The organism is Butyricimonas sp. BSD2780061689_150309_C8 (assembly GCF_015560935.1).
GTDB lineage: Bacteria > Bacteroidota > Bacteroidia > Bacteroidales > Marinifilaceae > Butyricimonas > Butyricimonas paravirosa.
On the sequence record NZ_JADMSV010000001.1, the window covers coordinates 1 to 115,343 of the forward strand.

Here is a 115,343-nt window from a genome sequence, read left to right on the forward strand (position 1 = left end):
CTCCCCCTTACACAGGGGGAGAGCTGATTACCAAGCGGTTTCTCCCCCTGTGTAAGGGGGAGTTAGTGGGGGTAGTTATTTAAAATTGACTTTTGGGACAACCCCTTCATCTCATTCCTCAGTTTGTTATTTCCTTTTTAATTTCCTATTTTTAACGCGAAGAGAATTAAACGTTACATCACCATGCACACGAACGAGCAATTCATTAAAGCGCTAAACCGAAAAAAAGAGGAAGCTTTTCAAATGCTCTTCAAAGATTACTATGCATCTTTGGTCATGTACGCCATGCACTATGTCAGACAGGAAGTTGCCGAAGACATTGTACAGGATTTAATGACTCTATTGTGGGAAAAAGACACGTATTTTGATTCTATCTCAGCATTTCATTCGTTTATCTATTTATTCATCCGGAATCGTTCGATCAACCACCTGAAACATCAAAAAGCAGAATTAAATTACATCAATTATCGGCAAGGAGAATCAATATCAGACGAATCGGAAGTTTTCCAAGTCATGGAAGAAGAGATCTACCGTATTTTCTTCAACGTCATCGACCAATTGCCGGAACGCTGTAAGGAAATATTCAAATTACACTTGGCCGGGAAAAAAGAAAATGAAATTGCCTCACAACTCGGCATTTCCCTCTCAACGGTTAAAAGCCAAAAACAGAAGGCATTTCAACGTTTAAAAGAAAGACTGAACCCGCTATTTTTCTTTTTACTATTCATGTAAAAACACCTATACCGGGGATTCCTTGTCATTTCGCTAGTATATCTCCGCACCCTCTCTAGTATAAAAAGAGTCATTTAATTTGAAATAAATAGTTCTAATACTATAATAACAGTAGATGAACAGTAGATGAGCAGTAGAAGACCAGTAGAAGAGCAGTAAAGGAAGTAGTGAGAATATAGAGAGAGAATAAAGAAAGAGTAAAGAAGAATAGGGGAAAAGTACTTTTTTCATTTTTGGCATCGTACTTTTTACTACCCATGCTGTTTGTTATACAAAATGAATACTCATGAATAACAAGCACCGCAAAATTATACAGCTCATCGTGTTGCACATGGAAAACAAACTTTCCGAGACACAACAAAACGAGTTAACCGCTTGGCTGGAAGAAGACGAAAAGAATCGCTCCTTCTTTCAACAGGTCATTTCCCCCGCAAAGAGGCTTCAAAAGTTTGAAACCCGAAAACACATCGATTCCGAAAGAGCATTTTCAAAATTCAAAAAGAATACTCAACCTCATAAAGTAAAGTCTATTTACCGTTTAAGCCGATACGCGGCTATTTTTCTCGTCCCCGTACTCGTGGGACTTGTTTATTTACTCATGAATCAAGAGCCGGCAACCCGTGAAATTTCGCAATCACCTATCACCCATGGAAACAACAAAGCAATTTTGATTCTGTCACAAGGGGAAACGATTGACTTATCGCCAGATCACGCACTACCCGCACTACCGGAAGGGATCGATTTAGTTTTACAAGGCGACAAACTTATCTATGTATCAGACTCCACGGCTGAAAAGGAAAAACAATATCATGAACTGATAACACCCCGTGGCGGGGAATTCAAAATCACCTTACCGGACGGAACATTCGTGCATCTGAATTCGAATTCCAAATTAAGATTCCCGAAAAATTTTGCTCCCGACAAACGAGAAATATTCCTTTCGGGAGAGGCTTATTTCGAAGTAAGCAAAGACACGAACAAACCTTTTCTCGTTATCGCTGAAGACGTCCAAGTAAAAGTGTACGGGACCACGTTCAATATAAACACATTACTTGGAAATCAAATACAAACCACGCTAGTTAAAGGCTCTGTCGGAATCCGGGTGCAAAATTCATCGCAAGAGTATATCTTGAAACCCAACCAGCAAGCCATCGTGCAAAAAACTGACGGGAATATCATCGTCCGGGAGGTCGATACCACTCCGTACACGGCTTGGACAGAAGGCATATTCCTATTTGACAACGAACGTTTGGAAACCATTCTGGACAAACTTGCCCTGTGGTATGACGTGGAACTATTTTATCAAAATGAATCCGTAAAGGAGGTCCGTTTCACGGGTTACCTGAAACGATATGACAACATCGATGTGATCTTAAATGCCATTGAATCCACCGTTAGCGCTACATTTCATATAAAAGAAAGAACAATTATTATAAACAAAAACGAGTACACGAACAGGTAAAACAAAGGACGGAGATGTTCCACCATCATCCGCCCTTACAGAACAACGAATAAATCAGACTGGACATCTCATTTATTCTAATACTAAATAAATTAAACCACAAATTTATGAAAACTTTTGAATTTCGACCTCATGTACATGGGCGTCCTAAAAGTAAAATTATTCTAATTATGAAGATTTGCACATTCATTCTTCTGGTTTTTAACCTCGGATTGTCAGCCTCCGGCTACTCGCAGCAGAAAAAAGTCACGCTGGACTTCAAGAACGCTACAAGCAAGGAATTTTTCGCCGAGATTCAAAAACAAACAGGTTATTGTTTCATTTTCAACACCAATCAAGGTGAACAAATCGGGGAAATCACCATTTCCGTCAGAAATAAAAGTGTTCAGGAAGTCATGGAAGAAATACTGCGTCCCACGGGATTCTCGTACACTTTCCAGAATGACATCATCGTGATTACCCCCAAAATGGCAGAACCCGAGAAAAATATCTTAACCGGACTGGTTTTCGACGAGAACAAACACCCCCTGCCGGGAGTAACCGTCCTCGTGAAGGGGTCAAGCAATGGAGTAACCACGAACACGAAAGGAGAATTCTCGATTAAATTACAAGAAAAGGACACCCTCGTTTTCTCTTTTATCGGGATGGAATCCGTCACGTTACCCTATACCGGACAAAAAACGGTCACGATCACGCTCAAATCAAGTAAAAAAGAGCTGGAAGAAGTGGTTGTTACAGGTTACCAAGTGATCGAGAAACGCAAACTGACATCTGCCGTGGTGAGCGTGAAAGGTTCAGACGTGCTGGACCCGATCAACACGTCCATCGACCAGATGTTGCAGGGGAAGATTCCGGGATTGCAGGCCATTAATCAGTCGGGGACACCGGGAGTAGCGCCAAAAATCAGAATTCGAGGCTCATCTTCTATCTCGGGAAGCCGGGAACCCGTGTGGGTGGTTGACGGCGTGATCCTTTCCGACCCGATACCGCTTACTCCGGAAGAGATCAACAGCATGGACAACGTGAACCTGATCGGGAATGCGATTTCCTTCCTGAACCCGGAAGACATTGACCGGATTGACATTTTAAAAGATGCCTCCGCCACGGCTCTTTACGGGGTACGTGCCGCCAACGGGGTGATCGTGATCACCACCAAAAGAGGCCAATCCGGCCCGCCAAGGGTAAACTTCTCGACAAACCTTTCCGTCGTTGCCCGCCCAAACTATTCCATCATGAAACAAATGAATTCGAAAGACCGCATCGAGGTCTCGGAAGAAATGCAGGAAAAAGCATTACATTTCAACAAATATGACCCGTCTGAAATCGGTTACGAAGGAGCGTTGAGGGACCTGTGGGAGCGTCGCATCACCTACCAGGAATTCAATCAACAAGTGAAAAAACTAAAGGAAATGAACACGGATTGGTACGATCTACTGTTCCACACCTCGTTCACGCAAAGTTATAACCTATCCGTTTCCGGGGGAAGTGATCGGGTGAATTATTACATATCAGCCGGGTACAACGATCAAAAAGGCGTGGCAAAGCCGGAAAAATACACTCGCTACAACGCCTTGGCAAAAGTGGATGTCAATTTATACCCCAATCTAAAAATAGGGGCAGACATTTCTTCTGCCCGAGTAAAAAGCAAACGCACGCATAGTTCTGTCGATTTATACCAGTACGCGTACGAAACCTCCCGGGCCATCCCCGCCTACAACGAGGACGGAAGTGACTATTTTTACACCACGAAAGAAGGGTTGAAAAACACGGCAAAAGATTATTACTCGCCGGATATTAAGTTCAACATATTTCACGAACTAGATCATTCCGGTTACGAGAGTACGACCAGCAACACGTCCATGAATTTCCACCTAGACTGGAAACTGTTCTCCATGTTCAACTGGCACACCCAGTTCAACCTGACCACTACTCACACAAATGAACAGGAATGGGTGGACGAACAATCCACATACGCACAATCCAAACGGTTGCTCGCATACGGTGTCAAAGAACCCGATGCGAAATTAGCTTCCAATTATTACACGGATACGGAACTTCCCATGGGTGGGATCTTGAATGAAAAGGATTACCGGGGACAGTCCTACCAGTTAACAAGTTCCCTCAGCTATTTCCAAACGTTCCAAAAACATGAAGTTAACGCCATTGCCGGAATAGAAATCAACTCTAGGAAGATGGACGGTAAAACGGAAACAAATTACGGGTATCTCCGGGAACGGGGACATAAATTCGCCAAGATCGTTCTGGAAAATTACAGCAAGTACAGGAACACCGTGGCCGAAAACTATCCGGCTATCACGGACACCAAAGACAACAAAGTCTCCTTTTACGGGGCCTTCACCTACACGTTTGACAACAGGTATAGTTTCAATTTCAACATCCGAGCTGACGGTTCAAATCAATTCGGGAAAGACATTTCCACCCGATTCCTACCGATATGGTCCATCTCCGGAAGATGGAACGCCCACGAGGAACTATTCCTTCAAAACGTGAAATGGCTGGACGTTCTGGCCGTGCGAGGCTCTTTCGGTATACAGGGGAATGTCAACGAGGAGCAAGTTCCCGACATGATCCTGACCATGGGAGGCATGGATAATATCTCGGAAGAGTATTCATCCACGCTATACAAGGTTCCCAATGACCATTTAAAATGGGAAAAGACACAATCCTACAACTTGGGAATCAATCTGGTTGTTTTGAAAGGCTTACTTGACGTTACCCTAGAAGGATATAAAAAGACGGGAAAGAACATGATCGTGACCAAGGAAATCACCTCCACGAACGGGGCATCCCGGGTAGCCATCAACCGAGGTTCTCTCCGGAATAAAGGTTGGGAATTATCCGTCGGGCTTAAACCTTTAAATCGCAAAGACTACGGGATAAGTCTATCCTTTAATACATCCAAGGTGTACAACAAGGTTACCAACGCCGATAAGGAACAACATACCACCTATACAAATTACGTCAATGGAAGCGTGATCACCAACGGCAAACCGGTAAACACGTTCTACTCCTACCAATTTGACAAATTGGATGCTAATGGTTATCCGACATTCAAGAACTATAACGAACAATACCTGGAAGATGGGGAGGGTCACCAAAAAGGGGATTTCATCATCAGTTCCTACGACGAGGCATACGCCCGGGCTTTCGTTGCCATGGGAAGCCGGGAACCGGATTTAAGCGGTGGTCTCTCTGCCGACTTCCGGTATAAACGTTTCTCTCTAAGTTCCACGTTCGCCTTTAACCTGGGGCATAAGGTACGACTAAACAATCTCTACGTGGCGAATCAAACGCTGCCCTATCCCCAGCAAAACATGAGTACCGAATACGTGAACAGGTGGCGAAAGCCCGGGGATGAAGACCGGACGAATATACCCCGGTTAAGTGACGATGCTTTAAGAATATCGGAATGGAATGATGCCTACATGAAGGTGTACCCGCAGGATCTGAAATACCCTGTTGCGGCATCTTTGTGGGAAATGTACAATTATTCGGATTTACGGACCGTATCCAGTAGTTTCTTACGCTGCACGAACCTGTCCTTGAATTACAGGTTCCCAGAAGAATGGTGCAAAAGGCTCTTCCTGAATTCGTTGAATCTCGGATTCTCCGTGTCCAACCTTTTTGTTATCAAGGACAAAGCCCTCAAGGGACGGGACCCGGAACAAATCAGCCTCGGGGCACGCTCCATTCCCCCGCAACAAACTTATTCCATGCGGCTATCACTTAACTTTTAATCCCTGAAGTCATGAAAAACATATATTTTATACTCGCAATTCTGGTTCTGTTGACACAAGGATGTAATGATTTCCTTGAACCTAAATCACAGGACAAAGTCGTTCCTAAAACAGTCTCCCAACTGCGGGAGCTTTTACTCGGAGAGATTATCCAGAACAAAAAAGACTACACCGAATATTTATCCGTCATGACAGATGATTTCGCGGATCAGGACGGGAACCAGTATGAATACCGCAACCAGCTGTGGGGCTACTACACGTGGCAACGGGAACCCGAAGAGGGACGAGATCTGGCAACGAGGAATGACGAGGCATGGAGCGAATTATATCACGCCATTTTCACCTGCAATATTATCATCGATAAAACACCTTCCATGCACGGCACGGATGAAGAAAAGAATCAACTTCTGGCAGAGACTTATTTCATGCGGGCCCAAGCTTATTTCGAGTTAATAAACTTGTACGGAGAACCCTACGAAAGCGCAGAGCAAGCCGAGAAAGCCCTCGGAGTCCCGATCAACGAGGAAATCACGATCATGGATAACATCTATTCCAGAGAGACTCTAGCGAAAGTGTACGCGAAAATAGAATCCGATTTGCACGAGTCGATCGCACGTTTTAAAAACACGGAATGGACCAAGAATGTGGTTCACCCGAGCCTAGACGTGGCTTACCTGTTTGCCTCCCGGCTGCATCTTTACAAAAAAGAGTACCAGTTAGCCAAGAATTATGCCGACAGCGTTATTAATAACGAGAGATACCAGCTCTACGACCTACATACGGCCGGCCTGACTTCCTACTCCTATTTTATCAACAGAAATAACCCTGAGATCATGTTCTGTTACGGCATGGCCAGTTTTGATTTTATCTATAATTACTCTTCCACGTATGCAACATACCTTGTCTCCGATAAGATCATTTCACTTTTTAGTAATGATGACTTGCGCAAAACCACATTTTGGGACAAGAACAAGAAACCTCACAAATTCAGTAGCACGAATTCCCAATCCTACGGGAACACCTATCGTCTGTCAGAAGCCTATCTGAACCGGGCCGAGGCTTTAGTTTTCTTGGACAAGTGGGAATCGGCCATCACGGATATTAACACGATCAGGGAAAAGCGAATCGAGAACGATTATGAAATCACGGCCACCAACCGGGAGGATGCCCTGAACAAAGTCTGGGAAGAACGCAGGAGAGAACTTTGTTTCGAGAAACATCGCTGGTTCGACCTGAGAAGACAAGGAATGCCGGAACTACGACACATTTTCACGAACGGGGGAAGTCGGAAAGAGTACATTCTACCCGCAGGAAGTAAATCCTATACACTACCCATCCCCAAAAAGATCAGAGAACAAAACAAGATTATCGTGAACATTGAACGCCCCGAACAGCAATAAACCTATAAAAACCGAAACTATGAAAAGTATATATATCATACCCCTATTTTTTATCCTTCTAGGATGTCATGATGAAAATAATCCAAAGGTGGAATTACAAGCCGGAAAGTACACGTTAACCGATGATCCCAACGATTACGTACAGCATTACATTTATGACTTTTACCAGAAATACGGTGTGGTCATCCTAACCAACCCGGATTCCAGTGACTACGTTTATAACTTTAACAATCAAAACCCGATCTCGCTAAAAGCCCCGGAACAGGAAAAAGAAGTTCTTAAAACCGGACTGCAATTTATCGAGGAGCAGTTCTTGAATATATATGACGACAATTTCAAAAAGAAATATTTCCCGTTCACGATTCAATTGGCCAATCGTATTGAGTTGTGGATACTGGGTGATTATGATTTAGTCAACGCCTATTCAAGCTCCGGCTTTATCGCTATCGCAAACATCAATGACGATCTGGCAACGCTCGATGAAACCACCCGCAACAATTACCGGGGAGATATTAATCAAAGTCTTTGGACCGAATATTTACTAAAGCGTGAGGCATGGTTCGTACCGGGAGCTTTCTACGAGGTAAGCAAGGAGTATTACGGGGACTACAGCCTGTTTGAATCGTACACGGTAGAAGAGGGAATTATCGAGGCTAGAGAATGTGGATTCATCACGTTCGATCCTTATATGTCCGAAATCGAAGACCCGGAAGATTGTCTTCTATTTATCCCAAGTCAAGAGATGGACGTGCAGCAATATTTTCAATTCTTGTTCTCTTCCACTAAAGAGGAACTAGACGAACTCATGGAAGAATACCCCTTGGTAGAACAAAAATATTTACTGTTACAAGAGGCTATCCAAAAACAACTGGATATTGACATCTTTTCTTTTTGCCTGCCTTCATAAAACAACTACTTATCCAGCTACCCCCTCCAACTCCCCCTGTGCAAGGGGGAGTTAGTGAGGGTAGTTGTTTAAAAATGACTTTTGCCACGCTCTTTTATTCTCCACATTCCAACGGAAATACGTACCTTTGCACAAGGGACGACGTAATTTAACAAATACTTCCAATGGAATTAACCTTCAGCACGAAACTAAAAGGGACAATTGCCCTCACGGATTCTTTTCAACTCACGAAAACGCTCCGTGAAGATGACAGCCTGTATAAATTTATCTGGGCAAGGAAAGGAACCGTCACGATAGACGTTGACCATCAACTCATCACGCTACAAGAAAACGATATTATTTCCCTGACCAACCTTCACCACTTGGAAATCAAAGAATCTGAAGGAGACTACATGATACTTCTTTTTAACAGTAATTTTTATTGCATCTACGGGAACGACCACGAAGTTTCATGTAGCGGATTCCTTTTCAACGGCACCTCCCGCATCATGCACTTCCGCCTTTCGGAAGAAGAAAAAGCAACTTGCGAGGCCATCATCACCAGCCTGCAAAGTGAATTTCAAGTAAACGACAACTTGAAAGAAGAAATGTTACGCATCCTGTTGAAACATTTTATCATTCACGCAACACGGGTTGCCCGTAAAAACTTGCATATCACGCCGGACATGGAAGAAAGTTTTAATTCGGTTCGTCGTTTCTACGTGCTTGTAGACCAGCACTTCAAAGAAAAGAAACAAGTACAGGATTACGCCGATATGTTATGCAAATCCCCTAAAACCCTTTCGCACCTTTTATCGTTATACAATTTACCTTCCCCGTTGAAAGTGATACACCAGAGGGTGGAAGCAGAAGCAAAGCGGCTTTTACTATATAGTGAAATGACAGCCAAAGAGATCGCCCATCTCTTAGGCTTCGAAGATCAGGCAAGTTTCAGCCGTTTCTTCAAGAAAGTTTCCGGGGAAAGTATTACACAGTACAAGCGTCAGTTGAAAGAATCGGGAAAAATTGACAACTAAAACAGAAAAATTGCCATTTTTAACCCCACACGGATAGCCGATCTTTGTACCTGAAGTTAAACAATCTAATTCAGGAATAAAATGAACGAGCAAGTAACAAAATTCATCCGTCGTTTTTTAACGATAGCAGCATCAAGCAAAGGTTTAGGCATAAAACTTATCCGTGTGGCCATTCTCACCATTTTCGTGTGGATCGGAGGTCTGAAATACTATCACTACGAGGCTGACGGGATTGTACCGTTCGTTGCCAACAGTCCATTCATGAGTTTTTTCTACAACAAACAAGCCCCGGAATACAAGGAATACAAAAACGCGGAAGGAGCCTACGTGATCAAGAACCGGGAATGGCATCAAGCAAACGGAACATACACTTTCGCCCACGGCCTGGGAGCCTTGATCTGTACCATCGGAATACTGGTCTTCTTGGGATTATTCTTCCCCCGTATCGGTATCATCGGAGATATTCTGGCCATTATCATGACCATCGGTACCTTGTCATTTCTTGTCACGACACCCGAAGTATGGGTCCCCAACCTGGGAAGCGGGGAATTTGGTTTTCCCCTGTTATCGGGAGCCGGACGCCTCGTGATTAAAGACACGGCAATATTAGCAGGAGCCATAGTGCTACTATCCGATTCTGCACAACGCATATTAAATCAATTAAAACATCAAGAATCATGAAAGAATTTGACGCTATCATCATCGGTTTCGGTAAAGGCGGTAAAACCCTTGCCACGGAACTAGCTCAACATGACTGGAAAGTTGCCATGATTGAACGATCAGATAAAATGTACGGGGGGACCTGCATCAACATCGGGAGCATCCCGACCAAAGCACTCATCCACCAGGCAGAACTTGCCACGCTGAAAAAGGGACTCTCTTTCGAAGAACGGAAAGCGGACTACCGGAAGGCTATCGAGTTCAAAAATAATGTAACAGACAAGTTACGCCAGAAAAACTACGAAAACCTCGCCGGGAACCCCAACATTACGGTTTACACGGGCGAAGGACAATTCGTTTCACCCGAGATCGTTCGGGTGACAACAAAAGAAGAGACTTTCGAACTAACGGCAAAACACATTTTTATCAACACGGGAGCGGAAACCGTGATACCCCCGATCAGCGGAATTCAAGATAATCCCAAAGTATTCACAAGTACAACGATCATGGAGCTGGAAGAACTTCCCCGACAGTTAATCATTGTCGGTGGTGGTTACATCGGATTGGAATTTGCCTCCATGTACGCCTCCTTCGGAGCGGAAGTCACCGTGCTGGAAGGATTCTCGGCATTGATTCCCCGGGAAGATCGGGATATTGCAGCCAACGTGCAGGAAGTGCTGGAGAAAAAAGGGATTCGTTTCATCCTGAATGCCAACGTGCAATCCGTGACTAATGGCGAAAAGGAAACTACCCTCACCTATAAGGATACAGCAAGCGGCGAATTAAACACGCTACAAGCGGATGCTATTCTCCTAGCCACGGGTAGAAAACCTAACACGGAAAGCTTGAATCTAAAAGCGGCCGGGGTCGAAGTCAACGAAAGAGGAGCCATCATCGTGGACGAATACTTGAAGACAACAACACCCCATATCCGTGCCATAGGAGACGTAAAAGGCGGTTTACAATTCACCTATGTTTCTCTGGACGATTATCGAATCATCCGGGAAGATTTATTCGGCAATAAGGATCGGGCAACAATCGACCGGGAACCAATCAGTTATTCCGTGTTTATCGAGCCCCCGCTTTCCCGTATTGGGATGAATGAAGAAGACGCCAGGAAAAAGAACTTGAATTTCAAGGTAAACAAATTCACGGTCTCTTCCATTCCACGAGTACACACGATCGGCAAAACCGAGGGAATGCTAAAAGCGATTATTGACGCTGACACGAAAAAGATACTGGGTTGTACACTATTTTGTCCGGAATCAAGCGAGATCATCAATATTGTGGCTATCGCCATGAAAACGGGACAGGATTACACATTCCTGCGGGATTTCATCTTCACGCACCCCTCCATGAGCGAATCATTCAACGACCTGTTCAGATTTAAACTATGAATTAATCCGCTTGTTGCCATGAAGATTTAGGCAAGGTAAACCAGAAGGTTGATCCTTGCCCCACTTCTGACATTACCCCAATCTGTCCCCCTAACCGGGTCACGATACTTTCACAGATGGAAAGTCCCAATCCTGTACCTTGTTGGAAAGAGTTCAATTTCACAAATCGCCCGAACACCTCTTTCAGCTTGTCCGCGGGAATACCACATCCCGTGTCCGAGACATAAAAATACAACGACTCATCCTCCCGCAACCTGTATCCGACACGAATACTCCCCTTGGTTGTAAATTTTATGGCATTCGTGATCAGATTATTCATTACTTGCATCAAACGGTTTACATCGGAACAGATCACACATTCAGGTAAACACTCCACGAACTCCACAACAACCGAATCATTTTTTAATCGCAAGCGAGCAGCCCGAATAACCTCCATCAACAATACATTTAGGTTTACCTTGGAATAAACGAACTCAAAAACACCAGCCTCGATTTTTGACAAATCCAAAATATCACCGATCAATTGCAACAACAACGTGTTATTATTCTCTATAATCTTGATATACTCCTGTCGCTCGTTCTCATCCTCCGTGTAAGCCAACACGTTAGAAAAACCGACAATCGCGTTCAACGGGGTCCGAATCTCGTGACTCATATTAGCAAGGAAAGCCGACTTCAAATGATTCGAAATTTCAGCCGCCTCTTTCGCTTTCAACAATTCCTCCTCCATCTTCTTGCGTTCATCAATCAATAAAGAGCCCCCGACCAGCAACGTGGGATGCCCTTCTCCATCTCTATCACCCACAGTCACGAAACTCTCGAACCAGACATACTCGTTCGATCCTCCCAAAAACATAGATCGGTGTTCTTTTCGAACAATAGTAGCCCGGTCATAATATAAATCATAATACGCCTCACGCATCCCGGCCCGATCATCCGGATGAACAAGCATATCCCCATCCCTTTCCGTCATCATCCTAGAATTCTTCGTCTTGCAAAGCTTGTGAGTCACGTATGTAATGTCGTAATTAATCGTCTTGTTCAACAGATCCCATGTCCACGGGATGAGTCGTGTCGCACCCAGCACCAGCTCATACCTTCGATTCAACGCCTCCAACGAAACTTGATGTTCCTTCATTTTCAACGAAACCAGATACTCTTCTGTCCGATCGATAAAAAATACATCCATAAAATTCTTCTCGGAACTCGGGAAAGATAATTTATCGTAATAACGAATTTTATTATTTTCTTCTGGAAAAACAAAAGAGGTGATACGCCCGGATTCTTTATCCATCATATAGTCCAAGAGTTGGTTATCCACATCAGCCTCACTCAAGCGTTTCCCCACAACCCGATCCCGGGTACAATGGAAAACTTCCTCGAAAAGATTGTTAACATCACGAAATATGAAATCAACAACATTCCCCTCTTCATCAAAGATCAATTGCTTACGAATATAAATCACAGGCATATTATCAACCAGTTTTCTATATTGTGAAAGTAACTGAAATTCTCGTTGACGTTGCTGCCGTCTCTGGCACATGACATGAAAACGCATCAAACCGATCGCACCCAGCAAAATAATAAACGCCAAGCCGATAATAATATACTCCTTATAGAGTTGATAAAAATTAGGCGGGACCTGATAAAACACTACATCTCCCGTGATGCTGTTAGGATCTACACCATGATGTTGTAAATGATGATAATTCAAATAAACCTTCGGCTCTCCCCCGATCCTTCCTTCTACATTCCGGGCTGGCACTCCGTCTAAAATTTGTCGTATCGTTTGAACCGCAACCTTTCCGAAAGTTGATGCAGAAATAAAATATCCACCAGCAAAAGCTCCGGTCTCCATATCCATCTCCGTTAACGTGAACACGGGAGCATCGACAAAACCATATATAATTTTTTGAAGATTATCAGACAGATAGTGGCTCTCGGATTGCTTTTTCCCCACGAACCAAGAGTTGTAAATAATTCCTACTTCCCTACTATATCCCATCAAAGTATCCAACAACTTCTCCGTAGATATGTCAATTGACGTCAACAAATCTAACTTCAATTCGGGAAAATCCTTCTCTAACACACCACACACTTCCTCCCGAACCATGGCACTAATATAACGATCATCTGAAATAAGAGCTATTTTCTTGACTTCCGGTTGCAACCTCCGGATCAAATCTATTGTATTTTTGACATAAAATGGCTGTTTTATCACGGTCAAGTTATATCCCGCAGTAACCACTTCTGTTAACACGAATTTCCCTTCTCCCAGAAAATCCTTGTTGACAAAATTTTCTAAACTTCTCGGCATAGAATCCCGTGAATAACAAATTACAGTAGGTATATCCTTCCATTCCTTGTCAAATAACGGCTGACACACGAGCCACGCCGGGTCCCCAATAAAAACAACCACTTTAGGTGGCTTTAAATATCGAGACAACAAATATTCCCTCTTTTCTTCCACCTCTTCGATCCTCGTCATCATTGGAATAGACAACTCTTCTGCCTCAACATGAAACCCCGGCGACGAGAATTCATCCAGAATATTTTGGTATAAATTATTCGCCCAAGCCTCATTGAAATTAATCAAGCTAAGCACCAGTATATACTCCCTCCCCCGTGTATTTTCAGCAAACCCTAGAACATACACGCCCAAGAAGAAAAATAGTGCCGTGATCCTCCTTATCATAAATTCTATTCATACATCAGCACCAAAATTACAAAAATAATAATATGTTTACCCCTCTTTTTAGTCTATTTTTTAAATATTTTTTGATAAATATTTAAACGATGTCACAAAATCAATACAATATCTTTAATTTTCCCTCATCAAAAAACGAAGGAAAATTGAAGATATTATACAAAATAAATATTTAACGCCCTCTTCTCACCCATTTCACGGCATCTGCCACAATCATCTGCTTATTCTGCATCATTCGCATACCTCCCTCCGACTTCTCGTCAACCTCTTCCGAACCACTTCCCCGGTCATCCAATACCACCTTTGTCTCTCCTTTCTCCAAATAATACTTCCCTAAAGAGACCCATCCCATCGATTCCTCTGCCGGTTCAACTCGGATTTCATGCCTCCCCGATGAATCATACACGGTATAATATATACATGTACCTTTCTTTCTCGCCTGGAAAAGCATTCCCATTTTAAAGAAATCTCCATTATAAAAATATACCTCGTATTCCCCTGCTTCTGGAATCTGAGTTGTCCATTCAGCTTTGTATTTCCCCTCCCCGACACTCTTACAATAAGCATCATGAACCACGGTTCCATAAAAGCGATTATCAACCATTTCCACCCAACGCTCGTAATTTTGTCTTGCTTTATCCCAGGATTTCGGTTCTCCCCGTAATAACGTGAATAACTTCTCCCCTTGAGGCTCGACCAGCTTAAAACCTTTATCCCGATTATTCACGATAATTTCTCCGGGCCGAGGTAAAAAGACCGTTGAATCTGCGGGAAAGACTCCCGTCAAGGTATCTCCTTCAAAAGGACGTATTTCATCTGTTAATACCCATCTTCCCGAAGGAATGTTCTGCACCAGCGGGGAAGTGATCATAAGGCCTCGATAATCCATTTTCACCCGAATCTCCTTACATTCGTGTCCTTGAATTAAAAAACTACGGACTTTTTCCCCTTTTATCCTTGCCGCAGAAACCACAAGCACCCCCTCCACATCACCGGGATTATACACTTTAAAGCGACCATATGCAGATTTACTTCGCCTTTCCTCCCCTCCGTCTTCTTCTTCCGGCAATTCAGTCAACACAACATCTTCCAGTAGCAACACAGGCAAATGATCCCTGGTATACCACGTCCTTAACCGCTCCTTCAAGTCCATCCCGAACTCCTTCATGAATTCCTCACAAAATAGATCTATATCAACTGTTTCAAACAAATGTTCTTGTAAAAAACGATTATAAAAACCATATAACTTCTCCTCTGACAATTCATGTTTCAAATATTCTTTCAACTCGATCGTCTTCCATTCAATAATTTCTCCTAGCAATTCAGGAGACACCCCCTCGTCCGTAAACGCCTGCATCAAACTATGATCTTTCAAATAGGCAGCGACATCCCGAACTCTCTCCGGGGCCTGCATCGCAGCCGGTAATTTATCCACGGGCATCCCGAACATCTTGATTACCTCCTGTATCGCGGGGAACTCCTCAGAACTCATGAAAAAAGTATTCCCAACAAACATCGGAGCTATTTTATATTTCCCCGATTTAAAAATCATCGCAATATCCCCCTTAAAATTATTCATAGCCACAAAATCCCACTCCTCAACAGGTGGTGGTGTGCTCTCGAAATAAAAAGCACTGGCCATCCGTTCCTGCATAAACACGATTCCCGCTTGCAAGTATTCTTCATTCTGAGCCCATCCCCGGTAACGTCTCGAATAAGAAACCGGAGTCTCCATAACGATAAACCATTTATACGGATACCGTCCCGACGGGCTGTATGCCTCCGGGTCTTCCCCCTCGATCTCTCCTCGTTTCCTCCAAACCGCATTTGCCTTTTGCTTATAATCTTCATCCATCTGGCAAACAGTTGACTCCGTCATGTATTTAATATCCCTTATCATGAATTTAAATGCCTTTTCAGGGGCCTCAAATGCCTGAAGTAAAAAATCACTACTTTTATAAAAGAAAATATCATATTGTGTCCCATCTACCTCTATCGAACGATTATCAAACTCCGCGATACTTAAACTGATACCTTGTAAAGCATGATCATGCCGAAAGAAAGTCTTCCCCTCTAAACGCTCCGGTTCCCCTTGTGAAACCGCCATACGCCCGGCAGCATTTTCTACCGTCAAAGAATAACGTGTAAAATCCACTTGTCGATCAAACAACGAAGACAAATGGATCGGTGCCACACTTTGAGGATACCACAAACACTCCGGTTGCAACAACGTCACCTCTTCACCCACGAAAGCCTGCCGATTCCCGAAACGGAAAATACCGACACCATTCGCTTCCGTGTCATAAAACTCCTTATCCGACAAATCCAAGTAACATACTCTCTCATTTATACCCCCTTCATATTCCATCTCAATCACTAACGTATCTCCCGGCTGTATTACCCGATTGATCTCGACCACTTGTTCGTCACGAGAATATCGGGTTTCCTGCCCTTCACAAGTCAATCGTGAAATCGTCAATGATGGATTCAGATACAAAATAATCGAAGGTATTTCCTTGCCCGTTTTATTACAAATTTCCATTCGACTGGAAGCCTCCATTCCTTTTACCTTCTCTTTAAAATGAATATCATGTTCCAGTATATGCACCTTTACCTTATCCTCACTTCGCACATACACCTGCCTAAACGCCTCCCGCTGTTTTCCACCTTTAACAAAATACCCTTCATAACTCACCCCGGCGAAAACAGCAATTACCAGTAACCCGGTTCCTGCCAATCGCAAAATATTTTTCCTTTCCGATTCTCCTGTCAAACGTTCCACGTAAAAAATAGAAAAGCACAATAACGCCCCACCCAAACCCAAGAACACCAATCGTTGTAATAGAAACAACCCTAAATTGGCACTCCCGACTTCAACAGAAAATATAGCGGGAATCGTCCTCGCCAATGGATCCAGCAACCCATGTAATCCTCCCGTACTCCCAACCATACCGGCAATAAGCATCAACAATAACAAAATCGCAAGTCCCTGCGATTTAATCCAATGTACCACAAACATGGATATTCCCAAAAAGAAAACTAAACCCGGCAATGTCAAGGTGAAAAAATAGAATACATACATGCTTACCTCAACACTCCCCTTTGGAGTAAACAAGTGAACCATCAAAGTCACCAGCATGGAAATAATATTCAAGACAACCACCATTCCTGCAAGGCCTAGAACTCGCCCCCACTGTAACTCCCCATTTGTGCAAGGCCGGGTCCATAACGGCTCCATGGTTGTCACTCGTGCTCGTTTCTCCATCTCAGCCACGAAAAACACGATCAAAAGTGCTTGTAAACCATTAAAAAGATAGGCATTCATATAAGGGATACAGGACGGCAACGCTCTCAAATACCACAAATTCTGTCCGGAAGTCAATCCATATTCCATTGCACTGTCAACACTACCAATTAAAAACTGGAAACACGAAATTCCCACCACTCCCAAGACTGCAAAAATCAGAAACACCCAACTCCGTCGTAGTAGTCTGGCCTCGTAACGAGCAACCATTATTATTCTCTTAATACTCATGATTAAATATTTTAATTTAAACCATTTATTTAAAGAAAAGAAGCAAGATCATTTTATTAATTTTAAGACTATTTTCCCAGAAAGAGTCTTTCAAAGCCTCATCCGCCTCCATACACCAAGGCAAAACAAAAAAGAAATCCTCTGGATAATATGAACGATTACTCATCTGCCTGAATTGTTCATGAATATTTACATCATTACTTAAATCAATGAAAGCCTGTTTAGCATCCAACAACTCAGGCAAAGGCCCGAAAATATCCGATACATATTCTACTTGCAGATTACATACACTATACATGAGCGTTGGAGGAAGATCCTCAAACTGTATATTCTTTGAAACACGCTGACAAGTTTCACAGAAAAAGGCTTCTTTCTCTATTAATCTATTTTTCCCTGGTTCTCTTCTTGACGGAGCATGAGTGAATGGCCATTTCTCCAACGGCACATCTTTCCAAACAGATTCCAATACACAACTTTTAATAAAACATTCCCCTTTATCATCATAGCTAAATTCCACCACAGCACGTGAATCCACCGGGACCTCTTTCAAATACCTCTCTTTCCATCCCCGCTGTCCACAACAATAATACTCTACTTGATTAATGTCAATCTTTTTTAATTCACATGTTTTACGATCAAGTACCAAAGTCCCTGCACAATAGAACGGTATTTTATGTGGGTAACATGAATCTCTTGTTTCAAATTGAAATGTCAAAGTTTCACCATTAGCACTCAATTGCTGGAACTCATAATTAACCAAATCACCGAATAGTGGCCCCCACCATTCTAAAGCACGCATAAATCCAAAAATTTTACGATTCCCTGACACGTAATAGTATTCATCATATTTCTCAAATAATGGACACAAAGAATCGATACCATTTTCTGCAAAAGGGATACTACGGGCAGAATAACGAGGAACGAAAGAATACATTCCGGTATAAATATTGCCATCCTTACGACAATTACCAACTTTCACAAAACACCCGTATTCCCTCTGGTATTCAACAGCCTTTCCTCGGCATTCTGTAATTTTTTCATATTGTCCATTTCCATAAAATTGTAATATGTCTGCAGACGCCCGTTTTTTCTTGATATTCTCTGACGTCCTTTTCAATATCTTTTCAAAAGATGTCTTACTCATCCCAGGCAAAAGTCCGGTTTCATTCCCTCCTGCTTGTACACAATTTACAATACAAAGAAACAATCCAACGAGTATAATCCGGTAATAATTATTTATCTTCATATCTATTCTATTTCATTTTGCCTCCTCCTCATCCCCTAACGGATTCCGCCATCCGGTAAAAAAACAAAGCAAAATCATTTCCCTAATTTTATTAAAATTTGCCACAACACCTTCTCCTCTAGTCAATATACTACTCCAACGCCAAGGAGAGGCAAGCAAATAATCCTCCGGATAATAGGCACGATTACTCAATCGTTTAAATTGCTCCTCAATATCCATATATTGATTTAAATCTTGAAATGCCTGTTTAGAATCCAACAATTCCGGTAAGCGAGAAAATATGTGGGCATTATACTCTCCTTGTGGATTATAAGATCCTATTCCCATAGCAAAAATAAATGCTGAATTCCGTCCTTCTGCCGGAATCTCATAATAAGAATTACAGGCAAATGCCTCTTTTTCTATCAATTTATTCTTCAGCGGCTCAATTCTAGAGGGTAATGTTCCGTAACGTCCTTTTCCTGTTTTACTACTTTTCCAAGTTGTTTCCATCGTACAGCTCTCTACACAATACTCCCCTTCTGCCCAATATTTAAACTTCAACTCAGCCTGTGAAGAGAAAAATATCTCTTTCATAATTTTCCTAGCCCAACGGGGCTGATTACACAGAGCGTACTCCACATAATCAAAATCGATAACTTTCAACTTTCGTGTTCTTCGATCAATTGTAAGCGTCCCTTGACAAGATAAAAACGTTTTGTTTGGATAACGGGACTTCTTTGTCTTAAATTGAAATGTATAATCACCACTTTCCGTTTCTATCTGTTTAAAATCATAGTCCTTCATTCCCCCGAATAGAGGCCCATATAGTTCCACCACTCGTATAAATTCAAACACCCTTCGTTTCCCGGATTCAAAAAAAAGTTTTTCTTCCGTTTGGTATAAAGGGACTAACGTATCGGTCCCATCCACCATGAGAGGATAGCTACGAGCCGTGTACTTGGGGACAAAACCATATTCACCTCCACGATCAAAGGTTCCTCTTTTTTTCGTATTCCCGGTTGTGGCAAAACAACCATATTCCCGCCGATACTCAACAATTCTTTCGTTACACTCGGTTATTTTTTCATACTGCCCATTCCCAAAATAACGATATCCTTTTACTTTTTCTTTCTTTTTCTTAATTTCCTTCGAAATTCCTTTCAGTAAATCCCAAGGATGAATCCCCTCTGCTGCCACCTCCTCCAATAAAATACTTCTTTCTTGAAGAGCAATAACTTGTCCGTCATGCAGAGAATCCACCGCCATGCGCTTTGCATAAAAGCCCAAACAAGAAAATTCCAATGTATCTTTTACCGAAAATCCTTTCAGTAAAATCTTACATTGTCCCTCATCATCCGTTGTTGTCACCAGTAATCGGTTACGAATATCCACGACATATACTCCATATAACGGCGCAGAAAAGCCATCCGTCACGGTCAAACACACTGTTTTTGCCCGTACTTGAGCAACAGCCTCCCGCCAACAAAATAAGGAAGACAACAATACAGTAATCGAGTAAATTATCACTCTACTCATCATACCTTTTAAAGAACTCTTTTTCATAAGTTTGTTATTAGTATATCTATAGTCTTCTTATATAACCACTCCTTTTATATGTAAAGGAATGATTTTATTACTTTTAGATATTGTCAAAAATAATGCTTTCATAAATACCCCTTTAGAGGATGGTTTGTATATCACTTTTACAGTTCCAATTTTTTGAGGTAATACTGGTTTTGTATCCCAAATGATTTCCATACAATCACAGGATTGCTTTATGCTTTCAATTATTACTGGAAAAGAATTATTGTTCTTAAACAGGAAGGAACATTCCACACTATCTTCACTCGATATACGACCGAAATCATGTATAGTCTTTTCAAAAGAAATTGAAGTAACAAGATCTAGTTCTTCAGCTGGGTTACCAATTTTCTCTTTTATTGAATTATACAATAAATTATCAAAACGATCATTCATCTTTAAAGCTTGATCTGTACATTCTATAAAACGAACTGTATCCCCTAATTCTTTATAAATTTGGGATCCTATATACAAATTGTAAAAATAAGGTTGGATCTTTATTGATGATTCAATTTCATCTTTTGCTTTTCCTAAGTCCTCACTTTTTAAAGCAAGAAAAGCATTCACCGTTTTTTTTATTAAATCAACATAACATGTATCATTTAAAACGAATCTATTACGAGTGTTTGTAACAAAACCACGATGAGCCTCAATTTTATCCAACATTAATGTTAATTCCTTTGCCGTTCTATTCCCTATCACCAATGCCTCTAATATACCACTTTTAGAAAAAACAACAATCATTGGAAAACTATTTTCATATAACAAATATGGTATAAATTTACCCTCACCTAAATCAACATATTGTTCTATGCACATATACTTGTCAGACATCCTTTGCAATAATTTCTTATTATTGAAAGCCCCTTCTTGTAATAAATCGCACGAAATACAATCTTTCATTCGGATAAAAAAAAGTACATGATCTTTATTGACTAATGAAGTATCACTAAAAATCGCCTCAAAATTTTTATTTTCAAATACAATATTGGAATGATGACGAACACATCCAAAGCATAATAATATGAATAATATATATATAACCTCTTTCATTTTCACAAATAGAATTATTTCAATAAATCATCATATTGATGGCATACCTTTGTATTTTCAAAAGGATTTCCAGATATTACAATCTGGTCTTCTTTATTTATCAAAAACACCTCGATCCTAGATTCTTTAAATAACTGATTCGCCTGCATTAATGAATAAGTTGTATCAACAAAAAGCTTTCCGCAAAGTTCTTGATCGAATTTCATTAAATTGCTCTTAAAAATCACAGAATCTCCTGTCATAACCAAATAATATAGAGGGAATTTATATTTATCTTTTTGCTCTAGAAAATTCATATTCAATTCAACAAAATCACCTATACACAAAGAACATCCCCCATCAATTATACACACAATCCTATAATTCACCGAATCGTTTTCTAGTTGACATCGTAATTTTCCAAGTTCTAAATGTTGTAATTGTTTATTTGATTTACTATTACAACAAAAAAAAATGACGATACAACAAAAAACAAAATATCTTTTTATCTTTTTAAAGCTCATAACGCACAAATTTTGGATCAAGTTGACGATTTTCATCAACAGTACAATAAAAATACTTTTCCTGGCTATCCATTGAGAAAGCATACACGTAACGATCTAATATATATCTGCACAATAACTTTCCCTCCCAACTCAATTTGTATATTTCACTTTTATCTGAAATTACATCTGATTTCGGAATTTCAGATTTATACTTCTGATTACCAAGCAATAGATAAACATAATTATCAGTTATAACCGCTGCTTCATACCCCGAATATAGCCCATCTCTCACAACCAATGGTAAATCACCACCAGCTTCTCCTACAACATACTCTACATCATAATGATAAGGCCCAATATATGACCCTAATAATCTTAAACTATCTCTTGTATAAATATCAAACCGATCCTCCCCTTTTGATGCGCACCATAAACGATTCTTAGTTACATCACTAAACATAACGACTTGATTAATGTTAGATAAATAGTAGTTATACTTCTTAAAATCTGAATAAGTACTATTAGTTACATTAAATTCTTTCTCATTTACAAATATGAAACGATCAACATTATTATTAAAATTCTTCACAGGAGAAAAATATTTATTTTGAACTAAATATCTTCCTTTATCATACTTGCAAAAATCTGGAACACTAGAATATCCCGATAAATATACCTTTTTATAATTAAAAGTTTCTCTATTTTCTAATAATGAATCAATATTTATCTCTACGATAGAATTGGTTATTACATTATAAAGATAAAATTCAGTTGACGTATTTTTGTCATTCAAAAAAACTCTAGCATGAGCAAATTGATTTGTATCCAAACCTTTCTTAGCAAAATTCATCACCTTTTGTTTGCTACCTAAATAATACATTTCAACAAAATAACCATTATGCCCTCTCGTTGTCACTAAAACCAAAGAATCTCGCAGAACATGATAAGACAACGCATCTAAAACCTGTATCCCTATCGAATCTGACTTACAGCATTTTGTTTCGGGAAAATCCTCTAATCCGAAATAGGATAATTCAATCTTGTCTGATCTTTTACATGAAATCAAACAAATTAACACTAAAAATACAACTTGACGCATAAATAATTTTTTTATAGGGGCATACGCCCCTATATAGTTAAATAATTAAATTTCATTTACTTTAATCTCCGAATTTGGGCACGACAATGAATGTCCCAATTTACTAATATTACAATTATCTTTCTTACCTTTAGGATCACAAGCAAAGATAATCTCTCCTGTTTTCACTTTTCTTAAAATACAGACAAGACCTTCTCCATCCACATCTTCTTCTGGTACACAAGCATCTATTTGTACACTATAAGCCATTCCATCAGGACAAGTAAACATTATGTACTCATCATCTCCTGTAAAACTGCTAAAGAATAAAATAATCCCTAATGAAAACAATATTGTTTTCATTCTTTTCAATTTCTCGTTTTTCATAACTCAAAAATTTAAATAAAACATATACTAAAGAGCCACACATCAGCCCTTCATTTTTTATTTAGCATTAACTGCAACAACTCTCCCAACACCGGATTAGAAGGTCTCAACGATTCAAAATCAATTACTTTTCCTTCCTTATCCAACAATAGGAATCGTGGTATTCCCCTCAATGCTATTTGTTTCGGGAATGGATCTTTATACCCTTTGTTACATATCAACTGTATTCCATTCATTCCCTTTTCCTTCAAGAAATCCAACCACTCTTTTTTATTTAAATCCATTGAAATAGAAACCCACGTGATCGGTTTCCCGGCAAAACGGTGTTCCATATCTTTGATATAAGGAACCTCTCCGACACAAGGATTACATCCCGTAGACCAAATGTCTATAAACACATATTTCCCTTTAAAATCAGATAAAGCAACCCGTTTCCCTTTCTCATTCTCAAAAGAAAATCCGCTCAAATCCGTACCAGGTAAAACAGTCTTAAACTCTTGCAAAGACTTTTGTGCTTGTTCCGGCATCCGAGACAACAAGGCTACATTATCAGGACTTTTTACCATCGAACGTGCATTCTCGATCCGATCTTCAATTCCAAATAAATGACCTCGTAAAATCTCCATCCGTAATTGATCCATAATATAAGCTTCCCGCAACTTCTCACTCTTAAGCCCGGCTGCCATATCAGTAATATAACTACCTCGTCCTTGAATTTTTATCATACCCGCGGCTAAACGTGCGTACAATAGCTCCTGCACGCAATCTGTCCAAGACGGATAATTCACTAATTCCGGCAATAATTCTAGTTTTAACACGGCATTCGAATACCCGTTTTTCACAATCGGACGAGGAAAACCTTTACCGATCACCTTTGACGTAGCCACCCTTCCATACATCTTATCCAGTAACACTCCTTGGAAATAGGCAGTCAACATACGTTTCATTTCCGGTCGTAATGCACTGGCATCAATCTCGTTCTTGATACTTGCATAAATATCATAAGACAGCTTCCCTCGTTTTTGATCAAAAACATCATCTCCATACCCCGGCCAGCGATCTGCATATTTTGCATTAAGCTCCGTCAACAAATTATTCAACTCATATTCTCCTCCGGTATAAACAGGTTTATTTCCCTCAAGTACCATCCGATCTCCCGGCTTGGCCCAAACATTCCCAAAAAAAACTTTATAACAAGAGAAATTTATAAATTCGGGTTTCTCCAAAAGAAAGCTCAATTCAAAGCGCCCATCTTTTACTTCTGCCTGCCCTAATGTGTGAGTCATCATTCCGATCTTATGACTGACAGAAACTTGCGTTCCATCCGCAACTCCTTCCATCTTACCACTGATCGTTGTTTTCTTCTGATCATACTGTTTCAGCAACTCTTCCAACTGCATTTTTAATACTGGATCCGACGGACGCCGAGCTTTAGTCATCACCATATTTCCATCGGGATCGATCAAAATGAAACGAGGAATACTTTTCACTTTATACTTCTCGAAGAATGCGTGATTAAATGCATCCGGGGCAATCCCACAAATACCCTTCATCCCGAACTCTTTAACCATATCTTTCCATTTCTGAGTATCGGCTGGTTTATCTGCGGACAAAGAAACAAACACGATTCCTCTTCCTTCAAACTCTTCTTCCAAACGCATCAAGTGTGGAATCTGATATTTACAAGGTCCACACCAAGTAGCCCACACATCAATGAGAACATATTTCCCCTTAAACATATACAATCCCCACTCTCTATCATTCACATCCTTAAACTGGATATTTACCGCTTTCTTCCCTTCCTGATTTACGTCTGATGCCATCAAATCTTGATACTGCTTTTTGTATCCTGCCAATTGTTCTTTTCCCGCTTGAGTTATCACCATATTTTCCACCGATGCGATGACTTTATCCAATTGATACAACCATTGATTACGAATGATATTATCTAATTCCTGCAGGATATAGTATTCACGAACCTCGGCATTCATAATCCGTTCCGCCCTTCGTTGTAAAAAATTGTAGTTATCATACGTAATTAACCCACAGGCATCCGCCATGTCATAGTAAATCCTCAAAACATCATCAATCCCCGGATATTTCAAATATGCAACATGATTAAACTTCATTTCTTGAAGAAAAACAAATGCCTCTGTAGGAATTTCAACCTTATCACTTGCCAACTGGTAATTTTGCAATTGCATTTCCAACCAACTATAATAAATTCGTCTTTCTTGCTCTTCCACGAATAGATTATCTTTCAAATTCGCTTTTGCCAAATCATCCATCGCCTCTAACCCAATATTATCTAACCATTCGATGTACTCCTTCGTGTAAAACATCTTCGGATCCGGAATTCTCTTATCCCGATCCGGCAATTGATAGAACATCATTTCAACCCGATACGTCAAAGCGTTCGGCTTCCCGAAAAACATCTTTTGTGTCCACTGATACAAATAACGATTTATCGCTTTTGAATCTCCTGCAAACTTCCAGTCTTTTTTCCGGACATCCACCGTGACCGTTTCATCCGGCAACACCCTTATCCAAGAAGTCCGATCCCCCGAAATCAAATAAAACAAATCACCACACTCCTTTTCCGGTAGTAAAATCACCGTTTCTTTCATCCCTTTCTCCGGGGCAAAACAAGCTCGCCCTCTTCCCCGAATACTGTTATAAACACAAACATTTTGATCCGCACCTTTAACAACCACTTTTCCCGGTCCTGCCCATAATTCAGAAAAACATAACAGGCTACACACAATAAATAATAAACGATACTTCATAATCTATTCCATTTTAATGAATATACAATTCGGGGGATTTGTTCTCCCTTCACAAATCCCCCGAATTTTATTTATTTTTTCAACTCTTTTTCTAACATTTCTTTCAGCTCCGGTGATGAAGGTCGAGGAGCATCGACCGACACGACTCGCCCTTGTTTATCAAATACCATAAACCGGGGAATTCCCTTTATCTTGTAGTCCTGGGCAATCTTACTCCATCCGGATGCATGTACCTGAACTCCTCCCAACTCTTCCTTTTTAATGAAATCCAACCATTTCTGTTTATCTTTCGCTTCATCCACGGAAACACCCAAGAATACCACGTCCGTCCCGTGCATTTCCTGTTCCAACTTCTTCAAATGAGGGATTTCTCCCCGACAAGGACCACACCAAGTAGCCCACACGTCAACCAACACAACTTTCCCCTTGAAATCGGATAACGACACCTCTTTCCCGTTTACATCAGGATAAGTAAAATCAGCAGCAATCGAACCGGGAGCCGTGTCATACAGCGCTGTCCCGATAGCCTCAGCCCGAGCCTTTAGAGAAGGCGTTACCAAGTATTTTCCATAACGATCCATCAAACTTAGATATTGGTCATAAGACTTCAACCCGGCAAATACATTCCGTAACAAATACTCCCCTTTCAAACGATCTGTCTTCAAATACCCTAAACAAGTGCTTTGATAATCTACCGGATCATACTTCTTACCAGACGTCATATATCCAAAACTTGCATAGATACCGATCATTCGTGCTCCTTGAGGAAACAACAACACGTCATCCGTCGTGAACTTATCATCAGATATGATCGTGTTGTAAAATTCCGGCCAATCCTGACGTTCCGGATGAGCTGTTCTAGGAGTTTGTAAGAAATATGCTGCATAATAGTCCACGTCATAATCAATCTTCTTTTTCAATAAAGCATCAAACTCTGCGTTACCGCTCTTTATCTTCTTTTTAATCGAATCAAGTTTAGAAACAAATACGGAAAATTCAGGGAAAAAGTCCTTATAATTACTGATTGTCAGCATAAAATAAACTGATTTCAAACGAACATCAGCCGCAAAATCTTCCCATTTATACAAGGCCACGTTCTCTTTAGTATTCTTTCCCGCCAACTCGGCCTTGTTTTCCAAAATATTAATATTGATTTTATCGCCACCTTTCACGTAAACCACAAAATCCATCTGTTTATCATTACCTACCGTGTAAAACCCCGGCTTTTCCGGGCAAAACAAAAATCCATAAGAACCATCTTCTGCCACCATGGTCGAAGCATAAGAATGTGTCGTCCCATCTTCTACACGATAAAGATGAACTTTCTTCAAACGATCATTTTTCACGAAACCCTTTATTTCCGTGTACTTTTGTGCATATAGCACCACGCCCATACAGGTTAAAAACAATAACAAACTAAATTTTTTCATACTCCCGATAATTATTTAAAACATACTAGTGATTTAGGCGGACAATGGCAAATGCCATCATCCACCTTATTTTCAAGCCAATTGAAAATTCTTTACAAAACAATGTTATTTACGAAGCATAACATATCCGGCTGTCCCTTTACCGGAATAAACAAACACGGGCTCCGTTTCGATCTCCGGCGTTTGCCCGATTACATTAAAACGATACAATTTCCAACCCGTCGCACTATTTGTCAATACAACCAAATGATTGAATTTCTCATCTTCCGGAGCATTGTATGCACTAGTTGCATTTACAATATAAACTATTTCTTCTCCCGGAAAACGTTTCAACTCACTTTCACGATTATCTATTTTGACATTCTTATACACCTTCAACACATCTCCATCAGCCTCTTTCTTGGAATAATAAATACAACTGGCATATAAAGAAGTGCCCATAACTTTTGCCTCAGGCATTTCACAATGTGCCGGAACAGTATCAATATCCACGAACGGGTAGTCAGACATGGAATAAACCATGTCAAATACATAATACTCGTCTTTATTCTTATTCTTCATTACAGCAAAAGCCGTAGAAGGAACTCCTTCATTCCTAACCAACATCCGGATCATATCCACGTCCATATTTGTCGGGGAAATACCACCCTCTGAATCTTCTGAAAACAAATTCATAGAACTACCACTAGACGACGTGTTATAGAACGTACTTGTCTCCTTATCAAAAACCATCACCCCATAATAGCTCATCACCATATCAGGGTGTACCTTATACAACCCCGGCTTAGCATATCCCAACATTCCGCTATTTGATGACATTCCATAAATCGAATAAACTTTTCCAGCATTAATGGCATAAAAATCAGAGCTAATCATGCCACAATTTTCCGGTTTACACGTTTCTGGAACTTCATAAAAATAATCCTCATAGTTATAAAACAGATCCATGTTGTCAGCATTAAAAATCTTTATATCCTGATCACTATAAATATGGAAAGCTTTCTTGTTAACCAGCTGAGTCGTCGTTCCATCCGGGTTCTGAATAACGGGAGTATAACGGGAAGACTGATATGCCATTTTTACTGGTTTCCCTTTTAATCGTTTTTGTCCAAAAGTAGTGATCAAATCTTCTATCTTCTCCCCATCCATAGAGATATAATCAATATCCGTTTCTCCATTTTCCTCCTTCATCACGTACCACCCCGTACTCACATCCGATTGAACTGTCATCGACACTTGTTTTCGAACATAAATATCCAACTTTGGATCCCGAACCTCATAAACCAAATTATATTTTCCCGACTCGTATGTTACTTCAAATGATAAATCTCTCTTTAAGGAAAGAGTATCTCGTTGTGGGGCAAATCCCGCTGTTTCAGAAGGAGATGCATACCACAGGTATATGTAACGAGATTCATCATCCATATTCTCTAATACCGGAGTAATATTCAAAGTAGAACGAATAGCTACCGTGGTATCTTCAAACCCGGAAATCGTCACAGGAAGTAATTCTTCTTTCGAAATATAACTATAATTTCCCCGGTCATCAATACAAGATTGCACTCCTTGAAGAGACACCATTAAGCCTATCCCTATCAATATATTCTTCAGTTTCATAATCAATTTCATTTTAATCATTCAAAAGTTACCAATGTACCGTCAGCCTCACTTAATGGATCATCCGGGTGATTCGTATTATACTCCAATAATTTTTGTATCACTTTAGACGCCATATAATTAGTATAATCAGAACTCTGATACCCCCCGTCAAAATCCGTGAACCCGGTATTATCTATGATAAATTTCATTTTCACGGACCCCCAAGTTGGTCCGAAATAATATTTCCAATAAGAGTCCCAATTTGTAGGTTTTACCGCCATAGACGTGGTCTTTACAACAAAATTCGTCCACTCGTCAATTCCTGATCTAAAATACTCATTCTCCCCAATCTTCAACTCAATCCGAACCTCTTCCAATTCCAAAGAAGGATCACGCAGAACAATTAAAGGGAAACTTTTACGCACACTCCCTTTAGGAATCTTTAAATGCTCTAACATTTCCGGATCATTAAAAGCCACGAAATGCTTTCCGGCAACAGCCGATCCCGGTTTCCCCGCATTCGTTTGTTCCAAAACAAAAGGCCGATCCGTGTCTGTCGGGTATCCCATCGTCAGAATCTCTACAAAAACCGTATCTCGCATTTGATCATCCGGTTGGATAAAAAAGGTATGAGCAATACTATCTTGTTGTGTATAATACGAATTTTCAAAATACAATGCCGGGTCATTTTCATACTCTAAGGCTGTATTCTCCTTACAACCGATTGTACCCACAATCAGTAAAAATATCAATATCGTTGCAATTCTTATTTTCATAATCTCACTTTTTACTAATCAAACACGCTTTGGCTCTTAGGAATCGGAAGCAAGTAAGCTCCTTCTGGAATAGTTTTATTCTTGGGCCAAGTAAATCTGGTAAAATTGTGTTTCTTATAGAAAAACCACATTTGACCTTCCCCGAAAAATTCTTTCCGATATTCTTTCTCTAACCGATTTATAACATCCTGTTCCGTGACCAAGGAATTATCAATTGAAATATCCAGATTTCGAGCAACCCGATAAGTCTTGAAATAGGTCGGAGCTTCTGACAAAGGCGAATCCTCAACCAAAATCAAATACATCTCGGCCAAACGAAGTAATGGCACAATATTCAAAGCAACATAGGTATCGCTCCCGGTATATTTTCGGAAGTGATTCACTTTATTCGAATTTTGATAGGTTTTCTCTTCCCAATAACGATTCGCTTTATTTCTTATATCGTCCGGATGTATGCTACTTTCATACGCCGTGTTAATATAAGCCACCGTTTGCCTCAAACTTGCATTTTCATCTTTAAACAAAGGTTGTACAATAGCTTGATGCTGCGAATTATGAACACCGAAAAGATGTTCTGATTTCATCACCAGATTTCCATTTGAGCCATACGTCGATTCTGTCGCCAATGTAAATTTAGATGTGCCATCTTCGTTTTTGGCATCGATCACCTCTTTTGCAAATTTTACTGCATTTTCTTTATCACCGATCCAATGATAGTAACGGGCTTTTGCCCCTTTCACGGCATAATAATTGAAACGTACCTGTCGATAGAATTGCCATTCATCCAGAGGTTTCCCTTCCCAATCGTACGCCGGTTGATTCAACTGCGTATTTGACCCCACTAAAATCGGGTCTTTCTCCAAAAGCTTTTCCGCGGCATCCAGATCCCGAATAATCTTCTCACATACTTCCTTGTAGGTAATCGTATGCAATTTACCAGGATCTTTTGTCATCTGTTCCTGATAAGGAATAGCCGGAGAACCCGCTGTTGCCTTTTCAGGCATGGGACCAAATAAACGTAAAAGCTCCAAGTGAAGAAATCCCCGTAATCCGAGAGCTTCACCTTTTATCAAAGCCTCATTTCCATTCGTAAACGTCACACCAGTTGTTTCCAGATTTCCCAATACATTATTCAAATGCACGATACATTGGTAGTATTTCTTCCAAAGCTTTTCTATCGCCTCTTCAGATTGTTCATGTGTATAATCAAAAGCACATATATTATAAATCAACGATACCTTATCTGTTGAAATAGTCCAATGTTGTGCCAACATTTCGGGAATATACATGGAAGCATCCCGACCGTAAAGTTCTTCTGCCGCCAATTGAATATACGCCCCTGTCAAAGCACTCTTGAATCCTTCCTCGTTAGCGTACATATCCTCCTCTTTCATCTCGTTCCGAGGACGCACGTCCAACCAATCGCTACATCCAGATCCTATTGCCAATAACAATAACAGGATACAGGCATATTTCTTTTTAATCATATTTCTCATAATCATACTCTTTTAAAATCTAACGGATAAAGACATTGAAAACTTACGCGAAAAAGGATAAGATAAACCTCTCTCTTGTTTTATGGATGAAATTCTAAACACGTCCTCCATGTAACCTGTTATAGTTAAATAAGAAATACCAACTTGGTCTAACCACTTGGCACTCCAGTCATATCCCAGCGAGATAGAACGACATTCTAGCGTGTTCTCGTCCATTACGAAACGACTTGTTGCATTCGTCGTCGTGAAATCCCGAACACCCTTGAAGAAAGCATTGTCTCCCGGATTTTTCCAACGATCATACAACACGCGTTTATCTGCATTATCAAAAGGTTTGATATTCTCTACTTTACTAACTAACGTGTAATTATACATTTGCCCGCCATAACGATAACTGAATATAGCATTTAATGTTATCCCTTTATACCGGAACATTGTATTCAGATTGCCCCAGATCTTCGGTTCATCAATACCACAAGCAACTTTATCTTTCGGATCCCAAGTATATGTTTCGGTTCCGTCTTTCTTGATATAAATTTCTTTACCATTACTCGGATCTATACCTTTAGATTTCACGGCAAAGATCGTTTTCATTGATTGCCCTTCTTCATACATAAAACTGGGATTTCCACCATCCTCCGAACTCATCTGTTCATTCAGAAACTCCAATGAATTCGAAATCTTCTTAATCTCATTCTTGTTGTGAGCCAAAGTTCCACCTATCAACCACATCATATCCCGTTTCGTATCCCGAAGCACGTAAACATTCAAGCCCAACTCGACTCCTGTGTTCGCAACTTGTCCCACGTTAGCCTTGTAACTCCCGAAACCACTGGATGAGGGTAATGTAATATCAGATAACAGATCGTCAGTCACCTTATTATAATAGTCCGCGTTAACACGAATCCTCCCATTAAAAAACTCCAATTCCGTTCCGATATTCAATTGTTTCGTCTTTTGCCATCCCAAATCATTATTCCCCATAGCCATCAAATACACCCCATACCAACCCTGATAACTTGAACCTCCGTAATCTTTAAACGTCGTCATCGCTTGATAAGAATCAAAAGCCTGTGAACCGGAAGTCCCGTAAGAAAGTTTTAATCGAGCTACATTTAATAATTCATTTCCAGCCATAAAACCTTCATGGTGCAAGTTCCAACCAATTCCGACAGACCAGAAAGGAGCGTATCGATTATCACTACCAAATTTAGAAGAACCTTCTATCTTGAAAGAAGCATCTATAAAGTACCGACGATCATAAGTGTAGTTCACGTTAGCAATACCTCCCATCCGTCGAGAAAATCCTTCTTTACTTTTCGGATGGCCATCTTTCTCGTATTTACTTGCCATCCCCAAGAAATCCATATTAATATTAGAAATCCCCTCTGCTAGAATCGTGAAAAACTCGTTCTTTTCTTGAGCAAAATTATATCCCAATCCCACGTATAACTGGTGTTTTTCAGCAAAAACCTTGGAGTAATTCAAGGTAAAATCAGCCTCGTAATTAAAAGTTTCACCCGTTCCATAAGAATAAGTTCCCTTTCGGTCATAATCATCCTCCGAGTAATTGTCGAAATCCGTATGTTTGGCTGATTTATATTTATCCTCTCGATCCGTTTTAGAGGTTATCCCCAAACGTCCTCGAACAAATAATTCTGGCAATATATGCCATTCCACGGCAAAATTATTCTGAACCTGTGTATATCGACTTTCATCTTTACTAGGTAACTTAGCGTTATAAAGTGGATTATACACGAAATTTGTTCTTAAGATACTCAAATAATAATAATCCTCCAGCACCTTAATAATATTGCCTTCTTCATCATAAGGTGTCCAGTAAGAATTAATCTTTGCAAAATCATTAAATGTCCCATAAGGGGAATTATATGAACGGTTAGAAGATACCTGTAAATCATTTTGGAACGTCAAACTTTTATATTTATATGAAAGAAACACATTTCCATTAAATGTTCTCCGGTTTGACCCTTTCATTGCACCGGCAATATCATTATACGACAAACCAACCGAATACCGATAAACTTCATCCCCACCTTCAAAACGTAAACTATGCTTATGCCCGACACCTGTTCTCACGGGATATTTCAACCAATACGTGTTGACACCCCGCTCCGCATCCATTTTACGACGATTATATAAATCCATCATCTCTTGAGTCTGATTGGCATTTACATTTTCATACAATCCGGCAGCCCACTCGTACTGCAATTTCTCTCTGGAATCCAGTAAGTCATAAGATGTAAGATCAGGAGCCTCAATATTTAAACTACCTTTGTAAGTCACCCGGATACGTCCCGCTTCCGGTTTTTTCGTCACGATAACCACAACACCATTCGCACCGCGAGTCCCATACATCGCCGTGGCACTGGCATCTTTTAAAAGAGTGATACTCTCCACTTGATTCTCGTCCAAGTCCATCATCCGTTCCAACGTGATTTCAAAACCATCCATAATAAACAAGGGCTGATTGGCCTTTTGCGTACTTCTGGAATCTTCCTGCAAATCTTTTACCCCAACCCCTAGACTGGAAGAGCCACGAATCGTGATATCAGGTAATTTATTCGGGTCCGAACCAATATCAATATTGTCCGCAATATTAAAACTTGGGTCAATATTCCGGATAGAAGACACCAGATTCCGATTTCCAACCCGTTGGAGATCTTTCGCAGTAATTGTAGTTACCGCCCCCGTGTAACTCTCTTTTGCTTTCGTGAAAATACCGGTAACAACCACCTCATCCATTTCCGTCACATCCTCTTTCAAAACAATCGTGATCGGTTTGTCATTTTTCACCTGAAATTCTTGAGTCTTGTAACCCACAAAGGAGAAAATTAAAACCACCGTATCCTGTTTTGGAAAATCAAACTTAAATTTTCCATCAATATCCGTCACGAATCCCAATTGCGTGTTTTTTATCCGAATCGTTACTCCGGGCAAAACCTCACCCTTCACGTCCTTAACTACTCCGGAAACGGACATCTTTTGAAGAGCTTTCTGTTTTGTCGTGTCAACCGCCACACCCCGTTGGATCACGATCGTGTGATTATTCATCAACCGATAACTCAAATTTGTTCCTTGCAAGCATTTATCCAACACAACCTTAATATCCGTGTCCCGGAAATTCAGATTTAAACCTCCGATTTCGGCAATATGCCGATCCTCATAAAGAAACGTGTATTCCGTGTTTGCTTCCAACAGACGGATCACACTCTCAAAAGAAGCGTCTTTCACAGACAACGTCACTTTTACTTCTTGGCTGTACACCGCAGCCGTCAGCTGCATCGCAGACACGCACATAAACAGGACGATAAACCTCATAATCAACCATGTTTTTAATAACCTTCTTTTCGGGAGAAGATGTACAATTCGCTTTTTTTTCATACATTTGTATTTTAAGTAAAACAATGCCAGTCACACTGGTACTAAAGGTGGAATAGTGCAAGTATTCCACCTTTTTCTTTTTATCTTTTGGTTACATAGATTTCATTATTCTTTATTCTAAACTTCACGCTCCCGGTAGCCTCCAGCATTTCTGCCAGCTTACTAAAATCATCATATCGCTCCACGTTACCGGAAAAACTAACCTGTTTACACCACTCGTCTTCAAAGGTTACTTTCAAATCATACCACCTTTCGACAATCTCCATTATATGCTCCAAACTTTGTTTTCGAAACACGAAATTACCATCTTTCCAAGCCGTGTAGAGAGCAACATCCACTTGTTCTTTTCTTATATCTCCTTGCGGATCAACAATCCCTTGTTCATTGGGTAATAATTCCATGCATTTACGATCATAAGTTGTCAACAACACCTTTCCTGTTACCAGCGTCGTAAATTGACATTTCTCATCCTTATAAGAACGAACATTAAATTCGGTCCCCAACACCCGAACTTCATTCCCATTCATAACCACGATAAAAGGCTTTGTCGTATCTCGCTGTACTTCGAAATAAGCCTCTCCTGACAGATACACCCGTCTCTCCTTTCCTACAAAACGTACCGGATATTTCAATTCGGTCTCCGAATTCATATAAACCAATGTCCCATCTTGCAATCTCACTTTAAATTCACCACCTCGGGGTACGCGCATAATATTATAAGCCAAATCACCTTCTTCTTTATTTCCAATATAAGATACACCATTCCCCTCCTTCACGATATTTATCCCCTCTTCGCTGGCTAGAGAGTCTACGGTTTCCGTACCCAAAATCACTTTATGCCCATCTGCCAATACCAATTCCGCCTTTGTTACTCCCGGAGCAATTGTCACCACTTCGGCTACCGGATGAATTTCCTCCTTATCTCTAGTCAGATAAAAGCCAATTCCAACAACGAATAAAGGCAATACAATTGTAGCTGCATACCTCATACACCGCCTCAAAATAGAATGTTTATACTCTTTCGTATTCCTATCTACCCGCTCCCAAGCCGCACGTTTATTTAATTGTCGAATGATTCTCTGCCGCTCGTCCCGATTTACCCGCCCCTGCACACGATGATATACTTCTCTATTTTCAGGACTTTCCTCCAACCACTTGTCTAACATAACTTTCTCTTCCGGAGAAATACATCCCTGCAAGTCCTTCACTATCAACTGAGAAACTTCTATACCTTTTTCTAAATTTTCCATCTTCCAAATTTTTGATTCGATCAAAAAAGGATCGTTTAATGACATTGAAAGATGAAAATGAAAGACAAATACTAACGAATTGATAATTAGAATAAACGATTTTTTAGAATTAAAAAAAACGAGCCCAGAAGGCTCCTATTTACAAACGCATTAAACGATCGTTTTATCCTAATACAATTCACAACAAGATCAGGGTGAAAACCTAATTCAAATTTTATTGATTATTTTATAACACATCAAGAGCATTTATTACAAAATCACCCTCTAAAAGCCAAATTTCCAACAAATTTAAACAATTCTTTTTACGATCATCACATTCTGAATTACCAATATCTAGTATTTTTATCCATTCTCGGTAAAGTTTAAACAAATTCGAAACTATCGGGATAACAAATGATGGTAAAGAATGAAATCCTAACAAGAACCTAAAGTAAACTGTAGGAAATCCTAGGGAAATAATCCCACTTATTCGAAGAACACTCGAAGCTCCCTCAGAGCTTCGCCATCCCCCAATGTCTGAGCAACGATTAAGCTTCGAATGAGCTCTGAATGAGTGAGATTATTTGGGTTGCATTACCTCTTTATTTAGGTTGAATTAGGGTATAACGTGTAGAATCTATTTCCATTTTTCACCCCAAAAACGCTCTGAACTGTATTAGTAGTAAAAAACTACTTATGAACCCACATCAACTTTGGTTAATTACCCAGTACTCTTTCACGGAAATATGGCGAAATAAAACTTTCCGTGTTACATTCATGGTCTTGATCCCTCTACTCATCGCATACCAGGTATCATTCCAAAGTGACATGTTCAACATTCCCGTCGAATACACCCTTGTCCTATCCTCTTTCATCCCCACACAAAACGCTTACATGTTTAACCTACTCTTAGTATTCCCCCTTGCCACCATGGGATTCTGGGTACACAAGCAAAAAAAATACAACACGCTGGAAGCCCTACTCGTTCATCCGCAAGGAAACGATACCTACTCGACAGGCTTTATACTCGGGATCATCATTGCCTTCATGATCATGGGAAGTATCTCGCTCGCCCTAGCCGGGTTAATCAATCTTTTCGCCTCCCCGACCTCTTTCCAGCCCCTTATCTATTTGTTCTACTTGGTGACACTATTCCTTCCCACCATTGTTTTCGTCGTGGGTATCACCTCTTTCCTTGCCGCTCGTTGCTTTAAAAACGGAACCGTCACCACCTTTTTTATGCTAGTTTACCTCTCCGTGGATATCCTCTTCCTATCCACCCTTTACCACGGGCTATTCGATCCTCTCGGCATCCTCCTTCCCTACACGTTTTCCGGCTTCACGGGGATGGCCGATTTACCCGGTTTTTTGCTCCACCGAACAACTTTCCTCTTGCTGGGAATTGGGTTCATCACGCTCGCCATCAGTGGCCTGCCCCGTATCCCCAACAAGATCAACGGCCGCCAACGGGCTGTCTGTTCCGGGATACTCTTACTTTTCGTGGGATTATTGGCAGGGTTTATCACGTACAACCATCACGAGCAAGTCGAACGACGCCACGCACTCTATGAATCCGTGTACGAGAAGCACGACTCTCCAAACAAGATGAACATCATCACTCATGACATCCGGTTTACCTACCAAGAGAAACAGGCTCATGTGGAAAGCCGGATATCGCTACATAACCCGACTGGCACAAACCTATCGAAAATCATCCTTTACCTGAACCCCTCCCTAGAAGTTACAAGCATACAAGAAAACCTATCTCCCGTGCCTTTCACGAGAGAGGCTCAGGCTATCGTGATCTCCCGACCTGTTTCTCCCGGTGATACTCTCACCCTTAACATTCAGTATCAAGGAACTATCGATGAAGGAATCTGCTACCTCTACATCCCGAAACGACAGAAAGAATTTGACATTGATAACCGTCACTATCTATCCTGCAGGTTCGGCCATCGATACGCCTTCCTCGAAAAAGATTACATCTTGCTCACACCCGAATGCCTCTGGTACCCGGTTACTTCTCCACCCGTAAACCCCGCACATCCCTATAACACCCCGTGCGATTTCACCCGCTACACCTTAACCGTCGATCACCCCATCCGACTTACAGCTATTTCCCAAGGCTCACGCCACGAGACGGCATCAGGTACCCGGTTTGAAAACGAACACCCTCAAAGGAACATATCGCTATGTATCGGGAAATACGAGAAACGGGAGATAACCGTGGACAGCGTGACCTACGAGCTGTACATGTCAAAAAACAACTTCGAGGTTCTCTCCTCGATTGAACAACAATTAACTTCACTCCCCGACAAGATCAGGGATATGAAAGAGACCATAGAATATGAAAGAAAATCTTCCTATCTATTTAACCGCTTGCGCCTCGTAGAAACCCCGGTTACCTTCACCTCCCACTATCACCCGGCAACAGGAGGAAGCGAGATGATACAACCCGAAATGGTATTGTGTCCGGAAAGAGGGATCGGTATATTAAATGGAAGAATTAGAGCCTTTGCTAAGAAATGGTTACGTTTTGAAATATCTGAGTGGATTGAACCTTTCAAATATAGTATATACTGGCGACTTAACAATGAACATATTCTAACATCTTGGGAAGAAGGCCCACTCTCCCACCTAAAGTTAGGAACAACATGGCATTACGAATCAATTTACAACATATACAACTTCAATCCTCTATTTTTTTATTGCATAAACCATATTTACTCTCACAAATACCCAACGATCAATAGTCTCTTAAATCAGATCGTGAAAAGACCATGGGAAAACAGAAATCCCAATGCAGCACCTCTAGACTCCCAACAAAAAGCCTTGGACTATTTAAATGGGAAAAGTTATCGGACAGCTCTCTCGGATAAGACACTTTCCTTTGAGATCATAAATCAAATTAATGAACTAAAAGCAAATGATCTACTCTCACAAATCATTCTTAAAGGAACTACCTCCACGGATTTTCACGTATTCGTACAAGATTTTATGACAACCAATCGTTTCCGACAAACTGATTTTCAAACTTTTGACGATGCTTTTTCAAAAAAATTTGGATGGCACCTATCCGAAATTTTCCCGGAATACTTTGACTGTCAAGAGCTACCCGCTTTTCAAGTAAAAAACTTTCGGGTAAAACGAATTTTATCACCCACAGAAGAAGAAGGAGATCCTTGGACTCCTCACACCAAATTTAGAATGGAATTTGACGTTTTAAACCAAAGTGATGTGGATGGAGTCATTGCTATGCACTTAGGAACTGCCATTTTCAAAGCTGGACCTGAACATCAGATCGACAGGATTCTCTATACACCTCGCACATTTTCTGTGAAAGCCAGAGAAGCCAAAAAAATTATATTTATATGTCCGAATCCAGTTATTTCACATAGCATTTATACCGGGTTGTCAAAAAACCGTCCAAACATTTTTGATATTCATGATAAGACGATCACGCTAGAAAAAGGAATAGAATCCACCAGAGACACCAGCACTGGGGAAGAATCCATCTCTCCCACAATCTTCTTTCCGCCAAAAAATGAAATCATCGTTGATAACGAGGATAACAATTTTCAAATCACGGATCCTCCAGCCCCCTGGCTAAAACGTTTCCTAAGGCTAGATCATAATCACCACACGCATTCCTCTACAGCAGTATCCCATTGGGAATACACTCTTATGCCCGACTGTTTCGGAGAATATTGTTTGAGCTGTCTCAGAAAAAGAACAGGTAAAGGAGAAGGTTTACTGACCTGGACAACTCCCATTAACAAAAAAGGTAAATACAAGATATATGCTTATATTCCAAATATCTCTCATCGTCACGAACGCAGTAGAAGTATGATTACCCAAGAACCCATTCGGGACATACAATATTGCTACTCCATATCCTACAACAACAGAGAAAAAAAGATTAAAGTCCATGCACCCCAAACTTCCAAATGGGTGTTCATTGGAGAATTTATGTTACCAGAAGGAGAATGCTCGGTCTCCCTATATGATATCGGTTTACCCGGACAATGGGTTGTGGGAGATGCTATAAAATGGGTTTATCAAAAACCGTAATCACTCACCAACCACTTGATTCAATAGTAGGAGTAACATCGTTACTTCTGCTATTTTTTGTTTTAATTTTTTATAGGCGATCTTTTTCTGCGTTTTCACCGTGTTCTCCGAGACTCCCAACAAGCGCGCAATTTCCTCGTTATCTTTCCCTTGCATGGCAAGCTTGAAAATTTCCCTGCATTTCGGTGCCAATTCTTGTTCTGTCTCAGCCAATATCCGTTCTGCCTCTTCTTCGATCACGTAATTGATAAAACAAACCTGTGATTCCAGTTCCTGCACTCCTTTGGCCATATACTCACTCTTCACCCGCTCATGTTTCAAATGATTCAGTGCGTTATTACGGCTGACTTGATACAAAAAGGATTTCACATGAGCCGCGGATGCCATTTCCTCCCGATTATCCCACAAGGAAATAAACGCCTCTTGCACACAATCCTCACAAACAGAAAGATCATCAATAAAACGGTGCGTGAACAAACACAAACTATGATAAAAAGTATCAAAGATCTGTTGATACACTTTTCTGTCACCAACCGTTAATCCTTGGATTTTTATTGAAGTTTGTTCCTGCATACACTTACGCTTTATTTATTTCCTCTTTACGTAAAACAAAGATAGAAATGAAAATGTAAAAACGAAATGATTTATTTCATTATGTTTCAATATAGTCTCTTTTTCTTTATAAAATTAAAATCTATTTATAAATTTAAGGGGCTATATAGCCCCTTAACACAAACAACAGACAATATTAATTACAAGAAAATAATTCTCATTCACACACAAACTATTGCCCTGTATTCATTGAAATATATTCTCTCAGAGACTCATTTTCTATATTTGCCTCCAACATGAGAACCAACTTTTGTAAATCCTCCTCTGATTCCATTTCCGTTTTCAGATATTTTAATACCGGGAACGCAATATTCATCGCTTCGTCATCATGAAACAATTTAAATCCTTTTTTACAACGGCTATACAAGCCCTTTACATCTTTCTTCAGATAGGCTTCCGTTATATCAATACATGCAGACAACTCTTTTCGTTTTTCCAACTTAAAAGATTTAATCTCGTTTTTCATGTTTACCACATCTTCTATTGTACTTTTTTTATCATACCCTTTCAAGATATAACTCAACTGATTATAATACACGGCATATAACTTATTATCAACCTTCGTTTTACCCAAAGACCGGATGAACTCCTCCCGATGATCTACCAAATATTTAAAATGATCTGTTCCCTTTTTAGTCAACGCCGGACTTTCAAAAATAAACCAGTAACTACTATCCACCTTTTCAGACTCATCCAACAATCCCAATAGGACAGCACTCACTTCCTTCGCCTTATTCTCCTCATATATAGACAACAGAGACTGAATATACCTTGATATGAAAGCCTTATCCCGGTTTCCCTCTTCATACAATCGGTCCAGATACCCCGTGGAATTCTCTTCTACCATTCCTTCCTGTACACGTCTCAAAAATGCATCCGCCTCACCGGAACCGAGTAATTTGTGATACACGCTACCATCAGGACGTAAAATCAAGAACGTCGGGAAAGCTCGTATGCTGTAACGTTTGGCTAATTCCGGCCCTTCACCTTTCTCCATATCAACCTTGAGACACACAAAATGCTCGTTAAAATAATCACCCACAATCTCCTGCGGGAACACATTTGAAGTCATGTATTTACAAGGACCACACCAAGAAGTGTAACAATCCAGGAATACCATACTTTTTGCCCTTTCCGCTTTCTTCAAAGCTTGTTCCAAAGTCAGATCCTCCCAATACACTCCGACAGAAGCCAACTTCTTAAAACGACTGAAAAAAGATTTCAAATATCCTTTTAAATTTTCTCCGGCTGCCGATTCCACGAACTGATCTCCCAATGCAGCAATTCTTTGCCATTGCTGTTTATCTCCCTTTTTCTCCACAAATTGCAAAGAAGTTGCCAAAGTCCACAGTTCTGCCTGTGGCAAATTCTGTACTTCCCGTTCCAAAATTGAAATCATCTCATTTACATCCTCATTACAACGGGCATAAGCCAAGGCCAATTTAGTTCGAAGGTATTCCTTACCCGGCAGGTCATATTCATTCAATTGCTGTTGCATCACATCCAACCGCCCGACATCCTCTTTCTTTGCAAACCCAGCAACATAACTATATAACATACCGGAATAGGCAGAAGCAATTTTCTGATTTACTTTTTCTTCCCCGATACTCTTTTCAAAAGCCGCTTTATTCTTTAACAGAAAAGCAAAATTATCGGATGTCAAAGGAGAAAGGAAACTATCCTCGTATATTACCCAATAAGGCTTAGCCATTTTTTCTTTAGAAGTCAAACGCTTTACCAATTCATCCGCCACCACTTTTAAACGCTCATTATCATAGGTATCTTGTAACGTCAATACATAATCCAACATACGTTTTTTCGTCATCTTTCCGGTCTTGTACTCCTTTTCCAATACCTCCAATGTATTTTCTTTCTGCAAACCTCTCTTTACCCGAAGAATGAACTCTTGAAGTTCTCCGCCTCCAACAACCCGATACGTTTCCTTCCCCTCCGGATTCAAAAGTAAAAAGGTCGGGTATGCCCGTATTTTAAATTGCTTGGAAAGTTCCTTTCCTTCTCCTTTCTCCATATCAAACTTGACATTCACGAAATGAGCATTAAAAAAGTCCCCAGCTTCCTTTTGAGGGAATACCTCCTCCGTCATCATTTTACAAGGGCCGCACCACGTCGTGTAACAATCCATAAACACCATCTTTCCTTGAGCTTTTGCTTGCTCCAAAGCCTCCTTCAGCGTGATTTGCTTAAAATCGACTCCTTGCGAAAATAGCTGAAAATAGCCACATACGCATATCAATAAACACACAATTCTTTTCATACAGTAATTTTTATTCATATTATACAGGGACTGTCCTCAAAGTCATTTCTCCAACTCCCTCCCCCCTTCGGGGTACTCCCTCTATAAACAGAGGGAGAGTTGAAATACTCTCTATCTTCAGAATGAGTCACCAGCACCTCCTTTGTTTATAGAGGAGGTGGCACGAAGTGACGGAGGAGTTTTTTGAAATCTAATGACTTTTTGGCCAGTCCCTGTTCATTGAATTTATTCTTTAATCCTAATCCCGTCAAGACAGAAATACGGTGGGGTCCTCATCCGACCGGTTCCGGCCTCTATATCCGATGATGCCACATGGAATACAACTTTCGACACTTCTCCCAAGGAACTTAAATCCACCTTATACCAATCGTTAATCACCAAGCTCCAATCCGGATGATTCGGATCACCCTTCCGGGTACACAAATAAAACTCTACCTGACCGGTTTCTGTCTCTCCGTTATATCCCGTAACGATCAATTTGTAGAAATCCTTATCGTCATCCACCATCTTCTTCACACCTCCCGGAACATTCGTGAACCATACCCCTTTTTTATTCGCACTACCCGGAATATTGGGATTAGCAACCGGCTCTTCTTCTGTTCCGTACTGATCCCCATATACTAATGCCAAATAAGTATAAGTCGTATTGGCCACTAAAATATGTTCTACCACGGCCGGAGTTCCCAGCGTAAAATAAGTATCATCGCCCTCAACCCGTCCAACAGCATATACTTCATTCGCATTGGGAAATCTCGTGTACACACTATAAATATTTGAATCCAAAGCCTCTTGAGTAGCCGTCCACGTAAAGGAACGGTTATTCCGGTTCGAATAAGCAAACCCGGCATACGTCCCGTCATTATTTTTCTTTGTATTAAACGTTACGGAATTCCTGTGAGCCGCTTTCGAAGTAAAGCCGCCGTCCGGGATCGCATGAGTAAAACGATCCAACTCCAGTTCATTCAGCGTCACATCATTCGGTACAGGCGCCAGCACATCCTTATCATCGGAACATGCCATAAAAGCTATAATTAGAATGAATATAAACCACAAATTTCTCATAAATCTCATATATTTACTTGTTTTGTCAAACATCAATTACCAAGTTCCGGATTCTGTACTGCCAGAGGATTTTTTAACCGTTCGTTCTCCGGGATCGGCCAACAATACTGATTTTCAGTGAAATTCACATCCGGTTTCAGCGTATATATCCAAGGTTTATTCTGGGCTGCACTGGCATCCGTGTCATTTATAAATCGCAAAGAGGCAAAATACTCGCTTCCATTTTCCAAGAACTGTTCTACCCAGATTTCCCGGAATATCGCTCTCAACAAATCTTTCTTACTTCCGGGAGATAAAGCTGGTAACACAGGGTTTGTCCGGCATGCCCGCATATCATTCAAAGGCTTCAATGCTTCTTCCAAAGAATAATCATCCAAACGGGCTTTCAACTCAGATTCCATAAGATACAACTCGGCATAGCGGAAATAATAGGTCGCGTATGGAGCATCTTTCGCATCATACCGTCCTCCATGATATAATTTCACCGGAGTAAACACCATCTTTGTATCCCAAGTCTCGGGAGCCCGGGCGGAATCCATGACAACCTCGTAACGGGGATCTTCTTCCAGCCACCCGGTTGCAATATCCGAATAGGTATTATTATAACCGATATTATACGAATAGTCAAACTCGTAACTCGTCGTGCTGGCAAAATCTCCCAAATACCTTGCCCACAAGACCTCTTTCGAATCCCAACCCACTTCATACATGGCTGCTATATCCGATTCCATCTGCCAACCGGAAGGTGCATCCCGTTTTACAGTCTCCACTAGTGTCAACGCATCCTTCAAATCTTGCGTAGAACCACGCATTGCCCCTCGATAAAGTAAGATTTTTGCCTTCAACACCTGTGCCATCTGACGGGATAAACTACGAGAAGTCGTGAAGTCCGGCATATTGGCGATTGCATCATCCAAATCTTCAAAGATCTTCGTGTACGATTCCCCGACACTACTACGAGGTACCTGCAGATTACTCAAATTTGACATCTTATCCCGATACAAAATTCCATAAGCCGAATCATCCGCATCCCACCATCTCCCGAACAACCAGAACAAATTCGTGTAAGCCCAGCCCCGCATACACCGGGCTTCAGCCAACATTTCCTGCTTACGTTCCGGTGTCGGAAACTTATTCTCTGCCAAGTTTGAGATCGCCTCTATTGCCGCATTTGCAGAGTTCACCAAAGAATACAAGGCCTGCCAAGTTCCATCCATGTCATTAGAACCTTCTTTATAGGCCATATTAAAATTAACCGTGTATGACGAGTAAAATCCTCCCTGTGAAGACAAGCGACACCAAGTCGCACCTCCGAATGCAGAGTTGGAAGCTACAATCGAGTACATCCCGTTCAGAATATTTTTTGCCCCACTATAATCCGTGACGGCATTATCCAGTGTCAAATTATGTTTGGGAACCTGATCCAAAAAATCCTCACATGAAGTAAAGAACACGATCCCCAACAACATGATATAATAACTTAATCTCTTCATCATATCTTATTTTAAAGTTATTTTTATTCCCAAATTGTAGGTTCTTGCTGACGGGTAAGAGCTGTAATCAATACCCATATTATAAAATGCACTGTAAGACGTGCTGAAGTTTCCCTGCGGGTCCATTCCCGGATATTTCGTCCAAGTGAACAAATTCGTTGCTTGGAATGTTATATCAATCGCATTCACTATGCTGGAACCGAATAAACGACGAGGCAAACGATAACTAATATTCAAAGCGGATAATCTCATGAAAGATGCATCGTGAACATAGCGATCCGTGATAATGGAATTTGATCCCCAACCATAATACATGGCTCTTGGATAACCCCGATCCACACCCGGATTCATCGTCCAAGACTTCAACACGTTCTTGGATGTATTGTACACGTTCATATCCCCGGCACTATTTTTTTCTTCATCATAGAAACGATCAGCCCCGACCGAATAAGTAAAGGTGGCGTTCACCATCAATCCTTTCCAATAAACCGTAGTACCGAATCCCCCGAAGAAATCGGGATTCGCATTACCTATTTCTGTACGGTCGCCATCAGCCGTGATCTGTCCGTCTCCATCCAAATCCATGATGTACAAGTCTCCCGGACGTTCATAATTATTATTATCCCGGTAATATTGCTGTTGTCCTGTTTCCGGATTCACCGTTTTCAAGGCCACCAACTCCTCATTTGTCCGGATCAATCGACCACCATACTTGTAACCATACAAGATTCCGGTTTTTCCTCCAACATCAATTTTGAAATATTGATATGCACCACCACCAAAATACTCATCCTCACTATTCAATTTTTCCAGTGTCGTAACATTTCTAGCCACGTTGAAATCAAAATCCCAAGTCAAATCCTTCTGAGCATTCTTGATAATATCCACTTTAACGTCAAACTCGAAACCATTATTCTTCAAAGAACCAATATTCTGGGTTACTGAAGAGAAAGAAGACGAATAAGGTACAGGATCACTGTACAACAAGTTATCGACCTTTTTCTGGTAATAACCGATAGATCCCCGGATACGATCATTCCAGAATCCATAATCCAAACCAATTTCTTTTTGTACCTGAGATTCCCATTGTAAAATATCATTCCCCAGCGAAGAGGGTTTTATTCCCGGTGCGTTATTGTACGTCGCTGATCCCATCAACGTTCTCCAGTCATAATTCCCCAAATTCTGTGATCCGGTCTTTCCGATAGAAGCTCTCAATTTCAAGTAAGAAACAATATGAGAATAATCTTTCAAGAAACTCTCGTCGGAAATAATCCAAGCTAAAGCCCCCGACGGGAAATATCCCCAACGTTTATCCGGCCCGAATTTAGAAGAACCATCCGCACGGAAAGTAAACGTCGCAAGATAACGATTTTTGAATTTATACTCCACACGGGCAAAAGTAGAAACCAACGTGTTAGAAGCATAACTTGAAGCTATCGAGTTTTTAGTTGCCGCACTACCCAAATTCGTCAATACCTCATCATCCGGGAAATTCGAACCTGATGCCGACAATCCGTCTGATTCGTACTTCTCAATGGAGAATCCCAACAAACCGACCAGATTATGATCTCCAAACGTGTTAAGATAATTCAACGTGTTATCCCATACATAGGTATATGATTCATTCTTAGAAACCGTTGAAGAACTTGTTCCGTCATCATAATATTTACGGTCGTAAGTCAAATTCTTATTAATACCATACTTCAACGTCCCGTTCGTTCGTAAAGTAAGCCCGGGAATAATATCCCATTCCAACCCCAATGATCCCGTGAAATCTTTTCCTTTCCCTTCTTTCGTATTTTTCAACGAGAAAAGAGGATTCTCCACGTAATAACTGATCATATTGATCGATCCGTCTTCCAGATAAGCCGGGTAATCCGGGCGCATATCCAAAATTGTACTGATCATATCATCCTTGTCATTCGTCACACGGGATGTTGCCCGCAAGCCCAATTTGAAACGAATCACCTCCCGAACAGAGGCATCAAAATTGAAACTACCACCTAACAACTTAGAGCTACCACCTTTCACGATTCCTTTCTGATCTTTATAAAAGAAAGAAGCATTATAAGACGATTCTTTCGATCCCCCGCGGATTCCCAAACTATAATCCTGCGTTGCGGCATTATGTGTCATCAAATCCCACCAATCGGTATCACCATCATAATAAGCATCCTCCAAGAAGAACTCATCCACTAATGTCTCCAAATCAAATTGACTATTATTCGTGGCAGCGTTAAATTTCGCCTCATCAATATACTTCCGGGTAAAATAATCCAAGGTTCCTCTCGTGAAGAAACTAGCTCGCACGGCAGCTTTTGATAAGGCAATATATTCTTCGGCATTCAACACCCCGAAATCATTCGCATTCATCGTCTGAATCCCGTAACGGGCAGAAAATTCCAGTGTCGGAGTCATACCTTTTTTCCCTCGTTTAGTTGTCACCAATACAACCCCGTTTGCAGCTCTCGAACCATAAATTGCCGTGGCGGATGCATCTTTTAGAATATCTATTGTCTCTACATCCGACAAATTCAAATTATACAAGGTGTTGGATATATTACCGGAAGTCCCAGCCGAATATTCGGGAACCCCGTCAATCACCCACAACGGTTGAGAATCTCCGGACAAAGAAGAAGATCCCCGGATAATCACCGATACCGGCGAGGTCGGAGATGCCGAACCAATCATCACGTTCACACCCGGAGCCCGTCCCTGCAACATGGATTGAATAGAAGCCCCCATCGGTGCCGTTTCGATTTCTTTCTTCCCTAAACGAGATACCGCCCCGGTCATATCCTTTGCTTTCGTGGTTCCGTACCCGACGGCCACCACCTCTTCCAAACGATTCACTTCCTCTTCCAGAACCACGTTAATAACCGTGTTGTTACCCACCGTCACGTATTTCGTCTGCATCCCGATAAAAGAAAAACGTAAACGCACATTACTCATTTCCGGATAGGTCAACACGTAATTTCCCTCGATATCCGTTACCACACCCAACGTGGTACTATCAATCAATACGGAAACTCCCGGCATTGGAAGTCCTTCCTTATCCGTAACCCGTCCTTTCACCTGTTTTTCTTTCTTGTTCTCCTTTTGCACCTGTGGTTTCTCTCCCAACGGAACAATCACCACATTCACGCCTACCACGCTAAACGTCAAACCGGACCCTCTTAAACATTCCGTCATCACCTCCCGAATGTCGGAATCCTTGAAGTTCAAGGTCAAATTACCCACAGATTCCACCTGACTGTTTTGGTAGACAAACCTGTAATCCGTGGATTTCTCCAAAATGCTCATTACCTTTTCAAGAGATGCCTTTTCTACCTGCAAAGACACTTTAGCATCCTGACCAAATACCGACGCCGAAACCGGTACAACGCTTAAGAGTAGAAAAAACATTAAAAACCTCATAGCTAACCACATTTTTAACAACCATCTAATCCGAAGATGGACACAATTACCTGTTTTTTTCATACATTTGTAAAGTTTTAAAATATAACAATCCCGGATTTTACCGGATTTAAGGACGAGGTAGTGCAAATACCTCGTTCTTTATTTACGCCTCACGAAAATACTTTTCCCTTTTACTTCAAATTCCGTATCACCTGTCATCTGCAAAAGCCCGACAATCTCTTCAAAACGTTCGAATCGCTGAATATTCCCGGTAAATTCAATATCCTTCCGAGAAACATCTTCATAGAAAATATCTACATCATACCAACGAGCCAATGTGTTCAGTACTTCTTCCAATCGCTGTTTGCGAAATACGAAATTCCCGTCCTTCCAAGCTGTATATAAGGTAATATCAACCGTTTTACGGGACAAAATACCTTCATCGGTCAGAACCGCCTGTTCTCCCGGAGCAAGCACAAGACTTTTATCATCTTTTGAAATAAATTTCACTTTCCCCGAAACAAGCGTGGTCATTTGCTTATTCTCTTCCGGGTAATAACGTGCATTAAATTCGGTTCCAAGTACTTCTATACGATTTTCCCCTATTTCCACGATAAAAGGTCGGTCAGCCTCCCGTTTCACCTTAAAATAAGCCTCCCCTACCAGAAAAACTTTACGCTCCCGCTCCCCAAACTTCACAGGATAACGAAATCTTGTCTCCGAATTAAAATACACTTCCGTCCCGTCCTCCAACGTAATCGGGTACTCCCCACCTCTTGGAACCCTCAATTCATGATACGGGACCTCCCCCTCCAAATCCTCACACTCATAACGGATCCCCTGATTTTCCTTTAATATTTTTACTCCATCCAAATCTGATTCCACTGGATTTTCCTTTTTCGCATCAAGAGCCAAACGTTGCCCATTAGCCAGAATCAATTCTGCCTTTATTTCTCCCGGATGAATTTCCCGATGTTCTTGTTTTACTACCTCCAAATCCACCTCTCCCGATCTATAATAATATAAACAGAATAATAAAATCACCGGTATTGCCACAGCAATCCCCTTATAAAGCCACCCGGATATAAAATGCTGACTTTTTCTTGTTTTACGTTCTACTTCTCGCCAAGCTGCTTGTTTGTTCAATTTCCGGATCACCTCCAATCGCTGATTCCGATTCTCTCGTTCCCGCACTCTTAAATACAACGCTTTATTCTCTTCACTTTCATTAATCCACTCTTTCAGCTCTTGCTTTTCCGATTCTTTAATCTCTCCATTTAAATCTTTGACAATCAAACGAGAAATATCTAATCTTGGTATCAAATCATTCATTATACCTTCGATTGTTGAGAGCAAATTTATGGGAAAAACAAAGGACAAGGTAAAAAAGGAAAGAACTGAATACCAATGGTTAACAAAAAGAAGGTATAAAGTCTTTAGAGGAATTTGTAAATATTATTAAACGAACGTTTAATGATAAAAATATCGCTTCTCATATATAATACAATTCACCCCCGTATCTGGGTGAAAACAAAATTAAAAAAATATTCCAGAATACGAAGAGAGAGAAAGAGAGAAGCCGATTTTGATTAGATATTATTTAACGAGCCGACCTCTCTAAAATGTTCATTCTACCGACTTCAAAATATTAACAACTGGTTATCATTAAATTAACTAAACAAGAAAGTATTTGTAAAAATAAATTATAAAATGCAGGAGATCCGAAAAGTGACTTTTTCAAGTCCCTCTTCGGATCTCCTACATTTTATAAAAATACTATTTCGAGAAGATTTTTTCTAAACGTTGTTCCAACTCCTCTCCGTGTAAATTGACTGCCACAATTACACCTTCCGGATTAATCAAAAATACCCGGGGAACAGAAGAAACACCAAAAGTTTTAGCCACTTCACTCCTCTGATCTAAGACGTGTTTCCACGGAGTCTGATCTTCTTTTATGGCTTGTTTCCATGCATCAGGATTTTGATCAATACTCACACCTAAAACTTCAAATCCATCCTGCTGATATTTTTTGTACAACTCAAGAACATGTTTTCCTTCCCTACGACAAGGCGCACACCAAGATGCCCAAAAATCCAACAATACCCATTTTCCTCTAAAAGAAGACAATGCGAAAAACTTTCCCTCAACATCCGGCAAATTGATCTCAGGTACTCTAGCCCCTACAGCCACCGTTCGCATCAAATCCCGACGTTGAGTTATCAAACGGACATCGTTATTATTTTCCATCCCAACATAACTTTTTACCAAAGAGTCCAACTCTGCATATTGCAATTTCTGCATCAAAGAAGTACGATAAAAACAAGCCGCCACATATTTATGAGCTGAATGATTCAAAAATTCATTCCGGAAAATTTTCCGAGCTTTAGTCGCATCCACAAAAGCTCTCGTGGCCGCACGCACGATCTCCTTATCTTTGGTCGCAAATGCCTTTTGATAAGCTTGGGCGCATCCCGCCTCCACACTCTCCAAACGACGTTCTTCTTTGTTAAAATACTGCCATAACTCATTCGTTGATGTTCCCTCAACATTCCCGTAGTAAATTGAATCTTTCTTTACTGCCACGTGAATTTTTCCCGGTTCTAGAAATAAGGTCAAACTACCCCGTTGATTGTTAAAAAACAATTGAACAGATTGAATTTCTGCAATTTTTCCTTTAAACTCAAATTGCCCGTTTTTTATGTCTGAAACGCCCAATTCATTATATCCCTCTGCTGTTTTTTGTTTCATCACCACTTGCCCGGACTCCATCCCTTCAATCTTACCATTAACCTTATATTTACCTGTATGTTGTGCATAAACCGCACAACATACGAGTAAAAAACAAACACAAAACAATATTTTCCTCATCTTATTTCTCTCTATAAGTTACATCTACCGGAGTTCCGAACCCATCATGCACGGAAGGCGCATCGAATTCATCTCCAAATACCGTTGGGATGTCATAAGTGCGAACAATCCCATTCAACCCGGAACCGGACTTCACAGACCCTACAATCAATTTTTCTTGCATCGTCGAATTAGGATACATTCCCATAAATAAATTGAACTTCAACATCGTGATCGTTTCTCCATCCAAATGAATTGGTTCTGCCTGATGCCCTTCCATATCAAAATGATACACCGTATTGCCGACAGCATAAAACAACCAAGGTAAACTGGGATGTACTGCAAAACAAGTTGCTTTTTCAATCCCCGGATAATCCAATTTCATAAACTTCGTTTGAGTTACCCCTCCATAAGCTGATACTTTCATCACGTACAAATAACGAGAGTTAGGAGCCTCTACATCTTGCAATATTGCATACACACTACCTCCATCATACCGAGAATTCGCCATGTAAACAAAATCTTTCCCTGTAACCCAAGAAAATTCAGACTCTTTTGCCGTCATCAACGTACAATTCTTCATGCTATTTGCAATCATCACGAAACGTCTGTTTGAAGTGTCATATAATATTCGATTGGGATTGTAAGCACTATATGACGTGTTCACTCCCACGGACGGAGCAACATTAAAATAATTTCCATCGTCACCTGCAATAAAATTAATAGGAACCCCGAAAAGTACTTGCTGCCCAAAAGTTGTTCCCCCGAATACATATTTATCCGAGATAAGTAACTCCCATCCCATTCCGGCAGTTCTGTTCGAAGCAACAAAATTCTGAGGATATTCCAACATTTCATAACGAATATCATTCCCATCATCCCACTCATAAGTATCAACATCAAGAGTAGCGGTTGTCGTTTCCGTTATAAGATAAAACCTCGGATCTGTTCCCCATTGGAGATAATACATATCAAATACCGTATTTATCCTTTTGGGCCCTTTCAACTGCGGGGCATCCCGAAGTAAATCACGCACGACAAGATCCTCCTTGGCAGACATCGAAATTAAATCTAAACGGGTATACCCATTCACATCCGAAAGCACCAACCATCCCTCATTTAATTGAGTCGTCACCTTCAATTTGAACGATCCTTTCCAAGTTACTCTCGTAATTGTATCCTTTACCAAGCAATTCACATCGTATTCTCCATCCGGAAGCTCCACGAAGTAATTCAAATCACGTTCCTCACCAATCACATACGATGTTGTCTGAATATCCCCCACCTTGGGTTGGGAAACCGCTTCCCATTTAAAACTGTACCGATCTGGCATACTACCGTCATCCGCAGTAGCCTCTATGCCCGGAGTCACCCGCAAAGTATCAACATTTCGATATTTCATCTGCATTTCACCAGGTAACCCTGTCACCTGTAACTCATTTATTTCATGGTAGTCATAATTTCCTTTATCATCGAAACAACCAGAGACCACGACTGCCATAAATATCGTCAACACGAACAATATATTTCTCATCATATAAACTCTTTTAGGATTCTAATTGTAATACACATCACCCATTCTCATCAATGTCACATTATCATCTTCATAAATTGGATGACCGTTTGCACTATAATCATTTAAAATCTGCACCATTTTCGCTGCAATATATTTCTGTCTGGAATTGATCATATAACTTGCATCATTAAACATTTCCCGTGTCAAATTCATCTCCTCACAGATCACATCCAATTTCTTCACCGAAAATTCACCAAATTCATAAGTACTCCATTTCGTAGGAGGGGTCATAATCTCGGAAAAAACAATCTTATAACGGATTGCGCTATATTCTTCATCGCTCGAAGACACTTTCGTCGGATAATTCAAGGTGAAATATTCATTCTCCTCCAACTCAAGAATTATATAACGTTCCTCCCGTTTTAAAACCTCTGGGCGTAATAATTCAACTAAAATTGTTCCGAAAGTATTACCAGCCGAAATCGTGTACGAATCTGATAAAGTTCTAAAATCCGTCTCAGCCGTAGCATTTGTCTCAGCAATCTTCACTTTCACCTGTCGATCATAATTTTTCACTTCGCCTCCGGTCCTTACCTGAATATAAAGAGAATCCACAGATTTATTTACATCCACATAGGCAAATGAAAAATACGTTGAATCCAATCCGGCCGACGGATTAAAATAAACAAAATCACGGCCGGAATAAAGATCCAAATCTTTCTGGCATCCCCAACCAATCATCACTAAGGCCGAAATTATGAGCACATATTTTTTTATCATGTCATTCATATTTTTAATTTCTATAATCAGTTTCACTATCAGGCAAAGGAAATTTATATTTTGCCTCATTCATCATAACATCTCCACTGTCATCGCCTGCCGGAATAGTAGAAGCATTCAATCGTTTATAATAATAAAACAACTGCCCTTCACCAAAAAACTCTTTCATATACTCTTCTTTCAACACCTGTTGAATATCGATTATTTCCGTATCCTCAAAAGCAATCAATCCCCTATTTCTCCGAATTTGATTCAAACAAGCCCGTGCTTCAGCCTCATCGCTTGTCGTTTCCGCAACAATATAAAACATTTCACTCATACGGATCATCGGGACTAAATAGGAATAGAATGGATCTGTTTCCTCTGTTGCCTCATATTTATGAAAACAACGGAAACTATATTTCCCATTATCCGGTTTAATCCAAAACGGGGTAAACCGCCAATCACTCGTGTTCTCAGACAAAAAGATATTCAACAAACTTGTATTAGTTGGAGCCAAAATCCCGTTATCTAACTCCGGAGTAAAATAATCCGTAAAAATGTCTCCCCGCTGTTTGTTTTCCAGCCCAAATAATACTTCTGTTGAAAATACCCTATCTTTCTTTTTATTACTACTTTCCATAATTGCATTATAGGATACAAACGGATACCACTTTGGTTGTATTTCAACAAGCTTTCTTGCCATAATTAACGCATCCTCATTACGTCCGGCATACAGATACACCCGTGCCATCAGGGCTTGAACGGCATAATAATTCAATCGGTAAGTCCGTAAACGCAAGTCATTATTTCCATCCGAAGCCGTCGTATTTCTCGGCCCTTCCGTTATCACCGGATCATTAACCAACAACTCTTCCGCTTTTTTCAGATCATCTAATATATTATCAATCACCTCTGATGCCGGGAGAATATTTGATCCTTGATAAGAAAACTTCTTATTATAACAGATGGAAAGCCCCTCGGGATTCGTTTTATAAACAGGACCAAATAATCGTAACAAATCAAAATGCAACATGGCTCTCAAAGCCAATGCCTCTCCATAAATAAGATTATAATTATCACCCGTAAATACATCTTTACGCAAATCGGCATTCTCCATCAACTTATTACAATTCATGATCAAAGAATACATCTTCTGCCATAAAGCATCAATGCTTGCTTTTACATCATCATCACTATAATTATAGGCAATCCATTCTTTGTATGTACCAATAGACGAAAGATTGTAACGTTGAGCTAATATCTCAACCATTCTAAACATCAAATCCCCTCCATATAAAGTTTTTTGATTTAACTCCACGTACACCCCTGTTAAGGACTGTTTAAATCCTTCTTCAGTTTCATATAGCTGATCTTCCAAAACCCGGTCTATCGGTTTCAAATCCAACCAGCTCTCGCACCCGCACAACATTACCATAAGTAATGCGACACTTACGTTTTTTATTGATTTCAATACTTGCATATTAGATCATTTAAAAAGTTACAGAAAGAGACATTGACATCGTACGGGCAAACGGGTAGTCAATACCACGTTCTTCCTTCACGCTGGAAACCCGGAAAATATCATTCATATTCGCTTGCAAACGAATTGCAGACACCCCGAATTTTGCCAGCCCTTTCGGATTAAAATCGTATCCTGCAGAAATAGATTCCCCGCTCAACACATCTTCACGCTGAACAAAACGAGACGAAATTTTCGTGGTCTCCGTCAATGAAATTCCTTTAAATTGAGCGCGATCCCCGGCTTTTTGCCACCGATCATATAACGCTCGTTTATCTTGATTGTATTTTAATGAACTCTCCGATATATTCTCCACTTTCGTGTACATAGCATTATTAAATACATCAGCTCCTAATTTATAACGGAAATAGAACGAGAAGGAAAAACCTTTATAATACAAGGTACTTCCCAAGACTCCTTCCAACTTGGGTTGACTATTTCCCACGATAACCTCATCCTTTACATCATATTCAAAAGTATAAGTCCCATCCTTCTTCATAAATACCTCCCGCCCTGTAGAGGGATCAATTCCCAAAGAGCGAACAGCCCACAACGAATTCGGATCACCGCCATCATAGTAACGCGTCAAACTGGTATTCTTATCTCGATAAGACCCGTCTCCACTTACATCACCCTCCTCTCGATTCGCCTCATTCAACTTTTCCAAACTATTACCTATATTTTCATAACGAGCTTTCTGCCATCTGAAATTGACACTTAACGTCCAGTTGATCCTTTCTGACGGGCGATATATAGGTGAATACTTCACCGTCCCGTTGATCCCTTTTGTAAGCTGACTTCCCATATTCGTACCCACAGACGTGATCCCCACAGAAGAAGGAACAGTAATATAAACCAACAAAGGATCAGTATCTTTGACAAAGTAATCCATATTAAAATTCAAGCGATTACCCAACAATGCAATATCCACGCCTATATTTTTATCCAGCGTCTTCTGCCATTTCAAATTAGGATTACCTATTGCATCTATAAGAACGCTTGTTCCAAAAGAGCTTTGCATCCATGTATTGAATGAATAACTCGTTATAGATTGATACGAACTAAAATTCTGGTTCCCAGGGTTTCCTATGGAAGCCCTGATCTTGAATAAATTCATCCATTTCGCATCACGTAAAAACGGTTCATTGTGTAAATTCCATGCCAAACCCACGGCCCATGTCTCCGTGTAACGTTTGTTACTACCAAAAGCGGAAGAACCATCTAAACGGAAATTCACATCTAACAAATAACGATTGTCGTAAGCATATCCCCCGTTAAAATAAACACTATGTGAACGACTTTCCGTTTCGGAATATGTTGGCTTACTTCCTTCCGTAAACCCATTTGAAAAAGGAGGCTTTGTGAAATTCCCATTAGGAAAACCTGAAACAGAATATCCCTCATTCGTTGACAAACTGGAACGGAGATTTGTTCCGATCACGGCATTTATCTGGTGAACCTCTTTCAATAAAGCACCATAAGTTAGAGTTAAATCGCCATCATAATAGAATTCACTCACCGTTGTTGATGTATAACGTCCCTTTTTATCTTGCGCGTAATTATCAAACGACGAATGTTGAGGGGAAACAAATTTCTCCGTCTTTTTCGCTCCCTTCCCTATTCCCAAACGTCCCCGAAGATACAAGGTAGGCATAATCCTCCATTCCAGATTTAAATTATTCCTAAAACTAAACTGATCTTCCTCGTCTAAATTATTCAAACTGGCATTCCAAAGCGGATTACCCACAGAATAAGTTGTATTCGTATTAGGGATCACAAAATAATCCAAGTAACGTTCGATCTTCCCATTCTCCCCCGTTTTCCGATAATAAGGATTCGCTCTTGAAAATTCTGAAAATGGAACAGTAGGATTCTCTGCTTTGTTATAATCCAAAGAAAATTTATTGGCAAAAGAAATTTTACCTTTCCGGTAACTCAAATCGAAATTTCCCCCGATAACATTACGTCTGGACTGTTTCATTACACCGGAAATATTATTATAATTTATTCCCAAACCATAGCGAACAGCGTCGTCACCGCCCTCAGCATACAAATTATGTTTGTGACTAAAACCAACTCTTAACGGTTCATGCAACCAATACGTATTCACCCCACGAGCAACCTCTGCACGACGACTATTGTACAGACTATCTAACACTTGCTGCGTCATTCTTGACCCGGAACTTCCCGAGGAAGAAGCCGTATAATACCCGGCCAATTTCTCGAATTCCAACTTCTCTTCCGCATTCATCAAATTATAATCGGAAAGATCCGGCATCGAGACACTAAAATCACCGACATACGAAATTTTAAATTTACCTTGTTCCGGTTTTTTGGTCTCTATCACAACAACCCCATTGGCAGCTTTTGACCCATAAATTGCGGTAGATGCGGCATCCTTCAAAATAGTCACTGACTCAACCCGTTCCATATTCAAGTCTGTTATTACTTGTAATGTCGTCTCAAATCCATCTAGAATAAACAAAGGTTGATTAGGATCCGTTCCAAATTGTTCCTTTAACCCGATCACACTCGTTTTACCCCGGATCTCAATATCCGGCAAGCGGTTCGGGTCCGAACCGAATTGATTATTTTCCATAATTGCAAAAGAAGGGTCCAAAGTTCTCAAACTCTGGATTAAGTTTTGGGAACCAACCATCTTTAATTCCTCTTTCTTAAATGTAGCTGTTGACCCGGTAAAGCTCTCTTTTTTTCTCTGGTAAATACCCGTAACCACCACTTCATCCATCTCCGTTATATCTTCGTGCATCACGATAGATAGCGGTTTCGTGTCATTACTCTTCACTCTTACCTCTTGTTGCTTGTAACCTATAAACGAGAACACAAGCACAAGACTGTCTTGCTTTGGCAACTCAAAGTTAAACCTACCATCAAAATCCGTAACAGACCCGATCTGTGTACCTTTCAACAGGATGGTCACTCCCGGTAAAGACTCTCCTTTTTCATCCTTAACCGTTCCAGATACTTTAATTTTTGTTACTTCTTTCTTTTCCGGTTCTTCTGGTCGAATAATAATCAATGTCCCGTCAAATTCAAACATCATTCCCGTATTCACCAGCACTTTACGCAAAACACTTTCCACGGTCTCGTTCACGGCCCGCACCGAAATGGCTCCTAATTTTTCTGTTTGTTCCGTGTTGAAAACGAACGACAAATTAGTTTGCTTTTGAATTTCACTAAACAACACCTTAAACGAAACCTTCTGCAAATCCAGATTTACCCGTTCCTGTTGGGCTAAAGTTGAGGCCGACAAACCCAACGTGAAACACAACAGTAATGAAATACATAATCTCATCCTCAATAAGATTTTTCGTTTTCTATGTCCATCTAAAGACAGACATAATCGTTTTTTTTCCATATATTTGCAATATTAAAGATTATTATTAGCGACAGTATGTTTTCCTAGGACTCCTGTCGCTTACGGTTACAACGGGGGATGTACCACCATCCTCCGTTTTTTATTCTGTTACAATTATTGTTTTCTCTTTAATCGTAAAATGTACACCCACCATTTTACTAATCGCATTCAAAATAGTCTCTATATTCTCATACTTTTCCATATGTCCAGTGAAATGATACGTCTTTACCCTTTCATTACTATAAAATATATCCACATCATACCAACGGGATAAACGATTCAAGATACCTTCCAAACCCTCATCTTCAAATACAAAAAAACCCTCTTTCCAAGCCGTATAAGTCTTCACGTCCACGTCCCGAATCCCTTTGAATTCACCGTTATCTCCAAATTCGGCTAATTGAAAAGGTTTCATAATATACTCTTGCACCGAACCCCTTCCCCAAATCCCGACCTTACCCGACACCAAGGTTGTTTGAGTTCCCCCTATTCCATTCGTGTTCACGTTAAACTCGGTCCCGTACACTTTTACCCGAACGGCATCCGTTACCACGTAGAAAGGCCTGTTCATATCTTTCGTCACCTCGAAATAAGCCTCCCCCGACAAATATACTTCACGTCTCTTACTATCAAACTGCACCGGGTACTTCAATTTAGAGGCGGCATTCAGGTACACCCGCGTCCCGTCCGATAAAGTTATCGTGTACTCCCCGCCTCGGGGAGTCTTCAACGTATTATACTGCAATGTAGTCGTTTCTTTTTTCGTATCTTGATAAACAATACCTTTCTGTCCATTTTTCACAACAAAATTTTCTTGTACGCGAATATCCTCCTCTGCAGAAGGTAACAAGGTAATTGCCTTTCCTTGGGCCGTAATCAAAGTCGCTTTGTATCCTCCCGGAACAATTCCCGTTTTATGCATGGTCATCTGGGATTGTTCTTCCATATGCTCCTGTTGCAACCAGTAAATACCTAACAATAACGGCACGACGATAACCGCAGCATATTTCAAAACCTGCCAAACACGGAATTTCCCGCGCTTGGAACGAATATATTTCATGTAACTTTTTAACTCATGTTCCACTCTCTCTTCGGAAGGGACGGGCCCACTCGTCAAATTCCAAGCTTTCTTCAATTGATTAAAATAAACCTCGTTCGACGGATCCGTTTCCATCCATCGAGCTAAAGCCTGAATTTCGTCCGGTGTTGCTATCCCGTCCAAAACTTTTAAAATCAATTCGTCTTTATCAGATTTTTGCATCATATCTTTATCCGTTATATCCTTATAACGACTAAAGACAAATTTACCCCTAGAGATTTTTCAAAAATTTTGAATAAAAATAAAGCACAACAACCATCCCAACTCTTTCCGTAAACGGACAAAAGCTGTAGTCATTTGTGCTTCAACAGTTTTCATGGATATATTTAATTGTTCGGAAATTTGTTTATTGGAAAGTCCATCCACTTTGCTCAACACGAATATCTCCCGGCATCGTTCCGGCAACTTATTTATAGCATCCTGTATCGCTCCCTTCAAATCCTCATCCAGCAAAGCTTGCTCTGCCTCGGGAGTCTCCACGACTTTCGAAAAATAAAAATCTAACAGTTCTTGATTAATATAGTTATTCTCCACTTTTTGATGCTTGATAGCATCAATACAACTATTATACACGGATCTATAAAGATAAGGTCGCACTTGAAATCCTCTTTTTATCTCCTTGCGACGTTCGTATAACCTACAAAAACATTCTTGCACTACATCATTTGCCAACTCCACATCTTTCAGGATTCGTCCCGCATAATTTAACAGAGGGCCATAATACATACGAAACACTTGGGTAAAAGCCTTTTCTCTCCCTTCCCGTAGTTCTGTAATTAATTGTTCCGAATTACCATCCATATTTATATGCCTCTCTACTAAATATTACTCCAATTCACCTCCTGCAAATATACAATAATCTATAAATAAACACGAGTTTCTTGAAAAAGGTTACCCCATTTTCAAGAAACTCGTGTTCAAATTCTCTCAAATATTCTTAAATACCCTCTAATCCTTTTAAAATCTCTCTTGTTTTGGGATCAGACGGACGCAACATATTAGCATTTATAAAATTACCATCCCGATCTATCAACAAAAAGTGGGGTATTCCATAACAACAAATCTCCTTCATGAATTTCCGATCATTTCCCATATGTAACTGAATACCTCCCAATTTTCTATTTTTTACAAACTTTTCCCAAACCTCCCGGCTCCGATCGCTGGATATACTCACAAAACAAATATTCCGCCCCTCAAACTGTTTTTCCAATTTTTTCAAATGAGGAATTTCCGCATTACACGGTCCACACCACGTAGCCCATATATCAATATACACATATTTTCCTTTAAAATCAGATAAACTCACTTCATCCCCTTTTACATCTCGAAAAGTAAACGGAATCCCCGGTTGCCCCTTACTCAACTTTTTATTTGTATTACATAACTCATCGTAAGCAGCAACAAGATTGGGCTGATGCACCCATTCCCTGAAAATAGGATCTATCTCTTCAATATTCTCCGTTCCAAGCCCCTTCACATATGACATAACATTCTTGTTAACAATATATTCCACCAACCTCCTATCCGTATAAGTCGAAACGGTTCTGTTCAATACATTCAGTAACACATCATGAAACTTATCTGGAGATTCTTCCAGCTTGGCTAAAGCATGCACTATCATGTCGATAGATTCTCTGTACCCGGGAATTTCCCATGAGGCAGAATCCTCTATTATAACCTTCTGCAACTCGCCATAAGAATCATCCAGCACATCCATTTTCCCGTCCTTCACATTTCCGGAAACGACACCAGATGCTAAATGGCGATTCCTCTCGTAACGAAGACGCTTTATTTCCTGTTTGACAAATTCAGGGTCCAAGTTAGCCGCATACAAATCTTCTTTTTGTTTATTTATCACCCGATCCAACTTCTTCCTAAATTCCCGGTTCGCTATCCGATAGTAATCTATGAAATAAATCTGCTCGCCATTCCGTTTGTTCAAATAACTATTCACATCTGCCCCCTTTCCCTCAAAACGCCATTGATTTCCTTGAAACCTTGCAACCCAAGGTTTCCCTGCTTTCAACCAAACTATATACGGAAACTCCCCTACCCATAAACGGGCATATTCCCCTCCTGACAATACAAGTGAAATTGATGCTTTTTGCAAAGAATCTCCAGACACGAACTTCAATGTTATCCGTTCATCTCTAAACTCCAAGTCTACTTTTCTCGTCTCACTCACGGGGTATAAGAATTCAAAAGTTGTCTTCTCTTTCTTATTACAAGCTCCCAGCATCACGATACAAACGAACACTATTAAAATATTCTTCATAATAACCCAATTAAGACATCCTATTTTTAAACAATTCCCTTCAATTCCTTTAAGATTTTCTCGAACTCTGAACTTGAAGGTTTAGGTAGTTTCAGGTTCATCACTCGTCCCTTCTTATCCAACAAAATCAAACGGGGAATCGCCTTTACCCGAAAAGCGATCATAGAAGATTCGTCTCCGGCAATCCACCACTGGTTCCCATTCATTTTCCCCCACCACAATTCATTCCGCCAACGTTGCTCCTCCGTGTCACAAGAAAGACTCACGAAAACAATCTTTTTATCCTTATACCGCTCAACACACCCTCGCAAAGCCAGATACTCTTGCTTGCAGGGATAACACCAAGATGCCCACACATCTATTACCACGTACTTTCCCTCGAACTGTTTCAACGACACCTTTTTCTTTGCTGTATCCTGAAATACAAATTCAGGAACCAAATCTCCCACCTTTAACTCACAGGTATCATGAACCGGCACAGATTCTACCCGAATCTGGCTCCATCCTGCTAACGAGTATAACATTAAAAATATGAACGACCACTTATTCATAACCATCATTTCATCAATACATCTGCTTTCATCTCACTCAAAGAGGCCTTCAATTCCCACATTTTCACCTGTTGAATCAACTGATCTGTTAAAACAATCAATTCCTTCTTCTGCTCCCCGGTCCACTTTTCCTTGAAATACATGATTGGCATAAAATACAAAGATGCGATCTTTTCATCCGGCACAAACGGGAATGCCCTCTTATAGGCTTTTAGCGCCATCCCTGTATCTCCCGTCATTATCCCCTTGATCAAATCGACATAGCCATACAAGTAATCCTGCCCTGTTAGATTATAGGTATCCAAAGTAGATTTCAGCTTATCCACCTCTTTCAATGTTATATTCTTATTCGCCCCCCGCAGGATACTTTCCAGTGGAAGAGCAAACAACGATCCAAGTTTTTTATCTACCTTCTCAACACCAACTCCTTGACGGAATTGCTCCACATGTTTCAAGAAATAAGTCAAATTCCCGGAGCCTACAGGCGATAATTGATAATCTTCATAAATAAACCAGTACGGTTCCATACACTTCTGCCAATCTTCCAAAGATGTCATTACGTCCAATGCTATATCCCTTGCTTTTCCCGCATTCCCAGAATCCATTAACACCTTGATATACTTCAACAAAAAATCCATTTTACGATTCCCCGCCAAATATTCTCCTTCAAAATTTACTACAGAATTATCGGTAAAGCTTGCATCTATTTTCTTAATAAATTCCTTCCCATCCAAAGCCGCTCCTACAATCCTAGCCTTTACCCCTCCATCTGACGTTAGTATCAAAAAAGTCGGATAAGAGGATACCTTGTATCGCTGTTGAATATTAAGGCCTTCACTTTTTTCCATATCAAATTTCACACATATAAACTTCCCGTTTATATATTCCCCTACTTCTTGTAATGGCAATATCTTTTCCGCCATCATTTTACATGGTCCACACCATGAAGTATAGCAATCCACCAAAACACATTTACCTTCAACACCTGCTTGATTTAAAGCCTCTTCAAACGTCAAGTCACGAAAAATAGTCTGGGCAGAAACATACATAAACCCAAATATACACCCCAATAACAATACGAACCCTTTCATAAAAACACACTCTATAAGTAATACTAAATACGCTAACATCATTATAAAAACTTTTCTTCCCTATGTCTAGGGAAGAAAAGTATAAAGCACGCACCAATTCTTAATTTTCTCCTAAATGAGGTATTCCAAAATCAGCAAAATTTTTCAGAGAATGTTTCAATTGCGACATCTCGACCTGATCTATTAATTGTTTTGTAAAAGCAACCAATTCTTTTTTTTGTTTATTATTCCACTTGTATTGCAACATCGTGAGAGGACTAAAATATAAATAAGCAATTTTTTCATCTGGCATTTTTGGGAATATATCCTTGCACAATCGAAGAGTCTCATCAGTATTTTCCTCCTTTATTGCCTTAATCAAAGCTATATAGTCATACAAATACTGTTGCCCTGTCAATTTATAAGTATCTAGCAACTTTCCTGCGGCTTCCACATCTGCCAGAGTTGCATTTTTATTCCGTCCCCGAAGAATATCTTCCAACTGGATGGCAAACAAATTTCCCAAAACAGAATCTACTTTCTCTACCCCCACGCCTTTTCTGAACTGCTCCACGTGTTTCAACAAATACATCATATTACCGGAACCAACCGGGGACAAATCCAAATTTTCATAGATAAACCAATACGGCTCAGAACATTTTTCCTCTTCATCCAGCGCAACTAACACATCTTGAGCGATTTTCCGTGCTTTCTCTAAATCACAAGACTGCACGAGTGCTTTGATATACCTCATCAGGAAATCCATATTCCGATTCCCATTTTCGTACTCCACACCTAACTTCCCGGCTGAATTTTCATCAAAAGCGATTTTAACTTTTGCCAAGAATTCGTCTCCTGTTGCCATACCCCCAACCACTGCATGTACCAAATTCCCATCTGTATCTAAAATTAAAAAAGTTGGATAAGCTGATACTCTGTATTTTTGCTGGATCGCCCGTCCTTCTCCTTTCTCCATATCGAACTTTACACAAACAAATTTCCCGTTCATGTATTCTCCAACTTCTTTCAATGGTAAAATCTTCTCTGCCATCATCTTACACGGCCCACACCAAGAAGTATAACAATCTACAAACACATACTTATTTTCCACTTTGGCCTGCTCTAATGCTTTTTCAAGCGTAAGCTCTTGAAAACTCGTCTGCGCAAACATGGATGTCATCACAAATATGCAACTTAACAATAATATTATTTTCTTCATTGCGTTTCTTATTAACCTTTTAATAATTAGAATATGAATAACGTCCTTTTCTCAAAGTCAACTCTCCTAATTCAAAATCATTAGTTGGCACTAATTGAAAATTCAACGCAACACTTCCTTTAGTTTCCGCATCATACAGAATCACCACAGGTATATTCATATAAACAGAATCCGCAGGAATAATCATATGTCTTTGAATTTCCGGATCATCAAAAGCGACATAATTCACCCCCGGAACTGCAGTAATATAATTACTATCCGCCTTATTAATGTATGGTTCAAAACGTACTATCCGATCTTTTTTGGCCGGCATCCCAACCGCTTGTAATCTAAACCAAGCCGTATCCCGCAAGCGATTTGAATTCACATAAGGATAATTCAACGGAGCAGTTTTTCGATCGTTAGTATCTTTATTTATCAAATTACTATAATAAAATTGGATATAATCACCTTCCTCATAAAACTCCGGTTTCTCATAATGACAAGAAGCTACTCCTAAACAAAATAGGAATACAATAATAAATAACCTTTTCATAACTTCTAATTTTTTATTCACCTAAATATTCTTTTTCCGGAATAGGCAATATATATTGCTCCTCGCTACACTCACTTATTCCAAAAATCATATTTCTTACATTTAACCGTTTATATGTAAAGAAATTCTGCCCCTCTCCTATTAACTCTCGAATCCATTCTTTATACACTCGCCCCTGACGATCTATTTCTGTTAAAGGTACATATTCAAGACCACGAGCTGTACAAAATTCTTTATAAACTTCATTCGCTTCCGTCAAAGGAGCCTTCTCCATAATCATCAAATACATTTCTGACAAACGAATAATTGGAAAATTTTGTGCAGCTTTTGTCCCAGTATAAAAACATCTGTATTTTCTTAAAACATATCCATAAATCATTAATCCAGTTCTCTCATAAGTCCACAACTTTTTATAACGGAAATCAGACGTATTTCCATCAAATAAAGTCTGTACAAAAGTCGGATTGACATTTACAATCATCGCCCGTCCTGACTGCCAACCACCTTTACCATAATCATAAGTATCACATTTAGTTCCACAAATATGTTCACTGTAACAAGTTCCATCCACCCACGAATTATCCGGAAAATCATCAACCTCATTTGTTAAACGAAACTTTTTAGAACCATCCGGGTTTGTCGCATCTTTCACTAGTCGAGCATACCTCAATGCTTCTTCAATATTCCCGCACCATAAATGAACCCTTGCCAGTAATCCTAACACACCATAATAATTCATCCGGCTTTTTCGATAAGGCCACACACTACTAGTCGTTTCTGTATCTTCAAAAGACATTTTCAACACCACATCCGATTTTCCTAATAACTCCTCAGCCCGTTTCAAGTCCTCGAATAACAATGTCATATATTTTTCATACGTAACATACTCATACCTATTAGCAGAATTTACGGTAACATAAGGCAAATAAGTTCTGTTAACATCAACCTTTGAAGGAACGGGTCCCCACAAACGAATTAAATCAAAATGAGCCAACGCACGGAGAGCATGAGCTTCCCCCACCCCAATATTATAAACGTCATCTGAAATTTTTCCTTTATTCAATTCTACCCCCTGAATCAAATCATTCATGGTAACTATTATCTTATAGAATCCTTGGAAAGAACTACTTAAAGAACTTTCCACCAAATCAGAATCGTAATCATGATTACTTAAATCATACTCTCGATTACCTTCACTTACAGTCCATGAACATGCTAACGATTCAGCCATGCCTCCTCCTCCCATATAACCAGCCGGATTATATAATACTCCCCGCATATTTAGATATGTCCCATTTAGCGCTTGCTTTATCCCGTCATTTGTAGTATACAAGTCCTCTGCCAGTATTGACGTCGCCGGTTGTACCGTCAACCAATCATTGCAAGCACTACATCCTAACAATAATGCTATACTCAAACTATATATATTTTTTCTCATCTCTTTAATTTTATGCATTAGAATGAACAAGAAATTGAAAAATTTGGGTTAATTGAAAATGGGTAATCTGTTCCCCTCTCCCGCTTGATTGTCGATAAATAAAATATATCACTTAAATAGGCACTTATCGACAAGGATTCCATTCCCAACTTTTGACACCATTTCCGAGGTATCAGATAAGAAACATTTATATTTGTACAACTAAACACGTTATCCTTATGTACAAACATACTATTTGGATATGTATACTGTCTCGCAGCATCTGATGTAACTTGATAAAGTTTATATCGTGACATATCCCCTGGTTTTTCCCAACCTTGAGACAATGCACGCTTATCCACATTATACAACAAACTCAAGTTTTCTCCCTTAGTCAATTCCGTAAAATTAACTTGATACCCTCCCCACTTCACGCCAAACCCAACATTAAGCGAGAGTCCTTTATAAGAAAATGAAGTACTAATATTCCCATTAAGTTTAGGTTGACGGTCACCCAACCAAACAAGATCCTCTGAACTTTGCCTGAAGGTTATATTATTATTCTTATCCAAAAACATTCGATAACCTGTTGACGGATCGACTCCAATGGAGCGTAATCCGTAAATGGCATCCATAGAATGTCCTTCAATATAACGATAATACTCACTTCCTCCACTCATGGTTTTTGAACTATATTTAACCTTCTCTTTAAAACCTTCTGATAATTGAACAATAGTGTTTACTTGGCGATTAAATCGCCCCGTAATACTCCAGTTTATATTTTTCACGGTATTACGAATAGGATAAAACGTAACATTAAACTCGTATCCTTCATTCCGTATCTTCCCGATATTCCCTTTAAAATTCTCAAATCCATGAGAAATTGGTAAGAATATATCTTGCACAGCGTTATCCGTCAACTTATTATAATAATTAAACTGGAATGCAATACGATTACTAAAGAAACCCATATCAAAACCGACATTGTGCTGATATGTATTTTGCCATTGCAAATATGGATTAGCAAACCGTTCCATCTCAACCCCCACACCGGATAAATAAGTTTCGTTCACATTTTGCCTGTATACAGTCATAGCATCTGCCGGACTAAATCCCATGTTTCCAGACACACCATAAGAGTAACGTACTCTCAAGTCACTGATCCACCCCACGTTTTCCTTGATAAAACGTTCATTATATATGTTCCATCCTCCCCCGAATGACCAAAAAGATCCCCAACGACTTTCCGACCCAAAAGATGAAGAGCCATCCGTACTATACGAAATATCTAAAAAATAACGCATATCATAATAATAATTCACGGAACCGCGTAAAGATATTCTACGCGTGGTAGTCTCTTCACCGCTTGTACCCCAAGCATCCGGATACCCTAAAGACATTCCGATATTATCTATTTTATCCGTAAGAAATCCCGTGGCAGCCCATCTTACTTCATCCTCTAAATCCTCCTGCATCTCTCCATTCAGATTTACGGTCAACATGTGTTTTTCGTTGAAAGTGTTTGTATAATTCACAGTCAAAGCTGTTTGCCAAACATCCGCAGTCTTATCTGTTCGATCGTAACGTCCTTTCTGTTTCAATTCTTTATCTGCATACCATTTATGCGAAGGAGGTGTAAAACTATCTTTACGAGAAATTTTTCTACTTAATTCCACAGAACCAACCACCTGAAAACCCGGCCAAATCGTGTAGCGAATTGAAGTGTTACTTCGTAAAGAAGTATATTTAGAATCATTCCAACACCCAACCCTCCAATTATACAAGGGGTTATCTATAGGATTTTGATTTAACGGATGATAATAATAAGTTACAGGATCACCATTTTCATCGTAAGGATTCCAATACCGATTCATTTGTACGTAATCTGAAAAACTACCATAAACACTATTTTTAGATGTATTCACTCCAAGAGCAAACGATTGCATCACCATCCATTTTTCTGTCATATAATCCACCTCTAATGTTCCATTGACATTATTACGGTCAGATCCTTTCATAACCCCCACGGTTGAATCGTATGACAAATCAAAACGAAAACGCCAATCATCCGAACCACCCATAAAATTCAAACGATGTGTTTGCCCTATTCCCGTACGAACTGGTACCGACATCCAATCATAATTTTCCCCTTTGTCAACAGCATTTTTTAATTCTTGATAGGTATCTTCATATAAATCCCATACCCCATTCTTATGTTCAAATTCCAGTTTTTCTGCAGCCGTTGCTAAATTATAAGAACTCAAATCCGGACTCTCTATTTTTACTTGCCCATTATAAGAAATTCGCAATTTACCAGCTGCTGGACGAGTTGTCGTAATCACCACCACACCATTAGCACCCCGAGATCCATATAAAGATGTTGCACTTGCATCCTTCAAAATCGTGATATTTTCTACTTCATTCTCGTTCAAGTCCATCACGCGTTCCAAATCGACCTCAAAACCATCCATTATAAACAACGGGTAATTCAATGTAGCCCGATTAGCATTCTGCAAATCTTCCACACTTGATAAAGTTGAAGCCCCGCGCAACTGAATTTCAGGTAAATGATTCGGGTCAGAGCCAGCATCATTATTTTGAATAATTCGAAAACTAGGATCGATATTTGACAATGTCTGCAAAAGATTACGAGAATATTTTGCTTTTATTTCTTCTTTTGAAACAGCAGTTACCGCTCCCGTGAAACTCTCTTTCGGTTTATTAAAAATACCTGTCACCACCACCTCGTCTACCGTCTGTAAGTCTTCCTCCAACACGATCGTGAGAGACTTGTTATCATTTTTCACCGGAACCTCTTGTCGTTTATACCCTACGAAAGAAAAAATCAACATCAAATTATCCCGTTTAGGTAAATCAATATCAAATTCCCCTTTTACATTAGTTACAAATCCTAAAGTTGTTCCTTTTACTCGAATAGTCACCCCAGGAAGTAATTCTCCCTTCTTATCCTTCACAATTCCTTTCACCGTAAATTTAGAAAGCGTATCGGCACTCGCCACCGCAATATGCTGAATAACAATTGTATTATCAACTAATCTATAAGTGAGTCTAGTACCTTTTAAACACGCATCTAACACAACTTTAATATCAACATCCGTATATGCTAGATTCAAACTTCGAATACCAGCAACCTGATTATCACGAAATAAGAACGTGTAATCAGTCGTCTTTTCCAAAACTTTTACCACCTCTTCAAATGAAGCATTCTCCAAATGAAGGGAAACCCTTGCCTCTTGACTATACACGTCTGCCGATAACTGCAACGTAGACACGAATAAAAGAAATACCAAAAATTTCATAATTAAGCACGTTTTCCACAACCTTTCTCGCCAAGAAAGATCATGCATCCATTTTTTTTTCATACATTTGTCAATATTTAATGAAACAATTCCGGTTTTCCGGAGTTCAAAAGACGGGATACGGCCAATATCCTGTCTTTTTTATTTCTCTCTCGTAAGCCTCTTTTTATCGCCTTACATCATGATGACACTTCAAAAAGAAAAAGGAGGTATATCAAATTCAATTTTTTTTCGAAAAAATCATTATTAAATTAACAAGTAACTTTTCTACCCCAAATAAACAGTTATTATTCCAAAATCATTAATCAAAAACGAGACAAAGCCGATTCACAGACGACACACACACGATTTATCTCATTCCCACGCTATACCCTTATACTTTCCCAGCATCTATTCATATCACCTTCAAAACAGTCTTTAAAGGGATATTACAAAGTATTCTGCAATATTCATGGATAAACTTTTATATTCCCGAATTATTTTTCTCGAATGAAGATGTTGTTTTCTTTAATTACAAATTCCGTGTTACCCGTCATCTCAAGTACTTCCACCACTTTGGAAAAATCATCATACCGTTTCATTTTTCCAGTGAATGTCACCTCCTTTTGGGAAACATTCTCCCAAAATATATTGACATCATACCAACGGGCAACCACTTTCATAATCTCTTCCAACCGCTGTCGTTTAAAAGCAAAAACACCCTCTTTCCAAGCCGTGTACAAATAAGTATCTACCTCTCTAGTTTCAATACTCCCCGACTTACCCAACACCGCTTGTTTACCCGGTTCCAGCGTGACAAATTCCTTCCCAGCAGAAAATTTGACAGATCCCTGTACCAACGTCGTCAAAACTTCGTCCTCATCTGCATAAGCTCGTACATCAAAACTCGTCCCCAACACCCTCACGCTTGAATTTCCCATATCCACGATAAAAGGATGGGCCTCATCTTGGACCACATCAAAATAAGCTTCCCCGGACAAATAAACCCGACGGTCTCTACCCACGAAGTTTACAGGATACCGAAGTTCTGACTCCGAATTCAAATACACAATGGTTCCATCACTCAACGTAATTGAATATTCTCCCCCACGAGGAACCCGTAACGTATTGTAACGTTCTTCGACAACGGAAGAATCCACACAGTAACTCACCCCTTGATTTTGCACGACAATATTTGCCCCTTGCTGGACGAGCAACGAATCGGTCACTTCCGAACCCAAAATTCGAGTTGTTCCGTCCGCCAACACCAACTCCGCTTTCACCCCTCCATGCCGGATGACACTTGCAACCTGTTCCGATACATCCTCTATCCTCTCTCTTGTTCCATACCACAAAACTACCGCCAATAATGGAAGAACAACTCCTGCCGCAATGCTTACGATTCGACGAACTCTCCGTACTCTGACATTACGTTTCCGTTTCAGAAGTACATTCATGTAACCATTCACAATATTAACACGTGCCACTTCATGACTCTTTTGAACTATATACTCAGTGTTCATCTCGCTTTCATACAACTGCTCGTTCTCCGGACTTTCATCTCGCCATTGCTGCAAAGCACGTTCTTCCTCTTCAGAAAGTGTACCCAAAAAAGCTTTTGACAAGAGAGACGGGATCTCTGTATATGTTTTCATACTTTTCATATTTCTTGTTTATATTGACATGACACTTCAAAATCAAAAAGGAGGTATTACCATTCGAAATAAATTACCTTCCCCTCCAACTTTCCTTCCATATTCCCCTCTCTTTTCTCTATCCCTACGCCTGAGTACAATAACAATTCCGACACAACACAAACATAGCATGTACACTCAACTTATGTATATGCTATGTTCATGGTATGTCTATGGCATGTTCGTAAACAAAGGAAAAGATAGACAAGAGACAAGGAAAGGATACTCTCCCTTAATTCATCCCACGAGAAAAAAAAGAGAGAACAGATTCCCCAATTTTTCTTTCAAAATTCTTCGGGCCACTTGTTTTTGCTTTTTCACGGTTTCCACGGCTATTCCCAATTCATCGGCAATCTCCTTGGCAGAGTAACCTTGTATTGCTCGAGAAAACACATTCCGACTACCGAAAGGTAAATCTTCTAATGCATGCATAATGATACGGAATGTTTCATTTCTTATATACTCATTTATTTCGGTTACTTCCAATTCTTCTGTAAAAAATTTCGTAGCATCTTGGCGAATTTTCTCCGCACGTAAATAATTAAAGCTTTTGAAACGAACCATTTGATATAGATAAGCTGACAAATTATCAATCCCACCTAATTTCTCCCGAGTCTCCCATATTTTCACAAATACATCCTGTACTATATCTTCTGCCGTTTCTTGATTTTCGAGATACTTCATTGCAAAAGAGACTAATACAGGATAATAATCTACAAAAAAAGCTTGAAAGGCCTTTTCATCACCCCCTATTAAACTATTTATATTTATAGAAGTCCCTTCTATCATAAAACGAACGTTTTATGACACTGGAAAGATGGATGTGAATATCTATTTTGGATACCTGACAAAAAAGTGTAAAGCGTTGATTTATAACACAAAAACGATGTGGCGTGGATTTGTAATATAAAAAATCAATAATCGTTCAATTATTGCGCAAATATAGAGAATTTATTTAATAATATAAATACCTAATATTCAAATTCTCCACTCTTGACAAGACCTTTATAAAACACACCGAACCACAAACCCAAACGCTTTTAAAGATAAATTTCTCGCCATTTCCACGGGAATTCTTTACAATTTTATTTTCACGGTTATGCTATTTTGTCAGCTAAAACTGCTAAATTTGCAGATGAGTATTGAGGATTGGATTCTTTTTTACGTTCCATGCCAGACATCAAGGATAAAGAATTCATAAATTGTAAATCACATGGAGGACATCAGAACGATTAAACAACGTTTCGAAATTATCGGGAACGACATCAAGCTAAACCGGGCAATAGAAAAAGCTATACAAGTGGCACCCACGGATTTTACCGTGCTTATCACGGGGGAGAGTGGCGTGGGGAAAGAGATTTTCCCCCGGATTATCCACAGTTTCAGCACCCGTAAACATGCACAGTACATTGCGGTTAACTGCGGGGGGATTCCGGAAGGAACTATTGATTCCGAATTATTCGGCCACGAGAAAGGTTCATTCACGGGGGCGCTTTCCGACAGGAAAGGTTACTTCGAGGTCAGTGACGGGGGAACGATTTTTCTGGATGAAGTGGGAGAATTACCTTTGTCCACGCAGGCGAAATTGTTACGCGTACTTGAGGCCGGAGAGTTTATCCGGGTCGGATCGTCGAAAGTGCAAAAAACGAACGTGCGAGTAATTGCCGCCACGAACGTGGACCTACCAGCGGCTGTCAAGAACGGGAAGTTCAGAGAAGACCTTTACTACCGGATCAACACGATCCCGATCTCGATCCCCGCACTACGGGACCGGAAAGAAGATATATCCCTCCTGTTTCGAAAATTCGCGGCTGACTTCGCCGAAAAATACCGTATGCCTCCCATCCGACTGACCGAGGACGCCGTGCAAATACTCGAAAACTACCGGTGGCCGGGAAACGTACGGGAATTGAAAAACATCACGGAACAAATTTCCATTCTCGAACAGGAAAGGACGGTCGATGCCTTGAGATTAAAAGAGTATCTCCCGGCACAAAATAATACGCTCCCGGCATTAACATCTAACCCGGAAAGCGATCATAGTTTCGCCACGGAACGGGAAATCCTGTACAAAATACTTTTTGACATGAAAAAGGACATGAACGATTTGAAACACCTCGTGTACGACATCATGCAAAAAGAACACACGATAAAACCCGAATCGGAACCTTCCACCTCCATCGTTCTCCGGAACTTGTATGAAACTCCGCAATCGGAATTTCTTGGACAAGCCCCGCAAAAGACGATCTCCGTGGAGAAGAACAATCATATCGAGGATACAGAAGCTGTCGTGGAAGAATCCCTCTCACTGGAAGAGAAAGAAAAAGAAATGATCGTGAAAGCCTTGGAAAAAAACCACGGCAAACGAAAACTGGCCGCACAGGATCTTGGAATATCAGAAAGAACTCTATACCGGAAATTAAAAGAATACGATATTGAAATTTGAAAACACGAAGAGACGAATTTCTGCAAATTAAAATTATCTTTGTCTGGTACAAATAGCATCGCGTGCATATCAAGATAAAATATACATGATCAAGAAAATTATACCTATATTATTGCTGGCTTTTGCCTTTAACGGGTGTAAATTAACATCCGTCAAGTACTCGTTTTCGGGCGTGTCGTTACAACATGGAGAGAAAACATTTTCGGTAGACTATTTCTCGAATAAAACCGCTTTTGCCCCGAACCTGGGAGCGGATTTCACGGAAGCGCTGAAAAGCTATTTACGCTCGCGGACGAACCTGACCGAATTGACAGATAATGACGGGGATATTCGTTTCGAGGGACAAATCACCGGATTCACACAAACCCCAGTAGACATCACCGCCGATGAAATCGCCGCCAAGAACCGGTTGACAATCACGATCCGGGTGAAATACACAAACACGAAAGACGAATCGGGGAAATCGGATTTCGACACGTCATTCTCGCATTATGAAGATTACGGGATTGACGAGAATTACGAGTCCATCGAACCCGACTTGATCAAGAAAATCACGGAGAAGATTATCGAAGATATTTATAATAAGGCCTTAACAAACTGGTAAACGTTGAAATCGGAAGAATTAATTGATATTATACGTTCGGGACGAAAAGAGGGTGAGGACATCCGGAGTATGGAGTTTCTCATAGAACAATTCCCTTATTTCGCCACGGCACGAACCGTGTACTTGAAAATGTTACACGATTCGGGTCACTCGGCCTATCCCGAGAAATTAAAGCATAATACGATTTACATTCCCAATCACAAACAGTTTTATCGTTTCCTGAACAATTTATTATCGGATTGGAACGAGATCGGGAATCCGGTGTTCAAGCCGGAACCTGTTGCAATCGAGTTGCTGGAAGACAAGGAAGAGGAGAAGAAAGTCGTTCCCGCAACCACGTTTTACCAACTTGAAAACGAGTTCCCGGAGGAGGAATTCCTACCGATAGATGCCATCGCGAATGAATGGTTGTCACGTAAAAAACAAAAAGAGGAACGAAAAGATTCCCTTATTGATAAATTTATCCAAGAAGAGCCCTCCATGCCCAAGATCACGGAGGAAAACCCGGGTATGCCAGTCGTCACGGAACCTGTCACGGGAGAGAAACCCGAATTTTTCTCGGAAACCCTGGCAAAAATATACGTCCGCCAGCAACTATATGACAAGGCCATTGCAACTTATCTAAAATTAAGTTTGAAATATCCGGAAAAAAGTGTTTACTTCGCGGTTCAGATTGAAAAAATAAAAGAGAAAATTAATAATAATAAGAACTAATTATGTACATAGCTGTTTCTATTTTGATCTTTATTGTTTGCGCTCTACTTATATTAATCGTATTGGTGCAAAACTCAAAAGGCGGTGGTTTATCTTCTTCCTTTGCTTCTTCAAACCAAATCATGGGTGTAAGAAAGACAACCGATTTCTTGGAAAAAGCGACATGGACATTAGCTGGGGCGATGCTTGTTTTATGTATTGTATCCGCGATGGTACTCCCCAGAGGTGAACAAGCCGGGAAAAAATCTGCTATTCAAGAGCAAATTAATACTGCCGCTCCGGGAACACAGGCAATCCCTGATTTCGGAACGATGAACAATAACAACACGACCACTACAACGGGTGAAGAGAATAACACGACTTCACAAGAACAAGAATAACGATTCACGGAATCGACACGAGAAAATGTCAGTATGTCAGTCATACTGACATTTTTTTGTTTGGCACGAATTATGCTCTTCTCCAAACGTAATTTTCAATTAAAAAGAAAGAATTAATTAATAATAAACTTTTAAATATTAAGAATTATGGCACTTAAGACAGTTCTTAACAAAATCATTGTAGAGCCGGTAGAGGCAGAAACTAAAACCGCATCAGGTATCATCATCCCTGATTCAGCAAAAGAAAAACCACAAAAAGGAATCGTGGTAGCAACCGGAAAAGGCAAACACGACGAGCCGATGGAAATCAAAGTGGGAGATGCCGTTTTATTCGGTAAATATTCAGGCACAGAAGTCAATATCGACGACAAAAAGTATCTGGTGATGAATCAATCAGACATTCTGGTGGTTCTTTAATAATTGATTCAGTGATTGACGATTGATGATTTAGTGATTAAAGAAAGGATTAAAAAACATGAAAATGAATCACTTAATCGGAAATCATAAATCACGAAATTTGTAAGATTTAAAATCTAAAATTAGAAACGGTTATGGCAAAAGAGATAAAATTTAATGTTGAAGCCCGCGATTTATTGAAAAAGGGTGTTGACGAATTGGCTAATGCAGTGAAAGTAACGCTTGGCCCCAAAGGACGTAACGTGGTAATCGAGAAAAAATTCGGTGCCCCGCATATTACCAAAGATGGTGTTTCCGTGGCAAAAGAGATCGAACTTTCTGATCCGTATGCAAACATCGGAGCACAAATGGTAAAAGAAGTGGCATCCAAAACAGGTGATGATGCCGGAGATGGAACTACAACCGCAACGATCTTGGCTCAATCTATCATCAACGTGGGCTTGAAAAACGTGACTGCCGGAGCGAACCCGATGGATTTGAAGAGAGGTATCGACAAAGCTGTTGCTGAAGTAGTGAAGAATTTGGAGAAACAAAAAGAAGCTGTTGGTGAAAACTATGACAAAATTCGTCAAGTTGCCCGTATCTCTGCCAACGGTGATGACAATATCGGAGCATTGATCGCTGAGGCCATGGAGAAAGTGACCAAAGAAGGCGTGATCACGGTGGAGGAAGCCAAAGGTACTGAAACCGAAGTAAAAGTGGTTGAAGGTATGCAATTCGACCGCGGTTACATTTCTCCCTATTTCGTAACTGACACGGAGAAAATGAACGCAGAATTCGAGAAACCTTATATCCTGCTTTATGACAAGAAAGTTTCCACGATGAAGGAACTTCTTCCGTTGCTGGAACCGGTTGCTCAAGCTGGGCGTGCTTTAGTAATCATCGCAGAAGATGTTGAAAGCGAGGCATTGGCAACTTTAGTTGTAAACCGTTTGAGAGGTTCTTTGAAAATTGCTGCTGTGAAAGCTCCCGGATTCGGAGATCGTAGAAAAGAAATGCTGGAAGACATTGCCATATTGACAGGTGGTGTCGTGATCTCTGAAGAGAAAGGCTTGAAATTGGAAACGGCCACGATCGATATGTTAGGATGCGCTGACAAAATCACGATCGACAAAGAGAACACCACGATCGTGAACGGTTGCGGTTCAAAAGAGGCTATTGCAGAACGTGTGAATCAAATCAAGAAATTGATCGAACATTCTACTTCTGACTACGATAAAGAAAAATTACAGGAAAGACTGGCTAAATTAGCTGGAGGAGTTGCCGTACTTTACGTGGGTGCCGCTTCTGAAATCGAGATGAAGGAGAAGAAAGACCGCATCGATGATGCCTTGAGCGCAACGCGTGCCGCAATCGAGGAAGGTATCGTTCCCGGAGGTGGTGTGGCTTACATCCGTGCTATCGAAAGTCTTGAAAAAATGAAAGGCGAGAACGAAGACGAAACCACCGGTATCGAGATTATCAAACGTGCTATCGAAGAACCGCTTCGTCAGATTGCCGCTAACGCCGGAGTTGAAGGAGCCGTGGTAGTGAACAAGGTAAAAGAAGGCAAGAAAGATTTCGGTTACAACGCCCGTACAGGTGTTTACGAAAACTTGATGAAGACCGGAGTTATTGACCCGAAGAAAGTAGCGAGAGTTGCCTTGGAGAACGCCGCTTCTATCGCCGGAATGTTCTTGACCACCGAATGTGTTTTGGTAGAGGAAAAACAAGAAAATCCTGCTCCCGCAATGCCGCCGATGGGTGGAGGAATGCCGGGAATGATGTAATCATCGAGGAATTTAGATAAAAAAAGCCCCTTTTCGGGGGCTTTTTTTGTTTACTTTATATACCTTTACACCCGCAAATTCAATTTATTACACTTAATACGATTTTATGAATTACACGATTCTCGATTTCTTGCAGTTGATCGGATCATTGGGTGTGTTCCTCTTCGGTATGAAGATGATGAGTGAGGCCTTGCAAAAGGTAGCGGGTAACAAAATGAGAACCATCCTCGCCGCAATGACATCCAATCGCGTGAAAGGGGTGATTACAGGTTTGTTAATCACGACCATCATCCAGAGTTCTTCAGCCACCACCGTAATGGTTGTCAGTTTCGTTAATGCCGGCTTACTTGACCTTATCGGTTCTATCGGGGTCATCATGGGTGCCAACGTGGGAACCACATTCACGGCATGGTTAATCTCCATCCTAGGGTTCAAGATCAGTATGGTCAGTCTTTCTCTTCCCCTGATCGGGTTGAGCTTACCGCTACTTTTCTCGGCAAAACGGATGCGCAAGAGTTGGGGGGAATTGATTATCGGTTTCGGACTTCTATTTATCGGTCTGAACTTCCTGCAGGAAAACATGCCGAATATTCATGAAAACCCCGAGATTCTGAATTTCCTACATAATTACACGGATTTAGGGTATGGTTCTTATATCCTGTTCATGCTTATCGGAACAGCACTGACCATACTGATACAATCATCATCTGCCACGATGGCACTGACTCTGGTCATGTGTGCAAACGGCTGGATCGGGTTCGACATCGCAGCTTCCATGGTTTTAGGAGAAAACATCGGAACCACGATCACGGCGAACCTCGCCGCCATGGTTGCCAACACAACTGCCAAAAGAGCCGCTTTTGCTCATTTCCTGTTCAACCTCTTCGGGGTTGCATGGGTTTTAGCCATATTCCCGTTCTTTTTAGGCTGGGTGGCACAATTGAGTATTTACTTGGGAATTGGAGATCCGTTCACAAGCGTGGGTTCGGTTCCGGTAGCGCTATCGTTGTTCCACACTTGCTTTAACGTGGCCAACGTGCTTATTTTGATCTGGTTTACCAAGGTCATTGCAAAACTCGTTACCCATATTATCAAATCCAAAGAATCGGCAGACGATGCCTTCACGTTGAAACATATCAAAATCGGGTTATTATCTACCCCGGATGCATCCTTGTTCCAAGCAAAACAGGAGATTTCTCACTACGCGAAGAACACATTGGATATGTATCGCCAAGTAGTAGAATGTCTGCACACTCCCACGAAAGAATTCGAAAAGAAATTCAATAAAATCGACAAACTGGAAGACGAAAGTGACGTGGTGGAAGTAGAAATTGCAGACTACCTAACGAAAGTATCGGAATCCAAATTATCCACGGAGAACTCGCAACGGGTCAGAGCTATGTTCAAGATCGTATCGGAAATCGAAAGTATCGCCGACTCGTCATTGAACGTTGCCAAAGCTGTTGGACGTCGGAATGAACAAAACGTGGAATTCCCCGAATTTATCGACGAGAAGTTACAACACATGATGGCTATCGTGGACGAGGCACTCGTGGTTATGTGTGCAAACCTCACGATTGAATACAAGGAAGTGAAGGCAAAGAAAGCTTACGAAGTAGAGCAAACGATCAATGATTACCGAACGATCCTGCAACAGGAACACTTGACTGCAATCGAGGAAAAGAAATATGATTATGCCACGGGTATTATATACAGTGACATTTTCTTCGAATGCGAGAAGATCGGGGATTACGCAATTAACGTGACCGAGGCAATCAAGGAAATCGGGAGTGACAATTAATGAATTGAAAATGAGATATTCAGTTTTTAGTCTTTAGCTTTTAACTTTTAGTTTTTAACTTATAAATATAACATGGCACAAGAAGATATTTTTAAAAAGCTGGTAGCACACTGTAAAGAATACGGGTACGTGTTCCAGTCATCAGAGATATATGACGGGCTGGCAGCAGTGTACGATTACGGACAATACGGGGTTGAACTGAAAAATAATATCAAAAAGTACTGGTGGGACTCTATGGTGCTGCTACACGAGAATGTGGTAGGATTGGATTCCGCCATTTTCATGCACCCGACTATCTGGAAAGCCTCCGGACACGTGGATGCTTTCAACGACCCGTTGATTGATAATAAAGATTCAAAAAAGAGATACCGGGCAGACGTACTGATCGAGGATCATATTGCCAAATATGACGACAAAATCGAAAAAGATGTTGCCAAGGCAAAAAAGAGATTCGGGGAAAAGTTTGATGAAGCATTATATCGCCAGACAAACCCGCAAGTACTGGAAAATATTCGGAAAAAGGAAGAACTTACTGCCAGAATGGCAAAGGCTTTAAATGATAATGACTTGGTTGAACTTCGCCAGATTATCGTTGACAACAAGATTGTTTGCCCGATTTCCGGAACCAGCAACTGGACGGAAGTACGCCAATTTAACTTGATGTTCTCCACTGAAATGGGGTCCACGGCCGAAGGTGCCAGTAAGATATACCTGCGTCCCGAAACGGCACAAGGTATTTTCGTGAACTTCCTAAACGTCCAAAAGTCCGGACGTATGAAAATTCCTTTCGGGATCGCCCAGATCGGTAAAGCTTTCCGTAACGAGATCGTGGCACGTCAATTCATCTTCCGTATGCGTGAATTCGAGCAAATGGAAATGCAATTTTTCGTACGTCCCGGTAGTGAACTCGACTGGTTCAAGAAATGGAAAGAGACTCGTATGAGCTGGCATCAAGCGCTGGGATTCGGACCGGAGAAATACCGGTTCCACGATCACGAGAAACTGGCGCATTACGCAAATGCAGCCACAGACATAGAATTCCGTTTCCCATTCGGCTTTAAAGAGGTGGAAGGAATCCATTCCCGCACGGACTTTGACCTGAAACGTCACCAAGAGTTCTCCGGGAAGAAAATACAATACTTCGATCCCGAGTTAAACGAATCATACGTACCTTACGTGATCGAAACATCAATCGGTGTGGATCGGATGTTCCTACAAATTCTTTCTGCCGCTTACACGGAAGAAGAGATCGAAAAAGAAGACGGATCGAAGGATTCACGGGTTGTATTGAAATTACCTCCTGCCCTAGCCCCAATCAAGCTGGCCGTGATGCCACTCGTGAAGAAAGACGGGCTACCCGAGAAAGCAGAAGAAATCATGAAATTATTGAGACTGGACTTCAGATGCCAGTACGATGAAAAAGACTCTATCGGCAAACGCTATCGCCGCCAAGATGCCATCGGAACCCCGTTTTGTATTACCATCGACCACCAGACGCTGGAAGATAACGCCGTAACCATCCGTTACCGGGATACGATGAAACAGGAACGCGTGGCCATAGACCAATTACATGACATCTTGAGAAAAAAGACGGACCTCCGTGAAATTCTGAAAGAAGTCAAGATATAATGATTGAGTGATTGGGTCCGATTCCGCAATTTAAAAGAATCATAAATTGCGGAATCGGAAATCCCTCAATCTAAAATCATAAAATTCACTATCTTCTTAACTTTTACTTTTCCATCCCCGTATATAGTGTTACTAAATTAACCAATTAATTTGTAACGCTATGAAAAAATTGACATTGCTATTGTTGATAGCCATCTCTTGTGGATTCTACACGGGGATACGAGCGCAAGTCAACGTGACTTCCGTTTCGGAAAAAAATGACGCGGACAACTTCTACAAAATGATGAAAGAGGCTTTCCCGCTATCATTCAATGACCCGGCATCTCCAAGATTCGTGTTTTTCAACAAGAATAAAAACTTCGTTTTTGGTGTGGGGGGATTTGTGCAAGTACAGGGGATTTACGATTTTAACGGAGTTCCCAATGACAATTATTTTACCACAAACGCCATCGCTCTCAAAGGAGAACAATCCGGGGGTAGATATGGTATTTCTGTCGGGCAATCCCGCCTATTCTTCAAATTAGTCGGAGACACGGATGTCGGCAGATTGGTCACCTACATGGAAATGGAATTCGAGGGGAACCAGAGTACCCCAATTCTAAGACAAGCTTTTATCAAGTTTAAAGGATTCACGATCGGTAAAACATGGAGTACATTCTGTGACATTGCCGCAGGACCGGCCACGGTGGACGAGGAAGGCCCTTCCAGCGAAGTGGCATTACGCCAGCCACAGATTCGCTACACGTATAATTTTGCAGACAAGCTGGAAGCATCCTTGGCATTGGAGTACGTGGAGCCATCCTACACGGAAGGAGAATTTACCAAGTACATCAACCAACGGATCCCAGACATCCCGATTAACGTGAAATACAGTTTCAAAAACGGAAGTCACCTGCAAGCAGGAGCCGTGTTGAGAAATATGTATTACAAAGATGAAGTTGAGGATAAAGACCGGATCGTTACCGGTTGGGGAGCCTCATTGAGCGGTATCTGGCAATTTGCCGAAAATACATCCCTTTGTTTTCAGGGAGTGTACGGGAAAGGAATCTCCAACTACATACAGGACATTTCCGGTTCGGGCCTTGACCTCGTACCCAGCGCCACAGCAGAAGGGAAATTGAAAGCTTTCAATGCATGGGGTGGTTATATCGGATTCTCTCATAACTGGAGTAAAGTTCTGACATCAAATATCATGTATAGCTATGCCCGAGCCCTTGATCGTTACGGGATGCCCGCAACATCATACAAATACGCACAATACGCCGCCGCCAACCTGTTCTGGGATTTCAGTGAATACGGTTCCTGCGCCATAGAGTACGTGTTCGGTCGTCGGAATGACTTCAACAAAGATTACGGTAACGCCAGTCGTATCAACACGATGATACAGTACCGGTTCTAAAATCAGTATCAAGAAGTATGAATATATTTTAATCGGGAAAGGGATTATCCATTATTTTGGAATAATCCCTTTTCTATATTGTCAGATTTGTCGTTCTCAATCCCATTTACTCGTGTTTCTTCACTTCAACTTTACGAGCCTTTTCCGTGTAAATATCCTTTTGATCCACCGACATATCCTTACCCTCTCCAAACGCACTCATCCGGTCGGCTGAAACCCCTTTACCAACCAGGTAAGATTTCAACGCCTCTGCACGTTTCAAGGATAACGGTAGATTGACTCGATCCGTTCCCGTGTGGTCCGTGTAACCACGAATATCAACCTTCACCCCCGGGAATTCCTTCAATGCTTCCACGATACGGGAAAGTTCACCGGCGAAACGAACCGTGTCGATAACCGCCAAGTTACGTTGAAAGTGAATTGTCGGTAATACCGGGAAAGTCTTTGCAGAGGTCTCCACCTTCACAACGTTCTCTACCGGCTTTTTCTCCTCCTTCACAACGGGTTTCCGCTCTTCCTTCACCACCGGGCGTGTCTCCTCTTTTACCGGGAACGTTACCGGGGGTTCGAAACGAGCGGTCGCATACATCAAGTTCTCCTTCTTCTTGTTGTTACCCATCTTCCAGACCACCCCTACCGACAAGTTCGCCAACCAGTTGTATTTACTGGAACAACAAGTGGCAACACCGTCAAAATTGTTGTTTGCGATCCAGGTAACACCGGATTTCAATTGTAAATCGATATGCTTGCTCGCGCGATAGCGTAAGGCGACGTCACCTCCCAATCCCAAGTTCACGCCGTTATCCAGCGTGGAAGAGGTGTCAAAACGCTTGTCATCCTCTTTCTTGTATAACTTGGGCGAGAACTTTTGCAGGTAAACCGCCGGGCTTATTAACACGGTCCAACGGCGTAGTTCTTTCTTCCCGAAAAAATTGTTCACGTTAAAATCACCGTGTAACCCGATAGTGAAATACTTCACCTTGGAATAAACGTCATTATAATAAGCGAAACCCTCTTCCGGCAGCGTCCCGTAGTAAGACTCCCCCGTCGGGTAAATCTTGAACTCTTTCTCCCATTTCTTGGCACTCCCTTTCCCCTGTCCCATATCGGCTGTCAAGGACAAACCAAAAGTCGGGGTTAACTGGTAACCCAGTTGTAAACCACCTTGTCCTCCCAGGTAAGTTTTATCAGCGGAGAAAGAAACCATGTCCCCACGGAAAATGGATATGCCCCCGTTCAATCCCAAGCTCCAGCGGGAAAAGTCATTGTACACTTGTTTCGTTTGGTTCTGCGCTACCAGAAAAGAAGTAACCATCAGAAAACAAAAAGAGAACACTATTTTTCTCATACCTATACATTTTAAATAATTGATTAGAAAGGGGTGCCTGGAATCAGACACCCCCATTCTCCTGGTTGCAATCAATAATGAATATTGAAATCCATTATTATTTTACCTCTTTTTCTTTAATCGTAACTGAGATATTTCCAGTTGAAGTTCCATAATTATGGGTAATTGTAACCTTGAAGTTCACGGTGACACCATTGAACTCAGCTCCAGTAACATTTGTCCAAGTCACTTCACCCGTCTCCTCATCAAGAACAAGATTCGTGTTATTTTCCCCAATAACTTCAAACTTAACATTAGACTTCTCTAAACCGTAAACATCATATGCCAAACTAGTAAAATCGCCTGTCGATGCATAGGGTTTTTCCTTACTTCCATCGCCACTAAGTCCAAATAATTCATTCGTTACAGTTTGCACATCTTTAAATGACAACAATTTATTTAAATCAAATGTTGATTTAGCCGTAGAGTTTCTATCATTAGCAAGTGTATGTTTTACCTCATTCTGTTCAACTTTTGCACTTAAAGGATTAACAAATTTCAATTTGTAAGTTTCTTTTGCTAATACGACAGAACCATTCTTAACCGTTACTATAAACTCAAGTTCTTTACCGATCAAGTTCTCCTTAGCAAGATTCTTCTTCCAAGTAATCTTGTCACCATCAATCTCGATATATTCATCTGTTATATCCTCACGAACTAATGCGTACTCTTTGGTCACGGTCATTCCCTCCGGAGCCGTAATGATGAACGCATCATTCATTTTAACACTTAAGTCAAATGGAGTCGTAGCATTTGTAAATACACCAGGAATTGTCAAAACGTTATTAACCCAATACCCATCAGCCAAATTCGGTGTAATTGTAAATGCGTCAACGGTTAACTTACCAGTAATTATAAACAGCCCTTCTTCTCCAGTTCTATCATCCTCAAACTTAATTGTAACATTATAATTTCCAGGTTTAACATCCGATGTTGCCGTAATATTGAAAGAAGTTTTACCCGTAATTACAACTTCTGCACCTGTAACAACAGTTCCTTTGGCATCAGTAACAGTTCCTTTCAGATTAGTTGCATGAGTTTTCCATAATTCAAGCTGCTTAGCAGTCATTACCTTACCTAAAATAGCATCAAACTCTAAAGCATTATCTAGAGTATTACCATTCTCTTGCATAATCGTAATCTTTTGATCAGCAAAAGTAACATCCTTGCTGTACATCTGAGTATGGAACTCTGCCTCAAACTTTGCAGGCACCATTTTTGTTCCATTCCAATCCATCGCATAATATACGAATTTCAAAGATTTACCATCGATCTCCATAGGGACATTCTCAACAGTCTCATTAACAAGAATTTTCCCTTCATACAAAGCTTGTTGATCGATATTACCATTTGCTAAACAGGATTTTGTAAACTCATCTGTCTCGTCGATCATAATATATCCTTGCCCTTTATAAAGTAAAGATGAAGCGTCTTCAAAAGCCAAAGAACCATTTTCTTTAAAAGCAAATGTTGCAAATTCATTAATATCTTCTTCTATTCCAAGATACATTTTAATTTTCTTATCAACAGATATACCCGTTAATTCGTCAGAATTCTTAACTTTAACAATAAAGCTATACATTGAATAAACCGACTTCCCATTTTCAACTTTAGGAGTAGCTTTTAAGGCTAATTTGTAATCGCCCACCTTCGTATCTGAACTACACAAAGCTGAAACCGTGAAAATATCCTTGTTGATAACTTTCTCTGGCTCTGCTGCCCGTGAAGCAAAAGCATCATCCCCCTTAATCTCCCAGGTAGGCAAAACACCAATAGTACACGGGAACTCTTTCCCATCAGCAGTAACTAATGCAAATTGGAATTTATCTGTCTTTACACTTGTCGGATTAATGATTACAGGGAATTCTGCATCACCTAAACTCAATACAGCACCTTTGGAAAGAGATTCTTTAATATCTCCATATCCCCAAACGACATCCGCAGCAAGGGCTTTACTTCTTATGAAAGAAATATTCGTATTACCATCGGGAGAAAGGATCCCCGAGATCGTATTTTCGAATGCCTCAATTTTAGCATTTAACTGAGCAAATGTTCCATCTTCTTTCAACATTTCTTCCATCTGTTCTTTCAAAGTAGTAACATCTTCAGTTAACACCGGCAAATCTATACCTTCAAGCGATTCATTAATTCCATCAATTAAATCTTGAATTTCGGTCAATTCACTCGTGATCCATCCTTTAATAATTGTTTCTGTCGGAATGCCTTCCAAATCCGCGGAAGTCAAGTAATTGTGATCAGACAAATACTTTGCTAATGCATCTTCATTCAAGAACCCCTCAATATCACCTTTTTGAAGATAATTATCCAAAGCTCCAGCTTTCAAGTAGTTTTCCGCCTCTGATTCCAATTTCTCTACACGGCTCTGTAAATTTTTCAAATTGTTAATGTCGGTTTGAAGACCCTCGATCACACCTTTATCAGCCTTATCTGCAATCGCCGTATTTAATTTATTTTCTAAAGCCGTAATCTGTTCTGAAATGGCCTTTGATAACTCTTGAGTTGCAGCTGATTTATTAGCATCAATCTGTTCCTGCAAATCTTTTATATCGTCATCGTAATCCTTACAACCGACGAATGTTGGACTTGCAAGACCACAAAGTAAAGCACTTAAAAGTGCCATTTTTGCAAAATTCCGTTTTTTGTTCATACTTAAAAAGAATTATATTGGTAATTAAAAAATATCAAGTCACCTTAAAACGTAACTTTTCTCATTAAAATATCTGCTTTATATAAATGTATATTTTTATAAATATCTATTTAATATTACACCTCCATTTTTAACAATTTCAACGATCAATAAACGTTCGTTTAATAATATTTACAACTTATTGATATATAGAATATTATGTTCGCTTAGATCGCTCTGTCTCAGTCGAGGCTACTTGGCCATACACTCTCATTATCAACCCTATATTATTTGTCGATAAATATATATACAGGGATTAGAGTTTATTTAGCCCCATAATTCAGTTATTTGTATTATTTTTGCCCTTAACTATTCAAACGACTAGAAATGAAGGTTCACTACGGAGTTGAAAATATAGAGATCAAATGCCCCGTCGTCACGATTGGAAGTTTTGACGGTGTACATTTAGGTCATGCTTGCGTGATACAACATCTAAAAGAGAAAGCGTCCAGTATTGATGGGGAATCCGTCATTATCAGCTTTGAACCCCACCCGAGAGAAGTGCTTTATCCTCGGGAACAAAAAATAGGAATCTTAACAACACTGGAAGAGAAGATTACCATTCTGGAAAAATATGGCGTTGATCATTTGATTATCTTGAAATTCACACTTGAATTCGCCCAGCAATCCTATAATGATTTCGTGAAAAAGATTCTTATTGACAAACTAAAAATTAAAGGGCTTGTCGTGGGTTATGACCATCGATTCGGGAAAGACCGAGCCGGAAATTTTGAAAACTTACAGGAACTAGCGAACGAATACGGTTTTTTCCTTGAAAAAGAAGTCGTTTTTGAAGAAGATGATGTGAATGTCAGTTCCACGAAAATCCGGAATGCTTTAGCTGTGGGAGATATTACTACAGTAAATCGTTTCCTCGGCTATCCTTATTCTATCACGGGAGAAGTAGTTTATGGGCACCATTTAGGCCACAAAATCGGTTTCCCGACAGCAAATATTCAAGTTTCCGACGAACGAAAATTATTACCAGCTATAGGCGTGTATGCCGTAAAAGTAATCATCGAACAAGAAATCTTCAACGGGATGCTCAATATCGGAATCCGCCCCACGGTCAGCAACGATGGGCAAGTTTCCTGCGAAGTGTATATCTTCGATTTCAATCGAGACTTATATGGAAAAACCATCACGATAAATTTCATCGACCGCGTTCGGGGAGAACGTAAATTCAACGATATTGAAGAATTACGAGCTCAGTTACAAAAAGACCAGGAAAAAATTCTCAAGCTATTGAAATCGTAAAATAAAAGCCACCTTGAATACAAAGTGGCTTTTCCTGTGATCATATAGAGAGGCTTAGTGTTTTTTCACTTCAACCTTACGGGCTTTTTCCGTGTAAATATCTTTTTGATCCACGGATATATCTTTACCCTCTCCGAACGTACTCATCCGATCAGCGGGGATTCCCTTGCTCATGAGGTAAGTCTTCAAGGCCTCTGCCCGTTTCAAGGATAACGGCAAGTTGACACGATCTGTCCCTGTGTGATCCGTGTAACCACGAATATCAACCTTCACCCCCGGGAACTCTTTCAATGCCTCCACGATGCGAGAGAGTTCATTGGCGTAACGAACCGTGTCGATGATCGCTGAGTTACGTTTGAAATGGACCGTTGGTAACACCGGGAATGTTTTCTCCGCAGTCTCCACCTTCACAACGTTCTCTACCGTTTTCTCCTCTTGTTTGACAACTGGCTTTTGCTCTTCCTTCACCACCGGGCAAGTCGTCTCTTTCACGGGAAGTATTACCGGGGCCACGGAACGAGCGGTGGCGTACATCAGGTTCTCTTTCTTCTTGTTGTTACCAATTTTCCAGACTACTCCAACCGAGAGGTTTGCCAGCCAATTGTACTTGCTCGTGCAACAAGTTGCTACACCGTCAAAGTTATTATTCGCGATCCAAGCCACCCCGGATTTCAATTGCAAATCAATGTGCTTGCTCGCGCGATAGCGCAAGGCGATATCTCCTCCCAATCCTAAGTTCACGTCATTATCCAGCGTGGAAGAAGTGTCAAAACGCTTGTCATCTCCCTTCCTGTATAACTTGGGCGAGAACTTTTGCAAGTAAATCGCCGGACTTAACAACACGGTCCAACGGCGTAGTTCTTTCTTCCCGAAAAAATTGTTTACATTAAAATCACCGTGGAGGCCTAACGTGAAATACTTGATCTTGGTGTAAATATCGTTATAATAAGCGAAACCAGTCGCTGGGTCCGTGCCATAATAAGATTCCCCGTTCGGGTAAATCTTAAACGCTTTCTCCCATTTCTTGGCACTTCCCTTTCCTTGACCCATGTCGGCCGTCAAGGACAAACCGAAAGTCGGGGTAAACTGGTACCCCAGTTGCAAACCTCCTTGCACCCCGATATAAGTTTTATCCGCCGAAAAAGAGATCATGTCTCCCCGGAAAGCTGAAATTCCCCCGTTAACCCCCAAACTCCAACGGGAAAAATCATTGTATACTTGTTTCTTTTGTGCCTGCACTGATAAAGAGAAAAGCAACATTAGAAGACAAAAAGGCAATAATAATTTTTTCATACCTAATTTATATAGTATTCAGATTTTGATGACTTGAAGAAGGGGTGTCTTGTACAGACACCCCCTTTCTCCTGGTTGCAATCAATAATGAAAACAAAGTTCCATTATTTTCTTATAATCTATCTTAACTATTTCACCGCTACAGTTACAATAGTTTCAAGTTTTCTCCACGGACAATCCATAGAAACTTTCACCTTCAAGTTTACAGCTCCTACTTCACCAGTAGCATGGAATGTGATAATACCTGTCGTTTCATCGATAGAACACTTACCACCTCTTTGTTCCATTTGTGCTGCAAATGCTTTTGAATTCTCATCAGCCCATTCAAATTTCGGAGCCGAAATTTGGTATACTTTATCTGCTGCACGTTTCGTAGTACCATCTGCATCTACAATGATTTCTTCGAATGCTTCTTTCTCATAAAGAACAACATCTTTTTTATCTTTTACAACGATGCTCTTCATAATATTCAAAGTTTGATCTATTGTAGTATTATTTTTATCCAATTCACCACCCTTGGCAACCAATGATTTCAACGGAGAAACGAAACGTACTGTAAATTTAGTTTCAGTGTTTGCTTTCAAACCGTCTGTCATGCTAATCGTTCCGCCAGTAGCTACATTATTGACCATCTTGTCCAGATCCAAGTTAAACCAAGTAACCGGTTGAACGTCAATATCTCTATAATCAGCATCTGCAGGTAACTTCGTTACAGAAATTTCACCCTTCCAATCCTCTTTGGTCGTAGCGTTTATATCTACAATATTTGCATCCTTTTCTGCCGGATTTACAAAAGTATACTGAATATTTGCTCTAGCACTAACTTTATTTTCAATATTCCATGCTGCATCCCAAGGATTCTCGTCATATGGCAAATTGTAAATAAATGCATCTGCAATCTTACCTCCCATGTCAAATACATAGTCGTTCGTCTTGTCAAATACACCGTTTACAAGCATATGTCCACCTTCCCAGAAGTTACCACCCTGATCTGCATCCGTACGCTTCATCAAATAAGGTCCTACTGGGTATTTAACGTTAACCGTGTAAATCACGTATACAGGAGGATAAACATTGTCGTCAGTAGATTTGAATACACCTTTCACTTGATATTGACCGGCTTTCTTATAGTTCGGAACATAAACTGCCAACCATTCATTCTTCTCTGTTTCCGTTTTTCCTGTCATCTTCAACTGGATTTCGCTATCAAACGGAACTTCTGTAATTTGTTCGAATGTAGTATAAATCGTATGGAATTTATCTGCACCTAAAATGCCTAAATGAGTAGCAACGTGTCCATACAATTTATCCAATTGCAAATATTGAGCAGTACCTACATTATTCAACAGATAATCTAATGCTTGAGTGTAAGCCGGGATCTCTTTTTCTGCTTCTTTCTCTGCAATTAACACTTTAGCATACACCGTTTTTACATCTTTACCATGATTAACTTCTACATCACTTACCAATGTAATCTTAATAATTGGTGTTCTACCAATGGAAGAACCTTTCTCATCACTAGCCTCTTTAATTGTCAAAGTACCATCTTCTGCTAAATTTACATAGCTACAATGATCCTCTTTATTACCATCGTTATCTTCAAATAAGAATTCAACTTTTTCAAACTTGTAAGAATGTTCGTCAAATCCATTGGTAGTAAACTCGAATTTACCTTCTTTATTAGTCAAGCCTGTTCTTTTAAAGAATGCAGCGATTTCGTCAGCTAATTTCAACTCGCCTTTACCATCCTTATAAACTAACGTGAAATGAGCGTCAGCAGCCTTAGCCTCATCCCCTGTTTTAGCTAGTACATCTTTATATTCAGTTTCTCCTTCTTCAACAAATTTCTTCTCAATTGTCACATCATTCTGAGAGATGTTGTAATCAAATCCCATTACATAATCAGAAATCAATTCTTCTCCTTGATTTTGAACTTTCAATGCGACAATATTGAATGATGGATCAATCATTCCTTCTTGCATATCCCATCCCCAAATGTATGAATCCTCATCGGTTACGTCTTCCAACTCATTATAAGAGTACAAACCACTCATGGCTTTACCTCTTAAAGTCAAATATTCCCCGTCAACATTCACGTCTGAAACAAGAATTCCGTTGTTAGCAGAACGAGCTAAAATCTGTTGTTTTACAAACTCCGGATTCTCTACAGTAGCTCCTTTCGGGTTGATCTGATATTTCAAATCAGCTTTACCGGCATAAAGACGTACGTAAGCGCCATCTTTATCAACACCATAGATCGTCGGGAACAACAATCCGTTCTCTGCAACATCTACCAAATAATTCGGAATAGTCAACAAACCACTTAAAGCAGCGTTTTTCCAGATCTTAACCGGAGTCTCAGGAAGATTACCTTTTTCGTCTACCACGTAGAATTCTACAAATTTTTCGTGATCAACAGCGTAAGAGGCACCCGTTTGTGTATTAACTTTTGCCCCTTCTTGTTTTGTTCCATTTACATAGATATAGCCATCTTCACCGATCGTGATTACCACATCTGCAGCAGCTTCATTAACAACTTTTCCCTTGTCAACATTGTCGATGATCAGATGTCCATTCTCATCAACACTTACAACTGTTCCAACGCCATCAGCTCCATCATTTCCTTTTTCACCATCTTTCCCATTTACAATGTCATAGCTTGTGTTGTCGTTGAATGTAATTTTGAAACCTCCTGTTATGGGAGTAACACTCGTGATTGCCTTTCCATCGTTAACAAGTTTCTTCAATTCCTCAAAGTTCTTGTTCAAAGTGTTCACCTGTTCTTGCAAACCATCTATATCGTCGTCGTAATCCTTACAACCAACGAATGTAGGACCTGCAAGACCACAAAGCAATACACCCAAAAGTGCAGTTTTTGCAAAATTCCGTTTTTTGTTCATACTTAAAATAAATTATATTGGTAATTAAAAAAATATCAAGTCACCCAAAAGCGCAACTTTATCACTAAAATTCTATTCTACAATTTTTGAAACAAACGTTATTTTCTTGTTAATCATACACCTCCTCTTTTAAGGATTACAACAACGCATTAATTGTTCGTTTAATAAATTGCATAACAACCTTGTAATCAATATATTATAAAAATAGATTATCAAATATATTTCATGTATTATGCGACGATATATGTTTGATTATAACAGTATTATCTATTAAATAAAATTATCTGGATTTATAATATGAATATCATGTCTAAAATCGGCTTAGATAAAACCTCTAAAAATCAGTTATTTGTAGAAATGGGAAAATTTAGTTCCCAATACAAAAAAATGATTCATTATCCCAATTAATCTCCTAAAATAATATAGTATATAGTTATCTTGAAATAAAAGGTGAGAATATGATTCTTAAATAGATCGTAAAAATGCAACAATTACTATCAATATTTATATCGAAATGCGTATCTACAATCTGTAAAACAGATCATTTGTGTCGTTTTGCGCACATAATAAACAATATATATACAAAATATGAAATTTTTTTTGATCAATTCTTTCTTGTTTCATAAAAAGTCGTACATTTGCAATCAATATATGAACGATTATTGATATTTTATCAATAAAAAATATAACAGTTAATTTTAACACTAAAACCTTTCGTTTTGTCAACGTTTTCTCGTTTCCTTTTGATCAATTTCAATATAAAAGCCACCTTAATATAGGTGACTTTATCATGCCAAAACAGCATTACGCTTAGATAAAAAAGCTGGTAGCCTCTTTTTAATAATGGTAGGGAAAATATTTACATGAGTTTACATCAATGTTTCTTCACTTCAACCTTACGAGCCTTCTCCGTGTAAATATCCTTTTGATCCACCGACATATCCTTACCCTCTCCAAACGTGCTCATCCGGTCGGCTGAAACCCCTTTACCAACCAGGTAAGATTTCAAGGCTTCTGCACGTTTCAAGGATAACGGTAGATTGACTCGATCCGTTCCCGTGTGGTCCGTGTAACCACGAATATCAACCTTCACCCCCGGGAATTCCTTCAATGCTTCCACGATACGGGAAAGTTCACCGGCGAAACGAACCGTGTCGATAACCGCCAAGTTACGTTGAAAGTGAATTGTCGGTAATACCGGGAAAGTCTTTGCAGAGGTCTCCACCTTCACAACGTTCTCTACCGGCTTTTTCTCCTCCTTCACAACGGGTTTCCGCTCTTCCTTCACCACCGGGCGTGTCTCCTCTTTTACCGGGAGCGTTACCGGGGGCTCGGAACGAGCGGGGGCATACATCAAGTTCTCCTTCTTCTTGTTGTTACCCATCTTCCAGACCACCCCGACCGACAAGTTCGCCAACCAGTTGTATTTACTGGAACAACAAGTGGCAACACCGTCAAAATTGTTGTTAGCGATCCAGGTAACACCGGATTTCAATTGTAAATCGATATGCTTGCTCGCGCGATAGCGTAAGGCGATGTCACCTCCTACCCCTAAGTTCAGGTCGTTATCCAGCGTGGAAGAGGGGTCAAAACGCTTGTCATCCTCTTTCTTGTATAACTTGGGCGAGAACTTTTGCAGGTAAACCGCCGGGCTTATTAACACGGTCCAACGGCGTAGTTCTTTCTTCCCGAAAAAATTGTTCACGTTAAAATCACCGTGTAACCCGATAGTGAAATACTTCACCTTGGAATAAACGTCATTATAATAAGCGAAACCCTCTTCCGGCAGCGTCCCGTAGTAAGACTCCCCCGTCGGGTAAATCTTGAACTCTTTCTCCCATTTCTTGGCACTCCCTTTCCCCTGTCCCATATCGGCTGTCAAGGACAAACCGAAAGTCGGGGTTAACTGGTAACCCAGTTGTAAACCACCTTGTCTACCCAGGTAAGTTTTATCAGCGGAGAAAGAAACCATGTCCCCACGGAAAATGGATATGCCCCCGTTCAATCCCAAGCTCCAACGGGAAAAATCATTGTACACTTGTTTCTTTTGCACTTGTGCCCACAAAAAAGAAGTCAGCACTAAAAAGCAAAAAGATAATAGCAATTTTTTCATACTTAAATGTGTCGTATTCAATTTCTGATCGTTTGAAGAAGGGGTGTCTGAATCAGACACCCCTCTCTTCTTGTTTGAAATCATTTTAATGATTTCCTTCTGGTTGCAAAGATTTATATACTCTCTGTATCCTAATCCTATTTCTAGTTTTTATGGAATTTTACCGGAATTTCCAATGTCACAACTGAGTGTCCACGTTCAGTTTCTTTATTTGCATGATTGCATACCAGACCCCAAACATGTTTTACACAAACTTCAACTTTGATTACAAATTCGTTAGCAATATCCTCACCATCATTGATCCAAGTTACATATTCGCCTTCGGCATCCGTTTCAAATTTGATTTTCTTGGAGTTCTCTGTATCAAGCGCAGTTCCATCGCTGAAGAATCCACCGATTACCTTGTATTCGAACACACTGTTTACATCGTATACCTGTTTCCAGTAGTTACACCATCCATCGGTTCCACGTTTGAACAAATCAATAGTTCCTTGATCTGTCAGATCTGTATCGTATACAATATGGTTGTATCTAAAGCCTTCTTGTGCTGCATTCTCGTCAGACAAATAATCTGCAAGTCTGAAACAATCTTTCAAATAAGCTTTGTTCTCAGCAAGAGGATATTTGTCATACAACGGATCGATAGTTTTCTTGACGAATCTGATCGGGGTAATGAATGCAACTTCAAATTCTTTAATTACAACTTGAGAACGTCCATATTCAGGAGCCTTAGCAGTTCCCGTATAATCGTGCATATCATGAGCTTGAGAACCTACCTTGTCTGTGGTTTTACATTCTGGTAAATTGTCAGAAGCTTGATCTTTGTTATACTTCTTCTCGCCATTGTTGCAAGTTCCATACAATCCGTCATAGCATTCGTTGAAACTTACTACGGCACGAATCTTCACTCTCTTACTGTCTTCACCAATAGCATTGATCCATTGACGTCCGGCATCTGATTTTTCCAATTCAATCTTCCAAACACCATTTTCTTGATACAATTTAAGACCATCGGTTGTTCCAGCCCAATCGGAAGAACTATTATACTTGTCAACCAATTCGAATGATAATGTAGGTTTTGCAATTGTTGCCAAATCATATGCAGTTTCACCCGTTCTCGGTTTCAGCATTTGATCCATCGTGTATTTCTCCAAGTCAAACATATTGTTCAAAACGGCCACCATATCATATTCGTCATCCGTTGTTTCAACTTTTCCGTCAGCACCCGGAGCGATCCGTCCGTGAGCATAGATCAAACCACCTTCACCATTAGTTCCCGGATTTTGCCAATTCAACTTGGTAATTTCAGGAGCAACAGCGTTCGGATAAGTTACAAATACAGTGTATTCAACATTTACATCCGGATAAACTTCTCCACTATTCGGGATGTCAACATACTTAGCCTTAACAACATACTCCACATGTTCCGTGCTGAATGCAGTAGGTTTAACAATCAAATCCAATTGATTCAAGATCGTTCCGTCTTCTGCTTTTCTTTCTTCCAAATCAACATCTTTCTTACGAGCATCTGCATCTAAAGCAGCAGTATGTTGTTTTTGCAAATCAATCGTAATAGTCGGATCGAATTGATAATGTTTGTGGAATTCTTCTCTACCTCTAGAACCTGCTTGTTGTACACGAAGGTCATTGTAAATGTGGTCCATATCAAGTTCAACAGCTTGATCTTTATGTTGTAGCATTACTCTGATCGTGTCTTTGATTACAATCTTTTCAGTTACACTCTCTTTACCCTTGATCTCTAACTTGATCAAACGAGAAGCAACAACATTTTCTTCTGCTTCTGCACTAGCACCATCTTCAACCGGAGCAACCAATTTCACACGCACGATCGGAGTTCTTCCAATAGCAGCAGAGTGATCACCTTGTTCAAATCCTGGATATTGATCCGGAGATTTCACGTAAGCTTTAGTTACTAATTGTCTTTCATCCGTTCCGTCTTTTTCCATCGTAGAAACCAATTCCAAATATCTTTCTGTTTGGTCAACACCTAAATTATTGAAAGAAACGGTTTCGAATTTCAACTGATAGTCATCAAATCCATTCGTCATAAACGGATATTCCGTTCCATTGTCAATAAAGAATGTACGGAAAAGTTCTGTCAAGTTTAATCCTTTACCTCCATTATCTTTCCGGTTGTCATATGCAATCTCGAAAGTCGTGATTGGAGCTAGACTCTTGTAATATTCATCTGCATCCTCTTGTTTTGCAGGAGCTGCCTTTTTATCTTGATAAGAGTTTACGGACCGGAATTTATCTGCATACAAGTTTTCCTTGTTTGCATCCAGTGCATAATGCTCAACATCCGTATTCACGATACGTACATCTTTTTGTGCAATATGCCAATGTTTAGCCGGTGCTATTTCTGAATAAACGGTATCTTTCCCGTTCAAAACAGCCAATGTCAGAAGATCACGTTTATTACCTTGGTGATTATTACCTACCATCTCGGCAAATCTCCATGATTTTGCACGGAAATGCAACATTCCGACTTCTTTATCTTGACTATAACTCTTAGCACCTTCCAGAACACCATTTGCCATATCATAGAATCTCTGACCCTTGTTAAAGATCATGTTTGCCCCGTCTTTCATGCTACGAGAAATTACGGTAGCCTCGCCATGTTTCCACAATCCTAACACTTTAAAAGCGTCAAAAGAAACAGAACGAGGATTGAACTGATACTTCAACTCAGCCTTACCAGCATAAAGAATAGAACTAGGCTCTGCCGGAATTGTTCCTACCGTGTATTCTGGAGCTGCAGCAGTTCCATTTACATAATTACCCACACCATCAGTCTCGTCCTGAATAATTGTCGGGAAGAAAATCATGGGAGCCTCTCCTGCAGAAAGAGTTAAAGGCATGAATAAAATATCCGTTACAATATTCGTTGTTTTTGGAAGTGTTACTTTCTCGTAGTCTCCAACGGTAATACTTCCGTCTTCATTCACTGTTCCTTTCGGCATATAAAGTTCTACATAGCCTTGTTGTTCTACATAGAAAATCCCACCGATAGCAATTTTCGGCTCGATAATTTTGCCGTTCAAATAAAGATACCCGTCCTGTACCGTGAGCTTCACGTCAGTTACAGTACCGGCACCTCCATCTTCCCCTCTCACATTTCCTAAATCAATAGGATCTTGCCCCTCATAAGTCGCATACAAGTGTCCGTCTTCTTTGATTTCAAATGAAGGAACCTTACCATCATTTCCGTCATTTCCATCAACACCGTCCTTACCATTCACGATCTCAACAACACTACCATCACCCAAAGTAACTTTCAATCCATTAGCGATTTTCTCAACACCCTGTACGAATTGTCCCTCCTTAATTTTCCCCAAAAGTTCATCAATGGATGTTTTGTTTGCAGTTATCTGTTCCTGCAAATCCTTAATATCGTCGTCGTAATCCTTACAACCGATGAAAGTAGGACTTGCAAGACCACAAAGTAGAGCACTTAAAAGTGCCATTTTTGCAAAATTCCGTTTTTTGTTCATACTTAAAAAGAATTATATTGGTAATTAAAAAATATCAAGTCACCCCAAAGCGCAACTTTTCTTTGTTAAATGTCTGTCTAACTTAATTGTGTACATGTGTAAATATTTGTCTAAAAACACGCCTCCATTTTTTAACAATTCAAACAATCAATAATCGTTCGTTTAAATTTCAACACAGCACTCTGACAAACAACAATTTACAATAAATACATATTACAAATACAATCTTTTTCACTTATGCAAATATCTGATTTTCAAAGAATACAAAAACTCGCTTTTAAAGAAAATCAAGTAAAACATCTTAGCACATCAATTATCATGAAAAAAGGTGACCAAACTAATCTGGTCACCTTTCACTTATAACTCGAAAGTCTATATAATTACCATATAATCATCACCCGCATTTAGAAGAACCACAAACCTTACAGATTAAACACCCCTCTTGATAAATAACGGATTTAGAACCACAATTCTCACAAACAGAACCAGTAGCTTCCGTACCATCCGGAATAAATTTCCGCAACGCTCTTTCCACACCATTCTTCCACGTGTTGATGTTCTCATTATCGAACTCCATAGCAGCAACCAAATCCACGATTTGATTGATCGGCATTCCATAACGCAAGACCCCGGAAATCAATTTAGCATAGTTCCAATACTCCTTATTGAACTTATATGACAACCCCTCGACCGTCGTCTTGAAACCTCTCTTGTTCGAGAACTGGAAGTCGTAACGGCTATTTCCATCTTCATCCGTGTTCTTCACAATCTTACCATCGGTCACGGCCTTCGGTAACATAATTCCCTCTTCATCATCGGCGATACCGGTAAAGATCTCGTAAGGACGTCCGTCATACAAACCGATAAAGGCAATCCACTTCTCCTTATTATTCTGGAAACGCACGATTTCTGCATCCAATTCTTTCGGGCGCTTGGCAGGCATTGCCCCATCCGTCTTCTTATCTTTATTGGAAACCAAAACTCCGGAACGAGAACCGTCACGATAAACCGTACATCCTTTACATCCACTCTTCCAAGCCTCGATATAGAGCTGCCCAACCAATTCCTCTGAAACATCTGCAGGCAGATTCACGGTAACACTGATGGAGTGATCCACCCACTTTTGCACACGTCCCTGCATACGCACTTTAGCAACCCAGTCAATATCATTAGAAGTCGCCTTGTAATAAGGAGACTTAGCCACCATTTCATCAATTTCCTCATTCGTGTAGCGTTTATGGACATCATACCCGTTTTTCTCCATCCAAACGGCAAATTTATGATGGAACACTATAAACTCCTCGTAGGCATCACCCATCTCATCCGTGAAATCAACATGCACATTCTTGTCGTTCGGGTTCACCTTTCTTCTTCTCTTGTAAACCGGCAAGAATACAGGCTCAATACCGGAAGTAGTCTGGGTCATCAAACTGGTTGTTCCCGTCGGAGCAATCGTCAGACAAGCAATATTACGACGACCACATTTCACCATTTCCTCGTACATCTCCGGGGCTACCTCTCTTAAACGAGAAATAAACGGATTATTTTTTTCTCTTTCAGCGTCAAAAATTTTAAACGCACCACGCTCCTTAGCCAATTCGACAGAAGAACTATAAGCGGCAACAGCCAGTTGTTTATGAATATCTACGGAAAAATCTATCGCCTCATCACTACCATAACGCAACCCGAGAGCAGCTAACATATCACCTTCAGCCGTGATCCCGACCCCGGTACGACGCCCTTCTCTGGCTTTTGTTTTAATTTTCTCCCACAAACGAATTTCAACACCCTTCACCTCGTTATCTTCCGGATCTGATGCAATTTTCTCAAGAATGGCATCTATTTTCTCCAATTCCAAATCAATAATATCATCCATCAAACGTTGAGCAATAGCGACATGTTTCCGGAACAACTCGTAATCAAAATAAGCGTCTTTCTCGAAAGGATTTACCACATAAGAATACAAGTTAATTGCCAGCAAACGACATGAATCATACGGGCACAACGGAATCTCTCCACAAGGATTCGTGGAAACTGTTCTGTACCCCAGATCTGCATAGCAATCCGGCACGCTCTCCCGAATAATCGTGTCCCAGAACAAGATACCCGGTTCAGCAGATTTCCATGCGTTATAAACAATCTTATTCCACAACTTTACCGCACTAATCTGTTTCACGTTTTTAGGTTCGTCAGAATATACCGGATATTTTTGAATATAATCACGTTCTTCGATAACCGCATTCATGAACTCATCATCAATTTTCACCGAAATATTAGCTCCGGTTACTTTCCCCTCGGTCATTTTCGCATCAATGAAACTTTCTGAATCCGGGTGATTGATGGAAACACTCAACATCAACGCCCCCCGACGACCATCTTGCGCCACCTCCCGGGTAGAATTCGAATAACGCTCCATGAAAGGAACAATTCCAGTAGAAGTCAAAGCAGAGTTTTTCACTGGAGACCCTTTCGGACGAATATGGGACAAGTCATGTCCTACTCCACCTCTTCGTTTCATCAATTGCACTTGCTCTTGATCAATCTTCATTACCCCGCCATAGGAATCAGAAGGACCATCATGTCCTATCACGAAACAGTTAGAAAGGGATGCAATTTGATAATCGTTGCCGATTCCCGTCATCGGCCCTCCTTGCGGAACGATATATTTGAAATCACGCAACACCTCGAAAATTTGTTCTTCCGTCATCGGGTTCGTGTAATTTCTCTCAATCCGAGCAATCTCTGAAGCTAAACGATGATGCATATCATCTGGATTCAACTCAAAAATATTCCCATAAGAATCTTTTAATGCGTATTTGCTTACCCAAACACGGGCAGCTAACTCATCCCCCTTGAAATAATTCAAGGAACTGCTATAAGCCTCCTCCTGCGTGTAGACTTTCTTTTCTTTCACAGTTTCTTTTTGCTTTTCCACTTTCTTCGTAGTTTGTTCCATTAGCGTATTATATAAATAGTATTTTTTGTGACCAATTCAACAAGGACAAAACTAAAGAAAAAAAACTTCTTGGAAAAATATTTTTACTAACAAAACACGAAAGTTTTCCAAAATGAATACACATTTACCTGATAATAACATATTTATCATTTCAAATAAAGCCAAAAAATTTTCCAAATATAAAATTGGCACAAACTAGAAATATTCCACAGAAATATTTTGCTTTAATAAAAATTGAACTTTACATGATAAGTACTCTACTCCAAAACACCCAATAAGACACACCAATAGCGATTATTTTTTACCTATTTATACGTTTAAGTATTTAAAAAGGTTTAATAAAGCTCCTTGATTTCTTCAGAAATATTTACATGTATTTTTTTCTCGTTATGAGAAATATCCAGAACATATTCATCGGATACGGGAAGAAGAATTTCTTTAGAAAATATTTTTATCGTGAGAACCACGTTACCTGAATAATTATCCACCTGCTCCACGACACCCGTCTCTCCCGTCAACTCGTCCAGCACGGAATAGCCAATCAAGTCTGAAAGCTCAAAAGGCAATTCATTCTCTTCTTCCAACAGGTATTTATCCATTAGCAGGTCACATCCTACCAAACGATCTGCCTGTTCTTTCGAGTCAACAAAATCAAATTTGACAATATAAGAAGAATGGTTTCTTTCTGTTAAACCATCTTCGGCAATATAAAAGGGAACCGGTGCCCCTTCTAAAAGAATAAACACCGGTTCATCCATGTATTGTTCAAGAAGATCATTATCCGTATAAACAATAAGGGCGCCCTGTAAGTTATGAGTCTTACCGATCTCTCCTATCTTTACGCAATCTTCTCTCTTGACCATAAAATTACTCTGCTGCTGGAGTTTCTGCCGGAGTTTCCGGAGCCTCTGCTGCGGCTACTTCAGTTGCGGCAGCCTCTACTTCTGCTCTGGCAGCTGCCTCTGCTTCAGCTTTTGCAGCGGCAATTTCTGCTTGTTTTTTAGCCACGATCTCAGCTTTAGCCTCTTTTACTTTAGCCTCAGCTTCCAGACGAGCCTTATAAGCACTCTCTGATTCGTTAGCCAAACGAGCAATTTTAGCCTGAATTTTAGCAATCTTCTCTTTTTTCCAAGCTTCAAATTTCGTGTCAGCAGCAGCCATATCAAATGCACCTTTCTTCACACCTTCCAACAAGTGCTTTTTCATAAGTACTCCTTCGTAAGAAAGAATTCTTTTAGCCGTGTCAGTCGGTTGAGCTCCAGTCATCAACCAATATAACGCTCTGTCGAAATTTAAATCAATTGTAGCCGGGTTGGTCATCGGGTTGTAAGAACCAATTCTTTCAATGTAACGACCATCACGCGGTGCTCTACTATCTGCTACCACTACATGGTAGAACGGACGTCCTTTACGACCGTGTCTTGCTAATCTAATTTTAGTTGCCATTCTTTTTAATTTTAACTCATTAATTACTTACCTATTCTCGATAGGCGGGTGCAAAGATAGTCAATTAATTGAAAGTTGAAAATTCTTTTAGGGCAAAACATTTTGAAAAACACGTTCTATTTCTTTCAGGTACTTCGGATTAACAACAATCTCCTTATATCTGCTTTTCAATATCAACACGGCTTCCTCCGGTAATTCATTATAATACTGCATCACGAAATTATTCCCTACATCATCCCGGATCTGTTCGTGCAACCCCAATTTATTCAACTCGTCAATATAAGCATTCACGAATTGTTCCGGTTCCGACATCAAACCAGCCAACTTCTCTCCCAGCAAATTATTCCAATAGGAAACCTCGTAAACCTTGTATCGGTATACTTTCTGATAGACACCAATATCATTTTTCGGTAACATTTCATCAAATATATTGAAATGGTCAGGCTCCTCACTTTGATCTTCTCTATTTAATAAAGAATGATACATGGGGTAATAAAAGTAAGAAGCAGCCAAAGGAACTTTTACTTGTATTCTGAACAAACGTTCGAATTCCGGGTCACAAGGTGTTTTTTTCACAAAATTGGTAATAATAGCATCATTATGCCGCACGATAGAATCCATCATTTGTTTAAAGTCTACCGGAGGTAACACAAACATTTCCTGCGTCGATGGGAACCACTGCTTTTCGTAATAATCCACCATCATCCTCGTTTCCGGATTATTCCCTTCCACCAATTCAACAGATTTATAATCCCCATTTTGAACTTTTTCCACATCCATCTTCACCTGAACCTTCTCACCCGGCTGCAAATAAAGCGGAAATGCGGCCTTACCATTTGCCAAGCGCACATATCCTGCTTCCTTTAACGGTAAATTAATCTCAAAATTTCCCACACTATCTAAAGCCACAGTAATGGTTGTGTCTTGCCCACAAATCTCAAAATAAACTTTCTTTCCTTTACAATTCTGTAAATTTCCCCTTACCGGAGTCCTATCATTAGAATTGCATGCCAACAGGCATGCAATCCATAAAAACATCATTAATCTCATCGACTATTTTACTTTTGTAAAATGATAACGCAATTGAATATATCGCATCGCAATTTCCCCCTCTCCAGCAACAGCCTTCATTCCCTCGTAAATCGTCTGGTAGAAATCAGTCGGCTCATAATCATACAAAGTAATTTCTAGGGTATTATCATCAATCATACGGAACCCTATTTCTATTTCTTTTTCCTTAACAGTTCCCGCTGAAAAAGTAACATTTGCTTTACTTAAATGATAAACAGACATGGTCACTACCGTGGGACGAATACCACCCTCTTCTATCAAGCGTTCTTTTTCATCACGCACATACGTTACCTCACAATCCCTAAAATAATTCTTCAAATCACCAGTCAAAATCGTTTTCATCTCGTCAACTTCTCCTGCAATAAATTCCAATGTATCCTTATTCGTATTATTCACAGGCATATTCACGAAATCAGACTCTGGAGCCTGCTGCCATTCCAGATAGCTGCTTTTCCAATAATTCAACAACAATTCTTCTTCAAATACCCACTTTCCGATCATTCTTCCCATCGGTTTTCCATCAACCTTCACGATCGCTTCATCAAAATTACCCGGAATAAAACGTTCACTCAAATCTTTCGTTTCCAAAATAATCCTATCCTTTCCTTCCTCCTCATTCAATAACTTTATTTTTATTGATCCTTTTGAAGAACCGACCGGAATAACAAATTCTTTCACACCACCTTCAATCTCAAAATTCACGCCTTCTTTTGCAGTAGAAGCATCCCCGATTGTAAAAGGAATATGAACTTCTTCTTTCTGTCCATAAGTACCCGCAACCGCCTTTACTTCCACTTCAACCGTTACCTCGTTTGCAAGAGCGTAATACTCCTGCACGAACGAATAAATCAATTGTTCTTTGGACTCTACCGTAACCGTGGTAACACCATTTTTCCCGATTTTATAATTAGTCCCAGACAGGATTGATAATTTCACATCCCGATCGGCCGTAAAATTATCTTTTGGGGTCATCTCTATGAAAGCAGAAGATTCACCTGCCGGGATAACAAATTCCTCCGCCGAGAGTGTGTAATCCTCATCTTTCACAGCACTACCAGTAATCCCGAATTTTACAACCGTATTCTCGGCAACCGCTGAATTCGCAGTCACTTCTATTTTTACCGGTTCATTCGCTGGCAAAAAATAAGCCGTTTTCGCAAATGAAACATCCAGCATATCATCATCATCATTATCGCTACAAGATGTCCATATTCCTGTTAATAAGAATAAAGAAAACAGTAAAATTAAATTTCTCATAATCTTTCGTTTATAGGTTTAACAATTTATTCTACATTATTTATCGCATTATTATATTCTTCTCTCTTAGCCTTAATAAATTCACGCTCCTCTGCCGTCAATGGCTTCGCCTGAGGTATCACGTATTGCCGAGCTATACTATCAGTCCGGGGCGGTTCCTCGTCAACATCCCCACAAGCATTACAAATCAAAAGCATCCCGAAAAAAAACAATATCATCGTTTTCATATCAAATCATATTTTAAAGTTCATACCCTTCATTCTGAATCAACCCAGGAGTTAAATCCACATCCACCCTTGACAACGGGGCTGTGTACATGTATTTTAGAGTCACATACTTCAAACCGTCTTTCGTAACCCAAAATTCAGGACATCCATTCCTCTTCAATTCAAACAACCGATCACCTTCCAGAAACAATTCTTTTTGGCGCTCTTTCAATATAGCTGCCAATAAAGGAGTCAAAGGTTTCCCGTACACGTCCTCTCTGATTTCTCCTACCGATGTGTCAGAAGGTAAAGTTGTCAATGAATAAGGCACATAATTACTGATTCGTTTGGCTCGGAGGGCATTCAGATGTGCTAAAGCCTTATCATTATCCGGAATATGAGCGTAAGCTTCTGCCAACATCAGAGCAATCTCAGCACTTCTCACTTGCGCCGTCAACTGCTTCTTAACCACACGTTTCTTATCAAAAAATAATTCATACCGGATATCATGTTCTTTCTCCACAAACAAATCTATAAATTGCTTACTCACGGGACGATATTTAACCAAAAGTTGAAACGTAGATTCTGCACTTTCATCCCCGTAAACAAGCGAGCGGATCAACACATTTCCTTTTCGGGTAAATTTACTTTGTATCATATCCTTATAAGCCTCACCCTCCAACAAAGGATATTTCTTCAACAATTCCTCTCCCAAGGTCGTAACCTCTCCCCAATTCTGCGTCCAAAAATAAAGTTTCATCAGGTAAACCTTGGCCACGTCAACCGTCAATCGATATATATCGTCCGTCAGGTTATACCCTATACCATTCTTCAGATCCTCTTCAATAAACTCAGCCGTGGCTTTTATACTAGAACGTATAGGCCTAGCCTCCATATCAAAGACCTTAACAAGCGGTAAGCCCAATTGTGAATTCTCATTTTCTTTATCGTAAGGTTCACAGAATAAACGCAACAAGTTATAATAGCATATGCCTCTCATCGTATAAGCCGTTGCCAACACTTTCTTTCCTTTCGCAGACTCCTTCTGCGTCATATTTTCGATCACGAGATTACAGTCCCGGATTTTCTCATAAAGTTGACTGTAATTAGATTGGAATCCATTCAACTTTTCCCCCAGATACAGGTTTAAACTATTCCCTTGCGGCAAAATTGTCAAACTTGCATCCAAATTATCCGTCACACAATCATAATCCAGGATTGTCGATTGATTTCCTATAATAACAGCATCATTACCATAGTCTATATTATTTAACGTCCTATGAAGTAAAGCTTCAAACTCTTCCGGAGTTTCCGGGATCGTCTCCCCATAAGGTTTTAAATCCAGATATTCTTTACACGAGCAACACAAGACAAACAGCCCTATTATCACCCATAGCCTACGATTACGTATCATAACTAAAAATATTTAATCCATATTTATTTTAAAAACCAATATTCAAACCAAATGAAACAGAACGTGTTACAGGATAAGTAGCACCCGGTGTTTCCGGATCAATTCCCGAATAGTTTGTAATCGTGATGAAGTTATTCATTGATAAATAGAAACTCATTGATGACAAGGAGATCTTTTTCAGTATATTTTCCGGCAAACTATAGGTAAATGTAATATCCCGAACTCTCAAAAAAGAAACATTCTCTAGTAAAGCCCCATTAGTGATATCAGTACTCGACGGGTTGGTCCTGTCAAGATACAAACGCTCGCCGTAACGATCCAGTATCCGTGGGTATTTCGTTCCAACTGTTTGATCTGCACGCCAACGATTAACGACATCTTTACGCACGTTTAAATGACTTACGTACAAATCGTTATATCTCATCGGGATAGATTCACGCCCTCCTTCTACCGAGGGTTTGTTTTCAACCGAAATACTGGAATAACTGGCAGGAGTGTTTAAATCATTCAACAACTTGGCACCTAGCGTAAAAGCACCTCCTATGTTAAGCGCAAATTGTTTATATGAAAAATTCAAATTAAACCCTCCCGTCGTGGGAGCTGTTGATGTTCCCAAATAAAACCGATAATTTGTTGCGTCTGCGTAATCCGTCTCCTTGTTAATCACGGCATCCGATCGCAATTTAAACTTATACAACCCCGTCGTCGGATCGATACCTGAAGTCTTTCCTCCGAAAACCGCCCCTAAAGGATATCCCACGTACAAGTTCCCGTAAATATGTCCGGTAGGGGATTCATATTTTGTCAACTTATTCTGATTCCACGCTATATTTGCCGACATATTCCAACGAAATCCCTTATACTCTAAAATAGTAGCCCGAATCGTACCCTCGATACCTTTATTTTCAAGCTCGGAAGTATTATAACTCTGACTAGAAAATCCGGTCATCACCGGAACATTCACCGATGTCACGCAATTTATACTTTTACGATAATATCCCTCCACGACTCCGGAAATCCGGTCACGAAACAATCCGAAATCCAAAGCCACTTTCATGTCCCGTGTTTTCTCCCATTTCAACTTGGGATTAGGAGCATTTTTGATCCATCCCATCCGGTACATATCATTATCGGCCTTTCTGTAATCACTCTCGTAACTCATGATCAAGTTCGGTTTCACCGTCTTGTTTATATTACCCGTATATCCCATAGCTAGACTTAGCTTTAACCGACTCAACACGTGATTTATCCTTTGCATGAACCCCTCGTCCCCAATATGCCACGCCGCCCCCAAAGACCACGTCGGGTTAAATTGCTCGTCACTACCGAAATTATTTGACCCGTCAGTCCGGAACGACAGACTCACCATATACTTATCCCGTAAAGTATAATCTACAGCCGAATAAAATGATGCAAAACGATTCTCCGTACGACTCTGTCCAGAAAGCCCATCTACGATTCTACCGAATGAAATCAACTGGTTATAACTAATATTATCTCCTGTTTTCGGGGGCAAAGGAATAGATGAATTACCCGTTACATCGTCATAGCCATAACGTTTTTCATAAATACTCTTGGCATTGTCACCCCGGATTTCTGCTCCTGCAATAATCCCGATGCGATGTTGGTCATTAAAAAGATCATCATACCCTAATTGGAACCGAGCCATATAACTACTATTATTTGCGGAAGTCTGGGTAATAGACCCATATGTCCGAGTACTCGGATAACTATCAAAAGACAACCGATCCAAGAAAGCGGCATAAGACTCTTTACCATTTATATTATCCGTCTTGTTATTTGTAAAAGAGTAAGAGGCAATCCCGGATACTCTGAATTTACTCAAAAGACGATAGTCCACACTAAAACGCAAATCTACTGTTGTATTATAAGCATCACTCGACGTTTCCTCCATCTCCCGCAATATATTCACTCCCCCTTCCGGCAGCATTTCCGTGAATCCGCCATTTACCCGATTCAATGTAAAATACGTGTAATCGCCTCTATACGACCCGTCTTCATTATACGGGCGCTCGTAAGGATTAGCATAATAAGCATATTCCAACGGGTTCACATTCATCGAAGGAGCATCAGATTTCTGACTGGCCAAATCCACCCCAAACTGAAGGTTCAACCGTTCTACTGGTCTCAAATTTATCTTAGAACTCACGTTATAACGATTATACGCGTTATTCTTCATCGTACCCTTCTCGTTGGAATATCCGAATGACAGGTAATACGTGAACTCCTCCTTTCCTCCCGACAAAGAAAGATGATGACTCATTGAAAATGAATTCCGGAACAAAATATCAACCCAATCTGTTGTCTGTGATGCCAAATCCTCGATATACGCATCCTGCTCCGCGACACTCATCCCCTTAAACTCGTCTTTACCGGAACGAATCATCCCCACAATCCCCACGACAGGGTAATATGTCCCGCTATTAAAACCTTTCGCAGAGAATTCATCCCACAACTCTTGCTCCCAAGCTAATTTCTCCCTTGAATTCATCAAATTCATATCCCGTTGCGGCTTCAAAACGATCGAAACATTAGCGGAATAATTCACTTTCATCTTACCCGCTTTCCCTTGTTTTGTAGTCACTACAATAACCCCACCTGCCGCTCTCGATCCGTAAATTGCCGCCGCAGACGCATCTTTCAACACCGTCACACTCTCAATATCATTGGGATTTATTCCCCCAAGCCCCGTCGTGAAAATATTATCAAAATCACCCGATTTTATCTGCCCGGCTGAAATATCGGGGATATCTTTTTGCAAAGGCACACCATCCACAACCCACAAAGGCTCGGCGTTCCCTGTCAATGTATTTGTTCCCCGGATTCGAATCTTAGAAGAAGCTCCCGGTCGACCGGAAGTCGCCAACACACTAACTCCTGCGATCTGCCCCTGCAACAAATTATCAACTGACGAAACGGGACGATTCTCGAAAACTTCTTTTTTTATAATCCCAACAGACCCCGTAGAACGCCGTTTCGTTGTTTGTGTGTACCCTGTCACAACAACCTCATCCAACTCGTCTGCTTTAGGTTTCAATACAACATCCAATGGCATTGTTTTTCCTTTCAGATTCACCTCCAACGTTTCCATCCCCACAAATGAAATCAATAATAAATCATTTCCTTCAGGAACATTCAAACTAAAATTACCATCAATATCCGTCGAAACCCCTATAGATGTTCCTTTTATAAGTACTGTCACACCCGGTAATGATTCGTTACGGTCATCTCTCACCTTCCCCTTAATTTCTCTGAATCTTTTCTCATTACTAACTTGCGGAGCCTTCTCCAACAAAATAATCCGATCTTGGATTCGATAACGTAACCCTGTTCCCTTCAGCACCTCTTTCATCACGCTATCCAAAGAAACTTCCTTGACATCAACTGTTATTCCTCCAAGATCCTTCACGAATTTCTCGTTGTATACAAAATTATACCCGGATTGCTTTTTGATCTCTTCAAGCACTTTAACCAGTTTCTCGTTTGTCACCTTCAAGGTTATCTTTTCCGGTGAATGTCCTGCCCAAAGTGTACCCGCTGCGAATAACAGTAGCATCAAAAATGCACAACACTTGTTGAATTTCCTGAAAAAAAACTTTTCTACCATCATTTTTACCTATATTTGTGTGTTATGTCTATATAACATTTTGCGTTAAAGAGATTAGGAAAGACCAATTAGCCTAATCTCTTTTCTTTTGTACATAGACGATTTTGCGTTCTACTTTAAATGATACAGAAGTTGAAGATTCAATAACGGCAAGCAAAGACTCTAACGAGACGTCACTTGACACATCCCCGGTATAATACTCTTCCTCAAACACTTGTTCCCGAATAACGGTTACATCATAATACCGGGACACTCGTTTCAAAATTTCTGTTAACGAGGCATTCCTAAAACTGAAATTACCATTCTTCCAAGCAACATAATGTTCCGTGTCACACTTTGAAACTTGAATCTTAGCCTGCACGTCATACATATTCACTTCTGCCATATGTCCCGGGGTAATTATCCGGGATTCCCCTTTTCCCGCCGACACTTCCACGAGACCCTCTACCAAAACAACAAAACTTTTTCCTTCATCCTCGTACGTGTTCACGTCAAAAGTTGTCCCCAGCACCTTCACATCCATCTTATCCGTACTCACGATAAAAGGACGGGTACTGTCTTTGGCAACCTCGAAATATCCCTCTCCATGCAAACTGACCTCTCTTTTATCTTTACCAAAAGACACCGGGTATTTTATTTTTGAATCTGCATTCAGCCACACTTTCGTCCCATCCGAAAGAACTAAATGGTAAAATGTCCCTTTCGGAATAATCAACTGATTAAACTCCAACTCCTTCTTATGCAAAGAATCCGGTCGAACGTACTCCAAACGATTCCCGGAATAAAGTTTTGTCCCTTTATCCAATTTTACCTCATCCTGCTCTGCATTCGAAATATCCACCACTTCCCCGGTTGACAACACGAGACAAACATTATTTTGCCGTCCCTGTTCTGCCAAAACAACACGTTCCTCTCTTACACCTCCCAACCATAACCACAACCCACTTGTCATTAACAAACAAATACTCGCCGCAACAGTCACTCCCACTCTTATATTTCTCCTTCCCTGTTGTTGCCGTTTCTTGAAATCTTCCCATTTCATATTAACATCCACCTCGTCATACCGTTTTTCTAACTCTTCCGTGGAAATTCTTTGCAGGTTAAAAAAGACATGTTCTCTCTCCTTGGATTCATTCCTCCATGAATCCAACTGTCTTCTCTCCGAATCATCCAACCCGATAATCCGTTCTTTACAGATTAATTTAGCTATGAATAAATACTGATTTATCTCTTTCATCTAACTCTCGTTTCCCCAATAACGATCGAGATAAAAAACGGTATAGGTGAAATTTTTATTTTTTTCAAAAAAACTATGACAACATGATAATCATTAAAAATAAATGTCCCAATGATTTATTTAACTCCTTATAAGCAATTGATTTATGAAATTTTACAGTTGTTTCACTTATCCCCATTTCCTCCGCAATCTCTTTATTCTTCTTGCCTTCTAGATGTAATTTTATCACGGCCTGCACTTGAGGAGTTAACGATTTGATCGCTTTATGAATCAAGAAACGACTCTCTTCATCTATGATCGCCTGCATTAAATAATCACTTGTCTCCCGTTCCTTCGAATACTCACTTGAATAACGTTCTTTGATTTTTTCATGACGAATATAGTCCAGACACTTGTTTCGAAGAGTTCGATAAATAAAAGCCTGTAATGCCATTTCTGAATCAAACACTTTCAAATGTCGGGACCAAACAATAATGAAAGTTTCCTGCACAATATCTTCCCGTACATACGAATCATCAATAAAACGAGAAGTAAAGGCAAAAAATTTGGGGAAATGCTCTTTAAAAAAGTGCTTAAAAACAAGCACTTCTCCATTCAAAAATCGAATATACTCACCTCGTTCCTCTGTCATTAAACGATCCTTTTTTGATCTTTTACATTTTCAAGGAAGATGTTAAGGTCTTGTAAGTGGAAAAAAATGAAGTACCTGATAATTAGGTTAAGCTAAAAAATGTTATCTTTGAATTACTAATAATTTTTTGTTGAAAATAATTATCAAAAAAGGATCGTTTAATCATTATCAATCAATGCTATTCATATCAACATTATCTACTCTCTGACCCAAAAGATTTTCAATAAAATAATACCGGATAAGATTCACATAATAAGGAGAACCCAAGCCGTGATCCGCCCCGGGAATAAGCATCAAATCAAAGCGTTTATTCGCTTGCATCAGAGCATTAGCCAAACGGATCGTATGAGCCATATGCACGTTAATATCCATATCTCCCGTTATTAACAGCAATTTTCCTTTCAAGTTTTTAGCCAATTCTATCGTCGTAGGAATCTTGGATTCGAACGAATACACCACGCTATCCCGTTTCCCCACTTTCTTCTCATGCATTTTCACACCATGATAAGTTTCACCCCACCATTTCGTATATATATTATTATCATGATTACCGGATGCTGCAACTGCAACTTTATAGAAATCCGGATATGTCAGAATAGAGGCTGCAGCCATAAAACCACCCCCGGAATGTCCGTAAATACCCACCCGGTCCAAATCAATAAAAGAATATCGGTTAGCCAACTGTTCGATCACGAACTTACAATCCGCCAAAGCATAATCCCTCAAATTTCCATACCCGAAACAATGGTAATTCCTTCCCCGGGTAAAACAACTGCCCCGAAAACCGACATTAATCACAATAAAACCCAACTGAGCCAAAGACTCGTTTCCATTATCATCCAACGTGAAAGACTGTGGAACAAAATTCTCTTGCGGCCCTGGGTACACGTTTATGATAATCGGGTACTTCCGTGTCGAATCCATATCAAACGGCCGATACATCACACCATAAAGATCCGTAATTCCATCAGCCGCTTTCACCTTTACCCGTTCCGGTTTCCTCCATCCCATCTCGTACAGCAAGCGTAAATCAGGACGTTCCAATTCCATAATTTTCCTTCCCTTCGTGTCTCTTAATTCGGCAATCGGCTCCTGATCCGCCCGGGAATAATTATCAATCAAATATTTCCCGTTCTTGGCCAGATCAATCGAATGAAACCCGTCTCCGGGAGTCAACAACGTCAAATCGGAACCATCAAAATTCACTTTATAGAAAAGACGATACTCCGGATTTATTCCCTTCTCCCGACCATACCCCTCAAACACGAAACTACGTCCCAACGTGTCCATCTCCGTAATTCTCCCTGCCACGAAATCCCCTGTTGTCACCGGATTCTTTAACTGCCCCTCCTTGTTATAAAGATAATATTGTCCCCAGCCGGAACGTTCCGACCACCAAAGAATATCCTCCCCTCCATTCAGAATTCGACATTCAAACAATTGCTCTGTAAAATGTGGCTCACAACGTTCGTGAATAATTTCAAAAACCTCTCCCGTACGGGTATCTACCCGGCAAAGATCCATCTCGTCACACGTCCGGCTCTTACGAGTAAAATAAATATATTCCGGGTACTTATTAAAATCAAAAAGCATCACTTTCACCTCCTGATCCGGATATTTCGCAATGTCAACCACCTGATGCGATCTCTTCTCTGCATCAAACAAATGTAAATCATACGTGTAAACATACTTTTCCCCCGGCATCGGAAATTTATAAGTTTTCAAGGTCGGACGGGGCTCTGCCAGATGATCAATCAAATACCCCTCCCCCACGTTCCGACGATCCTGCCGCAGACAATAGAACACCTTGGAATCCCCCGACCAAGTAATTGATGCCCCTTCCTTCTTGTCCGTATCCTTATCCCGCTGAAAAGAATATGAATAATAACGTTCTCCATCCGTCGTTAACTGGTAAGAAGTTGTGTCCCCCTTTTCCTGTATATACACGTTATGCTTGTAAGCATACACCATATAATTGCTATCCGGAGACCAGCGTTGCCAGTAAGGAACCCGGCTAAAACTATTCTCTTTTCTTTCCCGTGAATATTCTTTCAAGACATCACGTTTCACATCGTATTCAAAATCTTTCCCGTACCTGGAAAACATCAATCGATAAGGATTATCTCCCTCAAAACGGAACCCTCCCAATTTAAAATTCCGAACATCTTCAGTTTTACCTGTCAATTCTGCTAATCTTGCAGCAAGTCGTTCCGTTGAAAATAATTCTTGCTTTTTCCCCTTCTTAGCATCTACCAAATAATACACCGTTCCGTCACCCGTCGTGTAATAATACCAGAAAAAATCAGAATTCCCGATCCACGAGGGATAAACCGATAAACTGTAGACATAATCAGAAAGATTTCTCTCAGAAAATTTGGCACAAGCTTTAAAATCCGCCTTTTGTGCGAATACACTACTCCCCATCAGGAAGAGTAGTATGCATACAATACTTCTCATCATGTTTAATACATTTTGCGTTCTACATAAGCACGATGACACGGTAAAGACCAATAAACCATGAAACCGCTTGCCTCAAAAGTAACTCTTTTTCAACAAATTCCCATATATGCTCTAAAAAAATAAAAAAAAGACAAGTTTTAATTCAACTTTCAATCATTTCCAATTGGATCTATACCAATATTTTCAATCATCAGCACTACCGCTTTATTCTTTGCAATAGGCCTATGCATTACACCTTTAGGCACGCACACCCCCTCGTATTGTCCCAACTCAAAATTACCTTTTTCCGTTTCTAAAATAATACTACCCTCAATAACAAAAAACACCTCATCATCATGATCATGATCATGTTTATGCAAATGATACTCGCCCTCAAAGATACCTAACCTGAACACGGAAGAATTCACGTTGCACAATGACTGGTTAAACCATTTATCCGTACAATTCTTTACGATTTCCGGGACATTAATCTTTTCAAGATAATCATACTTAACATCCATCTGCA

At 40.2% G+C, this 115,343-nt stretch carries 74 protein-coding genes (1 of these 74 running past the window's edge); 19 read left to right on the forward strand and 55 right to left on the reverse strand.

The features are described 5' to 3' along the window. Nucleotides 1–183: 183 nt before the first annotated feature. The 8 genes from I2I33_RS00005 to I2I33_RS00040 all read left to right on the forward strand — a co-directional run bounded on the left by I2I33_RS00005 (nt 184) and on the right by I2I33_RS00040 (nt 11,332). A complete protein-coding gene (locus I2I33_RS00005; protein ID WP_027201681.1) occupies nt 184–732 on the forward strand; it encodes an RNA polymerase sigma factor in 549 nt (182 codons plus the stop codon). Between the two features lie 286 nt (nt 733–1,018). Next, nucleotides 1,019–2,194, forward strand: coding sequence for a FecR family protein (locus I2I33_RS00010; RefSeq protein WP_087421383.1), 1,176 nt, complete (start codon nt 1,019–1,021; stop codon nt 2,192–2,194). 170 nt (nt 2,195–2,364) lie between these two features. After that, nucleotides 2,365–5,952, forward strand: coding sequence for a SusC/RagA family TonB-linked outer membrane protein (locus tag I2I33_RS00015; protein WP_162613801.1), 3,588 nt, complete (start codon nt 2,365–2,367; stop codon nt 5,950–5,952). A gap of 11 nt (nt 5,953–5,963) precedes the next feature. After that, nucleotides 5,964–7,352, forward strand: a complete 1,389-nt coding sequence (locus I2I33_RS00020; protein ID WP_087421381.1) for a RagB/SusD family nutrient uptake outer membrane protein — start codon at nt 5,964–5,966, stop codon at nt 7,350–7,352. A 19-nt stretch (nt 7,353–7,371) separates the two neighbouring features. After that, nucleotides 7,372–8,259, forward strand: a complete 888-nt coding sequence (locus I2I33_RS00025; RefSeq protein WP_087421380.1) for a hypothetical protein — start codon at nt 7,372–7,374, stop codon at nt 8,257–8,259. A 164-nt stretch (nt 8,260–8,423) separates the two neighbouring features. Continuing rightward, nucleotides 8,424–9,275 carry a helix-turn-helix transcriptional regulator gene (locus I2I33_RS00030; RefSeq protein WP_087421379.1) on the forward strand — a complete coding sequence of 284 codons (852 nt, stop codon included), beginning with the start codon at nt 8,424–8,426 and terminating at the stop codon, nt 9,273–9,275. Between the two features lie 81 nt (nt 9,276–9,356). Then, entirely contained in the window at nt 9,357–9,956 is a 600-nt protein-coding gene (locus I2I33_RS00035; protein WP_087421378.1) for a DUF417 family protein, read from the forward strand. Then, complete coding sequence (locus tag I2I33_RS00040) at nt 9,953–11,332, forward strand: FAD-dependent oxidoreductase (protein WP_087421377.1); 1,380 nt, start codon at nt 9,953–9,955, stop codon at nt 11,330–11,332. Before I2I33_RS00035 ends, I2I33_RS00040 begins: the two co-directional genes overlap by 4 nt. Before the next feature lies 1 nt (nt 11,333). Here the strand turns inward: I2I33_RS00040 and I2I33_RS00045 are convergent, their stop codons facing one another. The 15 genes from I2I33_RS00045 to I2I33_RS00115 all read right to left on the reverse strand — a co-directional run bounded on the left by I2I33_RS00045 (nt 11,334) and on the right by I2I33_RS00115 (nt 36,125). Continuing rightward, nucleotides 11,334–14,027, reverse strand: a complete 2,694-nt coding sequence (locus tag I2I33_RS00045; protein WP_229128131.1) for an ATP-binding protein — start codon at nt 14,025–14,027, stop codon at nt 11,334–11,336. Nucleotides 14,028–14,211: 184 nt separating this feature from the next. After that, the gene (locus I2I33_RS00050; protein WP_140402592.1) at nt 14,212–17,574 is read right to left on the reverse strand and encodes a hypothetical protein; all 3,363 of its coding nucleotides are present in this window, start codon (nt 17,572–17,574) and stop codon (nt 14,212–14,214) included. Nucleotides 17,575–17,599: 25 nt separating this feature from the next. Beyond that, entirely contained in the window at nt 17,600–18,820 is a 1,221-nt protein-coding gene (locus I2I33_RS00055; protein WP_087421375.1) for a hypothetical protein, read from the reverse strand. A gap of 12 nt (nt 18,821–18,832) precedes the next feature. Next, the gene (locus I2I33_RS00060) at nt 18,833–20,365 is read right to left on the reverse strand and encodes a hypothetical protein (RefSeq protein WP_087421374.1); all 1,533 of its coding nucleotides are present in this window, start codon (nt 20,363–20,365) and stop codon (nt 18,833–18,835) included. A gap of 30 nt (nt 20,366–20,395) precedes the next feature. Further along, the gene (locus tag I2I33_RS00065) at nt 20,396–21,436 is read right to left on the reverse strand and encodes a DUF1573 domain-containing protein (RefSeq protein ID WP_087421373.1); all 1,041 of its coding nucleotides are present in this window, start codon (nt 21,434–21,436) and stop codon (nt 20,396–20,398) included. Nucleotides 21,437–21,450: 14 nt separating this feature from the next. After that, entirely contained in the window at nt 21,451–21,939 is a 489-nt protein-coding gene (locus I2I33_RS00070) for a hypothetical protein (RefSeq protein WP_087421372.1), read from the reverse strand. Continuing rightward, nucleotides 21,929–23,020: a BF3164 family lipoprotein gene (locus I2I33_RS00075; RefSeq protein ID WP_087421371.1), complete on the reverse strand. Its 1,092-nt coding sequence runs from the start codon at nt 23,018–23,020 to the stop codon at nt 21,929–21,931. Before I2I33_RS00075 ends, I2I33_RS00070 begins: the two co-directional genes overlap by 11 nt. 45 nt (nt 23,021–23,065) lie before the next feature. Continuing rightward, nucleotides 23,066–23,386: a hypothetical protein gene (locus tag I2I33_RS00080; protein ID WP_087421370.1), complete on the reverse strand. Its 321-nt coding sequence runs from the start codon at nt 23,384–23,386 to the stop codon at nt 23,066–23,068. 50 nt (nt 23,387–23,436) lie between these two features. Further along, entirely contained in the window at nt 23,437–26,172 is a 2,736-nt protein-coding gene (locus I2I33_RS00085; protein ID WP_087421369.1) for a TlpA family protein disulfide reductase, read from the reverse strand. A 71-nt stretch (nt 26,173–26,243) separates the two neighbouring features. Beyond that, nucleotides 26,244–27,602, reverse strand: a complete 1,359-nt coding sequence (locus tag I2I33_RS00090; protein WP_087421368.1) for a TlpA family protein disulfide reductase — start codon at nt 27,600–27,602, stop codon at nt 26,244–26,246. Between the two features lie 105 nt (nt 27,603–27,707). Then, nucleotides 27,708–29,219, reverse strand: a complete 1,512-nt coding sequence (locus I2I33_RS00095; RefSeq protein ID WP_162613800.1) for a PKD-like family lipoprotein — start codon at nt 29,217–29,219, stop codon at nt 27,708–27,710. 17 nt (nt 29,220–29,236) lie between these two features. Then, nucleotides 29,237–29,977 carry a DUF4843 domain-containing protein gene (locus I2I33_RS00100; RefSeq protein WP_087421366.1) on the reverse strand — a complete coding sequence of 247 codons (741 nt, stop codon included), beginning with the start codon at nt 29,975–29,977 and terminating at the stop codon, nt 29,237–29,239. Nucleotides 29,978–29,991: 14 nt separating this feature from the next. Beyond that, nucleotides 29,992–31,473 carry a RagB/SusD family nutrient uptake outer membrane protein gene (locus I2I33_RS00105; protein WP_162613799.1) on the reverse strand — a complete coding sequence of 494 codons (1,482 nt, stop codon included), beginning with the start codon at nt 31,471–31,473 and terminating at the stop codon, nt 29,992–29,994. A 12-nt stretch (nt 31,474–31,485) separates the two neighbouring features. Then, complete coding sequence (locus I2I33_RS00110) at nt 31,486–34,875, reverse strand: SusC/RagA family TonB-linked outer membrane protein (protein WP_087421364.1); 3,390 nt, start codon at nt 34,873–34,875, stop codon at nt 31,486–31,488. An 80-nt stretch (nt 34,876–34,955) separates the two neighbouring features. Continuing rightward, entirely contained in the window at nt 34,956–36,125 is a 1,170-nt protein-coding gene (locus I2I33_RS00115; protein ID WP_162613798.1) for a FecR family protein, read from the reverse strand. A gap of 675 nt (nt 36,126–36,800) precedes the next feature. Between I2I33_RS00115 and I2I33_RS00120 the strand changes: the two genes are divergently transcribed. Then, nucleotides 36,801–40,175, forward strand: coding sequence for a hypothetical protein (locus I2I33_RS00120; protein ID WP_087421362.1), 3,375 nt, complete (start codon nt 36,801–36,803; stop codon nt 40,173–40,175). Here the strand turns inward: I2I33_RS00120 and I2I33_RS00125 are convergent, their stop codons facing one another. From I2I33_RS00125 to I2I33_RS00230, 22 genes are all read right to left on the reverse strand, one after another. After that, nucleotides 40,176–40,748, reverse strand: a complete 573-nt coding sequence (locus I2I33_RS00125) for an RNA polymerase sigma-70 factor (RefSeq protein ID WP_087421361.1) — start codon at nt 40,746–40,748, stop codon at nt 40,176–40,178. Nucleotides 40,749–40,959: 211 nt separating this feature from the next. After that, entirely contained in the window at nt 40,960–43,062 is a 2,103-nt protein-coding gene (locus I2I33_RS00130) for a thioredoxin domain-containing protein (protein ID WP_162613797.1), read from the reverse strand. Nucleotides 43,063–43,287: 225 nt separating this feature from the next. Further along, nucleotides 43,288–44,124: a DUF4465 domain-containing protein gene (locus tag I2I33_RS00135; RefSeq protein WP_195666704.1), complete on the reverse strand. Its 837-nt coding sequence runs from the start codon at nt 44,122–44,124 to the stop codon at nt 43,288–43,290. Nucleotides 44,125–44,156: 32 nt separating this feature from the next. Next, nucleotides 44,157–45,617 carry a RagB/SusD family nutrient uptake outer membrane protein gene (locus I2I33_RS00140; RefSeq protein WP_158571837.1) on the reverse strand — a complete coding sequence of 487 codons (1,461 nt, stop codon included), beginning with the start codon at nt 45,615–45,617 and terminating at the stop codon, nt 44,157–44,159. Nucleotides 45,618–45,623: 6 nt separating this feature from the next. Further along, on the reverse strand, nt 45,624–49,037 hold the full coding sequence (locus tag I2I33_RS00145; protein ID WP_229128132.1) for a SusC/RagA family TonB-linked outer membrane protein: 3,414 nt from the start codon (nt 49,035–49,037) through the stop codon (nt 45,624–45,626). Between the two features lie 141 nt (nt 49,038–49,178). After that, on the reverse strand, nt 49,179–50,351 hold the full coding sequence (locus I2I33_RS00150; protein WP_087421356.1) for a FecR family protein: 1,173 nt from the start codon (nt 50,349–50,351) through the stop codon (nt 49,179–49,181). Between the two features lie 444 nt (nt 50,352–50,795). Next, the gene (locus I2I33_RS00155) at nt 50,796–51,887 is read right to left on the reverse strand and encodes a TlpA disulfide reductase family protein (protein ID WP_087421355.1); all 1,092 of its coding nucleotides are present in this window, start codon (nt 51,885–51,887) and stop codon (nt 50,796–50,798) included. Between the two features lies 1 nt (nt 51,888). Next, complete coding sequence (locus tag I2I33_RS00160) at nt 51,889–53,400, reverse strand: PKD-like family lipoprotein (RefSeq protein ID WP_158571836.1); 1,512 nt, start codon at nt 53,398–53,400, stop codon at nt 51,889–51,891. Between the two features lie 21 nt (nt 53,401–53,421). Then, entirely contained in the window at nt 53,422–54,162 is a 741-nt protein-coding gene (locus I2I33_RS00165; protein WP_158571835.1) for a DUF4843 domain-containing protein, read from the reverse strand. 13 nt (nt 54,163–54,175) lie between these two features. After that, nucleotides 54,176–55,624 carry a RagB/SusD family nutrient uptake outer membrane protein gene (locus I2I33_RS00170; protein WP_087421352.1) on the reverse strand — a complete coding sequence of 483 codons (1,449 nt, stop codon included), beginning with the start codon at nt 55,622–55,624 and terminating at the stop codon, nt 54,176–54,178. Nucleotides 55,625–55,634: 10 nt separating this feature from the next. Beyond that, entirely contained in the window at nt 55,635–58,979 is a 3,345-nt protein-coding gene (locus I2I33_RS00175) for a SusC/RagA family TonB-linked outer membrane protein (RefSeq protein ID WP_229128133.1), read from the reverse strand. Nucleotides 58,980–59,142: 163 nt separating this feature from the next. Next, complete coding sequence (locus I2I33_RS00180; RefSeq protein ID WP_087421350.1) at nt 59,143–60,306, reverse strand: FecR family protein; 1,164 nt, start codon at nt 60,304–60,306, stop codon at nt 59,143–59,145. 57 nt (nt 60,307–60,363) lie between these two features. Further along, the gene (locus I2I33_RS00185) at nt 60,364–60,942 is read right to left on the reverse strand and encodes an RNA polymerase sigma factor (RefSeq protein WP_087421349.1); all 579 of its coding nucleotides are present in this window, start codon (nt 60,940–60,942) and stop codon (nt 60,364–60,366) included. A 136-nt stretch (nt 60,943–61,078) separates the two neighbouring features. After that, complete coding sequence (locus I2I33_RS00190) at nt 61,079–62,416, reverse strand: TlpA family protein disulfide reductase (RefSeq protein ID WP_087421348.1); 1,338 nt, start codon at nt 62,414–62,416, stop codon at nt 61,079–61,081. 26 nt (nt 62,417–62,442) lie between these two features. Beyond that, nucleotides 62,443–62,967, reverse strand: a complete 525-nt coding sequence (locus tag I2I33_RS00195; RefSeq protein ID WP_087421864.1) for a TlpA family protein disulfide reductase — start codon at nt 62,965–62,967, stop codon at nt 62,443–62,445. A 5-nt stretch (nt 62,968–62,972) separates the two neighbouring features. Further along, a complete protein-coding gene (locus I2I33_RS00200) occupies nt 62,973–64,058 on the reverse strand; it encodes a thioredoxin family protein (RefSeq protein ID WP_087421863.1) in 1,086 nt (361 codons plus the stop codon). Between the two features lie 100 nt (nt 64,059–64,158). Further along, complete coding sequence (locus I2I33_RS00205) at nt 64,159–65,256, reverse strand: thioredoxin family protein (RefSeq protein ID WP_087421347.1); 1,098 nt, start codon at nt 65,254–65,256, stop codon at nt 64,159–64,161. 19 nt (nt 65,257–65,275) lie between these two features. Beyond that, nucleotides 65,276–65,791 (reverse strand): DUF4843 domain-containing protein, encoded by a 516-nt coding sequence (locus I2I33_RS00210; RefSeq protein ID WP_087421346.1) that lies wholly within the window; start codon nt 65,789–65,791, stop codon nt 65,276–65,278. A gap of 13 nt (nt 65,792–65,804) precedes the next feature. Then, entirely contained in the window at nt 65,805–67,229 is a 1,425-nt protein-coding gene (locus I2I33_RS00215; RefSeq protein WP_087421862.1) for a RagB/SusD family nutrient uptake outer membrane protein, read from the reverse strand. A 17-nt stretch (nt 67,230–67,246) separates the two neighbouring features. Beyond that, nucleotides 67,247–70,528 carry a SusC/RagA family TonB-linked outer membrane protein gene (locus I2I33_RS00220; protein ID WP_195666705.1) on the reverse strand — a complete coding sequence of 1,094 codons (3,282 nt, stop codon included), beginning with the start codon at nt 70,526–70,528 and terminating at the stop codon, nt 67,247–67,249. Nucleotides 70,529–71,004: 476 nt separating this feature from the next. Beyond that, nucleotides 71,005–72,162 carry a FecR family protein gene (locus I2I33_RS00225; RefSeq protein ID WP_162613795.1) on the reverse strand — a complete coding sequence of 386 codons (1,158 nt, stop codon included), beginning with the start codon at nt 72,160–72,162 and terminating at the stop codon, nt 71,005–71,007. A 276-nt stretch (nt 72,163–72,438) separates the two neighbouring features. After that, a complete protein-coding gene (locus I2I33_RS00230; RefSeq protein ID WP_087421344.1) occupies nt 72,439–72,990 on the reverse strand; it encodes an RNA polymerase sigma-70 factor in 552 nt (183 codons plus the stop codon). A gap of 424 nt (nt 72,991–73,414) precedes the next feature. Between I2I33_RS00230 and I2I33_RS00235 the strand changes: the two genes are divergently transcribed. From I2I33_RS00235 to I2I33_RS00275, 9 genes are all read left to right on the forward strand, one after another. Then, nucleotides 73,415–74,647, forward strand: a complete 1,233-nt coding sequence (locus I2I33_RS00235; protein ID WP_087421343.1) for a sigma-54 interaction domain-containing protein — start codon at nt 73,415–73,417, stop codon at nt 74,645–74,647. An 85-nt stretch (nt 74,648–74,732) separates the two neighbouring features. Continuing rightward, the gene (locus tag I2I33_RS00240) at nt 74,733–75,251 is read left to right on the forward strand and encodes an LptE family protein (protein WP_087421342.1); all 519 of its coding nucleotides are present in this window, start codon (nt 74,733–74,735) and stop codon (nt 75,249–75,251) included. A 3-nt stretch (nt 75,252–75,254) separates the two neighbouring features. Next, nucleotides 75,255–75,965 carry a hypothetical protein gene (locus I2I33_RS00245; protein WP_087421341.1) on the forward strand — a complete coding sequence of 237 codons (711 nt, stop codon included), beginning with the start codon at nt 75,255–75,257 and terminating at the stop codon, nt 75,963–75,965. A 2-nt stretch (nt 75,966–75,967) separates the two neighbouring features. Then, nucleotides 75,968–76,345, forward strand: coding sequence for a preprotein translocase subunit SecG (gene secG, locus I2I33_RS00250; protein WP_087421340.1), 378 nt, complete (start codon nt 75,968–75,970; stop codon nt 76,343–76,345). Nucleotides 76,346–76,492: 147 nt separating this feature from the next. Next, nucleotides 76,493–76,762: a co-chaperone GroES gene (gene groES, locus I2I33_RS00255; RefSeq protein WP_027201973.1), complete on the forward strand. Its 270-nt coding sequence runs from the start codon at nt 76,493–76,495 to the stop codon at nt 76,760–76,762. A gap of 134 nt (nt 76,763–76,896) precedes the next feature. Then, entirely contained in the window at nt 76,897–78,531 is a 1,635-nt protein-coding gene (groL, locus tag I2I33_RS00260; protein ID WP_087421339.1) for a chaperonin GroEL, read from the forward strand. A gap of 106 nt (nt 78,532–78,637) precedes the next feature. Further along, nucleotides 78,638–80,332, forward strand: coding sequence for a Na/Pi cotransporter family protein (locus I2I33_RS00265; protein ID WP_087421338.1), 1,695 nt, complete (start codon nt 78,638–78,640; stop codon nt 80,330–80,332). Between the two features lie 72 nt (nt 80,333–80,404). Further along, nucleotides 80,405–81,961, forward strand: a complete 1,557-nt coding sequence (locus I2I33_RS00270; RefSeq protein WP_087421337.1) for a glycine--tRNA ligase — start codon at nt 80,405–80,407, stop codon at nt 81,959–81,961. A gap of 160 nt (nt 81,962–82,121) precedes the next feature. Beyond that, a complete protein-coding gene (locus I2I33_RS00275; protein ID WP_195666706.1) occupies nt 82,122–83,360 on the forward strand; it encodes a DcaP family trimeric outer membrane transporter in 1,239 nt (412 codons plus the stop codon). A 106-nt stretch (nt 83,361–83,466) separates the two neighbouring features. Here the strand turns inward: I2I33_RS00275 and I2I33_RS00280 are convergent, their stop codons facing one another. Together I2I33_RS00280 and I2I33_RS00285 are read right to left on the reverse strand one after the other, a co-directional pair. Beyond that, complete coding sequence (locus tag I2I33_RS00280) at nt 83,467–84,708, reverse strand: OmpA family protein (RefSeq protein WP_162613794.1); 1,242 nt, start codon at nt 84,706–84,708, stop codon at nt 83,467–83,469. Between the two features lie 97 nt (nt 84,709–84,805). Continuing rightward, nucleotides 84,806–87,415 carry a carboxypeptidase-like regulatory domain-containing protein gene (locus tag I2I33_RS00285; protein ID WP_087421335.1) on the reverse strand — a complete coding sequence of 870 codons (2,610 nt, stop codon included), beginning with the start codon at nt 87,413–87,415 and terminating at the stop codon, nt 84,806–84,808. Between the two features lie 366 nt (nt 87,416–87,781). Here I2I33_RS00285 and I2I33_RS00290 point away from each other — a divergent pair, with 366 nt between their 5' ends. Then, nucleotides 87,782–88,711 carry a bifunctional riboflavin kinase/FAD synthetase gene (locus I2I33_RS00290; protein WP_087421334.1) on the forward strand — a complete coding sequence of 310 codons (930 nt, stop codon included), beginning with the start codon at nt 87,782–87,784 and terminating at the stop codon, nt 88,709–88,711. A gap of 54 nt (nt 88,712–88,765) precedes the next feature. On the opposite strand, the gene I2I33_RS00295 is transcribed toward I2I33_RS00290, so the two are convergent. From I2I33_RS00295 to I2I33_RS00370, 16 genes are all read right to left on the reverse strand, one after another. After that, the gene (locus I2I33_RS00295; protein ID WP_087421333.1) at nt 88,766–90,004 is read right to left on the reverse strand and encodes an OmpA family protein; all 1,239 of its coding nucleotides are present in this window, start codon (nt 90,002–90,004) and stop codon (nt 88,766–88,768) included. 128 nt (nt 90,005–90,132) lie between these two features. Beyond that, nucleotides 90,133–92,904, reverse strand: coding sequence for a PL29 family lyase N-terminal domain-containing protein (locus tag I2I33_RS00300; protein WP_087421332.1), 2,772 nt, complete (start codon nt 92,902–92,904; stop codon nt 90,133–90,135). Nucleotides 92,905–93,778: 874 nt separating this feature from the next. After that, nucleotides 93,779–95,017: an OmpA family protein gene (locus I2I33_RS00305; RefSeq protein ID WP_195666707.1), complete on the reverse strand. Its 1,239-nt coding sequence runs from the start codon at nt 95,015–95,017 to the stop codon at nt 93,779–93,781. Nucleotides 95,018–95,160: 143 nt separating this feature from the next. Then, complete coding sequence (locus tag I2I33_RS00310; RefSeq protein ID WP_140402507.1) at nt 95,161–98,505, reverse strand: PL29 family lyase N-terminal domain-containing protein; 3,345 nt, start codon at nt 98,503–98,505, stop codon at nt 95,161–95,163. A 421-nt stretch (nt 98,506–98,926) separates the two neighbouring features. Continuing rightward, entirely contained in the window at nt 98,927–101,488 is a 2,562-nt protein-coding gene (locus tag I2I33_RS00315) for an adenosylcobalamin-dependent ribonucleoside-diphosphate reductase (RefSeq protein WP_087418984.1), read from the reverse strand. A gap of 335 nt (nt 101,489–101,823) precedes the next feature. Then, on the reverse strand, nt 101,824–102,351 hold the full coding sequence (gene rimM, locus I2I33_RS00320; RefSeq protein ID WP_087418985.1) for a ribosome maturation factor RimM: 528 nt from the start codon (nt 102,349–102,351) through the stop codon (nt 101,824–101,826). 4 nt (nt 102,352–102,355) lie between these two features. Continuing rightward, the gene (locus I2I33_RS00325) at nt 102,356–102,934 is read right to left on the reverse strand and encodes a 30S ribosomal protein S16 (RefSeq protein WP_087418986.1); all 579 of its coding nucleotides are present in this window, start codon (nt 102,932–102,934) and stop codon (nt 102,356–102,358) included. Nucleotides 102,935–103,021: 87 nt separating this feature from the next. Next, nucleotides 103,022–103,975 carry a hypothetical protein gene (locus I2I33_RS00330; protein ID WP_087418987.1) on the reverse strand — a complete coding sequence of 318 codons (954 nt, stop codon included), beginning with the start codon at nt 103,973–103,975 and terminating at the stop codon, nt 103,022–103,024. Nucleotides 103,976–103,987: 12 nt separating this feature from the next. After that, nucleotides 103,988–105,262, reverse strand: a complete 1,275-nt coding sequence (locus tag I2I33_RS00335) for a Calx-beta domain-containing protein (RefSeq protein WP_087418988.1) — start codon at nt 105,260–105,262, stop codon at nt 103,988–103,990. Nucleotides 105,263–105,288: 26 nt separating this feature from the next. Beyond that, nucleotides 105,289–105,489 (reverse strand): hypothetical protein, encoded by a 201-nt coding sequence (locus tag I2I33_RS00340; RefSeq protein WP_087418989.1) that lies wholly within the window; start codon nt 105,487–105,489, stop codon nt 105,289–105,291. A gap of 13 nt (nt 105,490–105,502) precedes the next feature. After that, the gene (locus tag I2I33_RS00345; protein WP_087418990.1) at nt 105,503–106,882 is read right to left on the reverse strand and encodes a RagB/SusD family nutrient uptake outer membrane protein; all 1,380 of its coding nucleotides are present in this window, start codon (nt 106,880–106,882) and stop codon (nt 105,503–105,505) included. A 28-nt stretch (nt 106,883–106,910) separates the two neighbouring features. After that, nucleotides 106,911–110,513: a SusC/RagA family TonB-linked outer membrane protein gene (locus I2I33_RS00350; RefSeq protein ID WP_229128134.1), complete on the reverse strand. Its 3,603-nt coding sequence runs from the start codon at nt 110,511–110,513 to the stop codon at nt 106,911–106,913. Nucleotides 110,514–110,583: 70 nt separating this feature from the next. Further along, nucleotides 110,584–111,747 (reverse strand): FecR family protein, encoded by a 1,164-nt coding sequence (locus I2I33_RS00355; RefSeq protein ID WP_087418991.1) that lies wholly within the window; start codon nt 111,745–111,747, stop codon nt 110,584–110,586. 73 nt (nt 111,748–111,820) lie between these two features. Then, nucleotides 111,821–112,378, reverse strand: a complete 558-nt coding sequence (locus tag I2I33_RS00360) for an RNA polymerase sigma-70 factor (RefSeq protein ID WP_087418992.1) — start codon at nt 112,376–112,378, stop codon at nt 111,821–111,823. 168 nt (nt 112,379–112,546) lie between these two features. Beyond that, nucleotides 112,547–114,838, reverse strand: a complete 2,292-nt coding sequence (locus I2I33_RS00365; protein ID WP_087418993.1) for a S9 family peptidase — start codon at nt 114,836–114,838, stop codon at nt 112,547–112,549. A gap of 149 nt (nt 114,839–114,987) precedes the next feature. Then, nucleotides 114,988–115,343 carry the 3' portion of a cupin domain-containing protein gene (locus I2I33_RS00370; RefSeq protein ID WP_087418994.1) on the reverse strand. It continues 25 nt past the right edge of the window, so 356 of the gene's 381 nt are visible here — the last part of the coding sequence; its start codon lies beyond the right edge, outside the window; it ends in the stop codon at nt 114,988–114,990.

Excerpts from the sequence above, each read along its gene's own strand:
- I2I33_RS00005 (WP_027201681.1), top strand. The coding sequence starts at position 184 with ATGCACACGAACGAGCAATTCATTAAAGCGCTAAACCGAAAAAAAGAG.
- I2I33_RS00010 (WP_087421383.1), top strand. The coding sequence starts at position 1,019 with ATGAATAACAAGCACCGCAAAATTATACAGCTCATCGTGTTGCACATG.
- I2I33_RS00015 (WP_162613801.1), top strand. The coding sequence starts at position 2,365 with ATGAAGATTTGCACATTCATTCTTCTGGTTTTTAACCTCGGATTGTCA.
- I2I33_RS00020 (WP_087421381.1), top strand. The coding sequence starts at position 5,964 with ATGAAAAACATATATTTTATACTCGCAATTCTGGTTCTGTTGACACAA.
- I2I33_RS00025 (WP_087421380.1), top strand. The coding sequence starts at position 7,372 with ATGAAAAGTATATATATCATACCCCTATTTTTTATCCTTCTAGGATGT.
- I2I33_RS00030 (WP_087421379.1), top strand. The coding sequence starts at position 8,424 with ATGGAATTAACCTTCAGCACGAAACTAAAAGGGACAATTGCCCTCACG.
- I2I33_RS00035 (WP_087421378.1), top strand. The coding sequence starts at position 9,357 with ATGAACGAGCAAGTAACAAAATTCATCCGTCGTTTTTTAACGATAGCA.
- I2I33_RS00040 (WP_087421377.1), top strand. The coding sequence starts at position 9,953 with ATGAAAGAATTTGACGCTATCATCATCGGTTTCGGTAAAGGCGGTAAA.
- I2I33_RS00045 (WP_229128131.1), bottom strand. The coding sequence starts at position 14,027 with ATGATAAGGAGGATCACGGCACTATTTTTCTTCTTGGGCGTGTATGTT.
- I2I33_RS00050 (WP_140402592.1), bottom strand. The coding sequence starts at position 17,574 with ATGAGTATTAAGAGAATAATAATGGTTGCTCGTTACGAGGCCAGACTA.
- I2I33_RS00055 (WP_087421375.1), bottom strand. The coding sequence starts at position 18,820 with ATGAAGATAAATAATTATTACCGGATTATACTCGTTGGATTGTTTCTT.
- I2I33_RS00060 (WP_087421374.1), bottom strand. The coding sequence starts at position 20,365 with ATGAAAAAGAGTTCTTTAAAAGGTATGATGAGTAGAGTGATAATTTAC.
- I2I33_RS00065 (WP_087421373.1), bottom strand. The coding sequence starts at position 21,436 with ATGAAAGAGGTTATATATATATTATTCATATTATTATGCTTTGGATGT.
- I2I33_RS00070 (WP_087421372.1), bottom strand. The coding sequence starts at position 21,939 with ATGAGCTTTAAAAAGATAAAAAGATATTTTGTTTTTTGTTGTATCGTC.
- I2I33_RS00075 (WP_087421371.1), bottom strand. The coding sequence starts at position 23,020 with ATGCGTCAAGTTGTATTTTTAGTGTTAATTTGTTTGATTTCATGTAAA.
- I2I33_RS00080 (WP_087421370.1), bottom strand. The coding sequence starts at position 23,386 with ATGAAAAACGAGAAATTGAAAAGAATGAAAACAATATTGTTTTCATTA.
- I2I33_RS00085 (WP_087421369.1), bottom strand. The coding sequence starts at position 26,172 with ATGAAGTATCGTTTATTATTTATTGTGTGTAGCCTGTTATGTTTTTCT.
- I2I33_RS00090 (WP_087421368.1), bottom strand. The coding sequence starts at position 27,602 with ATGAAAAAATTTAGTTTGTTATTGTTTTTAACCTGTATGGGCGTGGTG.
- I2I33_RS00095 (WP_162613800.1), bottom strand. The coding sequence starts at position 29,219 with ATGAAACTGAAGAATATATTGATAGGGATAGGCTTAATGGTGTCTCTT.
- I2I33_RS00100 (WP_087421366.1), bottom strand. The coding sequence starts at position 29,977 with ATGAAAATAAGAATTGCAACGATATTGATATTTTTACTGATTGTGGGT.
- I2I33_RS00105 (WP_162613799.1), bottom strand. The coding sequence starts at position 31,473 with ATGAGAAATATGATTAAAAAGAAATATGCCTGTATCCTGTTATTGTTA.
- I2I33_RS00110 (WP_087421364.1), bottom strand. The coding sequence starts at position 34,875 with ATGAAAAAAAAGCGAATTGTACATCTTCTCCCGAAAAGAAGGTTATTA.
- I2I33_RS00115 (WP_162613798.1), bottom strand. The coding sequence starts at position 36,125 with ATGGAAAATTTAGAAAAAGGTATAGAAGTTTCTCAGTTGATAGTGAAG.
- I2I33_RS00120 (WP_087421362.1), top strand. The coding sequence starts at position 36,801 with ATGAACCCACATCAACTTTGGTTAATTACCCAGTACTCTTTCACGGAA.
- I2I33_RS00125 (WP_087421361.1), bottom strand. The coding sequence starts at position 40,748 with ATGCAGGAACAAACTTCAATAAAAATCCAAGGATTAACGGTTGGTGAC.
- I2I33_RS00130 (WP_162613797.1), bottom strand. The coding sequence starts at position 43,062 with ATGAAAAGAATTGTGTGTTTATTGATATGCGTATGTGGCTATTTTCAG.
- I2I33_RS00135 (WP_195666704.1), bottom strand. The coding sequence starts at position 44,124 with ATGAGAAATTTGTGGTTTATATTCATTCTAATTATAGCTTTTATGGCA.
- I2I33_RS00140 (WP_158571837.1), bottom strand. The coding sequence starts at position 45,617 with ATGAAGAGATTAAGTTATTATATCATGTTGTTGGGGATCGTGTTCTTT.
- I2I33_RS00145 (WP_229128132.1), bottom strand. The coding sequence starts at position 49,037 with ATGAGGTTTTTAATGTTTTTTCTACTCTTAAGCGTTGTACCGGTTTCG.
- I2I33_RS00150 (WP_087421356.1), bottom strand. The coding sequence starts at position 50,351 with ATGAATGATTTGATACCAAGATTAGATATTTCTCGTTTGATTGTCAAA.
- I2I33_RS00155 (WP_087421355.1), bottom strand. The coding sequence starts at position 51,887 with ATGAGGAAAATATTGTTTTGTGTTTGTTTTTTACTCGTATGTTGTGCG.
- I2I33_RS00160 (WP_158571836.1), bottom strand. The coding sequence starts at position 53,400 with ATGAGAAATATATTGTTCGTGTTGACGATATTTATGGCAGTCGTGGTC.
- I2I33_RS00165 (WP_158571835.1), bottom strand. The coding sequence starts at position 54,162 with ATGATAAAAAAATATGTGCTCATAATTTCGGCCTTAGTGATGATTGGT.
- I2I33_RS00170 (WP_087421352.1), bottom strand. The coding sequence starts at position 55,624 with ATGCAAGTATTGAAATCAATAAAAAACGTAAGTGTCGCATTACTTATG.
- I2I33_RS00175 (WP_229128133.1), bottom strand. The coding sequence starts at position 58,979 with ATGAGATTATGTATTTCATTACTGTTGTGTTTCACGTTGGGTTTGTCG.
- I2I33_RS00180 (WP_087421350.1), bottom strand. The coding sequence starts at position 60,306 with ATGATGCAAAAATCTGATAAAGACGAATTGATTTTAAAAGTTTTGGAC.
- I2I33_RS00185 (WP_087421349.1), bottom strand. The coding sequence starts at position 60,942 with ATGGATGGTAATTCGGAACAATTAATTACAGAACTACGGGAAGGGAGA.
- I2I33_RS00190 (WP_087421348.1), bottom strand. The coding sequence starts at position 62,416 with ATGAAGAATATTTTAATAGTGTTCGTTTGTATCGTGATGCTGGGAGCT.
- I2I33_RS00195 (WP_087421864.1), bottom strand. The coding sequence starts at position 62,967 with ATGAATAAGTGGTCGTTCATATTTTTAATGTTATACTCGTTAGCAGGA.
- I2I33_RS00200 (WP_087421863.1), bottom strand. The coding sequence starts at position 64,058 with ATGAAAGGGTTCGTATTGTTATTGGGGTGTATATTTGGGTTTATGTAT.
- I2I33_RS00205 (WP_087421347.1), bottom strand. The coding sequence starts at position 65,256 with ATGAAGAAAATAATATTATTGTTAAGTTGCATATTTGTGATGACATCC.
- I2I33_RS00210 (WP_087421346.1), bottom strand. The coding sequence starts at position 65,791 with ATGAAAAGGTTATTTATTATTGTATTCCTATTTTGTTTAGGAGTAGCT.
- I2I33_RS00215 (WP_087421862.1), bottom strand. The coding sequence starts at position 67,229 with ATGAGAAAAAATATATATAGTTTGAGTATAGCATTATTGTTAGGATGT.
- I2I33_RS00220 (WP_195666705.1), bottom strand. The coding sequence starts at position 70,528 with ATGAAATTTTTGGTATTTCTTTTATTCGTGTCTACGTTGCAGTTATCG.
- I2I33_RS00225 (WP_162613795.1), bottom strand. The coding sequence starts at position 72,162 with ATGAAAACATATACAGAGATCCCGTCTCTCTTGTCAAAAGCTTTTTTG.
- I2I33_RS00230 (WP_087421344.1), bottom strand. The coding sequence starts at position 72,990 with ATGATAGAAGGGACTTCTATAAATATAAATAGTTTAATAGGGGGTGAT.
- I2I33_RS00235 (WP_087421343.1), top strand. The coding sequence starts at position 73,415 with ATGGAGGACATCAGAACGATTAAACAACGTTTCGAAATTATCGGGAAC.
- I2I33_RS00240 (WP_087421342.1), top strand. The coding sequence starts at position 74,733 with ATGATCAAGAAAATTATACCTATATTATTGCTGGCTTTTGCCTTTAAC.
- secG (WP_087421340.1), top strand. The coding sequence starts at position 75,968 with ATGTACATAGCTGTTTCTATTTTGATCTTTATTGTTTGCGCTCTACTT.
- groES (WP_027201973.1), top strand. The coding sequence starts at position 76,493 with ATGGCACTTAAGACAGTTCTTAACAAAATCATTGTAGAGCCGGTAGAG.
- groL (WP_087421339.1), top strand. The coding sequence starts at position 76,897 with ATGGCAAAAGAGATAAAATTTAATGTTGAAGCCCGCGATTTATTGAAA.
- I2I33_RS00265 (WP_087421338.1), top strand. The coding sequence starts at position 78,638 with ATGAATTACACGATTCTCGATTTCTTGCAGTTGATCGGATCATTGGGT.
- I2I33_RS00270 (WP_087421337.1), top strand. The coding sequence starts at position 80,405 with ATGGCACAAGAAGATATTTTTAAAAAGCTGGTAGCACACTGTAAAGAA.
- I2I33_RS00275 (WP_195666706.1), top strand. The coding sequence starts at position 82,122 with ATGAAAAAATTGACATTGCTATTGTTGATAGCCATCTCTTGTGGATTC.
- I2I33_RS00280 (WP_162613794.1), bottom strand. The coding sequence starts at position 84,708 with ATGAGAAAAATAGTGTTCTCTTTTTGTTTTCTGATGGTTACTTCTTTT.
- I2I33_RS00285 (WP_087421335.1), bottom strand. The coding sequence starts at position 87,415 with ATGAACAAAAAACGGAATTTTGCAAAAATGGCACTTTTAAGTGCTTTA.
- I2I33_RS00290 (WP_087421334.1), top strand. The coding sequence starts at position 87,782 with ATGAAGGTTCACTACGGAGTTGAAAATATAGAGATCAAATGCCCCGTC.
- I2I33_RS00295 (WP_087421333.1), bottom strand. The coding sequence starts at position 90,004 with ATGAAAAAATTATTATTGCCTTTTTGTCTTCTAATGTTGCTTTTCTCT.
- I2I33_RS00300 (WP_087421332.1), bottom strand. The coding sequence starts at position 92,904 with ATGAACAAAAAACGGAATTTTGCAAAAACTGCACTTTTGGGTGTATTG.
- I2I33_RS00305 (WP_195666707.1), bottom strand. The coding sequence starts at position 95,017 with ATGAAAAAATTGCTATTATCTTTTTGCTTTTTAGTGCTGACTTCTTTT.
- I2I33_RS00310 (WP_140402507.1), bottom strand. The coding sequence starts at position 98,505 with ATGGCACTTTTAAGTGCTCTACTTTGTGGTCTTGCAAGTCCTACTTTC.
- I2I33_RS00315 (WP_087418984.1), bottom strand. The coding sequence starts at position 101,488 with ATGGAACAAACTACGAAGAAAGTGGAAAAGCAAAAAGAAACTGTGAAA.
- rimM (WP_087418985.1), bottom strand. The coding sequence starts at position 102,351 with ATGGTCAAGAGAGAAGATTGCGTAAAGATAGGAGAGATCGGTAAGACT.
- I2I33_RS00325 (WP_087418986.1), bottom strand. The coding sequence starts at position 102,934 with ATGGCAACTAAAATTAGATTAGCAAGACACGGTCGTAAAGGACGTCCG.
- I2I33_RS00330 (WP_087418987.1), bottom strand. The coding sequence starts at position 103,975 with ATGATGTTTTTATGGATTGCATGCCTGTTGGCATGCAATTCTAATGAT.
- I2I33_RS00335 (WP_087418988.1), bottom strand. The coding sequence starts at position 105,262 with ATGAGAAATTTAATTTTACTGTTTTCTTTATTCTTATTAACAGGAATA.
- I2I33_RS00340 (WP_087418989.1), bottom strand. The coding sequence starts at position 105,489 with ATGAAAACGATGATATTGTTTTTTTTCGGGATGCTTTTGATTTGTAAT.
- I2I33_RS00345 (WP_087418990.1), bottom strand. The coding sequence starts at position 106,882 with ATGATACGTAATCGTAGGCTATGGGTGATAATAGGGCTGTTTGTCTTG.
- I2I33_RS00350 (WP_229128134.1), bottom strand. The coding sequence starts at position 110,513 with ATGATGGTAGAAAAGTTTTTTTTCAGGAAATTCAACAAGTGTTGTGCA.
- I2I33_RS00355 (WP_087418991.1), bottom strand. The coding sequence starts at position 111,747 with ATGAAAGAGATAAATCAGTATTTATTCATAGCTAAATTAATCTGTAAA.
- I2I33_RS00360 (WP_087418992.1), bottom strand. The coding sequence starts at position 112,378 with ATGACAGAGGAACGAGGTGAGTATATTCGATTTTTGAATGGAGAAGTG.
- I2I33_RS00365 (WP_087418993.1), bottom strand. The coding sequence starts at position 114,838 with ATGATGAGAAGTATTGTATGCATACTACTCTTCCTGATGGGGAGTAGT.